Here is an 88,550-nt window from a genome sequence, read left to right as displayed (position 1 = left end):
GCGACGGGCGGCGGCAGCGGCACGGCGGGCCGACGCGGCCCGGCGGCGCGCGGCGGCCGCGCGCAGGGCGGTGACCAGGCGGGCCAGCAGGCCGTCCAAGGCCACGGTCCGGCATCGTCCCGCCGTCCGCCCGACCAGCCGTAAGGCGGTTCAGCGACAGTCGCCGCCCAAGGCTCAGCGCACGCCGCCGAACTCCTCGCAGCCGCGTGGGCTGAGCGAGGCGCAGAAGAAGTCGATCGACGAGCAGCTCGGCCGGGTGCGGGCCACGGGTTCGCACACGCGGGCGGCTCCCAGGGAAGCGGACAGCATCGCCCACCAGGGCACCGGGTGGGGCCCGGCGGGCAAGGCGTACTCGTCGGAGACGCCGCGCTCGAAGATGCCGACGGTGATCTACCGCATCTGGGAGATCTTCCGGCCGCCGGCCATCCCGCCGAACTGATCAGCAGCCGGCTCGCAGAAAGGACGCATCGAGCCCCCGTTCCGGACGGACACCCGTCCGGGGCGGGGGCTCCCGCGTTCCCGGCGGACACCCATAGAATCTTGTTCGGTTCGGCTGGCACGCAACGAAGGAGGCGGCGTGGGCGCGTTCGATCTCAACGGTAAGCAGGCCCTGGTCACGGGGGCGTCGAAGGGCATCGGGCGGGCCATCGCGCTCGCCTACGCGGCGGCCGGCGCCGACGTGGCCCTGGTGTCCCGGTCCGCCGACGCGCTCGCCGAGGTCGCCAAGGAGGTCGAGGCGCTCGGCCGCCGGGCCGTCGTGCTGCCCGCCGACCTCACCGACCGCGACGCCGCCGCGAGCGCGGTGGCCGCCGCGATCGACGGGCTCGGCCACCTCGACATCGTGGTCAACAACGCGGGCGGCTCGAACTTCATGGTCGAGTTCAAGGATTTGCGGCTGTCGGGCTGGGACAAGCTCATGCGGCTCAACCTCGACTCGGCCATGGTCGTCTGCCACGCGGTCGCGCCCCATCTGCTGGAGCGGGGGAGCGGGTCGGTCATCAACGTGGCCTCCGTCGCGGCGCTCGGCGCGCCGTTCCTGGCACCGTACGCGGCCGCCAAGGCCGGGCTGGTCGCGCTCACCAAGACGTTGGCCCTGGAGTGGGCGCGGGCCGGCGTACGGGTCAACGCCCTGTGCCCCGGCTGGACGGCCACCGAGCTCAACCGCAACCTCTGGGACGACGAGAGCGGCGGGGCGGCCACGGTCGCCACCGTGCCCATGCGGCGCTGGGGGACCGCCGAGGAGATGGCCCAGCCGGCGATCTTCCTGGCGAGCGGGGCGTCGGCGTACATGACCGGGCAGGTCCTTTTCATCGACGGCGGGGCCACCGCCGTCTGACCTGCTGTCCAGCGGGCCGGACGAAAGCGGTCGCGCGCTTTGCGGCATATCGGCATGCGACATCGTGTGCTCATCAGCGTGATCCGCGTTACCGTGGGGGCCGTGCAGCTCTACACGAGATCGTCCGGGACCGGGCTCCCGGTTGTGCTGCTTCACGCGTTCCCGCTGTCGTCGGCCATGTGGCTGGCCCAGCGGGAAGGACTGGCCAAGGTCTGCCGGGTCATCACCCCCGACCTGCGCGGCTTCGGCGGCTCGCGGCTGGGCGAGGACGACCCGTCGCTCGACCTCATGGCCGACGACGTCGCCAGGCTGCTCGACGACGAGGGCATCGAGCGGGCGGTGGTCGGCGGGCTGTCCATGGGCGGCTACGTCACGCTGGCGTTCTGCCGCAGGCACCCCGACCGGCTGCTCGGCGCGATCCTCGCCGACACCAAGGCCGTCCCCGACCCGGCTCCCGCGCGGGACAACAGGGAGCGCATCGCTCAGGCCGTGCTGTCCGAGGGCAGCGACGTGCTGGTCAGCGAGGTGCTGCCGGGGCTCATCGGGCCCACGACCAGGGAGCGGCGGGCCATGGTGTTCGGGCGGGTCAAGGGGCTGGTGCAGTCCGCCCCGCCGGGCGCGGTCGCCTGGGCGCAGCGCGCGATGGCCGGGCGGCCGGACTCCACCGGCACGCTCGCGGCGCTGAAGGTCCCCCTGCTGGTCGTGGTGGGCGAGGAGGACGACCTGACCCCGCCCGCCGAGGCCGAGGCCATGGCGGCGGCGGTGCCGGGCGCGCGGCTGGAGGTCATCCCGAAGGCCGGCCACCTCAGCGCGGTCGAGCAGCCGGAGGCGTTCAACGCGGCCGTGTCGGAGTTCCTGCAGACCGAGCTGGGCGCCGCGCGCCGATGAGCGGCCCGCTCAGGCACGGGCCTGCCGGGGGATCACCACCTCGCGGATGATCAGCGCGATGGCGGCGGCCACCGGGATCGCGAGCAGCGCCCCGACGATGCCGAGCAGCGCCCCGCCGAACAACGCGGCGATCACCGTCACGGCCGGCGTCACGTCCACCGAGCGCTTCATCACCCTCGGGTAGATGAGGTAGTTCTCGATCTGCTGGTAGACGATGAAGAAGACGGCGCAGGCGATGCCGGCCGGCACCGACTGCAGCAGCGCCACGGCCGAGACCACCACCGCGCCGATCGTGGCGCCCACCAGCGGGATCAGGTCCGTCAGTGCGACGATGAGGGCGAGCGCGAGCGCGTACCTGACGTCCACGATGGACAGGAAGATCCAGGTCACGACGCCCGCGATGACCGAGATGAGCACGTTGCCGGCGACGTAGCCGCCGATCCCGGTCAGGATCTCCTCGCTGATCGCGCTGGTCCGCTCCCTGCGCGAGGCCGGCACCAGCTTCAGCAGGTACGCCTTGATCGTGTGCAGCGAGCCGAGGAAGTAGAGCATGAGCACCAGCAGCGTCACCGTGGTGAACAGACCGTCCAGCACCACCAGGCTCGCGCCCATGATGCCGGTCGCGAGCGACGGCACCAGCACGGTGCTCACGAACGTGGCGACCTGCGAGATGATCTGGTAGTCGGCGTCGAGCTGCCGCAGCGCCGGATGGTCGCGCAACTCGTTGACGTGGCCAGGCACCGCCTCGACGAAGTCGGCGAGCTCCCGCCCCACCGGCGGCACGATCGCCAGCCCGAACAGCACGAACGCCACGATCACCCCGATGAACACGGTGGAGATCGCGGCCCTTCTGGCGAGCCCGCGCCGCTGCAACGCCTCGACGGCCGGATTGAGCCCGACGGCCAGGAACATCGCCACCACGACCAGGATGATCGTGCTCAGCGAGTTGACGACCATCTGCGCGATCGCGATCGCGGTCAGCACCCCCAGGCCGCCGACCAGCCCGAACAGGAACGGGCCGCGGGCGAGGGGCTTGCCCGGCAGTCCGTACGGCTGCGCCGGGCCGCCGTTCCCCGCCCCGTCCTCGGCCTTGGGCCCGTCCTCGTTCTTGGGCCCTGCCTCAGGCGTGGGACCACCGGCCTCAGGCCCTGTGGCGGTCTCGGCATTCGCGGACACTTACCAGCAACTCCTCCCATATCGGGCCGAAAACACAGAGAGAGCCTAGCGATCCAGTGATCGCCAGGCTCTCTCCCAGCCGTCAAACAGCCCCGGTGCGGTGAATCGTTACTCCTGCCACCACTCCGCGTCGTCGTCGGACTTGGCCTCGATCTTGGCCGCGGGCGTGGTGGCCGGCGCCTCGACCACCGGCGCGGGCGCCGGGATCGCAGGCTTCGGCGGAGCCGCGGTGACCGCGGGCTCCGGCTCCATGCCCGGCAGCGCCGCGCCGCCGAGGAGCTGACGGAGCTGGGCCAGGTGGCTGGTGATGCTGTCCCGCTGGCGGGTCAGCTCGTCGACCTGGCGCTGCATCGCCGTACGGGTGCGCTCGGCCTCGGTCTTCGCCTCGGTGACGATGGTCTCGGCGCTCGACTTCGCCTCGGCCACGATGGACTCGGAGTTCTTGCGGGCGTTGGCGACGAGCTGCTTGGCGTGCAGGTCGGCCTCGCGGCGGGTCTGCTCGGCCTGCTGCGTCGCCTTCGTGGCCCGCGACTCGGCGGTGGCGGCGCGCTGCTCGGCCTCGGCGACCAGCTTCTGCGTGGCGGCCTGGGCGGTGGCGTGGCGCTCGGCCTCCTGGCGCTCGGCCTCCTCCCGGCGGGAGGCGAGCTGGATCTCGAACTCCGCCTCGTCCTGGGCCCGCTTGGCCTCCGACTCCTCCAGCACCCGCTGGGCCTGGGCGCGCATCTCGTCGGCCTGGCGCTTGGCGGTGGTCAGCACCTCGTCGCGCTCACGCTTGGTCGAGGCCCGCAGCTGGGCGACCTCGCGCTCGGTCGTGGTGCGCAGCTTGGCGATCTCACGCTCGGCGTCGGCGCGCTTCTCGGCCACCTCGTGGTCGGCCGTGGCCCGGAGCTTGGCGACCTCACGCTCGGTGGTGTTGGTCAGCTCGTCGGCCTCGCGGCGGGCGGTGCCCCGGATCTCCTCGGCGTCGCGCTCGGCGGCGGAGCGCATCTCGTCGCTCTCGCGGGTGGCCTGGGCGCGCTTCTCGGCGGCCTCGGCCTCGGCGGCGGCGCGCAGGTCGGCGGCCTCGACCTTGGCCGCGGCCTTGATCTCGTTGGCCTCGGACCTGGCGGCCTGGACGAGCTCGGTGGCCTGCTCCTCGGCCAGCCGGAGCAGCTGCTCGATGCGGGCGCCGAGACCGGAGTAGGTCGGGCGCTCCTGCTCCTGGAGCTGGCGCTGGGAGTCGGACAGGTCGCGCTGCAGGCCGGTGATCTGCTCGCGCGCCTGGCGAATCTCCTGGTCGAGCTGCTTGAGGTGGTCGTGGACCTGATGCCGGTCGTAACCGCGAAGCACCACATCGAATTCGCGTGCGGGTGCGTCCTCGAAGAAATTGTTGAGCTGGGCGTCGATGTCGGACTGCATGGAGGCTCGATCCTGGGTTGTCGAGACGGCTACACGTGCCGGACGGGGGGTTCGGGGCATCCGATCCGGGAGCCTGTGCCTCGCGGCAGGCTCCCTGTCCGGTTGGGAGGACCAGCGTACTCCGCCGGTGCCACCCGCGAAGCCCCGTCCAATTTTCTGCGTGACTAGTTACATATGAGCTTCTTTTACGATTTGTCGGGATCGGCAGCTTGGACCAGCTCCGTCAGCATTCCGCCCACATCCTTGGGATGCAGGAAGGCGATCCGCGAATCCATGGAACCGTGCCTGGGACGCTCGTCCAGCAGCCTCACACCCTTTGCGCCGATCTTAGCCATGGTTTCGGTGACGTCGCGTACACCGAACGCGACATGATGCACGCCCTCGCCCCGCCTGGCGAGGAATTTCCCCACGGGGGAGTCCTCGGAGAGCGGCTCAAGGAGCTGGATGTAGGAGCCCCCGCCCTCGCCGTCGGCGATGTGCAGCATGGCCTCCTTCACCCCCTGCTCCTCGTTGACCTCACGGGCGACCACCGTGAGCTCGAAGGTCTCCGAGAAGAAGCGGATCTTCTCCTCAAGGTCGTGGCAGGCGATCCCTATGTGGTCGATCCGCATGAACATGTGTGGTCTACCTCCATGGCGAGCGACGTTGTACCCGTGGGTATCGTGTCAAAGACCCGACGCGCGAGCACAGGAGGCCGTTGTCATGTCCAGGTCCGTCATTGTCGCCGGAGCTCGCACCCCCATCGGGAAACTGCTCGGCGCCCTGTCCGGCCTGTCGGCCGTCGAGCTGGGCGGCATCGCGATCAAGGCCGCTCTGGAGCGCGCCGGCGTCGCCCCCGAGGCTGTCGAGTACGTGATCATGGGCCAGGTGCTCCAGGCCGGCGCCGGGCAGATCCCGTCCCGCCAGGCCGCCGTCAAGGCCGGCATCCCGATGACCGTCCCCTCCATCACCATCAACAAGGTCTGCCTGTCCGGCCTCGACGCGATCGCGCTGGCCGACCAGCTCATCAGGGCCGGCGAGTTCGACATCGTGGTGGCCGGCGGCATGGAGTCCATGACCAACGCCCCCCACCTGCTGCCCGGCCTGCGCAAGGGCGTCAAGTACGGCGGCTCCGAGGTCGTCGACTCGATGGCGCACGACGGCCTGTTCTGCGCCTTCGACCAGTGCGCGATGGGCGAGTCCACCGAGCGCCACAACAGCCGCCTCGGCATCGGCCGCGAGGAGCAGGACGCGGTCTCGGCCCGCTCCCACCAGCTCGCCGCCGCCGCCATCAAGAACGGCGTCTTCGACGACGAGATCGTCCCGGTGCCGATCCCGCAGCGGCGCGGTGAGCCGGTGCTGGTCAAGGAGGACGAGGGCGTACGCGGCGACACCACGGCGGAGACGCTCGCCAAGCTCCGCCCGGCCTTCGCCGCCGACGGCACCATCACGGCCGGCTCGGCGTCCCAGATCTCCGACGGCGCCTGCGCGGTGGTCGTCATGTCCAAGGCCAAGGCCGAGGAGCTGGGCCTGGAGTGGCTGGCCGAGATCGGCAGGCACGGCAACGTCGCCGGGCCCGACGCCTCCCTGCAGTCCCAGCCGGCCAACGCCATCAAGCAGGCCATGGCCAAGCAGGGCGTCAGCGCCGACGACCTCGACCTGGTCGAGATCAACGAGGCGTTCGCCAGCGTGGTGGTCCAGTCGGCCAAGGAGCTGGGCGTGCCGCTGGACAAGGTCAACGTCAACGGGGGCGGCATCGCGCTCGGGCACCCGATCGGGGCCTCCGGCGCGCGCATCGTGCTCACCCTCGCCCACGAGCTGAAGCGCCGGGGCGGCGGGCTCGGCGCGGCCGGGCTCTGCGGCGGCGGCGGCCAGGGCGACGCCCTGCTCATCAGCGTCCCGAAGTCCTGACCCCGTCCTTCTTCTGATCACTGGCTCATCGGCCCGGTGATGGTCGCTTCTGACCATCACCGGGCCGTTCTCGTGTGTGCGATCGCCGTGTCACTCTGCGTCGCGATGTAAAGAATACTAGACACGATGTCCGCCCTGCTTTACATTCCAAGTATGGCTTCCGAAGAGAAACGCGCCTGGGTCATGCTGGTGGTCACGGTCGTGGCGTACGGCGTCTACGTCGCCACGGTCCTCGGCCGGGCGGGCGCCGTGCCGCTGACCGAAGTGCCCTACGTGGCGCCGCTGCTGTGGAGCATCGGCGGGGCGTTCCTGGCCTCGATGGTGCTGTTCATCGCGGTGAGCACCACCGCGCCCGCCGAGGTCGGCAAGAAGGACCAGCGCGACCGCGAGATCCACCGCTACGGCGAGTACACCGGGCAGTGGTTCCTCGTCGCCGGCGCGGTGGCCGCCCTGGTCATGGCGATGGCCGAGCTCCCGCACTTCTGGATCGCCAACGTGCTCTACCTGGGGTTCGTCCTGTCGGCAGTCCTCGGGTCCACGCTCAAGATCGTCGCCTACCGGCGGGGGCTGCCGGGATGGTGAAGCCCACGAAGGTCACCAACACGATCCGCGCCCTGCGCTTCACGCACGGCGAGATGACCCAGGCGGAGCTCGCCGACCGCATCGGCGTCACCAGACAGACGATCATCGCCATCGAGCAGGGCCGGTACTCACCGTCCCTGGAGGTGGCCTTCCAGATCGCGCGGGTCTTCGGCGTCCCGCTCGACGACGTGTTCCAGTACCCGGACGGAGACCAGCCATGAAAGCGATCACCAGAAGCGTGTACGGCCCGCCCCGCGTCCTCGGCCTCGCCGAGGTCCCCGAGCCCGAGCCAGGCGACGGCGAGGTGCGGTTACGGGTCCACGCGGCGGGCGTCGACCAGGGCGTGTGGCACATGCTCACCGGCATCCCGTACGTCATGCGGCTCGGCATCGGCCCGCGCCGCCCCAGGAGCCCCTGGCTCGGGGCCGACGTGGCGGGCGAGGTGACGGCGGTCGGGGCCGGCGTCACCGCGTTCAAGCCCGGCGACCGCGTCTTCGGCACCTGCGGCGCGGCCTACGCCGAGCACGCCTGCGCCCGCGTCGACCGGCTCGCGCCGATGCCCGCGAACCTGTCGTACGAGCAGGCCGCGGCCATCCCCACCTCGGGCATGACCGCGCTGCGTGCGCTGCGCGACTCCGGCCGGGTGCGGCGCGGGCAGCGCGTGCTCATCACCGGCGCGGGCGGCGGCGTCGGGACGTTCGCCGTGCAGCTCGCCAAGACGTTCGGCGCGCACGTCACCGGTGTGTGCTCCGGCGCGAAGGAGGAGCTCGTCCGCTCGATCGGCGCGGACGACGTCATCGACTACACGCGCGAGGACTTCACGGACGGCAGCCGGCCCGCCTTCGACCTCATCGTGGACATCGCGGGCCTGCGCCCGCTGGCCCACCTGCGGCGGGCGCTCACGCCGCGCGGCACGTACGTCATCGTGGGCGGGGAGGGCGACGGCCGGTGGTTCGCCGGGCTGGACCGGCAGCTGCGGACCGCCCTGTACGGGCCGTTCACCCGCAAGCGGCCCCGGATGTTCTTCGCCTTCCCCCGCGAGGCCGACCTGCTGACGCTGGCCGAGCTGGCGGGGAACGGGTCGATCACGCCGGTCGTCAGCGCGACATACCCGCTGGAGCGGGTGCCCGAGGCGATCCGCGAGCTGGAGAAGGGGCACGCGCGCGGCAAGCTCGTCATCACGGTGTGAGCCGCCGGGACCCGTGCCCGGACAGCGCGATGCCCCGGTCCGACCAGGATGGACCGGGGCTTCGCGTACTTTTCCGGAGCCGTCGACCAGGAATGCTCCGGACACCCCTTATGGGGGCTGTTCAGCCCGGCCGCGAGGGAGGCGGCGGCCGGGCTGCTTGTGGGCGGTCACGCGGAACGGAAGCGGGCGAAGACCGAGCGGTGGCGGCGCTCGGCCCGCGGCCCGCGCAGCGCCTCCCGTACGCGCCGCTGCTCGGCGGCGGCCTGACGGAGTTCGGAGGCGTGGTGCTGCATGACGCTGTATTCGAGTTCGGCGTTCATTCGAGTGCTCCTCTGGGCTTTTTCGCGTTGCCTGTCGTCTGCACTCTCAAGATTGCTCCTAAGGCCCTCCCCGGCACATCGGGCTTATGCCTTATCTCTGGGCGTAGGAGTCCTAGGTAGGTACTTAGGACCCGGCGCCTCAGGGCTCGTCGGTGAACTTGACGGAGACCTTCGTGAAGCCGAGCGACTTCAGCAGGCCCGTCATCATCGCCTTGGTGTTGGCGTCGGCGCGGGTCCGCAGGTCGCTCGCCACGGCCGCCTCGGTGATCTTCTTCTCCGCCAGCAGATAGAGCTCGCGCTGGTCGCCGGGGGAGCCCGACAGGAAGTCCGAGACGCGGTCGAACAGGCCGCGCTGCTGGGCGAAGACGTACGAGCGGTCGTTGTCGAGGTTCGGTTTCTCCAGCTGGGCGTGGGGGAGGCGGACCGTCGCCTCCGTACGGTCCTCCGAGACCGTGATCGCGCTCGTCGCGATGGAGGAGAAGTCCACGTAGGCGTCCACGCCGCCCGCGCCGACGAACAACGTCCTGGTGCCCTTGATCGCGTCGGGCAGGAAGTTGGCGTCCTTCTCCAGGTCCACGACCACCTGGAAGGTGCCGGTCGCCGCCTCGAAGCGGCTGAGGTCCTTGATGGACTCCAGGAGGACCGGCTGACTGCGGTCGATGGTCCGCTCGCCCCTGGGGTCCAGGTACGTCCAGGCCAGCCGCCCGGCCACCACCAGCAGGACCGCCAGGACCAGCAGGCCCGCCGCGTATCGCCACCAGCGACGCCGTACGGGGGTGACCTCCGGTGGCGTCGTACGGGAAGTCGTCATGGTGGCATGACTACCCGCACAGCGATCATCAGTGCCAGCCCCAGGGTGACATCTCCGATTCCGCCCTCATATACGTGCTACGCCCGCGACCGCACGCTCACCCTGGTCGGGCGCCTGGTACGGGGTGAGGGAAGGGCGACACGGGACGCCTCCTGACGTGCGCGATCGTACGTGCGGGCGGGGCCAGGCAGGACGCACCGGACGTGTCCTGGCGTGTGCGCGAGGGAGGGCGACGCGGGACGTGCCGGGCGCGTTGTGACGTGCGCCGTAGTGCGCGAGGGAGAGGGCGAGATGGGAGGTGCCGGGCGTGTCCTGGCATGCGCGGTTGTATGCGCGGGGGAGTGGAGGTGCCGGGTGTGTCCTGGCGTGCGTCGCGGGGGGCAAGGCGGGACGCCCTCGGGACGCGTCCTGAGGGCGTGCGCTGCCGTAAGTCCTGGTGCCGACAGCCGGCGGGGTGCCGCTCTGCGGGTGGCGCGATAGCGAGGCGTCGCTTGTCACGCCCGCGGGCCCACCGCCCTCTGGCGTCCATCCGCTGGTCGAGTCGGGAAGCTTCACGTCGGCGCGCTCCGACCTTATGCGTCGACTCCCGGCTGTCCGGTCGCCCTATGCCCTGTCCCCGGGCGTCCTTTGGCCCTGACTCTGGACGCCCTGAGCCTGGGCGCCCTGACTCCGAATGCTCTGGGTTCCGGCGGCGAAAGGCCGGTCGCCGGGAGTCGCCTCACTGGCGGACCAGTGGCCGCGCCATCCCTCGCCGCGAGACCCGTGAGTGTCGGTCCTGCCGTGGGCCCACGCGCGCCCGGCTCCCGTGCGGGAGTCTCTTGTGCGCGAGCTCGCGGTACGTGGGTCTCCCGTGCGCGGTGCTTCAGAGCGTGGGTCTCCAGCGCGCGGGGCTCCGGTGCGGGAGTCGCCGATGCGCGGTGTGCCGGTTCGCGTTGTTGTTCCGGTGTGTGAGGCCCCGTGGGCCCAGGGGCCGTTCCCGGATGAGCCGTGGCCGAGCGGGCCGTGGCCGGACGAACCAGGGGACGTGGTGGGGCCGGGGGAGGTGGGGCGTGGGGTCGCGACGTCGCCGGCCGTGGGCTGTTCGGCCGTCGTGCCGCCTCGCGGACCGGCTGCGGGCTGCTCGGTCGTCGTGCCGCCCCGCGGACCGGTGGCCGGCTGCCCGGCCGCCGTGCCACCCCGCCGACCCCAGCCCTGGCCGTTCCAGTGGTCGTGGGAGGCCCAGCCGAACGGTCCCCGGCCGGGATGCCCGCCGTACCCCCGGCCGGGCTCGGTGGCGGCGCCCGCCGTGGACCAGCTGGGCGGGCCCGCCGCCACCCAGCCGGGCGCGGGCTCGGGCGCGTAGCCCAGGGAAGGGGCGGTGCCGGAGGTGCCCGGCGTGCCGTACGACGTGGGCGGGGCGGCCGGCGTGGCGGCCGGGTCGGGGTAGACCGGGTAGACGTGCGTCGAGTCGGGCGACGGCTGCACCGACTGCGGCACGAGCTGCGGCCGGGCCGGGCTGCCGCCGAAGTGCGTGCTCGACAGCCGGCAGTTGCGGAAGTCGCTGTAGAACATGCGCAGCCACTCGCGCCGCTGGTGCTCGCTCAGCCAGGAGAACCACGAGGTGGCGTACTGGTGCTCGGCGAGCGGCCCGCCCGCCGGCGGCTCGCCGCGCAGCCAGACCATGACGATCTCCCGGTAACCCTCTGCGACGATGCCGGGGCAGGGGTCGGACAGCGCTTCGATGTACTCGTACGCGGCCTTCTCCGCGAACCCGGCCGAAAGGTCGGGAACGTGGATCGGCGCGAGACCGAGCGAGGGCCGCAGCTTCTCCCCCAGAGGCCGCTGCTCCACCCGCTTGAACGCCGCCGGCGTGCCGTCGAGCCGCATGGCGATCTGCGTGAACACCGCCCCCAGCTCCGTCAGCCCGGCCCGCATCCCCGGATGCACGCACACCGTGATCGGCCAGTCCTGGCAGGCGTAGGCGATGTCCTCGGCGGCGGCCGGCCGGGTCTGGGCCAGCACGCGCGACACGCCCATGCCCGCCGCCAGCACCGACAGCAGCGCGCACGCCAGCACCAGCGCCTGCCGCGTCACCGTGGCCGCCCAGCCGAGCAGCAGCGCCGCCGTGAGCCCGAGCAGCCAGATCGTCTGGTCGAAGAACGCGGCCCCGCTCAGCTCCTGGAACAGGTCGTACGGCTCGCCGGTGCCGGGCGCCAGCTTGTCCGCCCAGCCCCGGTCGTCGGCCAGCCACGAGAACGCCGCGTAGCAGGCCAGCCCGGCCAGCGGCGGCGTGAACGCCTTCGGCAGCACCCACCCGGCCACCCAGCCGATGACCGAGTAGAGCGCCAGCCCCGCCATGCCCATGCCCAGCCCGGGCAGGCTCAGCCGGCCCGCCTGGTCCGTGAGGACCGTATTGACCGCCAGCACCAGCACCGTCGCCGCGAACGACCCCAGCACCACCACCACGATCGCCAGTGGCGCCTTCAACGCCCGCCAGGTGGTGAGCGACCGGCCGCGCAGCGCGCGGCGCTTGCGCAGCGCCACCCAGGCGGCGAAGGCCGCCGCCACCGGGCCGGTCAGCCGGAGCGAGCCGATGACCGCGGCCACGATGTTCTCCCAGGCGTCCACGCCCGGTATCAGGACGTTCCACGCCGCGATCAAGCCGACAGCGAGCAGCACGGCAACCGTGACGGCCGCGCTCTGCTTCAGCTCCTCCCGTGAAACGCCCGCGTGCTCACGCACCCTTTGCCCCGTTGACGTCCATCAAGCACCCCCCGTGCCCCTCGGCAAGACGGAAGAGCCAAGTCCGGCCGGTCCCCACAGGCTGATGGACTTGGCTTCCGCGTCACCATACGTACGAGAACCATAACTGAGCGTGATGATTGACGTCCGGATTCTTGGTCAAGGAGGATCGCCTGTCGCTCCAGATCGCCCGACGAACCGGGACGAGAGGCGCGCTACGGTAGCTGCGTGTCACAGCAGAAGCCGCTCAACCTGCCGTTCGACCCCATCGACCGCGCCGCGGAGAGCTGGCGCGCCCACTTCGGGCCCTCCGCCGCGATGGCGGCCGTGACCTCCATCATGCGAGCGCACCAGATCCTGCTGTCGCAGCTCGACGGCCTGCTGAAGCCGTACGGGCTGACCTTCGCGCGTTACGAGGGGCTCGTGCTGCTGACGTTCAGCAAGACCGGCGCGCTGCCGCTGTCGAAGATCGGCGAGCGGCTGATGGTCCACCCCACCAGCGTCACGAACACGGTGGACAGGCTGGAGAAGTCCGGTTACGTCCGCCGGTTGCCCAATCCGCGCGACGGCCGCGGCGTGCTCGCCGAGATCACCGACGCCGGCCGCGACGTCGTCCGCCGCGCCACCCGCGACCTCATGGACGCCGAGTTCGGCCTGGCGATGTACGCCGAGGACGAACTCCACGGCCTGTTCGACCAGTTGCGCACGTTGCGGGTCGCGGCGGGTGACTTCGAGGGCTCGTCCATGCGGCAAGATGAAGGGCATGGCGGACTTCTCTAGGCCCGGGTCGCTCTACGGGGCGATCGATCTGGGCGCTCGCAAGCAGGCACTGGAGGCGCAGGCCCGGCGGGAGGCCGCAGGTCCTCAGGCCGCGTCGGCCTCGGTCGTCGAGGTGACCGAGGAGACGTTCACGACCGATGTCGTCGACCGCTCCATGCAGGTGCCGGTCGTCCTCGATCTCTGGTCCCCCCGCGCGCCGGCCTCCGCGCAGCTCGGGCCGGTGCTGGAGAAGGTGGTCGGCGACCTCGCCGGCCGGGCCGTGCTGGCCAGGGTCAACGTCGACGCCAGCCCGCAGATCGCGGCCGCGCTGCGCGTGCAGGCCGTGCCCACCGTGCTGGCGATCTTCCAGGGTCAGGCCGTCACGGGCTTCCAGCAGGTGCTGCCCGAGCAGGAGGTGCGCCGCTGGCTCGACGAGCTGATGGCCGCCGTCGAGCAGTTCTACCAGGCCAACCCGGCCGCCCGGCCGCCCGTGGCCGAGGGCGGCGAGGAGGCCCCGGCGGGCCCGCCCACCGACCCCGACCTCGCGGCGGCCGAGGAGGCCGTCGAGCGCGGCGACCTCGACGCCGCCGCCGAGGCCTACCAGCGGCTGCTGGCCCGCGTCCCCGGCCACGAGGACGCCAAGATGGGCCTGGCCGGCGTCACCCTCATCAAGCGCACGGAGGGCGTCGACCCCGGCGACCTCCAGCGCCGCCTGCAGGACCCCGCCGACCTCGACGCCCACCTGCTGGCCGCCGACCTCGAGATGCTGTCGGGCGCCGTCGACGAGGCGTTCAGCCGGGTCATCGCCGTGGTCAAGCGCACCTCGGGCGACGACCGCGACCGGGCGCGGCGGCACCTGCTCGGCCTGTTCGACACCTTGCCGAGCGATGACCCTTCTCTGGCGAAAGCGCGCAGAGCTTTGGCGAGCGCCCTGTTCTAGCCTGGGGACATGCGGGTCGTCACCATCTCGGCGACATACGGCACGGCCGGCGGTGAGATAGGCCCGGCCGTGGCCGACCGCCTCGGCCTGCCCTTCGTCGACCGCGCCATCCCCAGCGCCGTCGCCAGGCAGCTCGGCTGCACGCTGGAGGAGGCGCTGGCCCACGACGACCGCGCCGAGCGGGGGCTGGGCCGGCTGATCTTCGGCGCGATGCGGCTGCCCACCGTCGCCTACGGCGGCGTCGACATGTACGTGCCGGGCGCGATGCCGCACGCCCCGGAGGAGTTCGTGCGCCACGCCGAGCGCATGATGCGCGAGACCGCCCGCGAGCGGGGCGGCGTCTTCCTCGGCAGGGCCGGCGCCCTGGTCCTCGCCGGCGAGCCCGGCGCCCTGCACGTCCGGCTCGACGCCCCGCTCCCGCGCAGGGTCCGCCGGGCCGCCGCGCTCGCCGGGACGGACGAGGACGAGGCCCGGCGCGTCGTCGACGACAACGACCGCGCCCGCGCGGCCTACTGGCGGCACTTCTACCGGGCGGATCCTGCCGACCCGCGCCACTACCACCTGGTCGTCGACAGCACCACGATTCCCGTTCCCGCCTGCGTCGAGCTGATCGTCCTGGCTTCCACGGCACTCGACTGACCGAACGCCCCCTAACATGGGAGGACTTCTTGGTCAGTCCCGAAGGAGCGATTGACGTGGCGACCGTCCCGAGTGTGTCGTACTCCATCACCGTGCGTCTCGAGGTGCCGGCCGGCGGCAAGGCCGTCAGCCAGCTCACCCACGCCGTAGAGTCGGCCGGGGGGGTGGTGACCGCCCTCGACGTCACCAACGCGGGCCACGAGAAGCTCCGCATCGACGTGACCTGCGCCGCCCGCGACACCGACCACGCCCAGGCGATCGTCGACCAGCTGGAGGCCGTCGAGAGCGTCGTCATCCACAAGGTGTCCGACCGTACGTTCCTCATGCACCTCGGCGGCAAGATCGAGATGCAGTCGAAGGTGCCGCTGCGCAACCGCGATGAGCTGTCGATGGCCTACACGCCGGGCGTGGCGCGGGTGTCGATGGCGATCGCGCGCAACAAGGAGGACGCCCGCCGCCTGACCATCAAGCGCAACACCGTGGCCGTCGTCACCGACGGCTCGGCCGTGCTGGGGCTCGGCAACATCGGCCCCGAGGCGGCGCTGCCGGTCATGGAGGGCAAGGCGGCGTTGTTCAAGCGCTTCGCCGGCATCGACGCCTGGCCGATCTGCCTCGACACCCAGGACGTCGACGAGATCGTGCGCACCGTCCAGGTCATCGCGCCCGGCTTCGGCGGCATCAACCTGGAGGACATCGGCGCGCCGCGCTGCTTCGAGGTGGAGCGGCGGCTGCGCGAGCTGCTCGACATCCCGGTCTTCCACGACGACCAGCACGGCACCGCGATCTGCGTGCTGGCGGCGCTCCAGAACGCGCTGCGGGTCGTCGACAAGAGCCTGGAGAACGTCAAGATCACGATGGCGGGCGCGGGCGCGGCCGGCAACGCCGTGCTGCGGCTGCTGCTCGCCGCCGGGGCGCGCAACGTGATCGTCTGCGACTACCTCGGAGCCGTGCACAACGGCCGCGACGACCTCGACGAGTCGCTGCGCTGGATCGCCGACCACACCAACGCCGAGGGCTACGCAGGAGACCTGCGCGGCGCGCTCAAGGACGCCGACGTCTTCGTGGGCGTGTCCGCACCGGGCATCCTGACCGGCGACGACATCGCGACCATGGCCAAGGACGCCGTGGTGTTCGCGCTGGCCAACCCCGAGCCCGAGGTGTCGCCCGACGACGCCCGCGAGCACGCGACCGTGGTGGCGACCGGCCGCTCCGACTACCCCAACCAGATCAACAACGTGCTGGCCTTCCCCGGCGTGTTCCGCGGGCTGCTCGACGCGCAGGCGGCGGGGGTGACGCAGGAGATGCTGCTGGCTGCGGCCAACGCGCTGGCCGCCGTGGTCACGCCCGAGGAGCTGGGCCCCAACTACATCATCCCGAGCGTGTTCCACCCGGACGTGGCGGGTGCGGTGGCGGCGGCGGTCCGCGAGTCCGCCGGCGGCCGCGCCCGCGGCTTCACCGAGGCCTGACGCTTCGCCGAGGCCTGGCGCTTCACCAAGGTCTGACGCTTCGCCGAGGCATCACCGGGGCGTCCTCCGGCGCCCTCAGTGCCGGTCGGCGGACTCGGGGCGGGTGAGGGCGGGCATCAGACGGTAGGACTCCTGGAAGACCAGGTTGTGGGCGTCGCCGGCGGCGATGACGCGCAGGGTGTCGGCCTGCGCCTCGGCGTCGGCGGCGTCGAAGACGTTCATCGGCCAGTCGCCCACCGTGTTCCCGCGCAGGTGCGGGTGGTGGAAGCCGGCGCCGTAGTGGGCGACGACGGCGATGGGCTGCTCCTGGGCGGCCCGCTGCTCCGGCCAGGTCAGCGACCACATCGCGTTCAGCCCGCCCTCCTTGGAGCGGGTGAGGCCGCTGGCCACCACCTCGCCCGTCCCGAGCAGCAGGTCGGCGTCGAGCTCCGCCAGCACCCGCCGCGCCACGGGGTCGAGCAGCTCGACCGCCGTGGCGAACAGACGCTCCTTGTCCTCCCGGGAGACGGCCTGGCCGTGTACGCCGTCCCGCAGGTCGCGGAAGTGGCGGAGCAGGGCTTCGTTGATGGGAGTGCGCATGCCTGCCCCCTTCCCCGCCAGCGGCTCCAGCCACCTCCCGCCGGGCTCAGCCCAGCAGCCCGGCGATCCTGGCGCGCACCTCGGGCGTGTCGAGCCCGCGTACGGTCAGCGTGGTGCGGCGGCGTACGACGTCGTCCACGGTCGCCGCCCACTCGCGGTCGCGCGCGTAGACGGCCTGCGCCCAGATGTCCGGCCCCTCCGGGTGGATGCGCTCGCCGAGCGCCGGGTCGTCCCTGATCAGCCGGGCCAGGTCGAACGCGATCGACCCGTAGTGCGTCGCCAGGTGCCGGGCCACCAGCGGGTCCATGCGGGCGCCGCGCTCGCGGTCGGTCCACAGGCGCAGGGCCACCGCGTCGGGGCTGGCCAGGCCGGGCAGCGGCACGGCGGGCAGGATGTCGGCCAGGTCGTCGCCGAGCGGCCGGCCGGGCAGGTGGGCGAGGGTGTCGAGGACCGTGCGGCCGATGTGCCGGTAGGTCGTCCACTTGCCGCCCGCCACCGACAGCATGCCGCCCGCGCCGCGCGTCACCACGGTCTCCCGCTTGGCCGCCGTCACCTCGCCGGGCCCGCCGGGCAGCACGCGCAGCCCGGCGAAGGCGTAGGTGATGTCCTCGCGCCGGAGCTGCGCGTCGCGCACCGCGTGGCCGGCCTCGTCGAGGATCTGCGCGATGTCGGCCTCGGTGGGCCGCACGTCGGCCGGATCGCCCTCGTACGCCTCGTCCGTCGTGCCGAGCAGCAGGTGGTCCTCCCACGGGATGGCGAACGACACCCGGTACTTGTCGATCGGCGTGGTCAGCGCCGCCTTCCACGGCTCGTGCCGGCGCAGCACCAGGTGGGCGCCCTTGGACAGGCGGATGCTGGGGGCCGCGCCCGGGTCCTCCATGCGCCGCAGGTGGTCCACCCACGGGCCGGTGGCGTTGAGCACGAGACGGGCGCTCACCCCGAACTCGGCGCCCTCCAGCCGGTCGCGCAGCTCGGCGCCGGTCACCGTGCCGCCGCTCTTGCGCAGGCCGACGACCTCGGCGTGGTTGAGCACGGTCGCGCCGGCGTCCACGGCCGCCCGTACGGTCATGACCGCGACGCGGCTGTCGTTCATCTGGTGGTCGCCGTAGACGGCGGCGGCGCGCAGCCCCTCGGCGCGCAGCGCGGGCACCTTGGCCAGGGCCTGGTGCGGCGTGACGACCCGGCCCATGCCGTCGCCGAACACCGACAGCGCCGAGTACAGGAACACCCCCGCACCCAGCTTGGCCGCACCGTGCGGGCCGCCCTTGTAGATCGGCACCAGGAACGTCAGCGGCTTGACCAGGTGAGGGGCGATGTCGGCGGCGAGCGCGCGGCGCTCCCTGTGGTTCTCGGCGACCAGCCGGACGTTGCCGGTCTGCAGGTAGCGCAGGCCGCCGTGGACCAGCTTGGACGAGGCGCTGGAGGTGGCGCCGGCGAAGTCGCCCGCGTCCACCATCGCCACCCGCAGGCCGGCCTGGGCCGCCATCCAGGTCACGGACGTGCCGAGGATGCCGCCGCCGATGACCAGCAGGTCGTAGGCGGTGGTGGACAGCTCCTCCCTGGTCTCCGCGCGCTCGGTCCCCGTACTGATCATCATTGCTGGAACTCCTGATCGTCGACCCAGTCGAGGGTGCGGGCCACGGCCTTCCTCCAGTTGCGGTATTCGCGCTCGCGGGCCGCCTCGTCGATCTCCGGCTGCCACTCGGCCGCCTTGTGCCAGTTGGCGCGCAGGCTGTCGAGGTCCGGCCAGTAGCCGGTGGCGAGGCCGGCCGCGTACGCCGCCCCGAGCGCCGTGGTCTCGGCCACCATCGGCCGGATCACCGGCACCGCGAGCACGTCGGCGAGGGTCTGCATGAGCAGGTTGTCGGCGGTCATGCCGCCGTCGGCGCGCAGCGTGGTGAGCCCGAGCCCGGCGTCGGCGTTCATCGCGTCGACGACCTCGCGGGTCTGCCATGCGGTGGCCTCCAGGACGGCCCGCGCGAGGTGCCCCTTCGTGACGAACCCGGTCAGCCCCGCGATCACGCCGCGCGCGTCGGAGCGCCAGTGCGGCGCGAACAGGCCGGAGAACGCCGGCACGAAGTAGCAGCCGCCGTTGTCGGGGACCGTCTTCGCCAGCGTCTCGATCTCGGCGGCGCTGGAGATCAGGCCGAGGTTGTCGCGCAGCCACTGCACCAGCGAGCCGGTGACCGCGATCGCGCCCTCCAGCGCGTACGTGGCCGGCGTGTCGCCGATCTGGTAGCCGACCGTGGTGAGCAGGCCGTGCTTGGAGACGACCGGCCGGTCGCCGGTGTTCATGAGCAGGAAGCTGCCCGAGCCGTAGGTGCTCTTGGTCTCGCCGGGGTCGAAACAGGTCTGGCCGAACAGCGCCGCCTGCTGGTCGCCGAGCGCGGCCGCCACCGGCACGCCGTCGGCGGTGCGGCCGTAGACCTCGGCGGACGGGCGGATCTCCGGCAGCATCGCGCGCGGCACGCCGAGCGCGGCCAGCAGGTCGTCGTCCCAGGCCAGGGTGTGGATGTTCATGAGCATCGTACGGCTGGCATTGGTGACGTCGGTGACGTGCCGGCCGGTCAGGTTCCACAGCAGCCAGCTGTCCATGGTGCCGAACAGCACCTCGCCGCGCTCGGCCCGCTCGCGCAGCCCCGGGTGCTCGTCCAGCAGCCAGCGGATCTTCGGCCCGGAGAAGTAGGTGGCGAGCGGCAGCCCCGCCCGCGCCTTGAACAGCGCCTCGTGCTCGGCCAGCGCGTGCGTCAGCGGAGCCGTGCGGGTGTCCTGCCAGACGATCGCCGGGCAGACGGGCCGGCCGGTGTCGCGCTCCCACAGCACCGTGGTCTCGCGCTGGTTGGTGATGCCGAGCGCGGCGATGTCGCCGTCCACGCCGCCGACGGCCTCGGCGAGGACGAGCTGGACCGACTCCCAGATCTCCTCCGCGTCGTGCTCGACCCAGCCGGGCCTGGGGAAGATCTGGCGGTGCTCGCGCTGGGCGACGGAGATGATGTTGCCGGTCCGGTCGAAGACGATGCACCGGCTGGACGTGGTGCCCTGGTCGATGGCGGCGATGTAGGTCGGTCGAGGCACTGGCGGATCCTCGCTAGCTCGGGGTTCGACAATGTCGAACGACATGAGGAATGGTATTCGGTTCCGCGGGGGGCGTTCAACTGGTCGGGCAACTGGTCGGGCAACTGGTCGGGGTCAGCGGGCCAGGTCGCGGGTGATCGCGCGGGCCGCGTCCCTGACGTACGAGACGAACTCCATGCGCGGCCCGCCCTCCGGCGCCAGGCGCTCCAGCGCGCCCCTGATGCCGATGGCGCCGACCACGATGCCACGCGAGTCCTTGATGGGCGCGGCGTAGGCCACCTCGCCCTCGGTCAGCTCCTCCATCTCGGCGGCCCAGCCGCGGGCGCGGACCAGCTCCAGCTCCGCCTCCAGCCGCCCGGGGTCGGTGATCGTCGCGCCGGTGTACGGGGGCAGCGGCGCGGCCGGCTCGCCGTACGGGTCGTGGGCGAGCAGCACCTTGCCGAGCGCGCTGGCGTGCACCGGCAGGTAGGTGCCGACCTGGAGCGTCTGCATGCTGTCGTCGGGGCGGAAGACGTGGTGGATCACCAGGACGTGGCCCTCGTGCAGCGTGCCGATCCAGGCGCTCTCCCTGCTCCGCCCGGCCAGCGCGTCGGCCCAGTTGATGGCCCTCGCGCGCAGCTCGTTGACGTCGAGGTAGCTGCTGCCGAGGTGGAGCAGCGTGGCGCCGAGGCGGTACTTGCCCGTGGCCGGGTCCTGCTCGACGAAGCCGACCCGCACCAGCGTGCGCAGGATGCCGTGCAGCGTGCCCTTCGGCAGGCCGAGGCCCCGGGCCAGCTCGGCCACCCCGAGCTGGCGGGGGCCGGAGGCCAGCAGCCGCAGGATCGCGGCCGCCCGCTCGACGGACTGGATGGTCTCTCCCACGATCGGCACTGTAGCGCAGGGTCGTTCGATATCGCCGAACGGCGATCGCCCTGCCGACGCCCGCCCCGCGCGGCTCTACAATTTGCGCAAGCGGTAAGCAATCTCGCAGCGGACGCTCAGCGGACCTGCAGGCGCCGCCACCCTTCGCACGCACCGGGACACCCCGTCCCGGCGACCGTGCGTGCCCCGAGGGACGAGGAGACAGATGGACTCACCCGCCCGCGTCGCGGGAACCGTGCGGCCGGGCGGCCGCACCGCCCGGGTCCGCGCGGCCGTGCTCCAGGCCGCCCAGGACGAGCTGGTCGAGCACGGCTTCCACGGCCTGACCATGGACCAGGTGGCGATCCGGGCCGGCGTGGGCAAGACCACGCTCTACCGGCGCTGGGGCAGCCCAGCGGGCCTGGTCACCGATCTCATGGTCGAGCTGGCCGAGCAGTCCTCCCCGCACGCCGACACCGGCTCGATCGAGGGCGACCTGCGCGCCAACGCCCTGGCCGTGGTCGAGGCGGTCAACGACGGGCGGCTCGGGGCGACGTTCCAGGCGATGATAGCCGCCGCGACCTGCGACGAGCAGGCGGCCGCCGCGCTGCGCGCGTTCTACCTGCGGCGCATCGAGGAGTGGGCGGGCGTGGTGGAGCTCGCGGTCGGGCGCGGCGAGCTGCCGCAGGGCACGGACGCCACGGAGGTGATCCGGGCGGTCTCGGCCCCGCTCTACTACCTGCTCGTCGTCACCCGCGAGCCGGTCACCGCGGAGGCCGCCGAGCGGTCCGTACGCCGCGTGCTCGCCGCCGCGAAGGCGGGCGCCTTCATTTCGTAGGCGAGGTCGGGCATCCCTTGGGCAGGTCGGGCCGGCGGGGCCAGACGGAGCCGTACCACCAGAAGATCCCGCCCATCACGACCAGCCCGCCCGCGGTCGCCAGCTTGGCCATGAGGTCGGCGGGCGGCCCGGTGAAGGGGAGCTGCCCGGTGCGGTGACCCCAGGGGCAGTCGTTCTCCACCCGGGTGGAGTCGATAAGGGTCTCCGGCTGGTGCTCGACGACCTGGTACGCCTCGATCTCCGCGCGGCTGCCCTTGTGGACCGGCACCTGCCGCACGACGCTCTTGCGGGCCGCGATCGAGCCGCTGGCCACGCTGACCGCGTCGGACTTCAGGTCGAAGCGGACCGCCTGCCGGGTCTGGTTGCGCAGCGTCACCTTCACCCGTCCCGAGCGGCAGCTGACGTCGTCCACGGTCATCGTGAACGCGTCCCCGGGATCGGAGGCCCCCGGCCAGGCCGACGCGGATGCCGGGCCGGAGGCCGCGGCGCCCACCGCCAGGGCGGCCAGGGCCAGACGGGTACCGATGCGCATGAGCTCCCCCAAGGTCCACACGTCGTGATCTTTGCTACCCGAAGTGTCTTTGTGAACACGAAAAGTAACATGAGCGCTCTGGGGCAGCGCGCACCCCCCTGCACCCTTCATGATGGAGGTATGGCGGAAGCGATCTACGTCGGCGGTTTGTTGGTGGCGACGCCGCTTCTCGACGACCCCAACTTCCGGCGTAGCGTGGTGCTGATCCTCGAACACGACCGCGACGGGGGCACCCTCGGCGTCGTGCTCAACCGGCCCAGCGACATCTCGGTGACCCAGGTTCTCCCGGTCTGGGACCCGCTGGTCACCGGGCCTTCGGTGCTCTTCGAGGGCGGGCCGGTGCAGACCGACAGCGCGCTGGCGCTGGCGGCGGTGCCGAGCGGGCAGGAGCCGCTCGGCTGGCGCAGGCTGCACGCCGGTACGCCCGCGGTGTCCCGGCTCGGCACGGTCGACCTCGACGCCCCGCCCGAGATCCTGCAGGGCGAGATCGCCCAGATGCGGATCTTCGCCGGTTACGCCGGCTGGTCCTCCGGCCAGCTGGAGAGCGAGATCGCCGAAGGCGCCTGGTACGTCGTGGACTCCGAGGTGGGCGACACCTTCCACGCCGACCCCGGGTCGCTGTGGCGGCACGTGCTGCGGCGCCAGCCGGGCGAGCTGGCCTTCGTCGCCACCTGCCCGGACGACCCCTCCATGAACTGACCCCTCAGACGTCCCAGCCGGGGCGCAGGGAACGCTCGGCCAGCTCGATGCTCTCCGCCATCCGGCCGGTGATCTCGGGCAGGCTCCCGTCGCTGCGCGGGCATTCGAAGCCCACCCGCATCGTGGACATCGCGAAGGCCACGATCAGGTGGGAGAGCTGGTCCTCGTCGGCCTCGACGCCGCGCCGCGCGGCCACCACCTCGGCGAGGCGGCGCTCGGTCTCCGTGCCCCGCGCCACCGACTGGCCGACCAGGCGCGGGTTCTCGTCCAGGATGCGGCGCAGCTTGAGGAAACGCTCGTGCTCCTGCGGCGTCGAGTCCTCGATGTCGGCCAGCATGGCGCGCAGGGCGTGCATGAGCGCGGTGAACGGCGGCTCGTCCGGCGGCCTGGCCGCCATCGTCTCCAGCAGGATCTCCTCGCCCTGGTCGTGGAACCACAGCACCAGATGGTCCTTGCCGGTGAAGTAGCGGAAGAACGTGCGGGGGGACACCTCGACGGCCCCCGCGATCTGCTCGACGGTGGTCGACTCGTATCCTTGTTCGAGAAACAGATCGAGCGCCGCGTCGAGGATCGCCAGGCGCGTCTTCTCCTTCTTGCGTTCGCGGAGACCCACTGCCGTCACTCCCTCGAAACCTTGCTGTCACAGTGTGACAGAAGTCATCCGCTGCCTTTTAAAAGTCGTTTGTCAGACGTCATCGCCTGTCATAGATTACCGGAGGCTTAAGAGACTTCCGCCCTGGTGTGGGGCGTATGTGAACTAGGGGGCTTCATGGCGAACGCGAAGGCGGTGGACGCGCCGTCCTCGCCCGAGGTGGCGAAGACGGGGGCCGGAGGGAATCCGTGGCTCGTGCTGCTGGCGGTCAGCCTTGGTGTGATCATGGTGATGCTGGACGGCACCGTCGTCGGCATCGCCAACCCGGTGATCCAGGTCGACCTCAAGGCGTCGCTGTCCGACCTGCAGTGGGTGACCAGCGGCTACCTGCTGGCCCTGGCGGTGTTTCTGATCACCGCGGGCAAGCTCGGTGACCTGTTCGGGCACAAGAGGGTCTTCCTGATCGGTGTGGCCGGATTCGCCGTCACGTCGGTCGGCATCGGACTCAGCGCCGAGCTGGCCGACATCATTCCCGGCATCACGCCGGTCGGCGCGCTGATCGGCCTGCGGGTGCTCCAGGGCCTGTTCGGCGCGCTGCTCCAGCCCGCCGCGCTGGCGCTGCTGCGCAGCGCGTTCCCGGGGGAGAAGCTCAACCAGGCCATGGGCGCGTGGGGCGCGATCATCGGCCTGTCCAGCGCCGCCGGACCGATCGTCGGTGGCGTGCTGGTCGAGAAGGTGAGCTGGGAGTCGGTCTTCTTCATCAACGCGCCCGTCGGCGTCGTCGCGCTGATCCTGGGCGTCATCCTGATCAAGGACAGCCGGGCCAAGACGTTCGCGCGCATCGACTGGCTGGGCGTGCTGCTGCTGTCCGGCGCGATGTTCGCGCTGGTGTGGACCATCATCAAGGCCCCCGAGTGGGGCTGGGGCGACAGCACCACGCTGGGCTTCCTCGGCGGCTTCGCGGTGCTGATCGGGGCGTTCGTCCTCTGGCAGCACCTGCTCAAGAAGCGCGGCGGCCAGCCGCTGGTGCCGCTGTCGCTGTTCGCCAACCCGTCCATCTCCATCGGCACGTTCCTGATGATGATGGTGGCCTTCGCCATGTTCGGCGCCATGTTCTTCCTGGGCTTCTTCTTCCAGGGCGTGCACGGGCTGACGCCGCTGGAGGCCGGTCTGCGCATGCTGCCGATGAGCGCCGGCATGATCTTCGCCTCGCCGCTCGCCGGCATGGCGATCGGGAAGCTGGGGCCGAAGATCACGATGGCCGGCGGCCTGCTCATCACCGCCTGCGCCATGTTCCTCATGTCCCGCCTCGGCATCGACGCCTCGTTCGTCGACACCGCGATCCCGTTCGTGCTGCTGGCCTTCGGCCTGTCGCCGGTGTTCGTGGGCGCCACCGAGATCATCGTGGGCAACGCCCCGCTCGACCTGAGCGGCGTCGCGGGCGGCCTGCAGCAGTCGGCCATGCAGGTCGGCGGCGCGCTCGGCACCGCGATCCTCGGCGCCGTCATGGCCGGTGAGATCTCCGACCGGCTGCCCGGCTACCTCGGCCCGGCGGCTCAGGCGCTGCCGCCGGAGCAGATGGCCGGGCTGGAGGCGGCCGCCGCGTTCGGCGTCGCGCCGCCCGGGCTGCCCGAGGTGGTCACGAACGCCGTCCACAACTCGTTCATGGACGGCATGCACCTCGCCTTCGTGGTGAGCACCTGCGTCGCGGTGCTGACCGCGGCCCTCACGATGTTCGTGAAGGCCGGCCGCAAGACCGAGGGCGCGCCCGTGCACGTGGGCTGAGCCCCTGTTCCCGAGAACGGCCCCCGCCAGGTGGCGGGGGCCGTTTCGCTGTCCTGGGGAGGCGCGGGCCGCGGGCGGGCGGGCATAAACTCGATGGGGTGAGCACGAAGATCCTTCCGAAGCAGGAAACCACGCCACAGACGTCGCACGGCGACGGCGATCACGAGCGGTTCGCCCACTACGCGGACAAGCACAAGATCACTGAGAGCATGGTCACCGGCACGCCCATCCGCGCCCTGTGCGGGAAAATCTGGGTGCCCAGCCGCGACCCGAAGAAATACCCGGTGTGCCCGGAGTGCAAGGAGATCTACGAGGGCCTGCCGGCGGGCGGCGGCGACGACAAGGGCGGCGACAAGCAGTGAGCGCGGCCGAGCGGTAATCGCGTGCCGCACAGCTGCCCCGGCACGCGACCGCCGTCTCGTCGGCATGCGCACCAGCACACCCCGGCACCGTCAAAGGTGCGACAAATTACGATGTGCAGGTGACAGCACCAAAAGCACTCGACGCCCCCCACCAACCCCCTCGGCTCTTCGGCGCCGACTACCGCATCGCCACCTTCGGCATCCTGCTCGTCGTCACCCTCGTCGCCTTCGAGGGCATGTCGGTCGGGGTCGTCATGCCGGACGTCGCCCGCGACCTGGACGCCCTCGACCTCTACGGGCTGAGCTTCTCCGCCTTCCTGGTCTCCAGCCTGTTCGCGAACGTGGTGGCCGGGCTCTTCGCGGACCGGCGGGGGTTCGCGGTGCCGTTCGTGGTGGGGCTGGCGCTGTTCGTGACCGGCATGGCGCTGGCCGGCGCGGCGAACACGTCGGTGCTGTTCCTGTCGGCGCGGGCCGTGCAAGGGCTCGGGGCCGGAGCCTCGTTCGTGGCGCTGCTGGTGATGATCGCCCGGGTCTACCCGGTCGACATGCGGCCCAAGGCGTTCGCGGCGGTCTCGGCCGCCTGGGTCGTGCCGTCCATGGTCGGCCCCGCCATCGCCGGCTCCGTGGCCGGGCAGTGGGGCTGGCGGTACGTCTTCTACGGCATCATCCCGCTGGTCGTTCCCGCGTTGCTCATGCTGCTCCCGTCGCTGAAGCGCTCGGCCGCCGCCGAGCAGCTGCCCGACGGGCCGCGTTCGCGCCCGCTCGCCATGACGCTGGCCGCGGCCGCCGCCGCGTGCGGGGCCGGCGTGCTGCTGCACGGCGTCGACCGGCTGCACCAGGCGCCCGTCATGGGCGTCGCCGAGACCGTCGTGGGGCTCGCCTTCCTGCTGTACGGCCTCTACCGGCTGCTGCCCCCCGGCGCGTTGCGCTTCGCCCGCGGGCTGCCCACGACCGTGCTCATGCGTGGCTTCCTGTCGGCCACCTTCTTCGGGGTCAACTCCTTCATCCCGCTGGCGTTGCAGGAAGTGAAGGGGTTCGGCGTCAGGGAGGCGGGGATCGCGCTCACCACGGGGGCGCTCGGCTGGTCGGCGGGGTCGTACCTGCAGAGCCGCCAGGCCGGGGAGCCGCACCTGCGGATCAGGTTCGCGGCGTCCTGCGTCACCGTGGGCGTGCTGCTGGCGCTGCTCGCCGTCCTGCCCGGGGTGACGGGATGGGTCGCGGTGCCGGCCTGGATCGTGGCCGGGCTCGGCATGGGGGTCGGCATGGCCACCGTCAGCGTCACCACGCTCAAGCAGTCGCCGGAGAACGAGCAGGGCGCGAACTCGGCGGCGCTCAACGTCACGGACATGCTGGGCTCGGCGCTCGCCATCGGGGCCGGGGGCGCGCTGGTCAACCTGATCGGGCACGCGCCGTCCCAGATCGCCACCGGGTTCCTGGTCATCTGCCTCCTCATGGCGGTGGTCGGGGGGAGCGGGGCGGTGCTGGCCGGTCGCATGAGGTGAATTCCGTCCCTCCCGTCCCAGCGATCACGGATCGCCTGATCTCCGTCGCGAGGAGTGATAGGACAGCGGGCGAGGAGGTGTTCATGGAGGATGATCACCGGGTCTGGCCGCCTCTCCCGCCGGGGGCCAGGCACCGCCGCAGTCCTCCGCCGGACGGCGACGAGCGGGAGGCCGCGCCCCCGGAGGAACTCGTGGGCCGCCGGCGTGGGCATCCGCTGGACCTGGAGCCGGGGGAGACCGTGGAGCTCGACGAGCCTTGGAACCCGCGCATCCGGCGCACCACTCCCCGCGCCGCCCATCCGCGGTCGGGCCGGACCCCGTACCCGGACGCGACGACCACCCGCAGGGACGCCGGTGGGGATGTCGACGATGACGTGGACGGGCAGACCGGCTGGGGCACGTCCGGGGACGACGGCAGGGACGCCGGCTGGGGCGCTTCACAGGACGACGGTGGCAGGGACATCGGCTGGGGCGCTTCACAGGACGACAGCGACAGGGGCGCGGGCTGGGGCGTTTTGAAGGCCGGCGGCGGAGACGCCGGCTGGGGTGCGGCGAGGGACGACGACAGGAACGCCGGCTGGGGCGCCGTAGAGGACGGTGACGGAGACGTCGGCTGGGGCGCTTTGAAGGACCGCGGCAGGGACGCCGACACGGGCAGTCTCAAGGGCGGTGGCAGTCCGTCCCTCGCCACCGACGACGACCCGGACGCCGAGTTCTGGGGCGAGTCGTCGTCGGACCCTGAGCCGGTTTCCTGGCGGTCGCCGTTCCGGTTGATTCCGTCCCCGGCGTCCAGGGAGAGCTCCACGGACGCCCTGCCGCCCTCCGCCCGCCTCTACGGCACCCCCGCCGCCCCTGGCACGCGTACGGCCCCCTCAGGGATGCCGCGCCGCCTGGCGTTCGCGCTGGCGGCGCTCCTGACCGGCGCGGCGCTCGTGGCGGTGGCGATCAACCTGGCGCCGCGCCTCGTCGCGCCTCAGCCAGGACCGGAGGCCGGGACGGGCAGGCTGAGCGACGGCCTGGCCGGGGTGGCCGCGACCCTGCCGGACGGCTGGTACGTCGCGCCCGTGCCCCCCGTGTCCGGCTTCACCTCGGTGGCCAGGGACGGAGCCGGCGGCCTGGTGATGGCCCGCCCTCTCCCCGAACCCGTCGCGGACGCCAAGGAGGCCACGGCCGAGGCCGCCGAGCTGTACTCCCGGCTGCTGCTCAAGGGCGACCGCGTCAAGGTCGTCGACGACCGGCAGATCTCCGGCGGTCACACGCGGGCGCTGCGGGCGGAGTACCGTGACGTGGTCAACCGGCCCGCGTACCTGAGAGTGATGCTCCTCACGCGGGGCGAGCGGAGCGTGCTCCTGCTCGGCCTGCTGCAACCCGAGCAAACCGCAAGCAGACAGGCTCTCGACACGGTGCTGACGAGCCTCCGATAAGCCGCATAGCACGTGAGGACGACCTTGGCCAGAATCCACGGCTCACGGCACGTCTTGTCAGTGGGCCCGATTACTCTTGGGTCACTGTGAGAGAGCGAAGCACACGAACCCCAGAGGTGATGCGGTGAGCACCTTCGCCGCGTCCCACCTGTCTCCTTCCTATCCTGACCGGGCCGCGTGGGGCACCGCTCCCAAGCTGCGCGCCTGGCAGCAGGAGGCGTTCGACCTCTACTTCCGGCGCGAGCCGCGTGACTTCCTCACCGTGGCGACGCCGGGCGCGGGCAAGACGACCTACGCCCTGCGCATCGCCAGCGAGCTCCTGTCCCGCGGGGTGATCAGGGCCGTCACCATCGTCACCCCGACCGAGCACCTCAAGCGCCAGTGGGCCGACGCCGCCGCGCGGGTCGGCATCGGCATCGACCCCGAGTTCAAGAACAGCCAGGGCACCACCTCGCGCGACTACACCGGCGTCGCGGTGACCTACGCGCAGGTCGCGATGCACCCGGCGCTGCACAGGGCGCGCACCGAGGCGCGCAAGACGCTGGTCATCTTCGACGAGATCCACCACGCGGGCGACGCCAAGTCGTGGGGCGACGGCGTGCGCGAGGCGTTCGAGCCGGCCGCCCGCCGCCTCCAGCTCACCGGCACCCCGTTCCGTTCCGACGACAACCCGATCCCCTTCGTCGCGTACGAGGAGGACGCCGAGGGCCTCAAGCGCAGCGTCGCCGACTACTCCTACGGCTACGGCCCCGCGCTCGACGACGGCGTCGTCCGTCCGGTGATCTTCCTCGCCTACAGCGGCGAGATGAAGTGGCGCACGCGGGCCGGCGACGAGCTGGCCGCCACCCTCGGCACCCCGCTCACGAAGGACCAGCTCTCCCAGGCGTGGCGGGCCGCGCTCGACCCCAAGGGCGACTGGATCCGCCAGGTCATGCAGGCCGCCGACCGGCGGCTGACCGAGGTGCGCCGGGGCGTCACCGACGCGGGCGGCCTGGTCATCGCCACCGATCACGAGACCGCCCGCGCCTACGCCAGGCACCTGCGCAACATCACCGGCGAGGGCGCGACCGTGGTCCTGTCCGACGATCCCGGCGCCTCGAAGAAGATCAAGCAGTTCGCGGCGTCGCAGGATCGGTGGCTGGTCGCCGTCCGGATGGTCTCGGAAGGCGTCGACATCCCGCGTCTGTGCGTGGGCGTCTACGCCACCTCCACCTCCACGCCGCTCTTCTTCGCGCAGGCGGTGGGGCGGTTCGTCCGCGCCCGCAAGCGTGGCGAGACGGCCTCGGTCTTCCTTCCCTCGGTGCCCATGCTCATGGGGCTGGCCAACGAGATGGAGGTCGAGCGCGACCACGTCCTCAACAAGCGGCCGCCGGAGGACGGGCTCGACGACTCGCTGCTGGAGCAGGCCAACCGCAAGCAGGACAATCCCGACGTTCTTGGCGACGAGCTGCCGTTCGAGACGATGGAGACCTCGGCCACGTTCGACCGGGTGCTCTTCGACGGCGGCGAGTTCGGCACCGGGGCCGCGATCGGCTCCGCCGAGGAGGAGGACTTCCTCGGCCTGCCCGGCCTGCTGGAGCCCGACCAGGTGGCCACCCTGCTGCGCAAGCGCCAGTCCGATCAGCAGGCGGCCAGGCGCAAGCAGGAATCGGCCGAGCCGGCCGCCCCGGCCCTCGCCCCGCACGAGCAGGTCGCCGAGCTGCGCCGCGAGCTCAACGGCCTCGTCGGCGCCTGGAACCACCGCACCGGACAGCCGCACGGCGTCATCCACGCCGAGCTGCGCCGCGTCTGCGGCGGCCCGCCGATCGCGCAGGCGACGTCGGAGCAGATCCAGGAACGCATCGACATGATCCGCCGCTGGGCCACCCAACGCCGCTGACCTCCGGCAGCCCTTCGGTCAGCGGTAGCGGTTGTGGCCGAGGTGGCGGATCATGATGCGGCAGACCTCGGGGCGGCGTTCGCGGGTCCCGTCGGCGTGGTAGACGACCTCCGTCGTGGCGACCGGGCCGTGGGGCCATTCGGCGTACCCGCGGCGGCGGTACAACCGCTGCGCGTGGTGGTTGTCCAGGTCCACGCCGAGGGCGACGCGGTCGTGGCCCTCGGCGAGCAGCCGCTCCTCGGCCGCCCACAGCAACTCGGTCCCGATGCCCTGGTTGCGGCGTGGCGCGGCCACCTCCAGGTGGGTGAGCAGCGCCACGCCGGGTAAGTGCGCGCGCAACTCGGGCTCCTCGGCGGGCGCCAGCCACACGTACACGTCGCCGACCGCCACCTCCCGCTCCCAGGCCACGAGGAGGAAGCCGTGCCCGGCGTCCTGCAGGGCCAGCCGGTCGTGGAAGTAGTGCTCCTGCCCGAGCGACCGGACGAGGGGATGCAGGTCCGCACGGACGGCTTGGCGGATGTCGGGGGCGCCCACGGAAGCACACGTTCCCGGAGGGCGGCGCCACGAATCTTGCCGAAACCGGTCAACCCGTCATGGAACCGTACCAATGCAATCCGCGCTCGCCGTCCTTCACCAGCCACTTGACCGCGTCCGCGGCGGCGAACTCCAGGTGCGGGAGCTCGTCGAGGTGCGCCGCCCAGCGCTCGCGGTCGACGGCCCACGCCTTCAGGTAGCCTGCGCACAGCTCCGGCTCGATGCGGCGCAGCCGGCCGAGCGCGGCGAGCAGGGAGTTCTCCATGGCGTGCCGGTTGTGCCGGGGCCCCGGGGGCAGGCGGCGTACGCGGCTCAGCACGTCCTCGACGAAGCGCTGCCGCCTGGCGAGGAAGTCCCTCCAGTACGCGGCGTCGGCCGCCGCGCCCCATTCGGCCGTCGGATCCCCGTCCAGCAGCCAGTAGACGCCTTCGGCCAGCACATCGCCGAACTCCTGGTCGCGCGCCCGCACCGGCCGGTCGAACGGGTCGTACGGCCGCTGCCTGACCTGCCCGGCCACCGCGAGGCGGCGCAGTCTCCGCTCGCCCAGCAGGTAGAACCAGTCCTCGTTGTAGACGTTGGGGAAGAAGGAGGGCGTGCGCCCGGGATCGACGGCGACGGCCAGCGCGCCCCCTCCCACGAACGACTCCTGGTGCCCGCCGGTGAGGCGATGCGCGTGGCACACCACCGAGTTGTCCGGATAGCCGCCGATGTGCATGCCGACGACGTCGTACGTGTCGAGCAGCGCCGCGGCCCGTTCGACGTCCGCCTGGCGGCCCACCTCGATGTCGTCGTCCAGGAAGACGATCCGCCGCCAGCCGAGCAGCCGGGCCAGCAGCAGCCCGGTGTTCCGCTTGGCGCTGAGGTCGGTCGTCCGCGCGAACGGGGTGTCCCGCAGCACGGCCGTGGTCTCGAAGTCGGGCAGCCGCAGCCGGTCCACGTGGTCGACGTCGGCGCTGATGTAGCGCAGGCCGTCCGGCATGGCCTGGGCCGCCTCCCTGGCCCGGCTCCAGTTGCGGCTGTGCAGCGACACCAGGTGGCAGCCGAGGTCGAGGGCGAGCCGGGTCGCGTACGTCAGCCAGCGCGGATGCCGGATCGTCGGGACGATGATCGCGTCGATGGCGCCCCGGCCGTGCGTCGGCTCCTCGCCGGCTTCGAAGGCGTCGATTTCGAAAACGTCGATGAGGTGCCGGTGCGAGCCGTGGTGGTGCTCGCCGCCGCCGCGCGGCCTGTCATGCCTCACGGGCGTCCGGCCACTCGTGCAGCCGGTACGACTCCTGGGTCCAGTCGGGTGTGACCACGGCCCGGCCCTCGATCCTGACGCGCATGAGGATGCTGTAGGACTGCGCGTCGCCGAAGCGGTCGCGCAGGTAGGCGGCGTTGCGGTCGCGGAAGCGCGCGTCGGTGAGCGCGCGGACCGCGCCGTAGACGCCTCTGGCGTACATGCCGTTGCAGATGGTCAAGGTGCGCTCGTGGTTGTCCGGGTTGACGCCGCGGTAGAAGAAGGCGACGTCTTCGAGCAGTCGTACACTATCGCCGTTGCGCACGGTCACGGGATGGTGCCTGCGCGTGTCGCCCCCTTCGCCGACCTCGAAGTACGGCCCCCGCTCGCCGTCCCAGTCGGGCACCTGCCGCACCGGCAGGTCGGACATGCGGGCCAGCGTGGAAGCGGTGACCTCGTTGTAGTCGACGCCGCCGAGCAGCGCGACGTGCGTGGTCAGGTCGTCGGAGCGCAGGTCCTCGGTGGCGCGCAGGGTCACCTGGCTGTGCGGGTTGGCGGCCCGCAGATGCCCCCATAACTCAAACAAGGAGTCGAGGTCGGAGTATTTGTAGAGCTCGATGTAGTCGCCCTGGGTCGGGACGGCGAACGGGATCCTGGCCCGCTCCTCCTCCGGGACCTGCGAGCAGATGATCGTGATCGGCTCGCCCTCCGGGAAGTGCCAGGGGCCGGCCAGCAGGGCGTCGCCGGTCCCGCCCGCACCGCCGCCCTCCGCCGCGACCTGGTGGCGAAGGGCCGCCTGGCGCAGCCGGGTCAGCTCGGCCAGCAGCTTCTTGTGCTCGTCCAGTTCGTCGGAGGTCAGCTCGGACAGCGACGGCACGCGGGCGACGCCGCCCGCGAGCGAGCGCCGGGTCGCGAAGAAGGCGGCGTACTTCTCCAGGCGGTGCAGGGGAGGGATCTTGGCCGTGGTGGCGGACTCCCAGGAGGAGATCAGCGGGACGCTGACCCCGAACGCCTCCCGCAGCTGCGCCTGGGTGACCCGCAGGTCCGGCCAGTGGCTGTCGCGGAGCTCACGCAGACGCCGGGCCAGCGCGGTCCGCGCGGAATCGTCGCCGCTCATGCCTGCCTCATTCAACTTCAGCAATTTCTAGTGAACATACACCTCACCGCGAAATCTGCAGAGAACTCGCAGCTAGGCCCAAACACGTGCGCTACGCAGGGAAACGTCGCGTGCGAAAGACAACAGTCTAGCCAGACATCTCTCACCGATGGGAAGGAATGCCCGGCTTCAGCCGGGGAATCATTCAAGCAATAAGTTCGCGGTTAATAAACTGAAGTTAACTGAATAGAGGTGAGATGGTTCAGGCCGCGAGCTGACGACTCCTCCCACACCCCACCGGAGCGGCCCCCTCCACCAGTTTCTCGTCTCCGTACAGGGATCACCTCATGATGTTCTCGGCTTCCTCCCTTGTCCTGACCGCTCTCCAGACCGCCGGCAGCAGAGGCGTCTCGCTGCTGCTCCTGACCATGCTGATCACCTCCGTGGTGGCCGCGATCCGCTGGACGGCCCGGCGGACCCGGGTGCTGGTGGTGATCAGTGGCACCGCCGTCCTGCTCGTGTTCCTCGTCGTGCTGGTCCTCGCCTACCTCGTCGTCAGCGGGCTGACGTAAGAGGTGTCATTCGGCCGCCTCGCACCCGCCGGGTCTGAACCATACGCATTTGGCCACAGAGCAGTGACCTTCCGTTAGAGACCCGGCAGAAGCGGCAACAACTCTCTTGGCTCGCGTTGATGCGCAGAAGGACTCCCGCCCATGTCATATGAGGCCAACCGAAAATCGACGCTCAACGTCACTTCCGGCCTCTCGCGCAACGCCGTGATCCTTCGGCTCGAAGGCGAGCTCGATGTCAACGCGGTGCCTCTGCTGCGGGAGCACCTGGAGCTCGTCTGGGAGCTGCCGCCGCCGCCGTTTCTCATCCTCGATCTCGCCGAGGTGCAGTTCTGCGACTCGATGGGCATGAACGAGCTCGTCGGCGTCATGCAGCGCTGCGAGGCCCGGGGCACCCGGCTGCTGCTCGGCGGGGTGCAGGGCGTGATGGCGCGGGTGTTGTCGATCACGGGGCTGCGGCACGCGTTCGAGGTGTTCGCGCGGTTCGACGACGCGCTGCGGCTCGCGGTAGCGGCTCCCTGACGTCGCTCAGCCGCGCGGCGGCGGGATGCGGCGGCCGTTGCGGCCGTCGACCGGGACGCGGGCGGCGTCCTTCGGCAGCGGCACCGTGACCGCCGCGGTGCGGCCCTTGACGTGCACCGGCAGGGTGTAGGCGAGCCGCCCGCCGCCGGCCGGGGCAGCATGTCCGGTGTGCAGCCAGACCAGCAGCCGTCGACCCTGCGAGCGCATCGCGACCTCCGCCGTGTCGCACTCGTGGCGGCGGGCCGCCCAGGTCAGCACGAGGCTCGTGCCCAGCCGGGCCGAACGCGGGGTGGGGGCGCGCCCCGCGCAGGACGCCTCCGCCGGCGGGACGTCGTGGGCCACGACCGTGTGGTCGGGGGTCGCCTGCGGCGTGGCGAGCCGGCCCATGACGATCGTGCCGGCCTCCAGCAGCAGCAGGGTCACGATCGCGCCCGCTCGCTCCAGCGGACGGCCTCGGAACAGGAGCCAGAGGCTCAGCGGAGCGAGGAGCAGCCAGGCCGCCCCGAGTGAGAGGGCCAGCATGGGAAACCTTCGAGATAGAGGATCATGTGTCACTCTCCGTACTACTGCGGCTCCGGAGAGGGTTCATCCTCTTGATTATCACATGACCGCTGCGTTGCGAAGCGCGTACGCAACGTGAACGGCGGTTGTGGTCAGCCCGTAACGGGAGCCCCCGTCAGCGTGGCGCCCGCCCGCTCAAGCTCCGCCCTCGTGGCCTCGGTCGTCTCCGGCGACACCCCCGCCGTGAGGTCGAGCAGCACCCGCACGGTGAGCCCGTGCTTCACGGCGTCGAGTGCGGTCGCGCGCACGCAGTGGTCGGTGGCGATGCCGACGACGTCCACCTCGTCCACCCCGCGCTCCCGCAGCCAGTCGATCAGCGTGACGCCGTCGCCGCTCTCGCCCTCGAAGCCGCTGTAGGCCGCGGTGTATGCGCCCTTGCTGAAGACCTCCTCCACCGCCGAGACGTCGAACGACGGGTGGAAGTCGGCGCCCGGCGTGCCCGCCACGCAATGGGCGGGCCAGGAGGAGACGTAGTCGGGGGACTCGGCGAAGTGCTCGCCGGGGGAGACGTGATAGTCGCGGGTGGCCACCACGTGGTCGTAGCCGTGCTCGCTCACGTGGCGGGTGATCGCCGCCGCCACGGCCGAGCCGCCGGCCACGGGGAGACTGCCACCCTCGCAGAAGTCGTTCTGCACATCGACGATGATCAGCGCGGTGCCCATAAGAGCACGATACGTCACGCGAACTCGGTCGGGATGGCCGCGTACCCCCTGCCCAGGTGCAGGGCCTCCAGGGGGAGGGTGGCGACCGCGCGCCGGTGGCGCTCGCGGGCCTCGTCCAGGGACTCCCTGCCGATCACCTTGCCGTCGCGCACCAGGTCGTGCAGCAGGGGGACGCCGCCCGCGGGAGCAGGGCCGCCGGTGGTGATGAGCTCGGTCTCGATGTGCCCGGAGTCGTCGAGCAGCCGGTACGCCTCCTTGCGCCCGCCCCGCGACGGCTTGCCCACCGAGCGCTTGGCCACGGCCTCCAGCTCGCCGCTCGCGGTCTCGCGCGCCACCAGCTTGTACACCAGCGCCGCCGTCGGCACCCCGGAGCCGGTCACCAGCGAGGTGCCGACGCCGTAGCCGTCCACGGGGGCGGCGGCGAGGGCGGCGATGGCGTACTCGTCCAGGTCGGAGGTGACGAGGATGCGGGTGTCGAAGGCGCCGAGCGCGTCGAGCTGCTGGCGTACCTCCTGGGCCGCGGCGGCGAGGTCGCCGGAGTCGATGCGGACCGCGCCCAGCTCGGGCCCGGCCAGCTCGACCGCCGTGCGCACCGCCTCGGCCACGTCGTAGGTGTCCACCAGCAGGGTGGTGGCCGCGCCGAGCGAGGCGATCTGCGCCTCGAACGCCGCCCGCTCGCTGTCGTGCAGCAGCGTGAAGGCGTGGGCGGCGGTGCCCGCGGTGGGGATGCCGTACCGGTGGCCGGCCATGAGGTTGGAGGTCGAGGCGAAGCCGGCGATGTACGCCGCGCGGGCCGCCGCCACGGCCGCGTCCTCGTGCGTACGCCGCGAGCCCATCTCGATGAGGGGCCGCTGGCCGGCCGCGTTCGCCATGCGGGAGGCCGCCGAGGCGATGGCGCAGTCGTGGTTGAGTATCGACAGGATCAGCGTCTCCAGCAGCACGGCCTCGGCGAAGGTCCCCTCGACGACGAGGATGGGGGAGGCGGGGAAGTAGAGGTCGCCCTCCTGATAGCCGCAGATGTTGCCGGTGAACCGGTAGTCGGCCAGGAACGCCAGGGTGGCCTCGTCGACGACCCGGTGATCGCGCAGGAAGGTGAGTTCCTCGTCACCGAAACGGAAGCGTTCGAGCTCGTCGAGGACACGCCCGGTGCCCGCGACGACTCCGTACCTGCGGCCGCCCGGCAGGTGGCGGGCGAACACCTCGAAGACCGCGCGCCGGTGCGCCGCGCCGCTGCGCAGGGCCGCCTGCAGCATCGTCAGCTCATAGTGATCTGTGAGCAACGCAGTGCTCATGGTCATTGTCACGACTCGAAGACTACGACTCAGATAGGGCAGACTTGCGGATGTGGGTACCACCGCTCCAATCGCCGTCGAGCGTCCGTCATCGGACGTCCGGCCCGATCTGCCCTGGGTAACCATCGTGTGGAACGACCCTGTCAACCTGATGTCCTACGTGACCTACGTCTTCCAGACGGTCTTCGGCTACACCAGGGAGAAGGCCGAAAAACTCATGCTGGACGTGCACCACAAGGGCAAGGCCGTGGTGTCCAGCGGCACGCGCGAAGAGATGGAGCGCGATGTGCAGATTCTCCACTCCTACGGCTTGTGGGCGACGCTCCAGCCGGATTCGGTCAAGTAGGGCGTATGACGCTCTCGACGCGTGTGAAGAGGTGCGGGTGAGTTCGGGGTTCTCGCCGGGGGAGGGCGGGCGGGTGGTCGCGCGGTTCGAGGCCGCGGAGATCTCCCTGCTGCGCTCGCTGGTGTCGATGATGCTCGGCCTCGTGCCGCCGGGGGAGACCAGCGACGATCCGCTGGAGCGGGCGCTCGGCATCGGCGGGGGCGAGGCGCCGTCGGACCCGGTGCTGGCGCGGCTGTTCCCCTCTGCGTACGAGGACGAGAAGGACGCCTCCGAGTTCCGCCGCTACACCGAGGCGACGCTGCGCGAGGGCAAGCGGGCCGACGCCCAGACCGTCCACGACACCGCCGCCCCCGGCCGCTTCGAGCTGACCCCGGAGCAGGCGCAGGCGTGGCTGCGCGCGCTCAACGACGTCCGCCTCACGCTCGGCACCAAGCTGGAGGTGACCGAGGAGGTGCACGACGAGATCGCGATGATGTCCGAGGACGACCCCCGCTACCCGGCGTACGTGACCTACGACTGGCTGACCTACCTCCAGGACAGCCTGGTCCGGGCCCTCTGGTAACTTCCGGGCCATGCTGTCGATCGCGCAGGAACTCGCTGACAAGATCGTCGCCCATGCCCGGGCCGACCATCCCGACGAGGCGTGCGGGGTGATCGCCGGCCGCAACGGTGTGCCCGAGCGGTTCATCCCGATGGAGAACGCCGAGCGTTCGCCGACCTTCTACCGCTTCGACTCCAAGGAACAGTTCCGCGTCTGGCGCGAGATGGACGACCGCGACGAGACGCCCGTCGTGATCTACCACTCGCACACGGCCACCGAGGCCTACCCGTCGCGCACCGACATCGCCTACGCCTCCGAGCCCGACACCCACTACGTGCTGGTCTCGACGCGGGAGGAGGGCGAGACGGAGTTCCGCTCCTTCCGCATCCTCGATGGGGTGGTAACGGAGGAAGAGGTAGAGTTCCTCCCATGATGGTCCGGCCTGTGCAGAGCTTCCTCTTCGCGCACACTCCGGCCGTCGTCGTCTACGACTGTCGCTGAGCGTGGAACACCTGCCACACCCTGGGCGTTGACGCCCGTTGGACGACGACTGACCACTCATGAGGAGACTGACCGCGATGGCCATCGAGGTTCGCATTCCGACGATCCTTCGCAACTACACCGACGGCGCGAAGGCCGTGAACGCCGAGGGCGCGACCCTGGACGAGCTGATCACCAACCTGGAGACCAACCACCCGGGCATCAAGAACCGCCTGGTGGACGAGGCCGGCGGCCTGCGCCGCTTCGTCAACGTCTACCTCAACGACGAGGACGTGCGCTTCCTCGGCGGGCTCGGCACCCCGGTGTCCGACGGTGACACGGTGACCGTCCTCCCCGCCGTCGCCGGCGGATGACATGCGTTTCGAATCGCTGATCGACTCGGTGGGCCGCACGCCGCTCGTCGGCCTGCCGAGGTTGTCGCCGTCCGATGACGTACGGATCTGGGCCAAGCTGGAGGACCGCAACCCGACCGGCTCCATCAAGGACCGGCCCGCGCTCTGGATGGTCGAGCAGGCCGAGAAGGACGGCCTGCTCACGCCCGGCTGCACGATCCTGGAGCCCACGAGCGGCAACACCGGCATCTCACTCGCCATGTCGGCCAAGCTCAAGGGCTACAAGCTGATCTGCGTCATGCCGGAGAACACCTCGGAGGAGCGTCGCCAGCTCCTGCGCATGTGGGGCGCGGAGATCATCTCCTCGCCCGCCGCCGGCGGCTCCAACGAGGCGGTCCGCGTCGCCAAGCAGCTCGCCGCGGACAACCCGTCGTGGGTCATGCTCTACCAGTACGGCAACCCCGCCAACTGGCGCTCCCACTACGAGACCACGGGCCCCGAGATCCTCGCCGACCTGCCCACCGTCACGCACTTCGTGGCCGGGCTCGGCACCACGGGCACGCTCATGGGCGTCGGCCGCTTCCTGCGCGAGCGGGTGCCCGACGTGCGGATCGTGGCCGCCGAGCCGCGGTACGGCGAGCTGGTCTACGGCCTGCGCAACGTGGACGAGGGCTTCATCCCCGAGCTCTACGACGAGTCGGTGCTGACCACGCGCTTCTCGGTCGGCTCGGCCGACGCGCTGCGGCGCACCCGCGAGCTGCTGGCCGCCGAGGGCATCTTCGCCGGCGTCTCGACAGGGGCCGCGCTGCACGCCGCGCTCGGCGTGGCGAAGAAGGCGGTCCAGGCCGGCGAGCGGGCCGACGTCGTCTTCGTGGTGGCCGACGGCGGCTGGAAATACCTGTCCACGGGCGCCTACGAAGGCACCCTGGACGAGGCCGAGGAACGCCTCGAAGGCCAGCTCTGGGCCTGAGCGCACGAGAAAGGGCGGCCCCGAAGGGCCGCCCTTCATCACGCGAGGGTCAGTTGAACAGCACCCGGAGCGAGAACGTCGCCTCCGAGTCGGTCATCTTGCCGCTCAGCCCCACGGCCCGCAGCACCTGCAGGTTGGCCTTGTCGTCGCCGTCCATGGACTCCAGGTAGAGGCTCTCCACCTTGTCGAGGTCCACGAAGAGCGCGTAGTTGGCCTCGTCGCCGTCCGCGACCGCGGTCTTGTACGTCTCAGAGTCGCCGAGCGTGCCCTCCTCCGACAGCGACTTGGCGTAGGCGTCGCTGGTCGCCACCGTGAAGACGCCGTCGCCGGTGACCTTGGCGATCTTCGGGGCGGGCTGGCCGCTCGCCGTCATCGCCTGCTGCACCTTCTCGAAGACGGCCTGCGCCTTGGCCGGGTCGGTGGCGATGCGCACGCCCGCCTTGAGCTGATCGCCGCTCAGGCCCTCGGAGTCGACCGCGACGGTGAGGTTCTTGCCGAGCAGCGTGGCGAGGTCGCCGGGCAGGCTGAGGCCGTACTTGGTCTTGGCCTGCTGGAGGAGCTGCGTGATCTCGGCCGAGCCGGTCGCCGTGGCCTGCTTCTCGATCTCCGCCCACTGCTTGGTGACCACCTGGTCGAGGCCGGAGATCGACAGGGCGCCCGCGGTGGAGGCGGGCAGCGTGCCGAGGTTCGCCTGCGGCAGGTCGCCCTCCGGCGTCATGCCCTTGGCCCCGCGCACGGTGCCGGCCAGCTCGACGTAGGAGCTGTCGAAGCGGAGCGCGCCGGCGAAGCGGGCGTCCTTGGCCTGCTCGACGGCCGCGCGCTGGTCGGCGGGGATCTCCTTGCCGGCCAGGTCGATGAGGCCGCCCATGTCGGTCCAGAACGACAGCACGCCCTGCTCGCCGACGGCGCCCATGTCGTCGCTGAACTCGGCGTTGTCGGCCAGGCTGCCGTCGGCGCGCGCGTACTTGTCGGCCAGCGCCTGGGTCGGGGTGAGCAGGGCGTAGTCGTCGCGGAAGGCGATACCGTACTTGTCGCCCTCCATCAGCTTGGCGATGCCGGCCTTGGCCTGCTCCTGGTCCTTGACCTGGACGGCCACCGCGAAGTCGGGCTCGTCCTTGCCCGAGGGCACGGCGGCGAAGCCGACCCTGCTGCCCAGCCACGGGTCGACGTCCTTGGCGAAGTCCAGCTTGCTGTCCGAGTCCTTGTTCAGGGTGTCGAACAGCGCCTTGCGCGGGTCCTCGCCGGAGAAGGTGTCCTTGGTGACCGTGAACTTCCTGGCGAGCGCGAACAGCGCCAGCTTCTGGTTGGCGGCGGGGTCCAGGTCGAGGCGGGCGTAGGCGATCGCGTTGGCGGGCAGGACGTCGGCCGGCTGCGTGCCGCCGCCGCCGAGCGCGCCCACGGCCCAGACCGCGCCGCCGCCGAGCACCACGACGGCGAGGGCCGCGGCGCCCGCGACGAGCCAGCCCTTGCGGCCCTTCTTCGGGGGCTGCGCGGGCGGCTGCTGTTGCTGCTGCCAGCCCTGTTGCTGGCCGTAGAGGTCCTGCTGGGCGTAGGCGCCCTGCTGGGCGTACTGGGGCTGGGTGTACTGGCCCGGCTGGCCGTACTGGGGCTGCTGCCCGTATTGGGGCTGCTGCCCGTACTGCTGCTGGCCGGACTGGCCCTGGTGCCCGTACTGCTGCTGACCGTGTTGGGGGCCGTACTGGCCCTGCTGGATCTGCTCCTGCTGCCAGCCGCCCTGAGGAAGCTGCTGCTGGGGCGACGGCTGGCCCTGCTGTGGCGGATAGGGCTGGCCCTGGTTCCAGTTGTATGCCTGGGTGCGGTCAGGATCCTGCCCAGCACCGTAAGGGGGGTTATTCGCAGACATCACTTCACTCACAATGTGGACTTCTGGCCACATCGGAACATAGTGCCTGCTGCTTATCAGGCGCTTGCAGAACGCTGGATCCCGCCCTTACACGCGGTCAAGCTCGCCCTTCAAGGCGCTGATGTGCACCTCGCCCCCGCCGTAGTCCTCCACGTGCGCCCAGGGGACGAACGCGCATCCGGCGTACAGCACCCGCGCGAGCGCCTTCGACACCCAGGGCGAACGCCCCTCGCGCTCGCGGGTGAGCCCGAGCAGGAGCGGGGCGCGGACCTGGGAGACCACGAGCCCGTAGACCGTGTGACTCTGCTGGAGCTCGCCCTTGTGCCGGACCACCCGGATGTCGACCACGTGCCCGACCCACACCCCGTTGGCGTCCCACACGGCCTGGCCGATGAGATGGGTAACAGATGCCATGATCAAACTGTCTCAGTCCGATCACGTTTCCCCAGGTAGGCGCGCGGATGTGGGGATGCCGTAGAGTATGGGGCGACTAGAACATAGTTCCAGACTTCACGGGTGAGGCGGATGACGAAGTTCGACGAGGCAACGCAGGCGATCAAGATCGACGACACCACGTACGACGTGTGCCTCGACACCGGCTACTCGATCGGCGGCCCGCTCAACGGCGGCTACCTCATGGCCGTGATCCTGCGCGCGGCGGTCGACGCCTCGCCGTTCGAGCACCCGGTGAGCACCACCGCGCAGTTCCTCAAGGCGCCCGTCCCCGGGCCCGCGCAGGTGCGGGTGGAGCCGCTGAAGGCGGGCCGGACGGCCGCGTTCGCCCGTGTCACGCTCGTCCAGGACGGCACGGCCAAGATCGAGGGACTGATCACCACCGCCACGCTCAGCGGCGCGACCCCCGACTACCAGGACGACGAGGTCCACCCCATGCCGCCCGTCGAGGACTGCCTCAGGCTCCCCGACCCCAAGCCCGAGTCCGGCATGACGCTGAACGCCCAGATGGACCTGCGCTTCGACCCGCCCACGATCGGCTGGCTCAAGGGCGAGCCGACCGGCCGCCCCGAGTCGCGGGCCTACTTCCGCATGGCCGAGCCGCAGGACCCGGACCCGTACGTGCTGGCGCTGGCCGTGGACGCCCTGCCCCCCGTGGTCTTCTCGGCAGGGGCGCGCGGCTGGGCGCCCACCGTGGACCTCACCTGGCACCTGCGCGCCCTGCCCGCCCCCGGCTGGCTCACGCTCATCGGCGGCGGCCGGATGATCTCCGACGGCTGGTTCGACGAGGAGGTCGAGGTGCGCGACTCCACCGGCCGCCTGGTCGCGCAGTCCCGCCAGCTCGCCCGGGTGGGCAGGGGCTGACCGGCGGCGAAGGGTACGGATGTGACCAAGGCGACATCGCATCCTGCTCACGAGTCGCACATGTGAGCATTCTTACGCAGTGTTGATCGCCCAGGTCGCCTACCCTCTGAAGCGTGCCGGACACGAGCATCGGGATATTCGACAGCGGGGTCGGCGGCCTGACGGTCGCCCGCGCGATCATCGACCAGCTTCCCCACGAGTCCATCACCTACGTGGCCGACACGGCCCGGCAGCCGTACGGGCCGAAGAGCATCCCCGAGGTCCGCGCCTGCGCGCTGGAGGTGATGGACCACCTCGTCGAGCTCGACGTCAAAATGCTGGTGATCGCGTGCAACAGCGCCAGCGCCGCCGTGCTCCGCGATGCCCGCGAGCGCTATGACGTGCCCGTCGTCGAGGTGATCCACCCCGCCACCAGGCGCGCCGTGCGCGCGACCCGCAACGGCAGGGTCGGCGTGATCGCCACCAGGGCCACCATCGAGTCCATGGCCTATCACGACGCCTTCACCGCGGCTCCCGACGTGCAGCTCACCGGCGTGGCCGCCCCACGCCTGGTGGAGTACGTCGAACGAGGCGAGACGATGAGCGGCGAGCTCATCGAGGTCGTACGCGACTACCTGGAGCCCGTCAGGGCCGCCGGGTGCGACACTCTCATCCTCGGCTGCACCCACTATCCGCTGCTCGCCGGCGCGATCTCGTACGTCGCCGGCGAGGAGGTCACGCTGGTCTCCAGCGCCGACGAGACGGCCAAGGACGTCTACCGGATCCTGCACGACCGCGGCCTGGCGTCAGGAGGCGGGGCCACCCCCCGGCACCGCTTCCTCGCCACCGGCGACCCCCGGCTCTTCGCCCGCCTCGGGCGGCGGTTCCTGGGTCCCGAGATCGACGCGGTCGAAGTCGCACCCGTGGGGGGTACCACCGTGAACGGCCGCCCGGCCCGTCCGGCGCCCGCGCCGCTGGCCGCTCTCGGCGGCGGCTGGGGGGTGCTGGACGCCCGAGCCGCGCGGCCGAGCCGCGACGCCGCCGAGCGTCGCAACGAGAAGGAGCCCACATGAAGGTGACCGTCGTCGGCTGCTCCGGAAGCTACCCGGGCCCCGACAGCCCCGCGTCCTGCTACCTGCTCGAAGCCGACGGCTTCCGGCTGCTGCTCGACCTCGGCAGCGGGGCGCTCGGCGCGCTCCAGCGCCACATCGGGCTGTACGACGTGGACGCCATCTGCCTCTCCCACCTGCACGCCGACCACTGCCTGGACCTCTGCGGCTACCACGTCGCCCGCACCTACGGGCCGCGGGCGCCCTACCCGGTGCTGCCGGTGCACGCGCCGGCCGACGCGCCCGCCCGGCTGGCGGCCGCGTACGGCATGCCGGACGAGCCCGGCCTGGAGACGGCGTTCGACTTCGTGCCGCTGGAGCCGCGCAGCTTCGAGCTCGGCCCGTTCACGGTCACCGCGGGGCTGGTCAACCATCCCGTGGAGGCGTACGGCTTCCGGGTGGCCGCGAACGGTCGCGTGGTCGCGTACTCGGGCGACACCGGCGAGTGCGAGGAGCTGGTCACGCTGGCCAAGAACGCCGACCTGCTGCTGTGCGAGGCGTCGTTCGTCGAGCGGCCCGACCTGCCGGCCGGCCTGCACATGACCGGCCGCCAGGCCGCCGAGCACGCCGCCGCGGCCGGCGTCGGCCGGCTCGTCCTCACCCACCTCGTGCCGTGGAACGACCAGGCCGAGGTGCTCGCCGAGGCCGGCCGCGGCGGCTACGGCGGCCCGATCGAGCTGGCCCGCAGCGGCGCGGTCTACGACCTCGCCTGAACCTCGCCGGCCTCGTCGAACTCCCGCATCCGCGGCAGCGGCGAGAACAGCAGCGGCACGAACGCCAGCGCCCGGCCCGTCAGCAGGATCCACAGCGCCTGACGGACGCCGAGCTGCGCGGCGATGAGCCCGCCGAGCAGCGCGCCCACCGGCATCGTGCCCCACACCAGGAAGCGCACCGAGCCGTTGACCCGGCCGAGCAGGTGCTCGGGGGTCACGGTCTGCCGGTAGGTGAGCTGGCCGATGTTGCTCATCGCCGCCGCGTACGAGATCGCGAACGAGGTGACCGCGAAGAACGACGCCCGCCAGTCCGCCTGCGTCATCGGCAGCAGCAGGCAGAACGGCGGGACGATCACGGCGGCCAGCCAGGTCACCCGCGCCGCCCCCAACCGCCGCGACAGCCGCCCCGCGCTCAGCCCGCCCACCATGCCGCCGACGCCGCCGGCGGTGAGCAGCGCGCCGAGCAGGCCGGGCTCCAGCCTGACCACGTCGGCGAGGAACAGCACCGACAGGCCGAGCACGCCGCTCACCGACAGGTTGGAGATGGCGGACGACGCCGTGAACATCCGCATCAGCCGGTCCTGCCACAGGAAGGCCAGCCCTTCGCGGATGCCCCGCAGCAGCGGCTCGCGCCCGTCCGCCCGGCGCGGCTCGTCCGGCGTCCTGATGGTGGTCAGGAACAGCATCGAGGCGAGCGAGCCGAGCGCGGTGGCCGCGATCGTGCGCGAGGCGCCGACCAGCTCCACCAGTGCGCCCCCGATCGCGGGCCCGGACAGGAACGACGCCGCGCGCACGGTCTCCAGCTTCGCGTTGCCGTCGGCGAGCTGCGGTCCTCGTACGAGTCTCGGCAGGTACGTCTGGTCGGCCACGTCGTTGAACACCTGAGCGGTGCCCGCGAGCAGCGCGACCACGCATAACATCGGCATCGTCAGCACACCCAGCTCCGCCGCCACCGGAACGCTCCCGACCAGCACGAACCTGGCCAGGTCGGACGCCATCATCACGCGCCGCCTGCGCATCCGGTCGACCCACACCCCCGCGGGCAGGCCGATCACCAGATAGGCGGTGGTCTGCAACGCCGTGAGCAGGCCGACCTCGGCCGGCCCGGCATGCAACACGAGTACGGCCACCAGTGGAAGCGCGACCCGGGAGATGTTCGCCCCGAGTTCGCTGGCCAGATGTGAGCTGAGGAACCGGAGGAAGTCAGGGTTGCGCAACACCCCCGTTGTCATTGCGTAAGGATCCATGTGGCCGACACATTTGGTCAAGAGCGTCGTGGGGCGGAGATAGGGTGATCTGCATGTCCCGACAGGATGGCCGCAACCCTGACCAGCTCCGTCCCATCACGATCACCCGCAACTGGCTGGCGCACGCCGAAGGTTCGGTGCTGGTCGAGTTCGGTGGCACGCGGGTGCTCTGCGCGGCCTCCGTCCAGGACAGCGTGCCGCGCTGGCGGCGGGGCAGCGGCCAGGGCTGGGTCACGGCCGAATACGCGATGCTGCCGCGGGCGACCAACACCCGCAACGACCGCGAATCGGTCCGGGGCAAGATCGGCGGGCGCACCCACGAGATCTCCCGCCTGATCGGCCGCTCGCTGCGCGCCTGCGTCGACTACAAGGCGCTCGGGGAGAACTCGGTGCTGCTCGACTGCGACGTGCTGCAGGCCGACGGCGGCACCCGTACGGCCGCGATCACCGGCGCCTACGTCGCGCTGGCCGACGCCGTCGCCTGGATGCGCGAGCGCCGCATGTGCCCCGGCGACCCGCTGATCGGCTCCGTCTCCGCCGTCTCCGTCGGGGTGGTCGGCTCGGTGCCGATGCTCGACCTCTGCTACACCGAGGACGTCGCCGCCGAGACCGACATGAACGTCGTCATGACCGGCGAGGGCAGCTTCGTCGAGGTGCAGGGCACCGCCGAGGGCGCGCCGTTCGACCGCGCCCTGCTCGACCGGCTGCTCGACCTCGCCGTGGCCGGGTGCGAGGAGCTGACGCTCATCCAGCAGGAGGCCCTGGAGGCATGAGGATCGTCCTCGCCACCCGCAACCCCGGCAAGATCGCCGAGCTGCGCCGCATCCTGTCCGGCTTCGACATCGTCGGGCTGGAGGAGTTCCCCGAGATCGGCGACGTCGCCGAGACCGGCGTCACCTTCGAGGACAACGCCCTGCTCAAGGCGCACGCCGTCGCCCAGGGCTCGGGCCTGCCCGCCGTCGCCGACGACTCCGGGCTCTGCGTCGACGTGCTCAACGGCATGCCGGGCGTTTTCTCCGCCCGCTGGGCCGGGCGGCACGGCGACGACCGCGCCAACCTCGACCTGCTGCTCGCGCAGGTCTCCGACGTGCCCGACGACAAGCTGAGCGCGCACTTCGCGTGCGTCGCGGCGCTGGCGCTGCCGTCCGGCGAGCAGCGCGTGGTCGAGGGCACGCTGCCGGGGCACCTGGTGAGGACGCCGCGCGGCGAGCACGGCTTCGGCTACGACCCGATCTTCGTACCCGAGGGCGAGCAGCGCACGACCGCCGAGCTGGCCCCCGAGGAGAAGGACGCCATCAGCCACCGGGGGCGGGCCTTCCGGGCGCTCGCGCCGCTGGTGCGCGACCTGCTCGCCACCTGATCGCCTCTGCGCTGATCGGCATCGCCGCCGGCCCTGGCGTGAAGCGCGTCTGGGGTGTGAGGGGCCTCTGACCGGGCTCCTGTGATTTCACAGGCGGATGCGGGCGGCGATCGGCAGGTGGTCGCTGCCCGTCCTCGGCAGCGAGTGGATCTCGGTCACCGTCATCGCGCGGGCCAGGATCTGGTCGATGCGCGCCAGCGGGACGCGAGCCGGCCAGCTGAAGGCGAAATCGCTCGGCGGGGCCGTCATCAGCGAAAGGACCGGACGCAACCCGCGATCGTCGACGGTGCTGTTGAGGTCGCCCAGCAGCAGGACGCGGCCGAGCGGTTCGGCGGCCAGCACCGCGCCGAGCCGGCGGGCGCTCTCGTCCCGGCGTACGGCGTCGAACCCGTCCAGGCCGATGCGTACGGAGGGCAGGTGGGCGACGTAGACCGCGATGTCGCCGTGCGGGGTGCGGGCGACGGCGCGCAGCCCGCGGTTCCAGTCCGGGCCGACGCCGGGTGGGCGGATGTCCACCGGCGTGGCTTCCGCGAGGGGGTGGCGGGACCAGAGGCCGACGGTGCCGTGCACCGTCCGATACGGGTAGTCGGCGCGCAGCGCGTCCTCCCAGGCCGGCAGGGCCGCCGGCAGGAGTTCCTCCAGGCCGATCACATCCGGCCGGGCCGCGATCAGCGTGCGCGCCGTGCCGGCCGGGTCGGCGTTCTCGTCACTGACGTTGTGCTGCACGGCAACCAGGTGAGGTGGCTGCTCCCCTCGGGGCAGCAGATGCCCGCCGAACTGGGCGAGCCAGGCGGCGAGCGGCAGCAGCGCGGCCAGCGCGCCCGCCGTGGAACGCCGCCACCAGGCCAGGCCGAGCAGCACGGGAACGGCCAGCGCCGGCCACGGCAGGAACGTCTCGACCAGGCTGCCGAGGCGCCCGACCCCGTTCGGCACCCACTGAGGGAAGGCCAGGACGGCGGCGACCAGCACGGCGACGGCGACCAGGACGACACGGAAGATCGGCACGCTGCGATCTTCGCAGGCTTCCGCCATTTTCGGCATCGCCTACGACAGCGACCGGCGCACCACCGAGCGCGACGACACCGTCGTCAGAGTGCGTCCCGCATGATGACGAATGCCTCTGAAATGTCGACGATCACATGGTCGGCGTGGTGTCTGTGATCCGGCCACGTTCCCCGGTCGATCCAGATCGTGCGGAGCCCGGCGGCCTGCCCTCCTTCGACGTCGGCGACGAGGCTGTCGCCGACCATCCATCCGCCCTCGGCAAGGCCGGCCCCGCACCGCTGAGCGGCGATCTCGAACAGGCCGCTCTCCGGCTTCCGGATGCCCTCGGCTCCAGAAACGGCGTAGCCGTCGACCGCATCGGCCAGACCGGTACGGCGCAGCTTGCCGAGCTGGTTGTCCGCCATGCCGTTGGTGACGATCCCCACCAGCCAGCCGGAGCTTCGCAGGTCGGCAATGCCTGCCAGGACGCCCGGATAGCACCGCACGAGGTGAGGCATGCGTTGCCGGTAGCCGGCCCATAGCTCCTCGACCGGCTCCGCCAACGCGAAGTGGTCGCGCACCCTGCTGAAGAAGATGTCGCGACGCGGGTGCGTTTCCCGATCCAGGGCGATCAGCCACGCAAGTCCCTCGGGGCCCAAGCGCCGTCGCTCTGCGAACTCCCCGGCCCAACTGCGGAACGCGGTGTCGAGGTCGATGAGCGTTCGGTCAAGGTCGAAGAGAGCGAGGCGCTGCACGCCGCCGATCTTATGGACGAGCGGCTCGACGACGACAGCCGAGACAGCCACATCCGCCTGAGCTCTCCATCCTCAAGTACGCTGCCGACGCGGAAGAGGTCCGCGCCATCGCCTACGTCGTGCATCTCACTCCGCTAGGAAGGCCATGGGATTCGGAGCAGCGTTGTGGGTTCGACGAGCTGAATCCCTGGCAGTCCTGCTCAGCTCACTCGGCCGGTTGGCGCCACACGGTCTGCGGCTCACGCATCCGCAGACAGGTGGGTTACGCCACCTGGCCGAAAGCGGCCCCGTGGAGACCACGTTCGACGCGCTCCTGACCGAGGAGCACCTGCCTCGGTCGCTGACGGTGCAGTTATGGATCAATGCCGACACCGACGTCTTGACGTCGATCTCGGCTCGCGGTGGCGTGACCTTGATCGAGTTCGATCTGGACGGCCTGACGACGGATGAGGCCCATCGCACCGTGGCCGCAGTCCTCTGGCTGGCGGTCACCGACACCGCCTCCCTGGGGTTGGTCGTGGACAGCCGGCTCCCGGACACCGGCACAAGATGGGAGGACTTCTTTCTCGACGGCTCTGCTGCGAAGCCGTACTTACCCGAGCTGCTGTGGCAACCCTGAGCGTCGTCGTTGTGCCTTGCGCGACATGCGTGGCTGTTCCCAGGCGCAGCTGCGGGCCGTTTGGCTTGCCTGACCGTGCAGCTTGTGGATGACTGAACGTAGTCGTATCGTAGCTGAGAGCATACGTCTAGTTGTAGGAGGCATCGCATGGGCAAGCACAAGGGCGACCAACCCAAGCTGAAGCCGTTCCAGCCGCCCGCGCCCGGCAAGAACGAAGGCGACAGCGACGGTGGCAAGGGGGGCTCGCGCAGCGGCGGTCCGAAGAAGTGACACCTGACCTCGACCTGGCCATCGACGGCATGATCGACGCGTTCAGCGAGACCCGCGCCCCGATCGCCGACGCGATCATCGACGCGCTGCGTGCCGTGCCGAGGCACCGGTTCGTCCCCCAGGTAGGGGTCGCTCTGACCGACGCCGGCCCCCGGCTCATCGACCGCGACAGCGACCCTGAAGCGTGGTGGGCGACCGTGTACGGGCCGTCCGCCATCGTGACGCAGCTCGACATGGGCGCGACGGACATCCGCGACGTGGAAGGCCGCTACACCTCCTCCAACTCCTCGCCGGGCACGGTGGTCGACCTGCTCGCGCAACTCCACCCCGAGCCCGGACACCGTGTACTCGAAGTCGGCGCCGGCACCGGATGGACGGCCGCGCTGCTGGCCCACCTCGTCGGCGACGCGTCCCGGGTCACGTCCGTCGAGGTGGACCCGGCCGTCGCCGAGCAGGCGGCGAAGAACCTCGCGATGGCCGGCGTGCACCCGCACCTGATCGTCGGCGACGGCGCGGACGGCCGGCCGGAGGGCGCACCGTACGACCGCGTGCACGTGACCTGCGCGGTCCACACCGTTCCCTACGCCTGGGTCGAGCAGTGCCGCCCCGGCGCGGTCATCGTCACCCCGTACTCGCCCGGATTCGACTCCGACCACTGCCTGCGGCTGGTGACCACACCGGACGGCGGCGCCATCGGGAGATTCCCCTGCGACACCCGGTACATGATGATGCGTTCCCAGAGCGCCACCACCCTGGGCGACCCGGACGACGGCAGCGGCCGGCGGTTCACCACCGAGCTGGATCCCCGCACGATCACCTACGCGCCGGCGGGCGCTGATCTGGTGATCTCGGCCCTGACCGGGTTGTGCATGCGCCTGGACGGCGACGACCGGATGTTCCTCCTCGACCCCGGCGACCCCGGACGGTGGGGTGTCGCCATCTACGAGCCCGACGGCGAGTCATGGGTGTACGAGCTCGGCGACCGCCACCTCTGGGAGGAGGTGACCCGCGCGTACTTCCAGTGGGTGAGCCTGGGGGAGCCGGGGCTGGAGCGGTTCGGCATGTCCGTCGATCGTGAGGGGCAGCGGCTCTGGCTCGACACCCCCCGGACGCCCATCGGTCCTCGCCGAAAGCCGGCCTGAACGCCGTACAAGGGGCGAAGGGCTGGGGATCTCGTAACCATCGCGTAAGAACCGGGTGGCGGCGCGGGGCGTAGCGTCGGCAGTGTGCAGAAGTACATCTCGGTACCCGCCTGGGCGGGTGCGCTGGCCGGGCTGACGGCCGGTGGCGTGGCCCTCGGGTTGGCGCAGCTCGTGGCGGGGCTCTTCGGGCCGCAGACCTCGCCCGTCATCGCCGTGGGTGACGGCGTTGTCGACCTGACGCCCGCGCCGGTCAAGGACTTCGCGATCACGACCTTCGGCGAGAACGACAAGACGGTGCTCGTCTGGGGTGTCCTGGTGCTGCTCGCCGTCGTGGCGGCGGTCATCGGGGTGCTGGCGCGGCGGCGGCTCGCGTACGGGATGGCGGGGTTGGCGGCGTTCGCGGTGGTGGGGCTGGTCGCTGTCGTCACCCGTCCGGGCGCCTCGGTCGTGGACATTCTGCCGACGCTCGCGGGGGCCGTCGCCGGGATGTGGACGCTCGCGTGGCTGCTTCGCCGGGCCACCGTCCCCGCCGTCTCGGAGGCCCCTTCCGGCGAGGCCGAGCGGCCTGCCGTCATGCGGGGGAGCGGTGAGCCGTCGACCTTCGATCGGCGGCGGCTGCTGACCGGGGTCGCCGGGGGAGTGGTGGTGGCCGGGGTGGGGGCGGTGGCCGGGAGTCGGCTGGCCGGGTCCCGGGCGGTGGACATCGCGCGGGTGAACGTGGCGCTGCCCGCGCCGGCCACCCCGGCCAAGCCGATCCCCGCCGGCGCTGACCTGCGCGTCGGCGGGTTGTCGTCCTTCGTCACCCCGAATCGGGACTTCTACCGGGTCGACACGGCCCTCGTCGTCCCCCAGGTCGATCCCGAATCGTGGAAGCTGCGGATCCACGGCATGGTGGACCGGCCCGTCGAGATCACGTACGCCGACCTGCTGCGGATGCCGCTGACCGAGGCTGACGTCACGCTCACCTGCGTTTCCAACGAGGTGGGCGGGCGGCTCGTCGGCAACGCCCGCTGGCTCGGGGTCCGGATGTCGGAGATCCTGCGCCGCGCTGGTCTGCACGCCGATGCCGACATGTTGCTGTCCACCTCCGCCGACGGCTTCACCTGCGGCACCCCGGTGGACGTCGTCATGGACGGTCGGGAGGCGCTGTTCGCGATCGCGATGAACGGCGAACCGCTGCCGGTCGAGCACGGGTTCCCGGTGCGCCAGGTGGTGCCCGGCCTGTACGGCTACGTGTCGGCCACGAAGTGGGTGGTGGACGTCAAGGTGACCAGGTTCGACCGGGACGAGGCGTACTGGACGCCGCGCGGCTGGGCGGCCAAGGGCCCGATCAAGACGCAGTCCCGCATCGACGTGCCGGGCTCGGGCGCCTCGCTCAAGCCGGGCCGTACGACGATCGCCGGCGTGGCATGGGCCCAGCACAAGGGTGTGGCGGCCGTCGAGGTGCGGGTGGACGGCGGCGCGTGGCGGGAGGCGAAGCTGGCCGACGTGCCCGGCCCGGACACCTGGCGGCAGTGGTCGCTGGACTGGGACGCGACGCCCGGCTCCCACACCCTCCAGGTACGCGCCACCGACACCACCGGCTACACCCAGACCGAGCAGGAGGCCCCGCCGGCCCCGGACGGCGCGACCGGCTGGCACACGATCACGGTCAGCGTGGCCTGACCCCTTCGGGCTACCGGCGTACGTGCAGGCGGGCCAGCGCCGGGGTCTCGTCGTCACTGAGCTCGCGGCGGATCCGGCCGATGACGTCCTGGTCGAGCTTGCCCGCCACGGCCCCGAGGTCCGCGGCCGCCGGGCAGGTGAGCGCGAGGCGCAGGCCGTCGGGGCCCAGCCGCACCTTGGCCTTGCTCAGCCCGTCCACGTTCTTGAGCCCGACGTACAGCATGGCGGTGCCGGTGCCGTTGTGGGCGCCGCGGCGGCCCCAGCCGAGGCAGAGCAGCAGCCAGCGCAGCGCGGTCAGCGCGAGGAGGAGCAGGACGAGGGCGAGCGCCCAGAGGGGCCAGGCGGCGTCGGTCAGGGCGCGGGCGGCGTGCGCGGGCAGGACCTTGGCGTTCGGCGGCAGGCCGAGGAAGCGGCCGTGGCCGCGGAGCCAGGCGTAGACGCCGGCCGTGGCCAGCGTGCCGCCCACGACGGCGAGGCCGATGCGGTTGCCTCTGTACTGGCGCATGTCGGCCGTCAGCCGCCCTTCCCGAGCAGCCGGACGACGACCTCGCCGGCGCCGAACGTGCCGAGCCCGGCCAGGCGGTCGCCGACGGCGGTGCCGACCTGGCGGAGCATCGCGCCCGAGCTCTCGGCCTCCGTCACGACGGTGACCTCGATGGTGCGGCGGCGCAGCCGTACGTGGGCCCGCTGCACGCCGGGCACCTGCTGGGCGGCGGCCCGCAGGGTGCGGCGCAGGCCGCTGCGGGTGATGCCGATGACGATGAGCGGGTCGGCGGTCTCCACCGGCACGAGCCGGGAGCGGCCGGGGACGGCGGCGAGCAGCAGCATCAGCGTGCCCGTCCCGGCGAGGGCCAGGGCCGTCGTGGACGTCTCGGGCCACGGGGTGCGGCCCGCCAGCTCGGCCAGGTCGTTCAGCGGAACCCAGCCGAGCGGATGCCCGAGCAGCGCCGAGACCACTTCGGCGGCGCTCGCCCCGAGCCCGCCGGCCAGTGTGAGCGACACGACGGCGCCCGGCAGGGTACGCGCCGGCCTGAGCGCCCGCCGCGCCCGGCGCCGCGTGCTTTGCCGCGGAGCGGCGGGCGCACCGGGGGAGCGTTGCCGCTGGAGCGTGGTCATCACGAGCACCAGACGTACACGGGGGCCGGGCCGTGGGCGCTCCGGCCTCGCCGCCGGTTTGCCCGATCCTTACGGGAAGCCGACCGAACACGAACAGCACTCATATTCTTTTGTTCCGTATGTCGTTACGCTGCTCATATGGACGACCGCCGGCGTTACGACCATGCCACCGCTGAGCTGGAGCCCCCCTTCGCCATCCTCGACCTGGCGGCCATGCGCGCCAACGCGGCCGACCTCGTCCGGAGGGCGGCAGGCAAGCCGATCCGGGTGGCCAGCAAGTCGATCCGCAGCCGTCCCGTGCTCGAACGCGTCCTCGCCATGGACGGCTTCCGCGGCGTCATGGCGTTCACGCTGCCCGAGGCGCTGTGGCTGGCCGGGCACGGCTTCACCGACATCCTGGTCGCCTACCCGACGGCCGACCGGCACGCGCTCGCCGCCCTCGCGGCCGACGCCGAGGCCGCCCGGCGGATCACGGTGACCGTCGACTCCGTCGCCCACCTGGACTTCATCGAGCACGCCGTACAGGGGCCCAAGGCCGAGCTCCGGCTCTGCCTCGACGTCGACGCCGGGTACGTCGCGCTCGGCGGCAGGTTCCGCGCGGGCGCGCTGCGCTCGCCGATCCGCCAGCCCGAGGAGGCCGCCGACCTGGCCGCCGAGATCGCCAAACGGCCGGGGCTGCGGCTGGTGGGGCTGCTGGCGTACGAGGCGCAGATCGCGGGCGTGGGCGACGCGCCCCGGGGGCAGGCCGCCTACGCGCGGGCCATCCGGCTCATGCAGGCGCGCTCGGCGCGCGAGCTGATCGTCCGGCGCGGGCGCGTGGTCAACGCCGTGCGGCAGTTCGCCGAGCTGGAGTTCGTCAACGGCGGCGGCACCGGCAGCGTCGAGCTGACGGTGCGGGAGAAGGCGATCACGGAGGTGGCCGCCGGGTCCGGGCTGTTCCATCCCCGGTTGTTCGACTTCTACCGCCGCTTCACCGGCCGCCCGGCCGCGCTCTTCGCGCTGCCGGTGGTGCGCCGGCCCCGGCCCGACGTGGTGACGGTGCTCGGGGGCGGCTATCCCGCCTCGGGGTCGGCGGGGGCGAGCCGGCTGCCGCAGCCGTATCTGCCCGCGGGCCTGCGCTACGCCCCCGACGAGGGAGCGGGCGAGGTGCAGACGCCGCTGCTCGGGCAGGGGGCGCAGGACCTGCGGACCGGTGACCGGGTGTGGTTCAGGCACGCGAAGGCGGGGGAGCTGTGCGAGCGGTTCGACGCGCTGCACCTCGTGGAGGGGGACAAGGTCGTGGAGACGGTGCCGACGTACCGGGGTGAGGGCCGCACCTTCCTGTGACCGCGGTGCAGGTCAGCGGCGACGGCGGCGCCGCAGGAGCGCGATGGCCGCGCCCACGACCAGCACCGCGCCCACCCCGATGAGCACCGGCGCGAGGCTGGGGCGGTCGTCCTCCCACACCTGGGCGGGGTCGTCGGTGTACTCGACCGGCCGCGGCGCGACCCCGAGCGCGTCGCCCACGGACGCCACGAAGTGCCCGGCCCGGGCCTTGGCGTCGGCGACCGTGCGCTCGGCGACCCGCTTGGGGTTCACCCGGTCGGCGATGGCGTCGACCGTCTGCGCCAGCTCCGCGCGTGCCCGCGCGATGCGTCGCTCCAGCTCGTCGGGATCGGTGTCAGCCATGGCTCTCCTCTCGACCGTGCGCCCGGTCGTGATCAGTCTGTCAGGTCCGCGTGCGGTACGGCACGCCGGCCGGGCCGGTAGGTTGGCGAGAAGAACTCGAGGAGGGCCACATGACCGAAACCAAGCTCGCGCCCGGCGACGCCGCGCCCGAGTTCACGCTACCGACCGCCGCCGGCGGCGCCGTCTCGCTGGAGGACTACCGCGGCAAGCGGGTGATCCTCTATTTCTACCCTGCCGCGATGACGCCCGGTTGCACCAAGCAGGCCTGTGATTTCCGTGACAGTCTGGGCCGGCTGACCGCCGAGGGGTTCGTGGTGCTCGGGGTGTCCAAGGACAAGCCGGCGAAGCTGGCCCAGTTCGCCGAGCGCGACGGGCTGACCTTCCCGCTGCTGTCGGACCCCGAGTTGACCGTGCACAAGGCGTACGCGGCGTACGGGCTCAAGAAGCTCTACGGCAAGGAGGTGGAGGGCGTCATCCGCTCGACGTTCGTCATCGACGGCGACGGCAAGGTCGAGCAGGCCCTCTACAACGTCAAGGCGACCGGGCACGTGGCCTCGCTGAAGAAGAAGCTCGGCCTGGCCTGACCCGTGTAGGATTGGCCGGACTGCCGGGGCGGGCAGTTCACCAGGGGTCGTAGCCCAATGGCAGAGGCGCAGTCTTTAGGTGGCTGTCAGTGTGGGTTCGAATCCCACCGGCCCCACGGTCAGCGGATCTCCCTCGGGAGATGGACGCCGGAGCGGCCATCTCCCGGTTTCAGGGCCTTCAGCTCAGCCGGGCCTGCGCGTACGCGGCCATGGCGTCCCGCATGTACGCGGCCAGCCCGTCGGCGATCCGCTCGTAGTTCTCCCTGAACCGCTCGTCATCGACCTGCATCCGGCCCAGGTGGGCATACTGCTCGGCGGTCGGCGTCCAAAATCGGCTCAGCTGCCGGTAGTGGACGTCGAGCTCGGCGAGCACCGCGGGGTCGTCCACCGGGGTTCCCGCGGCCATGAGCTCGGCCATCCGGATCATCCCCGCCGTCGCCTCCTGCTGCATCCGGCCGAGCTCCTCGGGGGCCAGGCTGTCCAGGAGCTCCTGCTGCCCGGACTGCTCCCAGTGCCCGGGCCACTGCTCGCGGGCCTGCTCGCTGTAGCGGGCACTGTCGAATCCCTCGAACAGGTTCTCCGGCCTGCTGATTCTGGGCATACCGTCCTTCCCTTCGCTGTGCTCAAGCTCGGTGATGGTTCTGGCCACCATGCGCGCCACCGCGTCCAGGCGGTCGCGCTCCTGGAGCACGCGCTGGTGATGCTCGCGCAGGGCGGCCAGGGGGTCGGTGTGCCGGTCGACGATCTCCTTGATCTCGGCGAGGCCGAGGCCCATCTCCCGCAGCACGAGGATCTGCTGCAGCCGCAGCAGCTGGTCCTCCTCGTAGTGGCGGTAGCCGTTGCCGCCGATCCGGGCGGGCTCCAGCAGCCCGATCTCGTGATAGTGGCGCAGCGTCCTCGACGTCACTCCCGACATCCGCGCCACCTCGGCGATCGACCACGCCATTGCCTGCTCACCGTCCCCGTACCGTTCACCAGGCCGGATCTTCCGGCTCCCTCGTGACGCTAGATATTGACGTAACGGCAGAGTCAAGCCGGCAGAAGTCTGGGTGGACGTTCCCTCTCATCGTCCTCACAAGGAGACAGGAATGCGCAAGTCGTACAAGATGGCCTTGCCTGTCGTGCTCGCCGCAGGTCTGCTCGCCGCCCCGGGCCTGCTGGCGTCATCCTCCGCCTCGGCGGCGGCAAGCTTGACCCTGACCGGAGGCGGGTGCGAACCGCTCGCGCGGCGGTTCCTCTGCGAGGTCTCCTTCAGCGGCGGCGTCGCGCCGGTCGCCGTGCGCTGGTACGTCAACGGCTCCAACGTGCCCTCGTTCGACGACAAGACCTTCGTGTCGATCGGCTGTCAGCCCACCTTCAGGTACGACATCCGCGCCGTGATCAGCGACGCCACCGGGGCGTCCGTCGAGTTCAGCAGGTCGCCCACGTGCCGCTCCGGCAACCCGTGACAGCGGTCTAGCAGCCCACCCGCCGGCTGCTCAGCGCGATGTCGTCCATCCAGACGTCGTAGCCGGCGGGGGTCGGGTTCGCCTGGTAGAGCTGCCAGCCCAGCTTGACCGTGTCGAACCGCGGGAAGACGAAGTCCACCGGGTTGCCGCCGTGCTCGCGGGTGGACACGGTGAGCTCCGGCTTGGCCACCCCGTCGAACCACAACGAGATCCGGTTGTCGGCGGCGTCCATGTGCCACTCCACGCAGGTCCACCTCCCGGCGACGGAGGGGGCGGTGGTCCGCCAGTTCGTCCAGTCCCCGGTGGGGCCGCCGTCCGCGCCGACACCCCAGTAGGCGGCTCCGCCGTGGGGTGGCGGGGCGTACTGGCCGCCGAGCGGGCGGACGACCTCGGGCCCGTCGCCGGTCGCCTCGACGAGCGTGTAGTGCGCCCAGTCAGGCGCGGTCGGGAACGCGGCGGCCCGCAGCCGCACCCGGCCGTAGAAGCTGTTGCCCGGCGCGGCGAAGTCGTCCACCTTCAGGAACGCGCGGCCGTTGCCCTCGGTGTGCACGCGCAGCACCTTCTGCCCGCGCCGTCCGTCGCGCTCGACGGTGAGCGTGCCGTGCTTGGTGTCGACGCCCCAGCGGAGACTGCTCGCGCCGCCCACCGGCATGGCCTGGAAGTCCTCACAGAACAGCAGGCTCGCCTTCGCACACGTACGCGGGTCCGTCCCGGCCGAGGCGGCATGGGCCGTCAGCGGCACCATCAGGAAGGACGCGACGACACCGGCCAGCCATGCACGCACGAGGACTCCCTCTGCCGAAGATGTCGGTAAGGTACGTCATTCGCTGCGCAGAGGAACACGGGCGGCGACGGCCGCCGGCAACGGCGCTGGTGGAGCGGCCGTGGCCGGGGAAACTTTCATCGTTCACCCGGGGAGCTACGCGGCGAGCGCCTCAGTCGCGGCGCGTGGGCAGTTGCGGGCGTTCGTCGGTCCAACCGATCTCCTGGAACGAGCGGGAGACACGAAGCTCTGCCTGCCGCCCGTCCGCGAGCTCGGTGGTGTTCGTCCTCACCTCGGAGAGAAGCAGGCCGGTGCTGGGATCGACCACGAGCCGAACCTCGGAGAACAGGCCCGGCTCGATCTCCTCCTGGTAGCTGAGCGACTGCCCGCGCCGGCCCAGCGGGTCCGTCGTCTCCCCTTCGGCCCGGATGGCGGGCAGGGACGCGAGGATCCGGTACGCGGACGCACGAGTCTCGGGCGAGGCGGGCAGGGTGCTGATGATCTCCACACAGTCCCGGAGAAGGATGTGCTTCCTCGCCTCCTCCACGTCCATCCCGGATCCGGTCAGATCCAACCGGCCGATGCGCTCTTCCAGGTAGCTCCGGAGCGTCTCGGGCTCGTCCGGGACCGCGCGCATCTTCTTCCAGGTCAACGACTCCCCGGCCAGGACGCCGACCGTCTTCCAGCGCAGCCGTTCGGCGGTTCGCTCACCTGCCGCCGCCTCCAGCGGCCTGGACGGGGCGGCGAACAGGTTCCCCGTCTTCATGTCCTTGGGGTAGCGCCAGCTGGTGGGCGACCCCGCGGCCCGCCAGGCCACCTCGTCCTGCGGGGTCGCGGGCCTGACGCCGAGATCCTGGCGGATGCGCCAGCTCTGCAGACCCGTCCGCCTGGCCAGCCATTGCTCTCCGGCTCGCGCCTTCTCAAGCACATAGCTGCGGGTGGGGTCGGTCAGCATCCACCGGGTGACGCCCTTGTAACGCCAGTAGTCGCCGCTCGCGGGGGCCTGCTCCGCGGCGACGGCGGCGGCGAGCAGGATCTGCCGGGCGGTCGGTTCGGCCGTCGCGGACGTCGACGTACCGGGCTGAGGTGCGACGGAGATCGGGTTGTCGGACAGCATCGCAGGGGCGATGACCGCTACCGCGGTGGCGGCCGCGGCCAGGCCGAGCAGGGCGCGGCCAGGAAGGCGCAGGAGCCGCCGTCGTGCCGGGCGCTCCATCGAGACGATCTCCGCCAGCAGCGCGTCCGCCCCCGTGGTGGACGCCCGGCCGGTCAGATCCTCGTCCCGCACTCGGGCCCGGTCCCTGAAAATCTGGTCGTTGTTCACCCTGACCTCTTCTCGATGAGCGGCCGTGCCGCCGAGCCGGCGGCCGATGGACGGATCCTCTCCAGGGCCTTCGCGAAGCGCCTGCGCGCCCGGTGCAGGCGGATACGGGCGGCGTTACGGGAGCAGCCCAGCACGGTGGCGATCTCGCCGGGGTCGAGCCCCTCCCAGAGAGCCAGGGCCAGCAGCTCACGATCGCTGTCGGCGAGCAGGTCCATGGCATCGTCCACGCCGTGCTGCTCACCGTCGGGAGAGGGGGCGGCGTAAAGCTTCTCGATCTCGTCGGTGAGTTCGGTGTGCCGGGTGAGCCTGCGCCGCTCGCTCCGGCGGTGGTTGGCCAGGACCCGGCGGGCCACGCCGTACAGCCAGAGCCTGCCGGCGTCACCGTCGGGGAGCTCGGTCATCCGGCGCCAGGCGATCACATAGGTCTCGGCCACGACGTCGGCCGCGTCCTCGGGCGAGGAACACCGCCGTACGGCGTAGCCGAGGATCTGCTCATAGGTTCGTCGGTACACCGCCTCGAACCGGGACCGGTCGTCTTGTTCACTCACGCGCCATCCTCGTCAGACCCTTCGAACGTTGCGGGCTTTCACTCCGTACGTGTCCGCGGGCGACGGCGGGATTTCAGGTCAGGCGCGAACTACCGCGTGACGATGCGGCCGGCCTCGTACGGCCGCGCCGGGCGCGGCTCGGCGGTGAAGGTGGCGTCCTCAGGAATGCTGAGCAGTCCGCGTTCGACGCCGAAGCGGATGGTCTCGTGAACCTCCTCCGCCGTGGCCAGCGTTCGGGCGGCGAGCTCCTCCGGCGTCGCGGTGACGACGCCGTCCTGGCTCCACACCGCCACGGCGGCGAGGTCGGCGGCGAAGGAGGCGTGGCGGTGGCGGTCGTCCTGACGCCGGATCAGGCCGGCCTGGTCGGCGGGCAGACGCAGCACCTCCTCCGCCCGTGGCGGCTCCGGGGCCGGCTGGTAGCGGGTCACGTCGCCCGCGGTTTCGGCGACCAACAGGCCCGCGGCCGCCAGGAGCGGCAGCAGGTCCGGGCGGGTGGCCGGGGCGGGCACGCCGAGCTGGGCGGCGATGCCCGACAGGTCGTCGATGGGGGAGTTCCAGCCCCCCGAGCCGCTGGACCACGGCCAGTAGGCGGCGGCGATCCGGTCCTCGGTGGCTTCGCCGGTGGCCGACGCGAGCTGGACGGCGGACAGGACCTCCTGGGCCGGCAGTCCGAGGCACGTCCCCCAGCCGGTGCCGCCAGGCTGGAGGGCGGGTCGGCCGCGGGCCAGCCACCGGGGAGGCTCAAGGGCGGCAGGCCAGAACTGCAGGCGCCACAGGTCGCCCTCCGACGCCTCGAAGCCGGGGATCTCCGGCTGCGTGCGGCGGCAGGAGACACGGACCCGGTACAGTCCGGGCGTGCCGAGATCGAGCGGGTTGTCGGTGTACCGGTCGCTGCTCATGACGGTGGTCAGCACCACGGAGCCGGTGCCGGAGTGGTACGGCGTCTCGACCACGTCGTCCCATCCGCCGTCGACGGGCGGGGGACTGTCATGGGCCTCCAAGCGCACGCGGTGACGCCCGCTACGGGAGGCCGCCTGTAACCATCCGTCGCCGGCCCTGGCGATCGTGCCTGAGGGCTGCGCTTCCAGATCGTGCTCGCCGAGCAGGGGCAGATCCGTTTCCGCCCGATCGTTCCAGGTGTCCCGGACGACGATCGTCGCGTACTCCGGCGAATGATCGTCGATGGCGATGATCTTCATGTCATGGTCAGGGCGCGGCTTTCACCGCCATGAAAGGGGGATCGGAGTGAGGGTCAGGGTCGCGCGGCGCTTCCTCATCGCCGCGCGACCCGGCATCGCGATCATGATCCGCCATCACGATCTCCCTTTACTCGCCCACTGAAGGGGCGCTCCCAGAGACAAGAGTGCCGCAAAGGGCGTAAGCCCTGTGTAAGACCTCCTCGATGTGCGACCTGGGTCGTAGGCGGACTTCCACCTCCAGGCGGACCAACCCCGGTCCGGGCCTGCATATCGTGAGGATGTGTTCGGCAGGGTACGGTCGTGGTCCCGCGGCCACGAGAAGCTGGCGAGCGCCCTGCGGGTCGCTCCCCTCGCGGCGCTGTGCGGGCTGTTCGCCGTGCCGTACGCGTCCTACACGCCGCCCGGCGCCGGCCTGATGCTCGGCGTGGCCGGTTACCTGGCGCTGTCGGCGGCGCTGCTGGCGCCGCTGCTGTGGCTGGCGCGGCCGGTCCCGTCGTACGCGCTGATCGCGCTGATCAGCTTCGGGCAGTGGCTCGCGGGCCTGGACCCGCTGCCCGCCAACCTCGCCGTGCTGGTCGCGCTCTGGGTGGTCGCCTACCGGTGCTCGTTCCGCTGGGGGCTGGCCGCGATGCTGGTGGCCGAGCTGGGGATCCTCCTGGCGTTGGTCAACTGGGAGTCGCCGTCGTTCGGGACGTTCTTCGGCGGGTCGGTGTTCGTGGTCACGATCTGGCTGTTCGGCCTGTACGCCGGCACCCGCCACCGCTACCTGGAGGGCCTGGAGGAGCGCGCGGAACGGGCCGAGCGCGAGCGGGACCAGCAGGCGCGGATGGCGGCCTCGGCCGAGCGCGCCCGCATCGCGAGGGAGCTGCACGACGTCGTCGCCCACAACGTCAGCGTCATGGTGGTCCAGGCCGATGGCGCGGGCTACGCGCTCGACCGCGATCCCGAGCAGGCCCGCCAGGCCGTATGGGCCATCTCCAAGACCGGCAGGGCCGCGCTGGCCGAGATGCGCCGGCTGGTCGGCGTGCTGCGCGACGACGAGCACCCCGACACCGACTACACCCCGCAGCCGGGCCTGGACCAACTGGAGGAGCTGGTGCGCGGCTCGGGCGTGCCGGCCAGGCTGGTGGTGGCCGGCGCGCCCGGCGAGCTGCCCGAGGGCCAGCAGCTCGCCGTCTACCGCATCGTGCAGGAGGCGCTGACGAACGCGCTCAAGCACGGCGGCCCGGGCGCCCGCGCCCTGGTCGAGCTCGATTTCGACGGCCCCGAGCTGGTCGTGCGCGTCACCGACGACGGCAGGGGCGGGGCGGCGCCCCGCGGCGACGGCGGCCACGGCCTCATCGGCATGCGCGAGCGCGTCGGCATGTACGGCGGCGCGGTGACGGCCGGCCCTCGCCCGGGAGGCGGCTACGAGGTGCTGGCCCGGCTGCCCATGGCCAGGGCGGCGTGAGGGAGGCGGCCCCGGTGATACGGGTGATGCTGGTCGACGACCAGGAGCTGCTGCGGGCGGGCTTCCGCATGGTGCTGGGCGCGCAGCCGGACATCGAGGTGGTCGCGGAGGCCGCCGACGGCGCCGCCGCGCTGGAGCTGCTCGCCACGACCGAGGTGGACGTCGTCCTCATGGACGTGCGGATGCCCCACATGGACGGTGTCGAGGCCACCCGCCGCATCGACGGGCCGAAGGTGCTCATCCTGACCACGTTCGACCTCGACGAGTACGCCTTCGCCGCCATCAAGGCGGGCGCGGCCGGCTTCCTGCTCAAGGACGTGCCGCCGGACGACCTGCTGAGCGCCATCCGGCACGTGCACGCCGGCGACTCCGTGGTCGCGCCCACCACGCTGCGGCGCATGCTGGACCGCTTCGCCGCCCAGCTCCCGGCGCAGGAGCCGGTCACGGCGGCCGAGCTGACGCCGCGCGAGCGCGAGGTGCTGCTCTCGGTGGCGCGCGGCCTGTCCAACGCCGAGATCGCGGCCCGGCTGGAGGTCGCCGAGGCGACGGTCAAGACGCACCTCGGCCGGGTGCTGGCCAAGCTCGGGCTGCGGGACCGCGCCCAGGTCGTGGTGTACGCCTACGAGGCCGGGCTGATCGTGCCCGCCCATCGGCCGAAAGGCTGACCGGGGTCGTCCGGAGTCGCAGCCGAAGTCCCTCCTCAGGGCCCAGAGCAGGCGACATTTCCGCTTCTAGCGTTGGTCGCGTTGAAAAAGCGCGACAAGGAGCGACGAGTGACCCGCACCCAGGCCCCGCCCGCCGTGGTGGCCACGAACCTGACCAAGACCTACGGACACGGCGACGCCGCCGTGCACGCGCTGCGCGGCGTCTCCGTGGCCTTCCACACCGGGGCCTTCACCGCGATCATGGGGCCGTCCGGCTCCGGCAAGTCCACGCTCATGCACTGCCTGGCCGGGCTCGACACCGCCACCTCCGGCACCGTACACGTCGGCGAGGCCGAGCTGACCGGGCTGAGCGACCGGCGGCTCACGCTGCTGCGCCGCGAGCGCATCGGCTTCGTCTTCCAGGCGTTCAACCTGCTGCCCACGCTGACCGCCGAGCAGAACATCCGCCTGCCGCTCGACATCGCCGCCCGCCAGCCCGACCAGGCGCTGTACGACCGGGTGATCGACACCGTCGGGCTGCGGGACCGGCTCGGGCACCGCCCGTCCGAGCTGTCCGGCGGCCAGCAGCAGCGGGTGGCCGTGGCCCGGGCGCTGATCAGCAAGCCGCAGGTCATCTTCGCCGACGAGCCGACCGGCAACCTGGACTCGCGCAGCGGCGCCGAGGTGCTGTCCTTCCTGCGCACCTCCGTGCGCGAGCTGGGTCAGACCATCGTCATGGTGACGCACGACCCGGTCGCGGCCTCGTACGCCGACCGCGTGGTGTTCCTGCGCGACGGCGAGCTGGTCACCGAGGTGACCGCGCCCACGCCGCAGACCGTGCTGGACACGCTCGTGAAGCTGGAGGCGTGAGGTGCTGAGGACGGCGCTGGCCGGGCTGCGCGCGTACCGGCTGCGGTTGCTGCTGACGTCCTTGGCGATCGTGCTGGGGGTGGGGTTCATCGCGGGCACGCTGGTCCTGAACGACACCGTCCAGGCGGGTTTCTCCCAGCGGGTGACCGCCGACGCCGGCAAGGTGGACGTGGCGGTGCTGGCCGGGGACGGCGTGCTCGCCGAGGACGTCCTGCGCCGGGTGCGCGCGGTCGCGGGCGTCGCTGACGCGCAGGGCCTGGTGCGGGGGCCCGCGCGGCTGCTCGGCAAGGACGGCAAGGTGGTCGGTGACCTGCCCACCACGGCGATCTCCGTCGTACGCGGCCCGCTGCAGCGCACCACGATCGTCGCGGGCACCGGACCCGGCACGGACGACCGCGCCGCCGTGCTCGACGAGAACACCGCCCGCGTCAACGGCTTCCGGCTCGGCGAGGACCTCGTGGTGCTCGACCCGGACGGGGAGCGGCACACCTTCAAGCTCGTCGGGCTCCTCGACCCCGGCGTGGACCAGGAGCTCGCCTTCACCGGCGCGGTCGGCCTCACCACGTCCGCCGCCCTGCGGATGACCGGCGCGAAGGGCTACCACGAGATCGACGTCGCGGGTGGCGCGCCCGGCCTGAAGCAGGCCGTGGCCGCCGCCGCGGGGCCGGGGGCGACGGTGAAGACCGGCGACGAGCTGGCCGCCGACCTCGCCGCCGCGGCCGGGCTGGAGATGCGGACGCTGACCGTGGGCCTGCTGCTGTTCGGGGTCGTGGCGATGATGGTGGCCGCGCTCGTCATCTACAACACCTTCACCATCCTCGTCGCGCAGCGCGGCCGCGAGCTGGCGTTGCTGCGCTGCATCGGGGCCACGCGGGGGCAGGTGTTCGGCTCGGTCCTGCTGGAGTCGGGCGTGGTCGGCCTGGTCGCCTCGGCGCTCGGCCTCGCGGCCGGGTACGGGCTCGCGGCGCTCGCGCTCGCCCTGCTGGCCGCGTTCGACGCCCCGCTGCCCACGGGCGCCTCCGTGGCGCTCACCCCCCTCACGATCGCCGTCGGGGCGGCCGTGGGCCTCGTCGTCACCGTGGGCGCGGCGCTGCTGCCCGCCCGGTCGGCCACGCGGGTGCCGCCGGTCGCGGCGCTGCGCACGCAGGCCGACGAGCAGGCGTTCCGCATGGGCGCGGCGCGCTGGGGCGCCGCCGCGCTGTTCCTGGTGGCCGGGTTCGGCGCGACCGGGTTCGGCGTGTGGGGGATGCCGCCGGGGGACGCGGCCACGCTGGTCGTGGTCATGATCGGCGGCATGCTGACCTTCCTGGCCGTGCTGATCCTCGGGCCGGCGCTGGTCCGGCCGCTGATCGCGGTCGTGGGCCGGCTCCCCGCCCGGCTGGCCGGGGTGCCGGGGCGGCTGGCGCTGGACAACGCGGCGCGCAACCCGCGCAGGGCCGCGACCACGACCGTCGCCCTGACGATCGGGGTGACGCTCATGACGGTGATCTCGGTGCTCAGCGCGTCGACCCGGGCGACCGTGACGGACAAGCTGGACGAGCAGTTCCCGGTGGACTACCTGCTGTCCGCGCAGGGCGGCGAGGCCGCGGTGCCGCGTTCGGTGGGCGAGGAGCTGCGGCGGGCGCCGGAGCTGGGCTCGGTGCTGCAGGTCCGCGAGACGCCGGCCAAGGTCACGGGGCGGACGGGCGGGGCTCGGACGTACGATCTGGGCGCCTTCCACGGGCCGGTCGCCCCCGAGGTGGTCGCGGGTTCGATGGCCGCCGGGCTGTCGGAGGGCCAGGTGGCGCTGCTCGACCGGGCCGCGAACGAGCTGGGCGTACGGGTCGGCGACACCGTGCAGGTCAGCGTGCGGGCCAAGGGGCGCGCGGGGAGCGTGCCGTTGCGGGTCGTCGCCGTGCTCGACGGGGACGGCTCGGCGCTGCCGACGCTCACCGTCGCCGAGAGCGCGTTCGACCGCTACGCCGGGGCGCTGCCCGACGCCCGGGTGCTGATCACCATCAAGGACGGGGTGTCCGCCGACCAGGCGAGGGCCGTGGTCAGGGAGGCCGTCGCCGCATATCCGACCGTACGGCTCAGCAGCTCGACCGAGGTGCGCGGCGAGTTCGACGAGACGCTCGACATGCTCCTCATGATCGTCGGAGGGCTGCTCGGGCTGGCGATCCTGATCTCGCTGCTGGGCATCGCGAACACGCTGTCGCTGTCGGTGCACGAACGCTCGCGGGAGTCGGCGCTGCTGCGGGCGCTCGGGCTGACCCGGCCGCAGCTGCGGCGGATGCTCTCGGTCGAGGCGCTGGTGCTCGGGCTGATCGGCGCGCTGGTCGGGGTGGTGCTCGGCGGGCTGTACGGCTGGGTGGCGGTGCTGGCGATGCTGGACGGGGCGGTCCTGTCGGTGCCCGTGGGACAGGTCGTGCTGTTCGTGGTGCTGTCGGGGGTGGCGGGGGTGGTGGCCTCGCTGCTGCCGGCGCGGCGGGCGGCGCGGGCGTCGATCGCCGGGGCGCTTGCTGCCGGCTGACCGTCAAGTCGGGTAAAGGGTCTTGAAATGGCATAAACCCGTCATGTGCGGATAGAGAGCGCATGCGCGCGAGGGCCGGGCGTCTCATGGGGGCGGCGCCCGGCTCTCACGCGGCTGAGAGGGGGCGGCGCGGCCCCCGGTGGGGGCCGCGCCGGCGACTCGCGGGGGATGGCCGCTTCGAGCCGTGGCGCGACTCGCGGGGGATGGCCGCTTCGAGCCGTGGCGCGACTCAGCGGGGGATGGGGCCGGGCCAGAGCTCGGCGACCGTCTCCGGGTCGAGGAGCGGTCGGGGGGCCACCTCGCCGGTCGTCTCGTCGATGACCACGCACGCGCCGCCTATCGTCTCCGGCAGCCGGGCCGGGTCGTCGGGTTCGAGGTCGCGGATCCAGGCGACGTAGCCGTCGTGGAAGCCGTACACGCCGACGGAGACGGCCTCCTCCGCCGGCAGGGCCCCGTTGACGTACTCCTCGGCCAGCGCCCTGGCCTGGTCCAGGTTCACCGCGGCCTCCCGTGCCGGTCGAGGACCACGCAGAACACCCCGGTCACCGTCAGGTAAGGGGGCTCCACCGACATGTGCCCCCGCTGGGCGTCGATCCAGATGACCTCGCCCTCGGCGTTGACCGCGTTGTAGGCGTGGCTGCCGCCGCCGGGCCAGCGCACCACGATCACCGCGCTCGCCCCGTGGCCGGCCTCCGTCAGCCGCCGCGCGATCATCGGGTAGGCGTGCCGCCCCTGCCCGGTGTACTCCAGCCGCTGCCCGACCCACCGTTCGATCCTGGCCGTGCTGCCGCGCTCGCCGGTGAGCACGGGCCGGCCGATGCGGTCGTGCTCGGGCACCCGCGCCGCGGCCGTGGCCGGCTCGCCGTGCCAGGTGGACAGCACGGCGAGCGCGCAGTCTGCGGCGTTGGCGGCGCGGAACGGGTCGTCGGCGGGCCCGCAGCCGTTGATCAGCCTGATCCAGGTGCCGCGCGGGTCGGGGAACCGCGCCCCCGGAGGCAGGGCCTCCATGAGGTCGCGCTCCGCCCGCGGATCGGGCCTCGCCAGCCCGCCGGGCACGTCGTACGGCCGGCACTCGGCGAGCGGCGGCGGCCGGTGCGGCCGGTCGAACCAGTCGTCCCCGTCGCCCTCCGGCCTCGCCCGCGGCTCCTCGCCGACGTCGGGCGCGTCCTGCTCGCCGGCCCCGAACAGGTCCTGCTCGCCGGGGGCCGGCGCGTGCTCGTCCAGCTCGGCGGCCCGCTCGTAGTCGAGCCACCGCACCCCGTCGGCGACGACGGGGTTGTACCGCCCTTCGGGAAGGACCCAACGGACACTCGGCTTGCGCTCGCGGAACACGGCCTGCCTCCTGTCATCCCTTCGACCACCGATCGTAGATGGGTCGTCACGGAACGGAGGGGGAAAGTGCAAAGTTCCGCTGGTCAGCACTCGATGACGTTGACGGCGAGGCCGCCGCGGGAGGTCTCCTTGTACTTGTCGAGCATGTCGCGGCCGGTGTCGCGCATGGTCTTGATGGCCTTGTCCAGGGCCACGTAGTGGCGGCCGTCGCCGCGCAGGGCGATGCGGGCCGCGGTGATGGCCTTGTTGGAGGCGACGGCGTTGCGCTCGATGCACGGGATCTGCACGAGGCCGCCGATCGGGTCGCAGGTGAGGCCCAGGTTGTGCTCGATGCCGATCTCGGCGGCGTTCTCCACCTGCTCCGGCGTGCCGCCCATGACCTCGGTCAGCCCGGCGGAGGCCATCGAGCAGGCCGAGCCCACCTCGCCCTGGCAGCCGACCTCGGCCCCGGAGATGGAGGCGTTCTCCTTGAACAGCACGCCGATCGCGGCGGCCGTCAGCAGGAAGCGGATCACGCCCTCGTCGTCGGCCTGCGGGACGAAGCGGGTGTAGTAGGTGAGCACGGCCGGGATGATGCCGGCCGCGCCGTTGGTGGGGGCGGTGACGATGCGGCCCCCGGCGGCGTTCTCCTCGTTGACCGCCAGCGCGAACAGCGTCACCCAGTCCATCGCCTGGAGCGGGTCCTTCTCCGGCGACTCGGCCTGGAGGCGGCGGTGGAGCTGGTTGGCGCGGCGCTTGACCTTGAGCCCGCCGGGCAGCACGCCCTCGCGGGAGATGCCTCTGCGCACGCACTCCTGCATGACCCGCCACAGGTTGAGCACGCCCGCGCGGATCTCCTCCTCGGTGCGGCCGAACGCCTTCTCGTTCTCCATCATCAGCGCGGAGATCGACAGGCCGGTGTTGGAGCAGTGCTTGAGCAGCTCCTCGCCCGTGGTGAACGGGTAGGGCAGCACGGTGTCGTCGGGCTTGATGCGGTCGGCGCCGGTGGCGTTCTCGTCCACGACGAAGCCGCCGCCGACCGAGAAGTAGACCTTCTCCCGCACGGTTCCGCCGTCCGCGTCGTAGGCGGTGAAGCGCATGCCGTTGGGGTGCTCGGGGAGGGAGATCTTGCGTTCGAAGACGAGGTCCTCGCCCACGACGAACGGGATCTCGCGGCGGCCGTAGAGATGGACGGTGCCGGAGGCGCGCATGGCGGCCAGGCGCTCGTCGACGGTGTCGACGTCCACCAGCTCCGGCTTCTCCCCGGACAGGCCCAGCAGGACGGCCTTGTCGCTGCCGTGGCCCTTGCCGGTCAGGCCGAGCGAGCCGTACAGGATGGCCTCGACGCGGGCCACCCGCTCCAGCAGGCCGTCCTCGTGCAGGCCCCGGGCGAACTTGTGCGCGGCCGCCATCGGGCCGCCCGTGTGCGAGCTGGAGGGCCCGATGCCGATCTTGAAGAGGTCGAAGACGCTGATCGCCATTGATGTGCGCCCTTCATGGGACGGAAGCCGGGGCCCGGGCGGGGCCCCGGCGGGGTAATCAGGACTCGCCGGAGGTGAGGGCGGTGTACTCCTCGGCAGAAAGCAGGTCCTCGGGCTCGCCCTCGATGCGTACCCGGAACATCCACCCTTCCCCGTAGGGGTCGCTGTTCACCAGGGCCGGGGTGTCGGCCACGTTCTGGTTGACCTCGACCACCTCGCCGCCCACGGGCGAGTAGATCTCGCTGACGGACTTGGTGGACTCCACCTCGCCGATCGAGTCGCCGGCCGCGACGCTCGCGCCGACCTCGGGGAGCTGCACGTAGACGACCTCACCCAGGGCCTCGACGGCGAAATCGGTGATGCCCACGGTGACGGTCAGGCCGTCGTCCAGCCCGGCCACCCACTCGTGTTCCTTGGTGTAGCTCAGCTCGTCAGGGATGTTGCTCACTTCTTCCTCCTGTAAAAGGGCAGCTCTACGAGGTCCACGGGTTCTTGGCTGCCCCGGATGTCCACTGCCAGGCCTTCACTCGCGCCGGTGTCGACGTAGGCCATCGCGATGGGCTTGCCCAGGGTGTGGGAAGGCGCGCCGCTGGTGACCTCGCCGACGACGGCGCCGTCCTGCGTCACCGGGTAGCCGTGCCGCGGCACCCGGCGGCCCCGCGCGACCAGGCCGACGAGGCGGCGTCCTGGCTGGTCGTCCTTGACCGCCTCCAGCGCCGCTCGTCCGACGAAATCGCCGGGCTTGTCGAATTTCACCACTCTGCCCAGTCCCGCATCGAACGGGGTCAGCTCCGCGCCGAGCTCGTTGCCGTACAGCGGCATGCCGGCCTCCAGCCGGAGCGTGTCGCGGGCGGACAGGCCCGCGGGCGCGAGCCCGTACGGCTCCCCGGCGGCGGTGAGCGCGTTCCAGAGCGGCACGGCGTCCTGGTTGGCGACGAAGAGCTCGAAGCCGTCCTCGCCGGTGTAGCCGGTGCGGGCGATCAGCGCCTCGCGGCCGCCGACCAGGCCGGGCAGGCCGGCGTAGTACTTGAGCCCGGCGAGGTCGGCGTCGGTCAGCGTGGCCAGGATCTCCTGCGCGCGGGGGCCCTGGACGGCGATGAGCGCGTAGCGGTCGGAGCGGTCCTCGACCGCCGCGTCGTACGCCTTGGCCCGCTCCTGGAGCTCCTGGGCGACCTTCTGGTAGTTCGAGGCGTTGGCGACGACCATGAACTCCTCGTCACCGAGCCGGTAGACGATGAGGTCGTCGAGCACCCCGCCCCGCTCGTCGACGATCATGGTGTACCTGGCCCGGCCGGTCGCGAGCGCGGACAGGTGGCCGACCAGCGCGTAGTCCAGCGCCTGGGCGGCCTGCGGGCCGGTCACGAAGATCTCGCCCATGTGGGAGAGGTCGAACAGCCCGGCCGCCTCGCGCACGGCCTGGTGCTCGGCGGACTCTCTGCCGTACCGGAGGGGCATGAGCCAGCCGGCGAAGTCGGTGAGGGTGGCGCCCAGGCTCTCGTGGACGTCGCGTAGCGGTGTCGGTCGGGACATGTGTCGCACCTCAGGACAGGAGTGGATGCCAGCATCCTCCCCCTCTGTCATCGATGCCTGAGAGCTTCGCCCGATTTTTGCCGGACTTTCACCTTCGGCGAGGCCAAGAGCCTGCTTTCCAGAGGCCACCTCGTCCGTGCGGTCCTTTGCCTTGAGAGGTTCGCGGGGAGGGCTTGCTCCTTCAGGGACCCTGACCGGCTGTCAGAGTGCTCTCCCGCACGGTTTCGACGGTGATGTCCGCCAGCCTAGTGGGGGTACGGGGCATTTGTCGCCTACAGGTCTCAGCAGGCCGCGACCAGCGCCTCGAACAGCGCGCCGTCCTCGGCCTCCTCCGGATGCCACTGCACGGCCATCGCGAACGCCGCCCCCTCCAGCTCCACCGCCTCGACCGTGCCGTCCTCGGCGGTCGCGGTCACGGTCAGGCCGGGGGCGAGCCGGTCCACGGCCTGGTGGTGGTAGTGCGAGACCGTCACCGGCTCCGTGCCGAGCGCCTTGGCCAGGCGGCTGCCGGGCACCGGCGTCACCGGCAGGTGGCCGAACACGCCCGGCCCCGGCGCGTGCCCCGTGTGCCCCGCCACGTCCGGCAGGTGCTGGTGGAGGGTGCCGCCGAGGGCCACGTTGAGCACCTGGAGGCCACGGCAGACCCCCAGGTACGGCAGCCCGGCGTCCAGCGCCCCCGCCAGCAGCGCGAACTCCGCCTCGTCGCGGAAGGCGCGGACGTAGCCGGTGCGCTCGTGCGGCCGGGCGCCGTACCTGGCCGGGTCGATGTCGCCGCCGCCGGCCAGGACGAGCCCGTCGAGACCGCGCAGCGCCCCGGCGGGCTCGCCGGCCGGCGGCAGCACGACGGGCTGGCCGCCGGCCCGCACGACCTGCTCGACGTACAGGTACGGCAGCAGCGCCACGGTCACGTCCGTCCAGACCGTGAACGTGGCGGGCTCCACGTAGGAGGTGATCCCGATCAACGGGCGACGCACGACGGACCCCCTAGAGCGGCGTCACGTAGGCGCCGCTGATGCCGCCGTCCACCAGGAACTGGCTGGCCGTGATGAAGGAGGAGTCGTCGCTGGCCAGGAAGGCGACGGCCGCCGCGATCTCCGACGCCTCGGCGAAGCGGCCGAGCGGCACGTGCACCAGCCGCCGCTGCGCCCGCTCCGGGTCCTTGGCGAACAGCTCCTGGAGCAGCGGCGTGTTCACCGGTCCGGGGCAGAGCGCGTTGACCCTGATGCCCTCGCGGGCGAACTGCACGCCGAGCTCCCGCGACATCGCCAGCACCCCGCCCTTGGAGGCGGTGTAGGAGATCTGCGAGGTCGCCGAGCCCATGACGGCCACGAACGACGCGGTGTTGATGATCGAGCCCTTGCCCTGCCGCCGCATGTACGGGATCGCGTGCTTGCAGCACAGGTAGACGCTGGTGAGGTTGACCTCCTGGACCCGGCGCCAGGCGTCGAGCCCGGTCTCCAGGATGGAGTCGTCGTCGGGCGGCGAGATGCCGGCGTTGTTGAAGGCGACGTCCACACTGCCGTAGGTCTCGTGCGCCGTGGCGAACACCCGCTCGACGTCGTCCTCGCGGGTCACGTCCGCCTCGACGAACAGGCCGCCGACCTCGTCCGCGGCCTTGGCGCCCGCCGCCGCGTCGATGTCCACGCAGACGACCCGCGCCCCCTCCTCGGCGAACCTGCGGGCCGTGGCGAGCCCGATGCCGCTGCCCGCGCCGGTGATGACGGCGACCCGATCCTGCAACCGCTGCACTTGCTCACTCCCAGGAGATGAAGACGTTCTTGGTCTCGGTGAACGCCGCGAGGGCGTCCGGGCCGAGCTCCCGGCCGAGGCCGGACTGCTTGAAACCGCCGAACGGGGTCCAGTAGCGGACCGACGAGTTCGAGTTGACCGACAGCGCGCCCGACTCGACAGCGCGCGCCACGCGCAGCGCCCGCCCGACGTCGCGCGTCCAGATCGAGCCGCTCAGCCCGTACGGCGTGTCGTTGGCGACGCGGATCGCGTCGGCCTCGTCCGTGAAGCGGGCCACCGACACGACGGGACCGAAGATCTCCTCGGTGAACGCGGGATCGGTCACCTCCGGGGTCAGCACGGTGGCGGGGAACCAGTAGCCCTTGCCCGCCGGGCACTCGCCCTGGAGCCAGGGGTCGGAGACGAACCCGCGGACCCGTTCCCGGTGCTCGGCGCTGATCAGCGGGCCCATCTCGGTGGCCTCGTCGAGCGGGTCGCCGACCCGGACGGCGCGTACGGCGGGGGCGAGCAGCGCCATGAACTCGTCGTACACCTCGGCCTGCACCAGCAGCCGGGAGCGGGCGCAGCAGTCCTGGCCGGCGTTGTCGAACACCGCGTACGGCGCCGCCGCGGCCGCCTTGGCGAGGTCGGCGTCGGCGAAGACGATGTTCGCCGACTTGCCGCCCAGCTCCAGCGTCACCCGCTTGACCTGGGCCGCCGCCTTGGCCGCGATCTCCTTGCCGACCTCGGTCGAGCCGGTGAACACGATCTTGGCGACGTGCGGGTGCTCCACCAGCCGGGCCCCCGCGACCTCCCCTGCCCCAGGCAGCACCTGGAGCACCCCCTCGGGGAGGCCCGCCGCCAGGGCCAGCTCGGCCAGCCGCAGCGCGGTCAGCGGGGTCTGCTCCGCGGGCTTGACGACGACGGTGTTGCCCGCGGCCAGCGCGGGGGCCACGCCCCACGACAGGATGAGCATGGGGAAGTTCCACGGCACGATCACGCCCACCACGCCCAGCGGCTCCTGGAAGGTGACGTCCACGCCGCCGGGCACCGGGATCTGCTTGCCGTGGTTGCGCTCGGGCGCGGCGGCGTAGAAGTGCAGCACGTCGCGGACCGCGCCGGCCTCCCAGCGGGCGTTGCCGATGGTGTGCCCGGCGTTGTCCACCTCCAGCCTGGCCAGCTCCTCGGCGTGCTCGCCCACCAGGTCGGCGAAGCGCCGCAGCAGCCGCGCCCGGTCGCCGGGTGCCACCGCGCGCCAGGACGGGTACGCCTTCCTGGCACGCTCCACGGCCCGGTCGACCTCGGCCGCGTCGGCGAACTCGACGTCGGTGATGACGTCCTCCGTCGCCGGATTGACGATCTTCATGCTCACATCCGTTCGAAACCGCGGAACAGCTCCCAGTCGGTCACCGCCGCGTCGTAGGCGGCCAGCTCCACCCGCGCGTTGTTCGCGTAGTGCCCGACCACGTCCTCGCCGAACGCCTCACGCGCCGGCTTCGACCCCTCGAACAGGGCCAGCGCGTCGCGCAGCGTCGCCGGCACGGTGTCGGCGCCGGAGTCGTAGGCGTTGCCCGCGTACGGGTCCTCCAGCGCCAGCTCGCCGTCGATGCCGTGCAGCCCGGCCGCGACCAGCGCGGCGACCGCGAGGTACGGGTTGACGTCGCCGCCCGGCACCCGGTTCTCGATGCGCAGCGAGAGCCCGTGGCCGACCAGGCGCAGCGCGCAGGTCCGGTTGTCCAGGCCCCACTTGACGGCCGTCGGCGCGAAGCTGCCGGGGACGAAGCGCTTGTAGGAGTTGACGTTGGGGGCGAGCAGGAGGGTCAGCTCGCGCAGGCAGGCGAGCTGGCCGGCGATGAAGCGGGCGCCGAGCCGCGACAGGCCGTGCGGCCCCTCGCCGGCCATCACCGGCTCGCCGCTCGTGGAGCGGAGCGAGATGTGGATGTGGCAGGAGTTGCCCTCGCGCTGGTTCGGCTTGGCCATGAAGGTGATCGCCCGGCCCTCCTGGGCGGCGATCTCCTTGGCGCCGTTCTTGTAGATCGCGTGGTTGTCGCAGGTCCTGAGCGCCTCGTCGTAGCGGAAGGCGATCTCGTGCTGGCCCAGGTTGCACTCGCCCTTGGCGGACTCGACGTACATGCCGGCGCCCTCCATGTCGCGCCTGATGCGGCGCAGCAGGGGCTCGACGCGGGCGGTGCCGAGGAGCGAGTAGTCCACGTTGTAGAGGTTGGCGGGGGTGAGGTCGCGGTAGGCGCGTTTCCAGGCGTCCTCGTAGGAGTGGTCGTAGACGACGAACTCCAGCTCGGTCCCGACGTAGGCGACCAGGTCCCGCTCGGCCAGGCGGGCGAGCTGGCGGCGCAGGATCTGGCGGGGCGAGGCGGTCACGTCGCCGCCGTCCTCCCAGGCCAGGTCCGCCATCAGCATCGCGGTCCCCTCCTGCCAGGGCACCCGGCGCAGGGTCGCGAGGTCCGGCTTCATGACGAAGTCGCCGTAGCCCCGGTCCCAGGACGACATGGCGTAGCCGGAGACCGTGTTCATGTCGACGTCCACGGCGAGCAGGTAGTTGCAGCCCTCGGAGCCGTGGTGCAGCACCTCGTCCAGGAAGTAACGCGCCGAGAGCCGCTTGCCCTGCAACCTGCCCTGCATGTCGGCGATGGCGAGGAGCACCGTGTCGATCCGGCCCGCGCTCACCTCGTCGCGCAGCTCGTCCACGCTCAGGAAGCCTTCGTGCACGTTCAGGTCGCTCCGATCTGGCCTGAGGCGCTTTCCCGTTGATTGGGCTAGTCTCAGACCATTGATGTGCATGGTGGATCGTCTGTCAAGACCCGAGGACATGTTGGACGAGTCGGCGCGACTGATGACGGTGCTGCGCCCGGTCCGGGCCGGCAACGCCTTCGAGGAGACCGTGGAACGGCTGCTCCAGGCCATCAAGCTGGGCGTGGTGCCGCCGGGCGGCAAGCTGCCCCCGGAGCGCGAGCTCGCCGTGCGGCTCGGCATCAGCCGGGTCACCCTGCGTGAGGCGATCCGCGCCCTGTCCGACGCCGGCTACCTCGACGTGCGCAGGGGCCGCTACGGCGGCGCGTTCGTCACCTACGAGCCGCCCGCCCCCGACGCCCGCGAGCTGCGCCAGGCCGTCGCCGAGATGGGCCACGACGACCTCGCCGACGCCCTGACCTTCCGCCTGGCCGTCGAGTGCGGCGCCGCCCAGGTGCTGGCCGGCATGGAGCTCGCCGGCGAGCGGCGCGCCCTGCTCCTGCGCCGGCTCGCCGAGCTCAACGAGGCGTCACTGGAGGACTACCGCCGCCTCGACACGGCCTTCCACCTGTCCATCGCCGAGCTGACCGGCTCTGCGCTGCTCGCCACGGCCTGCGCCGACGCCCGCTCCCGCGTCAGCGACCTGCTCAACGCCATCCCGATGCTCCAGGTCAACCTGGACCACGCCGCCGTCCAGCACCGGGCCATCGTGGACGCCATCCTCGCGGGCGACCCCGACGCGGCCCGCCGCGCCATGACCGAGCACCTGGAGGGCACGGCCGCGTTGCTGCGGGCGTTCCTGGCATGACGGAAGACGCGTCACGGTAGGGGCGATCGCCTCGTACCATCGTTTTAAGGTTATGGGGGATTGGTTTCAGCACACCATCGTCGCCACGGGACGGCTCTCGCTGTTCTGTTTCTTCGTCATGCTCATCGTGGCGTTCATCGCGACCCGCATCAACGTCCGGCTGATCAGGGCCAAGGTCGGCTGGTTCCGTGACGTCAACGTGGGCGAGATGCACATCCACCACGTCGTCTTCGGCGTCGTGCTGATGCTCGTCGGCGGCGTCACGCAGATCGTCCTCGCGCCCACCTCGCAGGTCGGGCACGCGGTGGCGGCGGGCGTCTTCGGGGTCGGCTCGGCGCTGGTCCTGGACGAGTTCGCGCTGATCCTGCACCTGCACGACGTGTACTGGGAGGAGGAGGGGCGGACCTCGGTGGACGCGGTCTTCATCGCGGTCGCCGTCACCGGCCTGCTGCTCATCGGGCTCCGGCCGCTCACCTGGGACTACGGGACGCCTCTCGTCAACCCGGCCGTGCTCATCGTGGGCAACCTGGTGCTGGCCGTGATCACCCTGCTCAAGGGGAAGATCTGGACCGGCATGGCCGGGCTGTTCGTGCCGCCCATGCTGCTGGTGGGCGCGATCCGGCTGGCCCGGCCGGGGTCGCCGTGGGCGCGCTGGGTCTTCGCCCGGCGCTCGCCGCGCAAGATGGCGCGGGCCCTGCGCAGGGAGGAGAAGTGGCGGCGGCCGGCGATCCGGGCCAAGATCGCCTTCCAGGAGTTCCTGTCCGGGCGGCACGACCTGCCGTCCACGCGACGCGCACGCCGGCGCACGTGAACGCGGACGAGATCGGGCTCGCGGTGCGGGCGCTGCACGAGCGCGGCCACGCGGGCGACCTCGTCGAGGTCGCCGCCGCACGCCCCCTCTGCTCCTTCCGCGAGCTCGAAAGCCTCGGCAGGCGGCACCTCGAATCCTTCTCCGTGCACGAGCTGGCCGACCGGCTGGAGTTCGCCGAGCTCATCGCCGACGAGGAGTTCGAGGCGTACGGGCTGGACGAGGAGGGCGTGCGGGCGGTCCGGCGCTTCGCCAGGGAGTGGCTGGAGGACATCAAGCTGCGCCGGGCCGACGACGGCGACGTGGACTACGACGCCGAGGACGTCCCCGGCGTCGACTGATCCACCGGGGTGAGCAGGGGCCGCTTGGCGGTGCGGCCGTCGCCCGAGGAACGGCCGCGCAGGCGGCGGCCGAGCCACGGCCCCGCGAACGCGCCCAGCCAGCGGGCCTGCTCCGCCGCCGTCCGCCAGGCCGGCGCCGCCGGCAGGAGCGGGAACGGGTCCATCCACGTGCCGTCGCTGCCCGGCAGCTCCAGGGCGTGGGCCACGGAGGCGGCGATGCGGGCGTGCCCCTCCGGGCTGGCGTGCAGCCGGTCGGGGCTCCACATCCGGGCGTCCTCGACGAACCGCATCCCGAAGGTGTCCACCAGCGTCACCCCGTGCCGGGCGGCGGCGTCCCTGATCCGCGCGTTCAGCGCGAGGACGCGCGGCAGCAGCGGACGGGCCAGCGGCATGATCGCGCCGATGTCGGGGAAGGTCACGCTGACCACCCGGGCCCCGGCGGCGGTCAGGGCCGCGAACATCTCCTCCAGCGCCTGCGCCACCCGCGCGGGGTCGAAGCCCGGCCGGATGATGTCGTTCATGCCGGCCATGACCGTGGCCAGGTCGGGCCGCAGCGCGAGGGCGGCCGGCAACTGCTCGTCGCGGATCTGGCCGGCCAGCCTGCCCCGGACGGCGAGGTTGGCGTAGCGCAGCTCCGGGTTCGCGCCGGCCAGGACCTCGGCCAGGCGGTCGGCCCAGCCGCGGTGGCCGCGCAGGTCGTCGCCGTCGCCGAGCCCCTCGGTCTGGCTGTCGCCGAGGGCGACGTAACGGGCGTACATCAGGGCTGCTCCTTCCTGACGCGGGCGGCGCGCTCCTCCAGCGCGCGGGCGGTGTCGAGACACCAGTCGCGGATCTCCCGCTCCAGCCTGCAGCCCGCCAGGCACGACAGGTAGGGCCCGACGCGCTCACCCTCGCGCAGGAACGTCTCCTCGTCCAGGTCGCCGCGGAAATGCAGCAGCGTGCGCTCGAACAGGGCCAGCTTGGCGGCGGCCGCCGCGGCCCGCTCGCGGAGCTGGGCGATGACGGGGGCGGGGTCGAGGGCGTCCACGGCGTGCACCCGCACCACCAGGTCGTCGCGGAGCAGCAGCGGCTTGGGCGGGGCGGCGGCGAAGGCGGCCAGCTCGTCGAGGCCTGCGCCGGTGACGCTGAACACCCGCTTGTTGGGGCGGCCCCGCTGGACGACCTCGCGGCCCGCCACCAGGCCGTCGGCCTCCAGCTTGGCCAGCTCGGCGTAGAGCTGCTGGGGGGAGGCGTACCAGAAGTCGGCGACGCCGACGTCGAAGATCTTGGTGAGCTGGTAGCCGCTGTGCTCGCCGCTGAGGAGGGCGGCGAGGACGGCATGGCGGAGGGCCATCGTCACTCATGCCCATGAGTAGTCATGGGCATGACTATAGGCAGGGCGGGCGCGTGACGCTAGGGCAGGGCGGGGACGGCGGGCGGGTCGTTGGTCCAGCCGACCTTCACCAGGGTCTCGGTGTGCTCCTTGCCCGGGACCTGCTTGCCGTCGTTCAGTGCCTTCTGCTCCCGCGACAGCAGCAGCATCGTGCCGGTGTCCACGATCAGCCTGGTCCTGGCCGAGGACTTGGTCTTCTTGTCCGCCCTGTCGATCAGGACCACGGCGCCGGATCTGCCCAGCGTGTCCTTCGCGAGGCCGTCCGCGCGGACGCCCGGCATCGTCAGCAGCGCCTGGTAGGCGGCGGCGCGGACCTCCTTCGTGACGGGAAGGGAGTGCAGGAGGTACGGCAGGGTCCCCGCGACCCAGCCGTCGAGGGCGTAGTCCGGCACGCGGCTGGCCTGGCCCGCCCTTCTGAGCCAGTCCTTCAGAACTGCCGGGTCCGCGGGCAGGCGCTGGACCTCGTCGTACGTCAGGTGCTGCCCCCCGAGGAAGAAGTAGTTCTGATCCCGTACGGGGCCCGTGCTGCCCTTGGCGGGCGCGGCGGACAGCTTCACGGTCTTGCCGTCGATCGACTCGCTCCACTTGGACGGGGAGCCGTCACGCTGCCACGCCTTACGGTCCGCCGCGCTCTTCGGCAGCGCCCCGAGCTCCCGGTACCCGTACCACGTTCTGCCGTCGGGCGCCTGCCAGGTCTCCGAGACCCGCCGCTGGACCAGCGCGTAGGAATCCGACTTGGAGCCGAACCGCCAAGGGTGCGTGAGCGTCATCAGCGACCTGGAGTGCCAGTAGGCGCCCTCGGGCGGAGCCGCCGCGGCCGCCCCCGGCGCGCCCAGGAGGGCGGTGGCGCCCATGGCCAGGCCGACGCCCAGGGAGACCAGCGGCCGGATCGGCGCGGTCGCGAGCTTCATAGGGATCCTCCGTGAATTCGACGTGATGATCTCCAATACGCCTGGGACCGCCAGAACGTTGCCCGCGAGACTTTCTTCGCCGGCGGGCAACGCCGGGGACGGCCGGGGCGTATTAGGAGGCGTGAAATCGGACAGACAGCCATGAGCGGCGCGGAGCGCGACTTCAGCGCCTTCGTGGCCGCGCGTGCCACAAGTCTGCTGCGGGTCGCCTATCTCGCCTGCGGCGACGAGACAGAGGCCGAGGACCTGCTGCAGACGGCGCTGGAGCGCACGTACCGGAGCTGGGACCGGGTGCGCTACGACAACCCCGAGCCCTACGTACGCCGCGTCATCGTCAACGCGGCCATCAGCCGCGCCCGCCGCCGGGCGATCCTCAGCATCATCCCGACGCACCGGCCGCCGGAGCGACCGGCCCGCGTCACCGACGTCGACCTGCGCCACGTGCTCATGGAGGCGCTGCGCGCCCTGCCGCCCCGGCAGCGCGCGGTGGTCGTGCTGCGGTACTGGGAGGACCTCAGCGAGACGCAGACCGCCGAGGTGCTCGGGTGCTCGGTCGGCACCGTCAAGAGCCAGGCGTCGAAGGCCATGGCCAAGCTCCGCTCGGTGCTCGGCCGCGAAGCAGCGGAAGGAGTGATCAGGAATGCCCGCGCTTGAGGAGGAGCTCCGCCAGATCATGGCGGACGAGACCGCGAGACTGCACGCCGCGCCCGACCTGGCGGAGCGGGTCATGCGCGCCGCCGGCGGCAGGCGGACGAGGATCAGGGGCGTGGCGCTGGCCGCGACGGCCGCCGTCATCGCCGCCGCGCCCATCGGGTACGTGACCTTGGGTTCGACGGCCACGAGCGGCGAGCCCCCGGCGGTGGTGGAGCCCACGACCGCCACGACGCTGGAGCCGCCCGCCATCGACGACACCCCGCCGATCCCCTCCGACCCGCCGGAGCTCGGCGACCTGGGGGACGGGAAGGCGTTCAGGCACGTCAAGGTGGGATATCTGCCCGACGGGCTGAGATGGTCGCACTGGTCGGTGGACTTCGGCGACAGCTATTCGACTTCGTACAACTTCGACGGCGACAAGAACGGCTTCTACTGCGTCCAGATCTACATGTACGAGGACGCCGCCGTCCAGGAGCTCGACGAGCGGATCCAGCGGCTCCGCGACGAGGGCGAAGGCGAGGAGGTGACCATCGGCGACCGCACCGGCTACCTCGTCGTCCAGGAGGTGGGCGAGGACGGCATGAAGGGCACCCCCACGCTCTTCCTCAGGATGGGCGACCGGCAGCGCGCCGAGATCATGTTCAGTCCCTCGTACGTCAAGGAGTTCTCCGGCGCCGAGGCCGTCAACGCCGAGCTGAGGAGGATCGCGGAAGGGCTCACCTCGACCCTGTGACCCGCTCAGAGCGCGACGGCCGAGCGGAGCGCGAGACCCGCGCCGAGCAGCACGACCATCGCGGCCGTGCCCAGCGGGGCCAGGCCGGACACGCGGGCGGCCAGGCGTCCCGAGGCGGCCCGGCGTTCCAGGCGGTCCACCAGCTTGACCAGCAGGAGGCCGGTGACGGTGAGGGTGGCGGCCATGCCGACGCCGTACGCCGTCACCAGCGCGACGCCGAACCAGGTGCGGCCGAGGGCGATCGCGCCGAGCAGCACGATCAGCGCCGACGGGCTCGGCACCAGGCCACCCGCCACCCCGAGCCCCACGAGCCCGGCCCGCCGCCCGTGACCGTGCCCATGTCCGTGCCCGGTGCGGGGGCGGCGGGCGTTCAGGAGGAGGCGGACACCGATGACGGCGATCAGCGCGCCGCCGGCCACCCCCAGCCAGGACAGCACCGTCTCCCCGGCGAGGGTGGTGAAGGCCGTCAGCGCCAGCCCCACCACCAGCACCCCGGCCGTGTGCGTGGCCGTCACGGTGGCCCCCACCACGACCGCGTCGCGCGGCCGGCCACGGTGTCCCGCCAGGTACGCCGCCATCACCGTCTTCCCGTGCCCGGGGATCAGCGCGTGCCCGGCCCCCAGCACCACGGCCAGCCCGACGGCGAGCAGCCCGAGCGGGAGCGTCAGCGCGTCCGAGCCGATCAGGCCGGTGAACGTCCGGTCCAGGGCGGCGAACGCCTCCCCGACGGGCCCGCCGGTCGCGAGGCCGCCGGGCGCGGTGCCGCTCCCGCCCGTGGCGGGCCCGCCCGCCGAGGCCGTGAACGTGGCCGTCCGCTGGTCGAGCGGGTCGGACAGCAGGTCCTCCGGGTAGGCGCGCAGCTCGTCGCTGACGCTCGCGGCCGGCACCGTGGAGCCGCTCAGTCGTACGCCGTCGCCCGCCGCGCTGATCTCCCGCCAGCCGATCCTGTCCTGCTCGAAGGCGTCGGTGAACTCCACCGGGCCCGAGGCCCGGACGGCGGCCGTGAGGCGGCAGGTCAGGCGGCTGGTCCGCAGCCCGCCCAGGCCGGGCGCGTACGCGAACCCGGCCTCCGACACCCGCCACGGCACCGCCGTCCCCGCCACGACCAGGCGTTGCGCGGCGGCCAGCGCGGCGCAACGGCGGCCCGCGTAGCCGGCGTCCACGGCGGGACCGGCCTGCAGGGTCGGCAGCTCGGCCAGGTCGACGACGGCGAGGTTGCCGATCCCGCCGGGCGTGACCACCAGCCCGTTGTAGTGGTTGACGGTGAAGTTGCCCAGCGGGTGCGCCGCGGCCGGCCCCGCGAACAGCGCCGGCAGCAGCAGGCCCGCCAGCGCGGACAGCAGGACGAAGCGGATCACCCTGGAGCGGATCGCCTTCATGAGAGCCTCGCGAGGGACGGCAGGGACGGGTCGAAGCCGGGGTCCACGCGCGCGGGCCGGCCGAGGGCGCGCTCGATGCGGGCCCGGTGGTAGCGGAGGAGCGGGTTGTTCCAGCCGGTCGCGGTGGCCCGCTCCGCGTACTTCAGCGCCTCCTCCGGCTCACCGGCCCGGAATAGCGCCCAGGCGAGGGCGTCGGCGGCGACGAGGTTGGGGTGGCGGGCGTACTCGGCCCGCGCGTACCGGACGGCCCGCTCCGGGTCGCGGTGGTCGGCCTCGAACTCGGCCGCCGTCAGGTCGTCGCCCACCCCGGCCGCCGCGAGCAGCCGCCGCTGGGCGTCGAGCAGCGTCCAGTCCGGCCGCAGCCCGGCCTTGAGCTGGACCTCGCCCTGCTCGACCAGGTACTGGGGGAGCGGCAGGCGGGTGACGACCCGCTGGTAGAGGTCGAGCGCCTGGCGGAGGTCGCCGCCGAGCGCGCTCGCCCTGGCCTGGCCGGCCAGCGCCGGGGTGAAGGAGGGGTCGGCCTGGAGGGCGCGGGCGTACCAGCTCCTGGCGGTGGCGAGGTCGCCCGCGTGGAGGGCCAGCTCGCCCAGGTAGTGGCGGACGTAGGCGAGGTCGGCGGGCAGCCAGGCGTCCTCGTGCGCGTACTCCAGGTAGCGGCGGGCGCCCTCCTGGTCGCCGCGCAGCTCGGCCGCGTACGACGCGCGGGCGAACGCCGCCACCCCCGGCTGCAGCTCCAACATCCGGCCCACGGCCCGCGCGGCCCCCTTCAGGTCGCCGAGCTGGGTGCGGGCGTCGGCCAGCGCGCCATGGGCCGCCGCGCTGTACGGGTTCGCCGCGACCGCCTTCCCCGCCAGCCGCGCCGCCTCGGCGAACTCGTGCCGGCCCGCGGCGAGGGCGGCGCGCGCGGTGAGCACGGCGTCGTCGTCAGGGGCCAGCCCGGTCGCGGTGCGGGCGGCGCCCTCCGCCTTGACGTAGTAGGAGGGATCGCCGGTGACGCGGGCCTGGTCGACGTACTGGGAGGCGAGCTCGGCCCAGCCCCGGTGGTCGCGGGGGAGGCGCTTGAGCCGTTCCTGGAGGGTTTCGAGCGGCTGCGCGGCCGCCGTGGCGGGTGGCGCGGCGGACGGGGCCGCGGAGAAGGAGGCGATCGTGAAGATCATCGTCCCGAGGAGGACGAAACCGGCGAAGAACGTGCGCATGACGGCAGCTCCGGGGTCGGACGGTGCGGGCCGGCCGGCCGTGACGGGGAGCGCGGCCGGCCGGCCCGCGAGGGCGGCGGACGACGGGAGAGGAGCCCGCCGCCCCGGACGACCGGCCGGCTCGGGGAGGGTGCCGGCCGGTCGGGGACTCATCGCTGGTTGACGGCCCCGTTGGAGGGCAACGGGATGTACGGGAACGTCTGCAGCGACGGCTTGTCGTTCCTGTCCACCTTGTCCGTCAGGCCGGGCACGAGCTTGCCGCTCAGCGCGGCGCCCGCCACGGCCTGCAGCTCGATGTCGACGACGTCGTCGATGAGCCGGCGGCCGTTCGGGAAGCCCTGGAGGTCGCCGCCGAGCACGCCGAGCCGGTTCGGGTCCTTGCTGGGCGGGATCGACATGTTGAGTCGCAGCATCTCGGACGGCCGCAGCCGGCCGGCGTCCTTGTTCAGCACCTGCGAGTTCAGGTCGGCCTTGATGGGGCCGGTCCGCTTGGCGACGCCGGTCAGGAAGATCTGGAACAGGTCGTCGCGCGGGGTGGCGGGGGCCTTGATGCCGTAGACGGCCTGGAGCAGCCGGGCCACCTCCGGGTCGTTGACCCGCTTGACCAGCGGAGCCACGTCGGCGTCGCCGGACGGGTCGAGGGCGTTGTAGGCGTCCTTGAGCCCGGCGGGCGCGACGACCTCGTTCACCAGCGGGTTGCACAGGCGCGAGACCTGCACGTACTTGTGGCCGTTGAACTTGTCGGTGGTCGAGCAGACGCCGATGACCGGGTTGCGCTCGGGGTCGCCCCTGAGCGCCAGGTCCTTCTGGGGCACCTGGATGCCGATCGTGTTGACGTTGTAGCCGCGGGTGGTGTCCTGGCCGACCTCCGACAGGTCGCCGCCGTAGAGGAAGTCGAACACGCGCAGGTCGAGGAAGAACGCCTCGTCCGACTGGCCGGCGAACGTCCGGCCGCCGCCCGGCACGCCGGCGATGGACTGGGCGCGCAGGGCGCCGTAGTCGGGCATCGAGGCGGGGCCGAGGTTGCTGGGCGCGGCGATGCCGTTCGAGACCAGGGTCCTGGTGCCGTGGGGCGTGACGCGCTTCAGCGTGTAACGCTGGCGGTAGAGCAGGTCCGGGTCGTTCAGCGAGGTGACGGGGCCCTTGTTGGCGAGGAAGGTGTCGTTGCCGCGTCTGTCCTCGTCGCGGAACGTCCACTGGTAGGTGATGTCGGTCCTGGCGTCGCCGTCGTTGTCGATCTTGATGTTGTAGCGGGCGGCGGTGTCCCAGGGGTAGAAGTTCGGGCCGCCGTGGGGCTCCTGGAACGGGATCCAGTTGGCCAGCAGCGTCACGGTGCCCGGCTTGTCGGGGCTGACGAACGCGTACACGTCGGTGTTGTCGACCTGGGGCATCCCCAGGATCTTCGGGGCCTCCCGGTGCGAGGAGGCGGTGCCGGGGTCGGTGCGGAGCGCGGCCATCGACGACGCGGCGACCGCTGCGGCGAGGCCGAGTCCGACCAGAGCGCGCCGGGTGATCCGGAGCTCCATGGTGGTCCTTTCGCAGGTGCTGTTCCGGCGCTGGTTCGGTGCTGTTCCGGTGCTGCGAGGTCCGGCCGGGTTCCTCGACGGCCTATTCGTCCGCCGGGTGCGCGCGGATGTCACGAGTTCCTTCTCCTCCTCAAGGAGGAGAAGTCAACCGAAGTTGACATACTTAGGTCGTCAATTTAGGTTGACCCTGTCCGGGCGGTGCGGATCGCGCCGCTTCGTTCGTTGCGCACAGTGGAAAGTTCATGGAGGGGGATGCCGTGCTCAAGGAGTTATTGGCCTACGTCCGCCCGTACCGGAGGATCCTGTTCCTCGGCGGGTTCCTGGGGCTGATCGGCTCGGTCGCGGGGCTCGCGATGCCGCTGCTGGCCAAATACGTCGTGGACGCCTTCGGCTCGAACGGGTCGATGGCCGGGCCGCTGCTGGGTTTGACCGCCGCGGTGCTGGTCGGCGCGGTCGTCTCGGCCGGCGGCAGCTACCTGATGGAGCGCACCGGCGAGGGCATCGTGCTCGGCGCCCGCCGCAAGCTCGTGGACCGGATGCTCCGGCTCAAGGTCGCCGACGTCGACCGGCTCAAGCCCGGCGACCTGCTCTCGCGGGTGACCGGTGACACCACGCTGCTGCGCGCGGTGCTCACCAACGGCATCGTCGAGTCCATCAGCGCGGTGTTCATGCTGGTCGGGGCCATCGTCATGATGGCGACCATGGACGGCGTGCTGCTGCTCGTCACGCTCGGCGTCATCGTGGTCGTCGGCGGGCTCGTGGCGCTGATCATGCCGCGCATCCAGCGGGCCCAGGCGCAGGCCCAGGAGGCCGTGGGCGAGATGGGGTCCGTGCTGGACCGGGCGCTGCAGGCGTACCGGACGGTCAAGGCGAGCGGCGCGGAGGACCGGGAGATCGCCGAGGTCGGCGAGGCCGCCACCCGGGCCCGCGACCGGGGGCTGCAGGTCGCCGTCTGGACCTCGCTCGCCGGGGTCGCGACCTTCATGGCGGTGCAGATCGCCTTCCTCGCCGTGCTGGGGGTCGGCGGGGCCCGGGTCTCCTCGGGGGCGCTGGAGGTCTCGTCGCTGATCGCGTTCCTGCTCTACCTGTTCTACCTGGTCTCGCCGATCGGGCAGCTCGTCCAGGGCGGCGTGCAACTTCAGCAGGGTCTGGCCGCGATGCAGCGGATCAAGGAGATCGAGGGGCTGCCGGCCGAGCCCGCCGAGCCCGCCGAGCGGACCGGCGACGGCCGCGAGCCGGTCGGCGTCACCTTCCAGGACGTGGTGTTCCGCTACGGCGAGGACCGCCCGCTCGTCCACGACGGGGTCACCTTCGAGGTGCCGCCCGGCGGGCTGACCGCGCTGGTCGGGCCGTCGGGGGCGGGCAAGTCCACCGTGTTCGGCCTCATCGAGCGCTTCTACGAGCACCAGGGCGGCACGATCACCGTGGGCGGCAGGGACATCCGCGACTGGCCGCTCGGCGAGCTGCGGGCCGCGCTCGGCTACGTCGAGCAGGACGCCCCCGTGCTCGCCGGCACCCTCCGCGAGAACCTGCTCTTCGCCGCCCACGACGTCACCGAGGACGAGCTGGCCCGCGCCATTGCCCGCACCCGCCTCGACGACCTGGTGTCCCGCCTTCCCGACGGCCTGGAGACGCCGGTCGGGCACCGCGGCGTGCTGCTGTCCGGCGGCGAGCGCCAGCGCGTCGCCATCGCCCGCGCGCTGCTGCGCAGGCCCCGGCTGCTGCTGCTCGACGAGGCCACCTCGCAGCTCGACGCGGTCAACGAGCTGCGGCTGCGCGAGGTCATCGCCGAGGTCGCGCGGGAGACGACCGTGCTGGTCATCGCCCACCGGCTCTCCACGGTCACGGGCGCCGACCGGATCGTGGTGATGGAGGCGGGCGGCGTACGGGCCGTCGGCACGCACGCCGACCTGGTCGGCGAGGACGACCTCTACCGGGAGCTGGCGGCCACCCAGTTCCTCGTGGGGTGACGCGCGCCGCTGCGTTGTAGTCTGCGGGTGACAAAGATGAATGTGTTCATTCAGGAGGGTCACGATGGGCCGCAGCGTGCGCGCGCCGCGAGGCACGACGATCACCGCCAAGGGCTGGCCGCAGGAGGCGGCGCTCCGGATGCTCCAGAACAACCTCGATCCCGAGGTCGCCGAGCATCCGGAGCAGCTCGTCGTCTACGGCGGGTCCGGACGGGCGGCGCGTGACTGGGCGTCGTACGACGCGCTCGTCAGGACGCTCACCACGCTGGAGGGCGACGAGACCCTGCTCGTGCAGTCGGGGCGGCCCGTCGGCGTCTTCCGCACCCACGAGTGGGCGCCCCGGGTGCTCATCGCCAACTCCAACCTGGTGCCCGACTGGGCGAACTGGGAGGAGTTCCGCCGCCTGGAGGCGGCCGGGCTCACCATGTACGGGCAGATGACCGCCGGGTCGTGGATCTACATCGGCACGCAGGGCATCCTCCAGGGCACGTACGAGACGTTCGCCGCGGTCGCCGCCAAGCGCTTCGGCGGCTCGCTGGCCGGCACCGTCACGCTCACCGCCGGTCTCGGCGGCATGGGCGGCGCGCAGCCGCTCGCGGTCACCATGAACGGCGGCGTCGCCATCTGCGTCGACTGCGACCCGCGCTCGGTCGCCCGCCGCATCGAGCACCGCTACCTCGACGTCGAGGCCGCCACCCTGGACGAGGCGCTGCGCCTGGCCGAGGAGGCGCGGGCCGCCCGCCGGCCGCTGTCCATCGGGCTGGTCGGCAACGCCGCCGACGTCCTGCCCGAGGTGCTGGCCCGCGGCGCCGAGATCGACATCGTCACCGACCAGACCTCGGCGCACGACCCGCTGATGTACCTTCCGGCCGGCGTCGCCTTCGAGGACATGGCCGCCGAACGCGACAAGGACCCCGCCGGCTTCACCGAGCGGGCGCGGGAGTCGATGGCCCGCCACGTGGCCGCCATGGTCGGCTTCAAGGACGCGGGGGCCGAGGTCTTCGACTACGGCAACTCCATCAGGGGCGAGGCGCGGCTGGCCGGCTACGAGCGGGCCTTCGACTTCCCCGGGTTCGTGCCCGCCTACATCAGGCCGCTGTTCTGCGAGGGCAAGGGCCCGTTCCGGTGGGCGGCGCTGAGCGGCGACCCGGCCGACATCGCCGCGACGGACCGGGCGATCCTGGAGCTGTTCCCCGACAACGAGCCGCTCGCCCGGTGGATCCGTACGGCGGGGGAGAAGGTGCGCTTCCAGGGGCTGCCGGCGCGCATCTGCTGGCTCGGCTACGGCGAGCGCAACCTCGCGGGCGAGCGCTTCAACGACATGGTGGCGTCGGGCGAGCTGCGGGCGCCGATCGTCATCGGCCGCGACCACCTGGACAGCGGATCGGTGGCCTCCCCCTACCGCGAGACCGAGGCGATGGCCGACGGCTCCGACGCGATCGCCGACTGGCCGCTGCTCAACGCCCTGCTCAACACCGCCTCCGGGGCCGCCTGGGTGTCCATCCACCACGGGGGCGGCGTCGGCATCGGGCGCTCC

General features: G+C 72.0%; 94 protein-coding genes, 1 tRNA gene and 2 riboswitches (1 of these 97 only partly in view). Of the genes, 49 read left to right on the top strand and 46 right to left on the bottom strand.

Annotation, left to right across the window (positions count from 1 at the left end; genetic code table 11):
• The 3 genes from AC27IY_RS16705 to AC27IY_RS16695 all read left to right on the top strand — a co-directional run.
• On the top strand, window positions 1–439 hold a 439-nt coding region (locus tag AC27IY_RS16705), incomplete at its 5' end, for a hypothetical protein (protein WP_487178450.1).
• A 138-nt stretch (window positions 440–577) separates the two neighbouring features.
• Window positions 578–1,336, top strand: a complete 759-nt coding sequence (locus AC27IY_RS16700; RefSeq protein ID WP_423444155.1) for an SDR family NAD(P)-dependent oxidoreductase — start codon at window positions 578–580, stop codon at window positions 1,334–1,336.
• A 78-nt stretch (window positions 1,337–1,414) separates the two neighbouring features.
• Window positions 1,415–2,224 carry an alpha/beta fold hydrolase gene (locus tag AC27IY_RS16695; protein ID WP_423474599.1) on the top strand — a complete coding sequence of 270 codons (810 nt, stop codon included), beginning with the start codon at window positions 1,415–1,417 and terminating at the stop codon, window positions 2,222–2,224.
• 9 nt (window positions 2,225–2,233) lie between these two features.
• On the opposite strand, the gene AC27IY_RS16690 is transcribed toward AC27IY_RS16695, so the two are convergent.
• The 3 genes from AC27IY_RS16690 to mce all read right to left on the bottom strand — a co-directional run bounded on the left by AC27IY_RS16690 (window position 2,234) and on the right by mce (window position 5,415).
• Window positions 2,234–3,400: an AI-2E family transporter gene (locus AC27IY_RS16690; protein WP_487178449.1), complete on the bottom strand. Its 1,167-nt coding sequence runs from the start codon at window positions 3,398–3,400 to the stop codon at window positions 2,234–2,236.
• Window positions 3,401–3,508: 108 nt separating this feature from the next.
• On the bottom strand, window positions 3,509–4,798 hold the full coding sequence (locus tag AC27IY_RS16685; RefSeq protein ID WP_344209420.1) for a DivIVA domain-containing protein: 1,290 nt from the start codon (window positions 4,796–4,798) through the stop codon (window positions 3,509–3,511).
• A 185-nt stretch (window positions 4,799–4,983) separates the two neighbouring features.
• Window positions 4,984–5,415, bottom strand: coding sequence for a methylmalonyl-CoA epimerase (gene mce, locus AC27IY_RS16680; protein WP_091090881.1), 432 nt, complete (start codon window positions 5,413–5,415; stop codon window positions 4,984–4,986).
• 85 nt (window positions 5,416–5,500) lie between these two features.
• On the opposite strand from mce, the gene AC27IY_RS16675 reads away from it, so the two are divergent.
• The 4 genes from AC27IY_RS16675 to AC27IY_RS16660 all read left to right on the top strand — a co-directional run bounded on the left by AC27IY_RS16675 (window position 5,501) and on the right by AC27IY_RS16660 (window position 8,459).
• Entirely contained in the window at window positions 5,501–6,688 is a 1,188-nt protein-coding gene (locus tag AC27IY_RS16675) for an acetyl-CoA C-acetyltransferase (RefSeq protein ID WP_344209416.1), read from the top strand.
• A gap of 153 nt (window positions 6,689–6,841) precedes the next feature.
• A complete protein-coding gene (locus AC27IY_RS16670; protein WP_364448917.1) occupies window positions 6,842–7,270 on the top strand; it encodes a hypothetical protein in 429 nt (142 codons plus the stop codon).
• A complete protein-coding gene (locus tag AC27IY_RS16665) occupies window positions 7,264–7,491 on the top strand; it encodes a helix-turn-helix transcriptional regulator (protein WP_364448915.1) in 228 nt (75 codons plus the stop codon). Before AC27IY_RS16670 ends, AC27IY_RS16665 begins: the two co-directional genes overlap by 7 nt.
• A complete protein-coding gene (locus tag AC27IY_RS16660) occupies window positions 7,488–8,459 on the top strand; it encodes an NAD(P)-dependent alcohol dehydrogenase (protein WP_487178448.1) in 972 nt (323 codons plus the stop codon). Before AC27IY_RS16665 ends, AC27IY_RS16660 begins: the two co-directional genes overlap by 4 nt.
• Before the next feature lie 167 nt (window positions 8,460–8,626).
• On the opposite strand, the gene AC27IY_RS16655 is transcribed toward AC27IY_RS16660, so the two are convergent.
• The 3 genes from AC27IY_RS16655 to AC27IY_RS16645 form a co-directional block, all read right to left on the bottom strand.
• Window positions 8,627–8,779, bottom strand: coding sequence for a hypothetical protein (locus AC27IY_RS16655; RefSeq protein WP_329584043.1), 153 nt, complete (start codon window positions 8,777–8,779; stop codon window positions 8,627–8,629).
• A 139-nt stretch (window positions 8,780–8,918) separates the two neighbouring features.
• A complete protein-coding gene (locus AC27IY_RS16650) occupies window positions 8,919–9,590 on the bottom strand; it encodes a DUF4230 domain-containing protein (RefSeq protein WP_487178447.1) in 672 nt (223 codons plus the stop codon).
• A 603-nt stretch (window positions 9,591–10,193) separates the two neighbouring features.
• A complete protein-coding gene (locus tag AC27IY_RS16645; protein ID WP_487178446.1) occupies window positions 10,194–12,311 on the bottom strand; it encodes a hypothetical protein in 2,118 nt (705 codons plus the stop codon).
• Between the two features lie 228 nt (window positions 12,312–12,539).
• Here AC27IY_RS16645 and AC27IY_RS16640 point away from each other — a divergent pair, with 228 nt between their 5' ends.
• Genes AC27IY_RS16640 through AC27IY_RS16625 form a run of 4 tightly spaced genes read left to right on the top strand, consistent with a single transcriptional unit; the run spans window position 12,540 to window position 16,115 of the window.
• Window positions 12,540–13,091, top strand: a complete 552-nt coding sequence (locus AC27IY_RS16640; protein WP_344209403.1) for a MarR family winged helix-turn-helix transcriptional regulator — start codon at window positions 12,540–12,542, stop codon at window positions 13,089–13,091.
• Window positions 13,075–14,010 (top strand): tetratricopeptide repeat protein, encoded by a 936-nt coding sequence (locus tag AC27IY_RS16635; RefSeq protein ID WP_487178445.1) that lies wholly within the window; start codon window positions 13,075–13,077, stop codon window positions 14,008–14,010. Before AC27IY_RS16640 ends, AC27IY_RS16635 begins: the two co-directional genes overlap by 17 nt.
• A 9-nt stretch (window positions 14,011–14,019) precedes the next feature.
• The gene (locus tag AC27IY_RS16630) at window positions 14,020–14,649 is read left to right on the top strand and encodes a cytidylate kinase-like family protein (protein WP_487178444.1); all 630 of its coding nucleotides are present in this window, start codon (window positions 14,020–14,022) and stop codon (window positions 14,647–14,649) included.
• A 56-nt stretch (window positions 14,650–14,705) separates the two neighbouring features.
• Complete coding sequence (locus AC27IY_RS16625) at window positions 14,706–16,115, top strand: NAD-dependent malic enzyme (RefSeq protein WP_364448901.1); 1,410 nt, start codon at window positions 14,706–14,708, stop codon at window positions 16,113–16,115.
• A 75-nt stretch (window positions 16,116–16,190) separates the two neighbouring features.
• Here AC27IY_RS16625 and AC27IY_RS16620 read toward each other — a convergent pair whose 3' ends face one another.
• The 4 genes from AC27IY_RS16620 to AC27IY_RS16605 all read right to left on the bottom strand — a co-directional run bounded on the left by AC27IY_RS16620 (window position 16,191) and on the right by AC27IY_RS16605 (window position 20,630).
• Entirely contained in the window at window positions 16,191–16,694 is a 504-nt protein-coding gene (locus AC27IY_RS16620; protein WP_344209394.1) for a hypothetical protein, read from the bottom strand.
• 46 nt (window positions 16,695–16,740) lie between these two features.
• Entirely contained in the window at window positions 16,741–18,291 is a 1,551-nt protein-coding gene (locus AC27IY_RS16615) for a glycerol-3-phosphate dehydrogenase/oxidase (protein ID WP_487178443.1), read from the bottom strand.
• Complete coding sequence (glpK, locus tag AC27IY_RS16610) at window positions 18,288–19,814, bottom strand: glycerol kinase GlpK (protein WP_487178442.1); 1,527 nt, start codon at window positions 19,812–19,814, stop codon at window positions 18,288–18,290. Before glpK ends, AC27IY_RS16615 begins: the two co-directional genes overlap by 4 nt.
• Window positions 19,815–19,883: 69 nt before the next feature.
• Window positions 19,884–20,630 carry an IclR family transcriptional regulator gene (locus tag AC27IY_RS16605; RefSeq protein ID WP_364448893.1) on the bottom strand — a complete coding sequence of 249 codons (747 nt, stop codon included), beginning with the start codon at window positions 20,628–20,630 and terminating at the stop codon, window positions 19,884–19,886.
• 205 nt (window positions 20,631–20,835) lie between these two features.
• On the opposite strand from AC27IY_RS16605, the gene AC27IY_RS16600 reads away from it, so the two are divergent.
• Window positions 20,836–21,447: a TetR/AcrR family transcriptional regulator gene (locus tag AC27IY_RS16600; protein ID WP_449948809.1), complete on the top strand. Its 612-nt coding sequence runs from the start codon at window positions 20,836–20,838 to the stop codon at window positions 21,445–21,447.
• On the opposite strand, the gene AC27IY_RS16595 is transcribed toward AC27IY_RS16600, so the two are convergent.
• Entirely contained in the window at window positions 21,437–21,979 is a 543-nt protein-coding gene (locus AC27IY_RS16595; RefSeq protein ID WP_487178441.1) for a hypothetical protein, read from the bottom strand. The genes AC27IY_RS16600 and AC27IY_RS16595 overlap by 11 nt on opposite strands.
• Before the next feature lie 120 nt (window positions 21,980–22,099).
• On the opposite strand from AC27IY_RS16595, the gene AC27IY_RS16590 reads away from it, so the two are divergent.
• A complete protein-coding gene (locus tag AC27IY_RS16590) occupies window positions 22,100–22,678 on the top strand; it encodes a YqgE/AlgH family protein (RefSeq protein WP_020546648.1) in 579 nt (192 codons plus the stop codon).
• Window positions 22,679–22,682: 4 nt separating this feature from the next.
• Here AC27IY_RS16590 and AC27IY_RS16585 read toward each other — a convergent pair whose 3' ends face one another.
• Window positions 22,683–23,300, bottom strand: coding sequence for a TetR/AcrR family transcriptional regulator (locus tag AC27IY_RS16585; RefSeq protein WP_364448888.1), 618 nt, complete (start codon window positions 23,298–23,300; stop codon window positions 22,683–22,685).
• Between the two features lie 147 nt (window positions 23,301–23,447).
• Between AC27IY_RS16585 and AC27IY_RS16580 the strand changes: the two genes are divergently transcribed.
• From AC27IY_RS16580 to AC27IY_RS16560, 5 genes are all read left to right on the top strand, one after another.
• Window positions 23,448–25,055, top strand: coding sequence for an MFS transporter (locus AC27IY_RS16580; RefSeq protein WP_371250051.1), 1,608 nt, complete (start codon window positions 23,448–23,450; stop codon window positions 25,053–25,055).
• Window positions 25,056–25,153: 98 nt separating this feature from the next.
• Window positions 25,154–25,417, top strand: coding sequence for a DUF3039 domain-containing protein (locus AC27IY_RS16575; protein ID WP_344209376.1), 264 nt, complete (start codon window positions 25,154–25,156; stop codon window positions 25,415–25,417).
• A 119-nt stretch (window positions 25,418–25,536) separates the two neighbouring features.
• Window positions 25,537–26,919: an MFS transporter gene (locus AC27IY_RS16570; protein ID WP_344209374.1), complete on the top strand. Its 1,383-nt coding sequence runs from the start codon at window positions 25,537–25,539 to the stop codon at window positions 26,917–26,919.
• 83 nt (window positions 26,920–27,002) lie between these two features.
• A complete protein-coding gene (locus tag AC27IY_RS16565) occupies window positions 27,003–28,343 on the top strand; it encodes a hypothetical protein (protein WP_487178440.1) in 1,341 nt (446 codons plus the stop codon).
• Window positions 28,344–28,467: 124 nt separating this feature from the next.
• Complete coding sequence (locus AC27IY_RS16560) at window positions 28,468–30,222, top strand: DEAD/DEAH box helicase (RefSeq protein WP_344209370.1); 1,755 nt, start codon at window positions 28,468–28,470, stop codon at window positions 30,220–30,222.
• 18 nt (window positions 30,223–30,240) lie between these two features.
• Here AC27IY_RS16560 and AC27IY_RS16555 read toward each other — a convergent pair whose 3' ends face one another.
• The 3 genes from AC27IY_RS16555 to AC27IY_RS16545 are packed head-to-tail and all read right to left on the bottom strand — an operon-like array spanning window position 30,241 to window position 33,092.
• Window positions 30,241–30,756, bottom strand: a complete 516-nt coding sequence (locus AC27IY_RS16555) for a GNAT family N-acetyltransferase (RefSeq protein WP_487178439.1) — start codon at window positions 30,754–30,756, stop codon at window positions 30,241–30,243.
• 49 nt (window positions 30,757–30,805) lie between these two features.
• Entirely contained in the window at window positions 30,806–31,996 is a 1,191-nt protein-coding gene (locus AC27IY_RS16550) for a hypothetical protein (protein ID WP_487178438.1), read from the bottom strand.
• On the bottom strand, window positions 31,986–33,092 hold the full coding sequence (locus tag AC27IY_RS16545) for a helix-turn-helix domain-containing protein (protein WP_487178437.1): 1,107 nt from the start codon (window positions 33,090–33,092) through the stop codon (window positions 31,986–31,988). The genes AC27IY_RS16550 and AC27IY_RS16545 overlap by 11 nt, the downstream gene beginning before the upstream one ends.
• 326 nt (window positions 33,093–33,418) lie before the next feature.
• Between AC27IY_RS16545 and AC27IY_RS16540 the strand changes: the two genes are divergently transcribed.
• Together AC27IY_RS16540 and AC27IY_RS16535 are read left to right on the top strand one after the other, a co-directional pair.
• Window positions 33,419–33,643: a hypothetical protein gene (locus AC27IY_RS16540; RefSeq protein ID WP_344209362.1), complete on the top strand. Its 225-nt coding sequence runs from the start codon at window positions 33,419–33,421 to the stop codon at window positions 33,641–33,643.
• Window positions 33,644–33,784: 141 nt separating this feature from the next.
• Window positions 33,785–34,162, top strand: a complete 378-nt coding sequence (locus AC27IY_RS16535) for an STAS domain-containing protein (RefSeq protein WP_423474614.1) — start codon at window positions 33,785–33,787, stop codon at window positions 34,160–34,162.
• Between the two features lie 6 nt (window positions 34,163–34,168).
• On the opposite strand, the gene AC27IY_RS16530 is transcribed toward AC27IY_RS16535, so the two are convergent.
• From AC27IY_RS16530 to AC27IY_RS16520, 3 genes are all read right to left on the bottom strand, one after another.
• Window positions 34,169–34,684, bottom strand: coding sequence for a hypothetical protein (locus AC27IY_RS16530; RefSeq protein ID WP_487178436.1), 516 nt, complete (start codon window positions 34,682–34,684; stop codon window positions 34,169–34,171).
• A gap of 131 nt (window positions 34,685–34,815) precedes the next feature.
• A complete protein-coding gene (locus AC27IY_RS16525) occupies window positions 34,816–35,385 on the bottom strand; it encodes an isochorismatase family protein (RefSeq protein ID WP_364448861.1) in 570 nt (189 codons plus the stop codon).
• Between the two features lie 14 nt (window positions 35,386–35,399).
• A complete protein-coding gene (locus tag AC27IY_RS16520; protein WP_423444199.1) occupies window positions 35,400–36,683 on the bottom strand; it encodes a nicotinate phosphoribosyltransferase in 1,284 nt (427 codons plus the stop codon).
• A gap of 46 nt (window positions 36,684–36,729) precedes the next feature.
• Between AC27IY_RS16520 and clpS the strand changes: the two genes are divergently transcribed.
• From clpS to AC27IY_RS16495, 5 genes are all read left to right on the top strand, one after another.
• Complete coding sequence (clpS, locus tag AC27IY_RS16515; protein WP_026215058.1) at window positions 36,730–37,023, top strand: ATP-dependent Clp protease adapter ClpS; 294 nt, start codon at window positions 36,730–36,732, stop codon at window positions 37,021–37,023.
• A gap of 37 nt (window positions 37,024–37,060) precedes the next feature.
• A complete protein-coding gene (locus AC27IY_RS16510; RefSeq protein ID WP_329583991.1) occupies window positions 37,061–37,585 on the top strand; it encodes a DUF2017 domain-containing protein in 525 nt (174 codons plus the stop codon).
• 10 nt (window positions 37,586–37,595) lie between these two features.
• Window positions 37,596–37,997 (top strand): M67 family metallopeptidase, encoded by a 402-nt coding sequence (locus AC27IY_RS16505; RefSeq protein WP_344209349.1) that lies wholly within the window; start codon window positions 37,596–37,598, stop codon window positions 37,995–37,997.
• 145 nt (window positions 37,998–38,142) lie between these two features.
• Window positions 38,143–38,418 carry a MoaD/ThiS family protein gene (locus AC27IY_RS16500; RefSeq protein ID WP_020546633.1) on the top strand — a complete coding sequence of 92 codons (276 nt, stop codon included), beginning with the start codon at window positions 38,143–38,145 and terminating at the stop codon, window positions 38,416–38,418.
• A 1-nt stretch (window position 38,419) separates the two neighbouring features.
• Complete coding sequence (locus AC27IY_RS16495) at window positions 38,420–39,367, top strand: PLP-dependent cysteine synthase family protein (protein ID WP_344209346.1); 948 nt, start codon at window positions 38,420–38,422, stop codon at window positions 39,365–39,367.
• Window positions 39,368–39,416: 49 nt separating this feature from the next.
• Here the strand turns inward: AC27IY_RS16495 and AC27IY_RS16490 are convergent, their stop codons facing one another.
• Both AC27IY_RS16490 and AC27IY_RS16485 read right to left on the bottom strand, forming a co-directional pair.
• On the bottom strand, window positions 39,417–41,231 hold the full coding sequence (locus AC27IY_RS16490) for a DUF3352 domain-containing protein (protein ID WP_487178435.1): 1,815 nt from the start codon (window positions 41,229–41,231) through the stop codon (window positions 39,417–39,419).
• Between the two features lie 87 nt (window positions 41,232–41,318).
• Entirely contained in the window at window positions 41,319–41,645 is a 327-nt protein-coding gene (locus AC27IY_RS16485; RefSeq protein ID WP_487178434.1) for a hypothetical protein, read from the bottom strand.
• A 111-nt stretch (window positions 41,646–41,756) separates the two neighbouring features.
• Here AC27IY_RS16485 and AC27IY_RS16480 point away from each other — a divergent pair, with 111 nt between their 5' ends.
• From AC27IY_RS16480 to AC27IY_RS16470, 3 genes are all read left to right on the top strand, one after another.
• A complete protein-coding gene (locus tag AC27IY_RS16480; RefSeq protein ID WP_344209340.1) occupies window positions 41,757–42,548 on the top strand; it encodes a thioesterase family protein in 792 nt (263 codons plus the stop codon).
• A gap of 113 nt (window positions 42,549–42,661) precedes the next feature.
• Window positions 42,662–43,600: a glutamate racemase gene (gene murI, locus AC27IY_RS16475; RefSeq protein ID WP_423444206.1), complete on the top strand. Its 939-nt coding sequence runs from the start codon at window positions 42,662–42,664 to the stop codon at window positions 43,598–43,600.
• The gene (locus tag AC27IY_RS16470; protein WP_329583981.1) at window positions 43,597–44,349 is read left to right on the top strand and encodes an MBL fold metallo-hydrolase; all 753 of its coding nucleotides are present in this window, start codon (window positions 43,597–43,599) and stop codon (window positions 44,347–44,349) included. The genes murI and AC27IY_RS16470 overlap by 4 nt, the downstream gene beginning before the upstream one ends.
• Here the strand turns inward: AC27IY_RS16470 and AC27IY_RS16465 are convergent.
• A complete protein-coding gene (locus AC27IY_RS16465; RefSeq protein ID WP_344209334.1) occupies window positions 44,334–45,581 on the bottom strand; it encodes an MFS transporter in 1,248 nt (415 codons plus the stop codon). The two genes, AC27IY_RS16470 and AC27IY_RS16465, sit on opposite strands and share 16 nt — an antisense overlap.
• Window positions 45,582–45,649: 68 nt before the next feature.
• Between AC27IY_RS16465 and rph the strand changes: the two genes are divergently transcribed.
• Window positions 45,650–46,369, top strand: coding sequence for a ribonuclease PH (gene rph / locus AC27IY_RS16460; protein ID WP_423444209.1), 720 nt, complete (start codon window positions 45,650–45,652; stop codon window positions 46,367–46,369).
• Window positions 46,366–46,956, top strand: a complete 591-nt coding sequence (gene rdgB, locus AC27IY_RS16455) for an RdgB/HAM1 family non-canonical purine NTP pyrophosphatase (RefSeq protein WP_344209330.1) — start codon at window positions 46,366–46,368, stop codon at window positions 46,954–46,956. The genes rph and rdgB overlap by 4 nt, the downstream gene beginning before the upstream one ends.
• An 87-nt stretch (window positions 46,957–47,043) precedes the next feature.
• On the opposite strand, the gene AC27IY_RS16450 is transcribed toward rdgB, so the two are convergent.
• On the bottom strand, window positions 47,044–47,961 hold the full coding sequence (locus AC27IY_RS16450; protein WP_487178433.1) for an endonuclease/exonuclease/phosphatase family protein: 918 nt from the start codon (window positions 47,959–47,961) through the stop codon (window positions 47,044–47,046).
• An 83-nt stretch (window positions 47,962–48,044) separates the two neighbouring features.
• Window positions 48,045–48,746 (bottom strand): HAD family hydrolase, encoded by a 702-nt coding sequence (locus tag AC27IY_RS16445; RefSeq protein ID WP_423444213.1) that lies wholly within the window; start codon window positions 48,744–48,746, stop codon window positions 48,045–48,047.
• Between the two features lie 238 nt (window positions 48,747–48,984).
• Here AC27IY_RS16445 and AC27IY_RS16440 point away from each other — a divergent pair, with 238 nt between their 5' ends.
• The 4 genes from AC27IY_RS16440 (at window position 48,985) to AC27IY_RS16425 (ending at window position 52,391) form a co-directional block, all read left to right on the top strand.
• Entirely contained in the window at window positions 48,985–49,314 is a 330-nt protein-coding gene (locus AC27IY_RS16440) for a hypothetical protein (protein ID WP_423444215.1), read from the top strand.
• Window positions 49,315–49,461: 147 nt separating this feature from the next.
• The gene (locus tag AC27IY_RS16435) at window positions 49,462–49,584 is read left to right on the top strand and encodes a hypothetical protein (protein ID WP_423444217.1); all 123 of its coding nucleotides are present in this window, start codon (window positions 49,462–49,464) and stop codon (window positions 49,582–49,584) included.
• The gene (locus AC27IY_RS16430; RefSeq protein ID WP_487178432.1) at window positions 49,581–50,726 is read left to right on the top strand and encodes a methyltransferase domain-containing protein; all 1,146 of its coding nucleotides are present in this window, start codon (window positions 49,581–49,583) and stop codon (window positions 50,724–50,726) included. Before AC27IY_RS16435 ends, AC27IY_RS16430 begins: the two co-directional genes overlap by 4 nt.
• An 84-nt stretch (window positions 50,727–50,810) precedes the next feature.
• Window positions 50,811–52,391, top strand: a complete 1,581-nt coding sequence (locus tag AC27IY_RS16425; RefSeq protein ID WP_487178431.1) for a molybdopterin-dependent oxidoreductase — start codon at window positions 50,811–50,813, stop codon at window positions 52,389–52,391.
• A 10-nt stretch (window positions 52,392–52,401) separates the two neighbouring features.
• Here the strand turns inward: AC27IY_RS16425 and AC27IY_RS16420 are convergent, their stop codons facing one another.
• Together AC27IY_RS16420 and AC27IY_RS16415 are read right to left on the bottom strand one after the other, a co-directional pair.
• Window positions 52,402–52,896 carry a hypothetical protein gene (locus AC27IY_RS16420; protein WP_423444223.1) on the bottom strand — a complete coding sequence of 165 codons (495 nt, stop codon included), beginning with the start codon at window positions 52,894–52,896 and terminating at the stop codon, window positions 52,402–52,404.
• Between the two features lie 8 nt (window positions 52,897–52,904).
• The gene (locus AC27IY_RS16415; RefSeq protein WP_487178430.1) at window positions 52,905–53,393 is read right to left on the bottom strand and encodes a DUF6286 domain-containing protein; all 489 of its coding nucleotides are present in this window, start codon (window positions 53,391–53,393) and stop codon (window positions 52,905–52,907) included.
• A 252-nt stretch (window positions 53,394–53,645) separates the two neighbouring features.
• Here AC27IY_RS16415 and AC27IY_RS16410 point away from each other — a divergent pair, with 252 nt between their 5' ends.
• Window positions 53,646–54,833, top strand: coding sequence for an amino acid deaminase/aldolase (locus AC27IY_RS16410; RefSeq protein WP_487178429.1), 1,188 nt, complete (start codon window positions 53,646–53,648; stop codon window positions 54,831–54,833).
• 12 nt (window positions 54,834–54,845) lie between these two features.
• Here AC27IY_RS16410 and AC27IY_RS16405 read toward each other — a convergent pair whose 3' ends face one another.
• Window positions 54,846–55,175: a DUF3618 domain-containing protein gene (locus tag AC27IY_RS16405; RefSeq protein ID WP_423444229.1), complete on the bottom strand. Its 330-nt coding sequence runs from the start codon at window positions 55,173–55,175 to the stop codon at window positions 54,846–54,848.
• Between the two features lie 110 nt (window positions 55,176–55,285).
• Between AC27IY_RS16405 and bcp the strand changes: the two genes are divergently transcribed.
• Entirely contained in the window at window positions 55,286–55,759 is a 474-nt protein-coding gene (gene bcp / locus AC27IY_RS16400; RefSeq protein WP_344209312.1) for a thioredoxin-dependent thiol peroxidase, read from the top strand.
• A 43-nt stretch (window positions 55,760–55,802) separates the two neighbouring features.
• Window positions 55,803–55,875, top strand: a tRNA-Leu gene (locus AC27IY_RS16395).
• A 62-nt stretch (window positions 55,876–55,937) separates the two neighbouring features.
• Here the strand turns inward: AC27IY_RS16395 and AC27IY_RS16390 are convergent.
• A complete protein-coding gene (locus AC27IY_RS16390) occupies window positions 55,938–56,705 on the bottom strand; it encodes a MerR family transcriptional regulator (RefSeq protein WP_423444232.1) in 768 nt (255 codons plus the stop codon).
• A gap of 142 nt (window positions 56,706–56,847) precedes the next feature.
• Between AC27IY_RS16390 and AC27IY_RS16385 the strand changes: the two genes are divergently transcribed.
• Window positions 56,848–57,207: a hypothetical protein gene (locus AC27IY_RS16385; protein WP_487178428.1), complete on the top strand. Its 360-nt coding sequence runs from the start codon at window positions 56,848–56,850 to the stop codon at window positions 57,205–57,207.
• 7 nt (window positions 57,208–57,214) lie between these two features.
• Here AC27IY_RS16385 and AC27IY_RS16380 read toward each other — a convergent pair whose 3' ends face one another.
• The 4 genes from AC27IY_RS16380 to AC27IY_RS16365 all read right to left on the bottom strand — a co-directional run bounded on the left by AC27IY_RS16380 (window position 57,215) and on the right by AC27IY_RS16365 (window position 61,041).
• The gene (locus AC27IY_RS16380; protein WP_487178427.1) at window positions 57,215–57,991 is read right to left on the bottom strand and encodes a hypothetical protein; all 777 of its coding nucleotides are present in this window, start codon (window positions 57,989–57,991) and stop codon (window positions 57,215–57,217) included.
• A 151-nt stretch (window positions 57,992–58,142) separates the two neighbouring features.
• On the bottom strand, window positions 58,143–59,294 hold the full coding sequence (locus AC27IY_RS16375; protein WP_487178426.1) for a CU044_5270 family protein: 1,152 nt from the start codon (window positions 59,292–59,294) through the stop codon (window positions 58,143–58,145).
• Complete coding sequence (locus tag AC27IY_RS16370) at window positions 59,291–59,842, bottom strand: RNA polymerase sigma factor (protein WP_423444240.1); 552 nt, start codon at window positions 59,840–59,842, stop codon at window positions 59,291–59,293. The genes AC27IY_RS16375 and AC27IY_RS16370 overlap by 4 nt, the downstream gene beginning before the upstream one ends.
• A gap of 89 nt (window positions 59,843–59,931) precedes the next feature.
• Window positions 59,932–61,041 (bottom strand): DUF6042 family protein, encoded by a 1,110-nt coding sequence (locus tag AC27IY_RS16365; protein ID WP_487178425.1) that lies wholly within the window; start codon window positions 61,039–61,041, stop codon window positions 59,932–59,934.
• Between the two features lie 280 nt (window positions 61,042–61,321).
• Here AC27IY_RS16365 and AC27IY_RS16360 point away from each other — a divergent pair, with 280 nt between their 5' ends.
• The 4 genes from AC27IY_RS16360 to AC27IY_RS16345 all read left to right on the top strand — a co-directional run bounded on the left by AC27IY_RS16360 (window position 61,322) and on the right by AC27IY_RS16345 (window position 66,517).
• Window positions 61,322–62,491, top strand: a complete 1,170-nt coding sequence (locus tag AC27IY_RS16360) for a sensor histidine kinase (RefSeq protein WP_487178424.1) — start codon at window positions 61,322–61,324, stop codon at window positions 62,489–62,491.
• Between the two features lie 14 nt (window positions 62,492–62,505).
• Complete coding sequence (locus AC27IY_RS16355) at window positions 62,506–63,156, top strand: response regulator (protein WP_344209298.1); 651 nt, start codon at window positions 62,506–62,508, stop codon at window positions 63,154–63,156.
• A 108-nt stretch (window positions 63,157–63,264) separates the two neighbouring features.
• A complete protein-coding gene (locus AC27IY_RS16350; RefSeq protein WP_344209296.1) occupies window positions 63,265–64,005 on the top strand; it encodes an ABC transporter ATP-binding protein in 741 nt (246 codons plus the stop codon).
• A 1-nt stretch (window position 64,006) separates the two neighbouring features.
• Window positions 64,007–66,517 carry an ABC transporter permease gene (locus AC27IY_RS16345; RefSeq protein WP_487178423.1) on the top strand — a complete coding sequence of 837 codons (2,511 nt, stop codon included), beginning with the start codon at window positions 64,007–64,009 and terminating at the stop codon, window positions 66,515–66,517.
• Between the two features lie 229 nt (window positions 66,518–66,746).
• Here the strand turns inward: AC27IY_RS16345 and AC27IY_RS16340 are convergent, their stop codons facing one another.
• From AC27IY_RS16340 to AC27IY_RS16300, 9 genes are all read right to left on the bottom strand, one after another.
• Window positions 66,747–67,016 carry a hypothetical protein gene (locus AC27IY_RS16340; protein ID WP_344209292.1) on the bottom strand — a complete coding sequence of 90 codons (270 nt, stop codon included), beginning with the start codon at window positions 67,014–67,016 and terminating at the stop codon, window positions 66,747–66,749.
• Window positions 67,013–67,849: a toxin glutamine deamidase domain-containing protein gene (locus tag AC27IY_RS16335; RefSeq protein ID WP_487178422.1), complete on the bottom strand. Its 837-nt coding sequence runs from the start codon at window positions 67,847–67,849 to the stop codon at window positions 67,013–67,015. Before AC27IY_RS16335 ends, AC27IY_RS16340 begins: the two co-directional genes overlap by 4 nt.
• 83 nt (window positions 67,850–67,932) lie before the next feature.
• Window positions 67,933–69,309: an L-serine ammonia-lyase gene (locus AC27IY_RS16330; protein WP_371250081.1), complete on the bottom strand. Its 1,377-nt coding sequence runs from the start codon at window positions 69,307–69,309 to the stop codon at window positions 67,933–67,935.
• 58 nt (window positions 69,310–69,367) lie between these two features.
• Window positions 69,368–69,757: a glycine cleavage system protein GcvH gene (gene gcvH / locus AC27IY_RS16325; protein WP_344209282.1), complete on the bottom strand. Its 390-nt coding sequence runs from the start codon at window positions 69,755–69,757 to the stop codon at window positions 69,368–69,370.
• Entirely contained in the window at window positions 69,754–70,839 is a 1,086-nt protein-coding gene (gcvT, locus tag AC27IY_RS16320; RefSeq protein WP_487178421.1) for a glycine cleavage system aminomethyltransferase GcvT, read from the bottom strand. Before gcvT ends, gcvH begins: the two co-directional genes overlap by 4 nt.
• A gap of 34 nt (window positions 70,840–70,873) precedes the next feature.
• A riboswitch (glycine riboswitch) is annotated at window positions 70,874–70,968 on the bottom strand.
• A riboswitch (glycine riboswitch) is annotated at window positions 70,969–71,066 on the bottom strand.
• 54 nt (window positions 71,067–71,120) lie between these two features.
• Window positions 71,121–71,813 (bottom strand): gamma-glutamyl-gamma-aminobutyrate hydrolase family protein, encoded by a 693-nt coding sequence (locus tag AC27IY_RS16315; protein ID WP_487178420.1) that lies wholly within the window; start codon window positions 71,811–71,813, stop codon window positions 71,121–71,123.
• Window positions 71,814–71,823: 10 nt separating this feature from the next.
• Window positions 71,824–72,588 carry a 3-oxoacyl-ACP reductase gene (locus AC27IY_RS16310; protein ID WP_449948913.1) on the bottom strand — a complete coding sequence of 255 codons (765 nt, stop codon included), beginning with the start codon at window positions 72,586–72,588 and terminating at the stop codon, window positions 71,824–71,826.
• Between the two features lie 4 nt (window positions 72,589–72,592).
• Window positions 72,593–73,933 carry an aldehyde dehydrogenase family protein gene (locus tag AC27IY_RS16305; RefSeq protein ID WP_344209274.1) on the bottom strand — a complete coding sequence of 447 codons (1,341 nt, stop codon included), beginning with the start codon at window positions 73,931–73,933 and terminating at the stop codon, window positions 72,593–72,595.
• 2 nt (window positions 73,934–73,935) lie between these two features.
• Complete coding sequence (locus AC27IY_RS16300) at window positions 73,936–75,294, bottom strand: glutamine synthetase family protein (RefSeq protein WP_344209272.1); 1,359 nt, start codon at window positions 75,292–75,294, stop codon at window positions 73,936–73,938.
• Window positions 75,295–75,364: 70 nt separating this feature from the next.
• Here AC27IY_RS16300 and AC27IY_RS16295 point away from each other — a divergent pair, with 70 nt between their 5' ends.
• Genes AC27IY_RS16295 through AC27IY_RS16285 form a run of 3 tightly spaced genes read left to right on the top strand, consistent with a single transcriptional unit; the run spans window position 75,365 to window position 77,272 of the window.
• Window positions 75,365–76,123 (top strand): FadR/GntR family transcriptional regulator, encoded by a 759-nt coding sequence (locus AC27IY_RS16295; RefSeq protein WP_487178419.1) that lies wholly within the window; start codon window positions 75,365–75,367, stop codon window positions 76,121–76,123.
• 52 nt (window positions 76,124–76,175) lie between these two features.
• Window positions 76,176–76,934 (top strand): hypothetical protein, encoded by a 759-nt coding sequence (locus AC27IY_RS16290; RefSeq protein WP_344209268.1) that lies wholly within the window; start codon window positions 76,176–76,178, stop codon window positions 76,932–76,934.
• On the top strand, window positions 76,931–77,272 hold the full coding sequence (locus AC27IY_RS16285; protein ID WP_487178418.1) for a hypothetical protein: 342 nt from the start codon (window positions 76,931–76,933) through the stop codon (window positions 77,270–77,272). Before AC27IY_RS16290 ends, AC27IY_RS16285 begins: the two co-directional genes overlap by 4 nt.
• Here the strand turns inward: AC27IY_RS16285 and AC27IY_RS16280 are convergent.
• The 3 genes from AC27IY_RS16280 to AC27IY_RS16270 are packed head-to-tail and all read right to left on the bottom strand — an operon-like array spanning window position 77,239 to window position 79,555.
• Window positions 77,239–78,030 (bottom strand): SGNH/GDSL hydrolase family protein, encoded by a 792-nt coding sequence (locus AC27IY_RS16280; protein WP_487178417.1) that lies wholly within the window; start codon window positions 78,028–78,030, stop codon window positions 77,239–77,241. The genes AC27IY_RS16285 and AC27IY_RS16280 overlap by 34 nt on opposite strands.
• Window positions 78,030–78,605 carry a PadR family transcriptional regulator gene (locus AC27IY_RS16275; protein ID WP_487178416.1) on the bottom strand — a complete coding sequence of 192 codons (576 nt, stop codon included), beginning with the start codon at window positions 78,603–78,605 and terminating at the stop codon, window positions 78,030–78,032. Before AC27IY_RS16275 ends, AC27IY_RS16280 begins: the two co-directional genes overlap by 1 nt.
• Window positions 78,606–78,664: 59 nt before the next feature.
• A complete protein-coding gene (locus AC27IY_RS16270; RefSeq protein WP_487178415.1) occupies window positions 78,665–79,555 on the bottom strand; it encodes a hypothetical protein in 891 nt (296 codons plus the stop codon).
• Window positions 79,556–79,696: 141 nt separating this feature from the next.
• Here AC27IY_RS16270 and AC27IY_RS16265 point away from each other — a divergent pair, with 141 nt between their 5' ends.
• Together AC27IY_RS16265 and AC27IY_RS16260 are read left to right on the top strand one after the other, a co-directional pair.
• Window positions 79,697–80,209: a SigE family RNA polymerase sigma factor gene (locus AC27IY_RS16265; RefSeq protein WP_423444271.1), complete on the top strand. Its 513-nt coding sequence runs from the start codon at window positions 79,697–79,699 to the stop codon at window positions 80,207–80,209.
• A complete protein-coding gene (locus AC27IY_RS16260) occupies window positions 80,196–80,942 on the top strand; it encodes a hypothetical protein (RefSeq protein WP_487178414.1) in 747 nt (248 codons plus the stop codon). The genes AC27IY_RS16265 and AC27IY_RS16260 overlap by 14 nt, the downstream gene beginning before the upstream one ends.
• Before the next feature lie 5 nt (window positions 80,943–80,947).
• On the opposite strand, the gene AC27IY_RS16255 is transcribed toward AC27IY_RS16260, so the two are convergent.
• The 3 genes from AC27IY_RS16255 to AC27IY_RS16245 are packed head-to-tail and all read right to left on the bottom strand — an operon-like array spanning window position 80,948 to window position 85,043.
• Window positions 80,948–82,321 carry a nickel/cobalt transporter gene (locus tag AC27IY_RS16255; RefSeq protein WP_487178413.1) on the bottom strand — a complete coding sequence of 458 codons (1,374 nt, stop codon included), beginning with the start codon at window positions 82,319–82,321 and terminating at the stop codon, window positions 80,948–80,950.
• On the bottom strand, window positions 82,318–83,670 hold the full coding sequence (locus tag AC27IY_RS16250) for a tetratricopeptide repeat protein (protein WP_487178412.1): 1,353 nt from the start codon (window positions 83,668–83,670) through the stop codon (window positions 82,318–82,320). The genes AC27IY_RS16255 and AC27IY_RS16250 overlap by 4 nt, the downstream gene beginning before the upstream one ends.
• A complete protein-coding gene (locus AC27IY_RS16245; protein WP_487178411.1) occupies window positions 83,667–85,043 on the bottom strand; it encodes a DUF4331 domain-containing protein in 1,377 nt (458 codons plus the stop codon). The genes AC27IY_RS16250 and AC27IY_RS16245 overlap by 4 nt, the downstream gene beginning before the upstream one ends.
• Window positions 85,044–85,285: 242 nt before the next feature.
• On the opposite strand from AC27IY_RS16245, the gene AC27IY_RS16240 reads away from it, so the two are divergent.
• Both AC27IY_RS16240 and hutU read left to right on the top strand, forming a co-directional pair.
• Window positions 85,286–87,013 carry an ABC transporter ATP-binding protein gene (locus tag AC27IY_RS16240; RefSeq protein WP_371250097.1) on the top strand — a complete coding sequence of 576 codons (1,728 nt, stop codon included), beginning with the start codon at window positions 85,286–85,288 and terminating at the stop codon, window positions 87,011–87,013.
• A gap of 64 nt (window positions 87,014–87,077) precedes the next feature.
• Window positions 87,078–88,550: the 5' portion of a urocanate hydratase gene (gene hutU, locus AC27IY_RS16235; protein ID WP_487178410.1), read on the top strand. Its footprint extends 177 nt past the window's final position; 1,473 of the gene's 1,650 nt are visible here — the first part of the coding sequence; its start codon is at window positions 87,078–87,080; its stop codon lies off the right edge, out of view.

The sequence above is a fragment of the Nonomuraea sp. B208 genome (genome assembly GCF_057536035.1).
This window is presented reverse-complemented; position numbering and strand designations above follow the sequence as displayed.

What these genes read in the sequence shown, in the direction of transcription:
- AC27IY_RS16590 (WP_020546648.1), top strand. Translation starts at nt 22,100, where the DNA reads ATGGCGGAAGCGATCTACGTCGGCGGTTTGTTGGTGGCGACGCCGCTT.
- AC27IY_RS16410 (WP_487178429.1), top strand. Translation starts at nt 53,646, where the DNA reads ATGGACGACCGCCGGCGTTACGACCATGCCACCGCTGAGCTGGAGCCC.
- AC27IY_RS16535 (WP_423474614.1), top strand. Translation starts at nt 33,785, where the DNA reads ATGTCATATGAGGCCAACCGAAAATCGACGCTCAACGTCACTTCCGGC.
- AC27IY_RS16465 (WP_344209334.1), bottom strand. Translation starts at nt 45,581, where the DNA reads ATGACAACGGGGGTGTTGCGCAACCCTGACTTCCTCCGGTTCCTCAGC.
- AC27IY_RS16470 (WP_329583981.1), top strand. Translation starts at nt 43,597, where the DNA reads ATGAAGGTGACCGTCGTCGGCTGCTCCGGAAGCTACCCGGGCCCCGAC.
- AC27IY_RS16260 (WP_487178414.1), top strand. Translation starts at nt 80,196, where the DNA reads ATGCCCGCGCTTGAGGAGGAGCTCCGCCAGATCATGGCGGACGAGACC.
- AC27IY_RS16540 (WP_344209362.1), top strand. Translation starts at nt 33,419, where the DNA reads ATGATGTTCTCGGCTTCCTCCCTTGTCCTGACCGCTCTCCAGACCGCC.
- AC27IY_RS16245 (WP_487178411.1), bottom strand. Translation starts at nt 85,043, where the DNA reads ATGGAGCTCCGGATCACCCGGCGCGCTCTGGTCGGACTCGGCCTCGCC.
- AC27IY_RS16305 (WP_344209274.1), bottom strand. Translation starts at nt 73,933, where the DNA reads ATGAAGATCGTCAATCCGGCGACGGAGGACGTCATCACCGACGTCGAG.
- AC27IY_RS16255 (WP_487178413.1), bottom strand. Translation starts at nt 82,321, where the DNA reads ATGAAGGCGATCCGCTCCAGGGTGATCCGCTTCGTCCTGCTGTCCGCG.
- AC27IY_RS16620 (WP_344209394.1), bottom strand. Translation starts at nt 16,694, where the DNA reads ATGCGCACTCCCATCAACGAAGCCCTGCTCCGCCACTTCCGCGACCTG.
- AC27IY_RS16405 (WP_423444229.1), bottom strand. Translation starts at nt 55,175, where the DNA reads ATGGCTGACACCGATCCCGACGAGCTGGAGCGACGCATCGCGCGGGCA.
- AC27IY_RS16660 (WP_487178448.1), top strand. Translation starts at nt 7,488, where the DNA reads ATGAAAGCGATCACCAGAAGCGTGTACGGCCCGCCCCGCGTCCTCGGC.
- AC27IY_RS16485 (WP_487178434.1), bottom strand. Translation starts at nt 41,645, where the DNA reads ATGGCATCTGTTACCCATCTCATCGGCCAGGCCGTGTGGGACGCCAAC.
- AC27IY_RS16505 (WP_344209349.1), top strand. Translation starts at nt 37,596, where the DNA reads ATGCTGTCGATCGCGCAGGAACTCGCTGACAAGATCGTCGCCCATGCC.
- AC27IY_RS16240 (WP_371250097.1), top strand. Translation starts at nt 85,286, where the DNA reads ATGGAGGGGGATGCCGTGCTCAAGGAGTTATTGGCCTACGTCCGCCCG.
- AC27IY_RS16565 (WP_487178440.1), top strand. Translation starts at nt 27,003, where the DNA reads ATGGAGGATGATCACCGGGTCTGGCCGCCTCTCCCGCCGGGGGCCAGG.
- mce (WP_091090881.1), bottom strand. Translation starts at nt 5,415, where the DNA reads ATGTTCATGCGGATCGACCACATAGGGATCGCCTGCCACGACCTTGAG.
- AC27IY_RS16500 (WP_020546633.1), top strand. Translation starts at nt 38,143, where the DNA reads ATGGCCATCGAGGTTCGCATTCCGACGATCCTTCGCAACTACACCGAC.
- bcp (WP_344209312.1), top strand. Translation starts at nt 55,286, where the DNA reads ATGACCGAAACCAAGCTCGCGCCCGGCGACGCCGCGCCCGAGTTCACG.
- AC27IY_RS16280 (WP_487178417.1), bottom strand. Translation starts at nt 78,030, where the DNA reads ATGTACGCCCGTTACGTCGCCCTCGGCGACAGCCAGACCGAGGGGCTC.
- rph (WP_423444209.1), top strand. Translation starts at nt 45,650, where the DNA reads ATGTCCCGACAGGATGGCCGCAACCCTGACCAGCTCCGTCCCATCACG.
- AC27IY_RS16520 (WP_423444199.1), bottom strand. Translation starts at nt 36,683, where the DNA reads ATGACCATGAGCACTGCGTTGCTCACAGATCACTATGAGCTGACGATG.
- AC27IY_RS16685 (WP_344209420.1), bottom strand. Translation starts at nt 4,798, where the DNA reads ATGCAGTCCGACATCGACGCCCAGCTCAACAATTTCTTCGAGGACGCA.
- AC27IY_RS16275 (WP_487178416.1), bottom strand. Translation starts at nt 78,605, where the DNA reads ATGGCCCTCCGCCATGCCGTCCTCGCCGCCCTCCTCAGCGGCGAGCAC.
- AC27IY_RS16495 (WP_344209346.1), top strand. Translation starts at nt 38,420, where the DNA reads ATGCGTTTCGAATCGCTGATCGACTCGGTGGGCCGCACGCCGCTCGTC.
- AC27IY_RS16525 (WP_364448861.1), bottom strand. Translation starts at nt 35,385, where the DNA reads ATGGGCACCGCGCTGATCATCGTCGATGTGCAGAACGACTTCTGCGAG.
- AC27IY_RS16630 (WP_487178444.1), top strand. Translation starts at nt 14,020, where the DNA reads ATGCGGGTCGTCACCATCTCGGCGACATACGGCACGGCCGGCGGTGAG.
- AC27IY_RS16615 (WP_487178443.1), bottom strand. Translation starts at nt 18,291, where the DNA reads ATGATGATCAGTACGGGGACCGAGCGCGCGGAGACCAGGGAGGAGCTG.
- AC27IY_RS16650 (WP_487178447.1), bottom strand. Translation starts at nt 9,590, where the DNA reads ATGACGACTTCCCGTACGACGCCACCGGAGGTCACCCCCGTACGGCGT.
- AC27IY_RS16545 (WP_487178437.1), bottom strand. Translation starts at nt 33,092, where the DNA reads ATGAGCGGCGACGATTCCGCGCGGACCGCGCTGGCCCGGCGTCTGCGT.
- AC27IY_RS16420 (WP_423444223.1), bottom strand. Translation starts at nt 52,896, where the DNA reads ATGCGCCAGTACAGAGGCAACCGCATCGGCCTCGCCGTCGTGGGCGGC.
- AC27IY_RS16250 (WP_487178412.1), bottom strand. Translation starts at nt 83,670, where the DNA reads ATGAGTCCCCGACCGGCCGGCACCCTCCCCGAGCCGGCCGGTCGTCCG.
- AC27IY_RS16480 (WP_344209340.1), top strand. Translation starts at nt 41,757, where the DNA reads ATGACGAAGTTCGACGAGGCAACGCAGGCGATCAAGATCGACGACACC.
- AC27IY_RS16530 (WP_487178436.1), bottom strand. Translation starts at nt 34,684, where the DNA reads ATGCTGGCCCTCTCACTCGGGGCGGCCTGGCTGCTCCTCGCTCCGCTG.
- AC27IY_RS16435 (WP_423444217.1), top strand. Translation starts at nt 49,462, where the DNA reads ATGGGCAAGCACAAGGGCGACCAACCCAAGCTGAAGCCGTTCCAGCCG.
- glpK (WP_487178442.1), bottom strand. Translation starts at nt 19,814, where the DNA reads ATGTCGTTCGACATTGTCGAACCCCGAGCTAGCGAGGATCCGCCAGTG.
- gcvT (WP_487178421.1), bottom strand. Translation starts at nt 70,839, where the DNA reads ATGTCCCGACCGACACCGCTACGCGACGTCCACGAGAGCCTGGGCGCC.
- rdgB (WP_344209330.1), top strand. Translation starts at nt 46,366, where the DNA reads ATGAGGATCGTCCTCGCCACCCGCAACCCCGGCAAGATCGCCGAGCTG.
- AC27IY_RS16295 (WP_487178419.1), top strand. Translation starts at nt 75,365, where the DNA reads ATGGTGGATCGTCTGTCAAGACCCGAGGACATGTTGGACGAGTCGGCG.
- AC27IY_RS16390 (WP_423444232.1), bottom strand. Translation starts at nt 56,705, where the DNA reads ATGGCGTGGTCGATCGCCGAGGTGGCGCGGATGTCGGGAGTGACGTCG.
- AC27IY_RS16635 (WP_487178445.1), top strand. Translation starts at nt 13,075, where the DNA reads ATGGCGGACTTCTCTAGGCCCGGGTCGCTCTACGGGGCGATCGATCTG.
- AC27IY_RS16330 (WP_371250081.1), bottom strand. Translation starts at nt 69,309, where the DNA reads ATGGCGATCAGCGTCTTCGACCTCTTCAAGATCGGCATCGGGCCCTCC.
- AC27IY_RS16290 (WP_344209268.1), top strand. Translation starts at nt 76,176, where the DNA reads ATGGGGGATTGGTTTCAGCACACCATCGTCGCCACGGGACGGCTCTCG.
- AC27IY_RS16595 (WP_487178441.1), bottom strand. Translation starts at nt 21,979, where the DNA reads ATGCGCATCGGTACCCGTCTGGCCCTGGCCGCCCTGGCGGTGGGCGCC.
- AC27IY_RS16385 (WP_487178428.1), top strand. Translation starts at nt 56,848, where the DNA reads ATGCGCAAGTCGTACAAGATGGCCTTGCCTGTCGTGCTCGCCGCAGGT.
- AC27IY_RS16265 (WP_423444271.1), top strand. Translation starts at nt 79,697, where the DNA reads ATGAGCGGCGCGGAGCGCGACTTCAGCGCCTTCGTGGCCGCGCGTGCC.
- AC27IY_RS16270 (WP_487178415.1), bottom strand. Translation starts at nt 79,555, where the DNA reads ATGAAGCTCGCGACCGCGCCGATCCGGCCGCTGGTCTCCCTGGGCGTC.
- AC27IY_RS16655 (WP_329584043.1), bottom strand. Translation starts at nt 8,779, where the DNA reads ATGAACGCCGAACTCGAATACAGCGTCATGCAGCACCACGCCTCCGAA.
- AC27IY_RS16600 (WP_449948809.1), top strand. Translation starts at nt 20,836, where the DNA reads ATGGACTCACCCGCCCGCGTCGCGGGAACCGTGCGGCCGGGCGGCCGC.
- AC27IY_RS16675 (WP_344209416.1), top strand. Translation starts at nt 5,501, where the DNA reads ATGTCCAGGTCCGTCATTGTCGCCGGAGCTCGCACCCCCATCGGGAAA.
- AC27IY_RS16665 (WP_364448915.1), top strand. Translation starts at nt 7,264, where the DNA reads ATGGTGAAGCCCACGAAGGTCACCAACACGATCCGCGCCCTGCGCTTC.
- AC27IY_RS16365 (WP_487178425.1), bottom strand. Translation starts at nt 61,041, where the DNA reads ATGAAGATCATCGCCATCGACGATCATTCGCCGGAGTACGCGACGATC.
- AC27IY_RS16670 (WP_364448917.1), top strand. Translation starts at nt 6,842, where the DNA reads ATGGCTTCCGAAGAGAAACGCGCCTGGGTCATGCTGGTGGTCACGGTC.
- AC27IY_RS16490 (WP_487178435.1), bottom strand. Translation starts at nt 41,231, where the DNA reads ATGTCTGCGAATAACCCCCCTTACGGTGCTGGGCAGGATCCTGACCGC.
- AC27IY_RS16580 (WP_371250051.1), top strand. Translation starts at nt 23,448, where the DNA reads ATGGCGAACGCGAAGGCGGTGGACGCGCCGTCCTCGCCCGAGGTGGCG.